The organism is Ferrimonas lipolytica, assembly GCF_012295575.1.
Taxonomy (GTDB): Bacteria; Pseudomonadota; Gammaproteobacteria; order Enterobacterales; family Shewanellaceae; genus Ferrimonas; species Ferrimonas lipolytica.
This window is the reverse complement of sequence record NZ_CP051180.1, coordinates 865,073-980,415: the sequence shown is the minus strand read 5'-3', so window position 1 is coordinate 980,415 and position 115,343 is coordinate 865,073. Positions and strand designations below refer to the sequence as shown.

The 115,343-nt window shown below is 49.6% G+C and carries 107 protein-coding genes, 2 tRNA genes and 1 pseudogene (1 of these 110 cut by a window edge); 58 read left to right on the top strand and 52 right to left on the bottom strand.

Annotation, left to right across the window (positions count from 1 at the left end; translation table 11 throughout):
- The 14 genes from HER31_RS04645 to HER31_RS04580 all read right to left on the bottom strand — a co-directional run.
- A protein-coding gene (locus HER31_RS04645) for a sigma 54-interacting transcriptional regulator (protein ID WP_168659503.1) crosses the window boundary here: on the bottom strand, positions 1–1,266 show its 5' portion. It extends 498 nt beyond the left edge of the window; only the first 1,266 of its 1,764 coding nucleotides appear in the window; the start codon lies at positions 1,264–1,266; its stop codon lies beyond the left edge, outside the window.
- Positions 1,267–1,785: 519 nt separating this feature from the next.
- Positions 1,786–3,924, bottom strand: a complete 2,139-nt coding sequence (gene fdhF, locus HER31_RS04640; protein ID WP_168659502.1) for a formate dehydrogenase subunit alpha — start codon at positions 3,922–3,924, stop codon at positions 1,786–1,788.
- A 26-nt stretch (positions 3,925–3,950) separates the two neighbouring features.
- Positions 3,951–4,496, bottom strand: a complete 546-nt coding sequence (locus tag HER31_RS04635) for a 4Fe-4S dicluster domain-containing protein (protein ID WP_168659501.1) — start codon at positions 4,494–4,496, stop codon at positions 3,951–3,953.
- Between the two features lie 220 nt (positions 4,497–4,716).
- Positions 4,717–5,172, bottom strand: a complete 456-nt coding sequence (gene hycI, locus HER31_RS04630; protein WP_168659500.1) for a hydrogenase maturation peptidase HycI — start codon at positions 5,170–5,172, stop codon at positions 4,717–4,719.
- Complete coding sequence (locus HER31_RS04625) at positions 5,172–5,579, bottom strand: formate hydrogenlyase maturation HycH family protein (RefSeq protein WP_168659499.1); 408 nt, start codon at positions 5,577–5,579, stop codon at positions 5,172–5,174. Before HER31_RS04625 ends, hycI begins: the two co-directional genes overlap by 1 nt.
- 2 nt (positions 5,580–5,581) lie before the next feature.
- Complete coding sequence (locus tag HER31_RS04620; RefSeq protein ID WP_168659498.1) at positions 5,582–6,427, bottom strand: NADH-quinone oxidoreductase subunit B family protein; 846 nt, start codon at positions 6,425–6,427, stop codon at positions 5,582–5,584.
- Positions 6,424–6,978 carry a formate hydrogenlyase complex iron-sulfur subunit gene (locus HER31_RS04615; RefSeq protein ID WP_238786889.1) on the bottom strand — a complete coding sequence of 185 codons (555 nt, stop codon included), beginning with the start codon at positions 6,976–6,978 and terminating at the stop codon, positions 6,424–6,426. Before HER31_RS04615 ends, HER31_RS04620 begins: the two co-directional genes overlap by 4 nt.
- 7 nt (positions 6,979–6,985) lie before the next feature.
- Positions 6,986–8,725 (bottom strand): hydrogenase large subunit, encoded by a 1,740-nt coding sequence (locus HER31_RS04610; protein ID WP_168659497.1) that lies wholly within the window; start codon positions 8,723–8,725, stop codon positions 6,986–6,988.
- Positions 8,726–8,733: 8 nt separating this feature from the next.
- Entirely contained in the window at positions 8,734–10,320 is a 1,587-nt protein-coding gene (locus HER31_RS04605) for a hydrogenase 4 subunit F (protein WP_168659496.1), read from the bottom strand.
- A 4-nt stretch (positions 10,321–10,324) separates the two neighbouring features.
- The gene (hyfE, locus tag HER31_RS04600) at positions 10,325–10,978 is read right to left on the bottom strand and encodes a hydrogenase 4 membrane subunit (RefSeq protein ID WP_202983605.1); all 654 of its coding nucleotides are present in this window, start codon (positions 10,976–10,978) and stop codon (positions 10,325–10,327) included.
- A 6-nt stretch (positions 10,979–10,984) separates the two neighbouring features.
- Positions 10,985–12,424: a hydrogenase 4 subunit D gene (locus HER31_RS04595; protein WP_168659495.1), complete on the bottom strand. Its 1,440-nt coding sequence runs from the start codon at positions 12,422–12,424 to the stop codon at positions 10,985–10,987.
- A gap of 14 nt (positions 12,425–12,438) precedes the next feature.
- Positions 12,439–13,392 (bottom strand): respiratory chain complex I subunit 1 family protein, encoded by a 954-nt coding sequence (locus HER31_RS04590; protein ID WP_168659494.1) that lies wholly within the window; start codon positions 13,390–13,392, stop codon positions 12,439–12,441.
- Positions 13,392–15,419 (bottom strand): hydrogenase 4 subunit B, encoded by a 2,028-nt coding sequence (gene hyfB, locus HER31_RS04585; RefSeq protein ID WP_168659493.1) that lies wholly within the window; start codon positions 15,417–15,419, stop codon positions 13,392–13,394. The genes HER31_RS04590 and hyfB overlap by 1 nt, the downstream gene beginning before the upstream one ends.
- Positions 15,416–16,027, bottom strand: coding sequence for a 4Fe-4S dicluster domain-containing protein (locus tag HER31_RS04580; RefSeq protein WP_168659492.1), 612 nt, complete (start codon positions 16,025–16,027; stop codon positions 15,416–15,418). The genes hyfB and HER31_RS04580 overlap by 4 nt, the downstream gene beginning before the upstream one ends.
- Positions 16,028–16,581: 554 nt before the next feature.
- On the opposite strand from HER31_RS04580, the gene HER31_RS04575 reads away from it, so the two are divergent.
- The 4 genes from HER31_RS04575 to HER31_RS04560 all read left to right on the top strand — a co-directional run bounded on the left by HER31_RS04575 (position 16,582) and on the right by HER31_RS04560 (position 21,812).
- Positions 16,582–17,220, top strand: a complete 639-nt coding sequence (locus tag HER31_RS04575) for a hypothetical protein (protein WP_168659491.1) — start codon at positions 16,582–16,584, stop codon at positions 17,218–17,220.
- A gap of 438 nt (positions 17,221–17,658) precedes the next feature.
- Positions 17,659–18,147 (top strand): hypothetical protein, encoded by a 489-nt coding sequence (locus HER31_RS04570; RefSeq protein ID WP_202983604.1) that lies wholly within the window; start codon positions 17,659–17,661, stop codon positions 18,145–18,147.
- A 584-nt stretch (positions 18,148–18,731) separates the two neighbouring features.
- Positions 18,732–20,486 carry an aryl-sulfate sulfotransferase gene (locus HER31_RS04565; RefSeq protein ID WP_168659490.1) on the top strand — a complete coding sequence of 585 codons (1,755 nt, stop codon included), beginning with the start codon at positions 18,732–18,734 and terminating at the stop codon, positions 20,484–20,486.
- Positions 20,487–20,891: 405 nt separating this feature from the next.
- Positions 20,892–21,812 carry a LysR family transcriptional regulator gene (locus tag HER31_RS04560; protein WP_168659489.1) on the top strand — a complete coding sequence of 307 codons (921 nt, stop codon included), beginning with the start codon at positions 20,892–20,894 and terminating at the stop codon, positions 21,810–21,812.
- Positions 21,813–22,051: 239 nt separating this feature from the next.
- Here the strand turns inward: HER31_RS04560 and HER31_RS04555 are convergent, their stop codons facing one another.
- A complete protein-coding gene (locus tag HER31_RS04555; RefSeq protein ID WP_168659488.1) occupies positions 22,052–22,411 on the bottom strand; it encodes a hypothetical protein in 360 nt (119 codons plus the stop codon).
- 141 nt (positions 22,412–22,552) lie between these two features.
- Between HER31_RS04555 and HER31_RS04550 the strand changes: the two genes are divergently transcribed.
- The 5 genes from HER31_RS04550 to HER31_RS04530 are packed head-to-tail and all read left to right on the top strand — an operon-like array spanning position 22,553 to position 26,212.
- Positions 22,553–22,888, top strand: a complete 336-nt coding sequence (locus tag HER31_RS04550) for an HMA2 domain-containing protein (RefSeq protein WP_168659487.1) — start codon at positions 22,553–22,555, stop codon at positions 22,886–22,888.
- A 2-nt stretch (positions 22,889–22,890) separates the two neighbouring features.
- Positions 22,891–23,556 carry a YtxH domain-containing protein gene (locus HER31_RS04545; RefSeq protein WP_202983603.1) on the top strand — a complete coding sequence of 222 codons (666 nt, stop codon included), beginning with the start codon at positions 22,891–22,893 and terminating at the stop codon, positions 23,554–23,556.
- Positions 23,543–23,854 (top strand): magnetosome protein MamC family protein, encoded by a 312-nt coding sequence (locus HER31_RS04540; protein ID WP_168659486.1) that lies wholly within the window; start codon positions 23,543–23,545, stop codon positions 23,852–23,854. Before HER31_RS04545 ends, HER31_RS04540 begins: the two co-directional genes overlap by 14 nt.
- On the top strand, positions 23,838–24,146 hold the full coding sequence (locus HER31_RS04535) for a YtxH domain-containing protein (RefSeq protein ID WP_168659485.1): 309 nt from the start codon (positions 23,838–23,840) through the stop codon (positions 24,144–24,146). Before HER31_RS04540 ends, HER31_RS04535 begins: the two co-directional genes overlap by 17 nt.
- Entirely contained in the window at positions 24,146–26,212 is a 2,067-nt protein-coding gene (locus HER31_RS04530) for a heavy metal translocating P-type ATPase (protein WP_168659484.1), read from the top strand. Before HER31_RS04535 ends, HER31_RS04530 begins: the two co-directional genes overlap by 1 nt.
- Positions 26,213–26,934: 722 nt before the next feature.
- Here the strand turns inward: HER31_RS04530 and HER31_RS04525 are convergent.
- The 5 genes from HER31_RS04525 to hutW all read right to left on the bottom strand — a co-directional run bounded on the left by HER31_RS04525 (position 26,935) and on the right by hutW (position 32,310).
- The gene (locus HER31_RS04525) at positions 26,935–27,933 is read right to left on the bottom strand and encodes a PepSY-associated TM helix domain-containing protein (RefSeq protein WP_168659483.1); all 999 of its coding nucleotides are present in this window, start codon (positions 27,931–27,933) and stop codon (positions 26,935–26,937) included.
- Between the two features lie 113 nt (positions 27,934–28,046).
- Complete coding sequence (locus tag HER31_RS04520) at positions 28,047–29,801, bottom strand: ABC transporter transmembrane domain-containing protein (RefSeq protein WP_168659482.1); 1,755 nt, start codon at positions 29,799–29,801, stop codon at positions 28,047–28,049.
- A gap of 91 nt (positions 29,802–29,892) precedes the next feature.
- Positions 29,893–30,429: a pyridoxamine 5'-phosphate oxidase family protein gene (locus HER31_RS04515; RefSeq protein ID WP_168659481.1), complete on the bottom strand. Its 537-nt coding sequence runs from the start codon at positions 30,427–30,429 to the stop codon at positions 29,893–29,895.
- Positions 30,430–30,457: 28 nt separating this feature from the next.
- Entirely contained in the window at positions 30,458–30,961 is a 504-nt protein-coding gene (gene hutX, locus HER31_RS04510) for a heme utilization cystosolic carrier protein HutX (RefSeq protein WP_168659480.1), read from the bottom strand.
- On the bottom strand, positions 30,958–32,310 hold the full coding sequence (gene hutW, locus HER31_RS04505) for a heme anaerobic degradation radical SAM methyltransferase ChuW/HutW (protein ID WP_168659479.1): 1,353 nt from the start codon (positions 32,308–32,310) through the stop codon (positions 30,958–30,960). Before hutW ends, hutX begins: the two co-directional genes overlap by 4 nt.
- Before the next feature lie 202 nt (positions 32,311–32,512).
- Between hutW and HER31_RS18745 the strand changes: the two genes are divergently transcribed.
- The 16 genes from HER31_RS18745 (at position 32,513) to nth (ending at position 49,783) form a co-directional block, all read left to right on the top strand.
- The gene (locus tag HER31_RS18745) at positions 32,513–33,238 is read left to right on the top strand and encodes an energy transducer TonB family protein (RefSeq protein WP_202983602.1); all 726 of its coding nucleotides are present in this window, start codon (positions 32,513–32,515) and stop codon (positions 33,236–33,238) included.
- 22 nt (positions 33,239–33,260) lie between these two features.
- A complete protein-coding gene (locus tag HER31_RS04495; RefSeq protein ID WP_168659478.1) occupies positions 33,261–33,902 on the top strand; it encodes a MotA/TolQ/ExbB proton channel family protein in 642 nt (213 codons plus the stop codon).
- The gene (locus HER31_RS04490; RefSeq protein WP_168659477.1) at positions 33,899–34,318 is read left to right on the top strand and encodes an ExbD/TolR family protein; all 420 of its coding nucleotides are present in this window, start codon (positions 33,899–33,901) and stop codon (positions 34,316–34,318) included. The genes HER31_RS04495 and HER31_RS04490 overlap by 4 nt, the downstream gene beginning before the upstream one ends.
- A complete protein-coding gene (locus tag HER31_RS04485; RefSeq protein WP_168659476.1) occupies positions 34,315–35,163 on the top strand; it encodes a heme/hemin ABC transporter substrate-binding protein in 849 nt (282 codons plus the stop codon). The genes HER31_RS04490 and HER31_RS04485 overlap by 4 nt, the downstream gene beginning before the upstream one ends.
- Before the next feature lies 1 nt (position 35,164).
- Entirely contained in the window at positions 35,165–36,181 is a 1,017-nt protein-coding gene (locus tag HER31_RS04480) for a FecCD family ABC transporter permease (protein WP_168659475.1), read from the top strand.
- A gap of 4 nt (positions 36,182–36,185) precedes the next feature.
- A complete protein-coding gene (locus tag HER31_RS04475; RefSeq protein ID WP_168659474.1) occupies positions 36,186–36,953 on the top strand; it encodes a heme ABC transporter ATP-binding protein in 768 nt (255 codons plus the stop codon).
- Between the two features lie 163 nt (positions 36,954–37,116).
- Positions 37,117–39,303, top strand: coding sequence for a TonB-dependent hemoglobin/transferrin/lactoferrin family receptor (locus HER31_RS04470; protein ID WP_168659473.1), 2,187 nt, complete (start codon positions 37,117–37,119; stop codon positions 39,301–39,303).
- A 70-nt stretch (positions 39,304–39,373) separates the two neighbouring features.
- A complete protein-coding gene (locus HER31_RS04465; RefSeq protein WP_168659472.1) occupies positions 39,374–40,189 on the top strand; it encodes an NAD-dependent epimerase/dehydratase family protein in 816 nt (271 codons plus the stop codon).
- Positions 40,190–40,800: 611 nt separating this feature from the next.
- Complete coding sequence (locus tag HER31_RS04460) at positions 40,801–42,684, top strand: EAL domain-containing protein (RefSeq protein ID WP_168659471.1); 1,884 nt, start codon at positions 40,801–40,803, stop codon at positions 42,682–42,684.
- Positions 42,685–42,814: 130 nt separating this feature from the next.
- Entirely contained in the window at positions 42,815–43,393 is a 579-nt protein-coding gene (gene rsxA / locus HER31_RS04455) for an electron transport complex subunit RsxA (protein ID WP_168659470.1), read from the top strand.
- A gap of 3 nt (positions 43,394–43,396) precedes the next feature.
- Positions 43,397–43,954, top strand: a complete 558-nt coding sequence (gene rsxB, locus HER31_RS04450; protein WP_168659469.1) for an electron transport complex subunit RsxB — start codon at positions 43,397–43,399, stop codon at positions 43,952–43,954.
- 1 nt (position 43,955) lies between these two features.
- A complete protein-coding gene (gene rsxC / locus HER31_RS04445; protein ID WP_168659468.1) occupies positions 43,956–46,751 on the top strand; it encodes an electron transport complex subunit RsxC in 2,796 nt (931 codons plus the stop codon).
- Positions 46,751–47,803 carry an electron transport complex subunit RsxD gene (rsxD, locus tag HER31_RS04440; RefSeq protein WP_168659467.1) on the top strand — a complete coding sequence of 351 codons (1,053 nt, stop codon included), beginning with the start codon at positions 46,751–46,753 and terminating at the stop codon, positions 47,801–47,803. The genes rsxC and rsxD overlap by 1 nt, the downstream gene beginning before the upstream one ends.
- Positions 47,804–47,806: 3 nt before the next feature.
- Positions 47,807–48,439 (top strand): electron transport complex subunit RsxG, encoded by a 633-nt coding sequence (gene rsxG, locus HER31_RS04435; RefSeq protein ID WP_168659466.1) that lies wholly within the window; start codon positions 47,807–47,809, stop codon positions 48,437–48,439.
- On the top strand, positions 48,436–49,131 hold the full coding sequence (locus HER31_RS04430; RefSeq protein ID WP_168659465.1) for an electron transport complex subunit E: 696 nt from the start codon (positions 48,436–48,438) through the stop codon (positions 49,129–49,131). The genes rsxG and HER31_RS04430 overlap by 4 nt, the downstream gene beginning before the upstream one ends.
- A 19-nt stretch (positions 49,132–49,150) precedes the next feature.
- The gene (gene nth, locus HER31_RS04425) at positions 49,151–49,783 is read left to right on the top strand and encodes an endonuclease III (protein ID WP_168659464.1); all 633 of its coding nucleotides are present in this window, start codon (positions 49,151–49,153) and stop codon (positions 49,781–49,783) included.
- A 61-nt stretch (positions 49,784–49,844) separates the two neighbouring features.
- Here the strand turns inward: nth and HER31_RS04420 are convergent, their stop codons facing one another.
- From HER31_RS04420 to HER31_RS04410, 3 genes are read right to left on the bottom strand one after another with little or no spacing between them, the layout of a single operon-like run.
- Positions 49,845–50,153 (bottom strand): lipase family protein, encoded by a 309-nt coding sequence (locus HER31_RS04420; RefSeq protein WP_168659463.1) that lies wholly within the window; start codon positions 50,151–50,153, stop codon positions 49,845–49,847.
- A 2-nt stretch (positions 50,154–50,155) separates the two neighbouring features.
- Entirely contained in the window at positions 50,156–50,884 is a 729-nt protein-coding gene (locus HER31_RS04415) for a fibrobacter succinogenes major paralogous domain-containing protein (protein ID WP_202983601.1), read from the bottom strand.
- A 25-nt stretch (positions 50,885–50,909) separates the two neighbouring features.
- Positions 50,910–51,860, bottom strand: a complete 951-nt coding sequence (locus HER31_RS04410; RefSeq protein ID WP_168659462.1) for an SDR family oxidoreductase — start codon at positions 51,858–51,860, stop codon at positions 50,910–50,912.
- A gap of 171 nt (positions 51,861–52,031) precedes the next feature.
- On the opposite strand from HER31_RS04410, the gene HER31_RS04405 reads away from it, so the two are divergent.
- The gene (locus tag HER31_RS04405) at positions 52,032–52,928 is read left to right on the top strand and encodes an AraC family transcriptional regulator (RefSeq protein WP_168659461.1); all 897 of its coding nucleotides are present in this window, start codon (positions 52,032–52,034) and stop codon (positions 52,926–52,928) included.
- A 46-nt stretch (positions 52,929–52,974) separates the two neighbouring features.
- Positions 52,975–53,232: pseudogene (locus tag HER31_RS04400) on the top strand (endonuclease III); the annotation flags it as partial.
- A 343-nt stretch (positions 53,233–53,575) separates the two neighbouring features.
- Here HER31_RS04400 and HER31_RS04395 read toward each other — a convergent pair.
- Together HER31_RS04395 and HER31_RS04390 are read right to left on the bottom strand one after the other, a co-directional pair.
- Positions 53,576–54,820 (bottom strand): ABC transporter permease, encoded by a 1,245-nt coding sequence (locus tag HER31_RS04395; protein ID WP_168659460.1) that lies wholly within the window; start codon positions 54,818–54,820, stop codon positions 53,576–53,578.
- The gene (locus HER31_RS04390) at positions 54,817–55,536 is read right to left on the bottom strand and encodes an ABC transporter ATP-binding protein (protein ID WP_168659459.1); all 720 of its coding nucleotides are present in this window, start codon (positions 55,534–55,536) and stop codon (positions 54,817–54,819) included. The genes HER31_RS04395 and HER31_RS04390 overlap by 4 nt, the downstream gene beginning before the upstream one ends.
- 185 nt (positions 55,537–55,721) lie before the next feature.
- Between HER31_RS04390 and HER31_RS04385 the strand changes: the two genes are divergently transcribed.
- The 6 genes from HER31_RS04385 to HER31_RS04360 all read left to right on the top strand — a co-directional run bounded on the left by HER31_RS04385 (position 55,722) and on the right by HER31_RS04360 (position 60,179).
- Positions 55,722–56,222, top strand: a complete 501-nt coding sequence (locus tag HER31_RS04385) for a DUF3299 domain-containing protein (protein WP_238786888.1) — start codon at positions 55,722–55,724, stop codon at positions 56,220–56,222.
- Between the two features lie 5 nt (positions 56,223–56,227).
- The gene (locus HER31_RS04380) at positions 56,228–56,743 is read left to right on the top strand and encodes a hypothetical protein (protein ID WP_168659457.1); all 516 of its coding nucleotides are present in this window, start codon (positions 56,228–56,230) and stop codon (positions 56,741–56,743) included.
- A 35-nt stretch (positions 56,744–56,778) separates the two neighbouring features.
- Positions 56,779–57,384, top strand: a complete 606-nt coding sequence (locus tag HER31_RS04375; RefSeq protein ID WP_168659456.1) for a ZrgA family zinc uptake protein — start codon at positions 56,779–56,781, stop codon at positions 57,382–57,384.
- Between the two features lie 552 nt (positions 57,385–57,936).
- The gene (locus tag HER31_RS04370; RefSeq protein ID WP_168659455.1) at positions 57,937–58,338 is read left to right on the top strand and encodes a DUF350 domain-containing protein; all 402 of its coding nucleotides are present in this window, start codon (positions 57,937–57,939) and stop codon (positions 58,336–58,338) included.
- 8 nt (positions 58,339–58,346) lie between these two features.
- On the top strand, positions 58,347–59,012 hold the full coding sequence (locus HER31_RS04365; protein WP_168659454.1) for a DUF1190 domain-containing protein: 666 nt from the start codon (positions 58,347–58,349) through the stop codon (positions 59,010–59,012).
- A complete protein-coding gene (locus tag HER31_RS04360; RefSeq protein WP_168659453.1) occupies positions 59,013–60,179 on the top strand; it encodes a glutathionylspermidine synthase family protein in 1,167 nt (388 codons plus the stop codon).
- A gap of 48 nt (positions 60,180–60,227) precedes the next feature.
- On the opposite strand, the gene HER31_RS04355 is transcribed toward HER31_RS04360, so the two are convergent.
- Together HER31_RS04355 and ohrR are read right to left on the bottom strand one after the other, a co-directional pair.
- Positions 60,228–60,890 carry a DsbA family oxidoreductase gene (locus tag HER31_RS04355; protein WP_168659452.1) on the bottom strand — a complete coding sequence of 221 codons (663 nt, stop codon included), beginning with the start codon at positions 60,888–60,890 and terminating at the stop codon, positions 60,228–60,230.
- Positions 60,891–60,898: 8 nt separating this feature from the next.
- Positions 60,899–61,339: a transcriptional regulator OhrR gene (ohrR, locus tag HER31_RS04350; RefSeq protein WP_168659451.1), complete on the bottom strand. Its 441-nt coding sequence runs from the start codon at positions 61,337–61,339 to the stop codon at positions 60,899–60,901.
- Between the two features lie 108 nt (positions 61,340–61,447).
- Here ohrR and HER31_RS04345 point away from each other — a divergent pair, with 108 nt between their 5' ends.
- Positions 61,448–61,864, top strand: a complete 417-nt coding sequence (locus tag HER31_RS04345; RefSeq protein ID WP_168659450.1) for an MAPEG family protein — start codon at positions 61,448–61,450, stop codon at positions 61,862–61,864.
- Between the two features lie 367 nt (positions 61,865–62,231).
- Positions 62,232–63,713, top strand: coding sequence for a putative bifunctional diguanylate cyclase/phosphodiesterase (locus HER31_RS04340; RefSeq protein ID WP_168659449.1), 1,482 nt, complete (start codon positions 62,232–62,234; stop codon positions 63,711–63,713).
- Here the strand turns inward: HER31_RS04340 and HER31_RS04335 are convergent.
- The 5 genes from HER31_RS04335 to HER31_RS04315 all read right to left on the bottom strand — a co-directional run bounded on the left by HER31_RS04335 (position 63,710) and on the right by HER31_RS04315 (position 72,357).
- Positions 63,710–64,564, bottom strand: coding sequence for an alpha/beta hydrolase family protein (locus HER31_RS04335; RefSeq protein ID WP_168659448.1), 855 nt, complete (start codon positions 64,562–64,564; stop codon positions 63,710–63,712). The two genes, HER31_RS04340 and HER31_RS04335, sit on opposite strands and share 4 nt — an antisense overlap.
- Before the next feature lie 148 nt (positions 64,565–64,712).
- On the bottom strand, positions 64,713–67,802 hold the full coding sequence (locus HER31_RS04330; RefSeq protein ID WP_168659447.1) for an error-prone DNA polymerase: 3,090 nt from the start codon (positions 67,800–67,802) through the stop codon (positions 64,713–64,715).
- A complete protein-coding gene (locus HER31_RS04325; protein ID WP_168659446.1) occupies positions 67,789–69,303 on the bottom strand; it encodes a Y-family DNA polymerase in 1,515 nt (504 codons plus the stop codon). Before HER31_RS04325 ends, HER31_RS04330 begins: the two co-directional genes overlap by 14 nt.
- Complete coding sequence (imuA, locus tag HER31_RS04320) at positions 69,201–69,875, bottom strand: translesion DNA synthesis-associated protein ImuA (protein WP_168659445.1); 675 nt, start codon at positions 69,873–69,875, stop codon at positions 69,201–69,203. Before imuA ends, HER31_RS04325 begins: the two co-directional genes overlap by 103 nt.
- A 1,207-nt stretch (positions 69,876–71,082) precedes the next feature.
- On the bottom strand, positions 71,083–72,357 hold the full coding sequence (locus HER31_RS04315) for an OmpP1/FadL family transporter (protein ID WP_168659444.1): 1,275 nt from the start codon (positions 72,355–72,357) through the stop codon (positions 71,083–71,085).
- A gap of 615 nt (positions 72,358–72,972) precedes the next feature.
- On the opposite strand from HER31_RS04315, the gene HER31_RS04310 reads away from it, so the two are divergent.
- Together HER31_RS04310 and HER31_RS04305 are read left to right on the top strand one after the other, a co-directional pair.
- Positions 72,973–73,311 (top strand): MGMT family protein, encoded by a 339-nt coding sequence (locus tag HER31_RS04310; RefSeq protein WP_168659443.1) that lies wholly within the window; start codon positions 72,973–72,975, stop codon positions 73,309–73,311.
- A 10-nt stretch (positions 73,312–73,321) separates the two neighbouring features.
- Positions 73,322–74,020 (top strand): DUF3108 domain-containing protein, encoded by a 699-nt coding sequence (locus HER31_RS04305; RefSeq protein WP_168659442.1) that lies wholly within the window; start codon positions 73,322–73,324, stop codon positions 74,018–74,020.
- A 27-nt stretch (positions 74,021–74,047) separates the two neighbouring features.
- Here HER31_RS04305 and HER31_RS04300 read toward each other — a convergent pair whose 3' ends face one another.
- Entirely contained in the window at positions 74,048–74,827 is a 780-nt protein-coding gene (locus HER31_RS04300; protein WP_168659441.1) for a class II glutamine amidotransferase, read from the bottom strand.
- A gap of 219 nt (positions 74,828–75,046) precedes the next feature.
- Here HER31_RS04300 and fadE point away from each other — a divergent pair, with 219 nt between their 5' ends.
- From fadE to HER31_RS04285, 3 genes are all read left to right on the top strand, one after another.
- Positions 75,047–77,491 carry an acyl-CoA dehydrogenase FadE gene (fadE, locus tag HER31_RS04295; RefSeq protein WP_168659440.1) on the top strand — a complete coding sequence of 815 codons (2,445 nt, stop codon included), beginning with the start codon at positions 75,047–75,049 and terminating at the stop codon, positions 77,489–77,491.
- A gap of 135 nt (positions 77,492–77,626) precedes the next feature.
- Positions 77,627–78,007 carry a hypothetical protein gene (locus HER31_RS04290; RefSeq protein ID WP_168659439.1) on the top strand — a complete coding sequence of 127 codons (381 nt, stop codon included), beginning with the start codon at positions 77,627–77,629 and terminating at the stop codon, positions 78,005–78,007.
- A 159-nt stretch (positions 78,008–78,166) separates the two neighbouring features.
- Positions 78,167–78,544, top strand: coding sequence for a DUF3622 domain-containing protein (locus HER31_RS04285; RefSeq protein WP_168659438.1), 378 nt, complete (start codon positions 78,167–78,169; stop codon positions 78,542–78,544).
- A gap of 62 nt (positions 78,545–78,606) precedes the next feature.
- Here HER31_RS04285 and HER31_RS04280 read toward each other — a convergent pair whose 3' ends face one another.
- From HER31_RS04280 to yejK, 5 genes are all read right to left on the bottom strand, one after another.
- Entirely contained in the window at positions 78,607–79,392 is a 786-nt protein-coding gene (locus tag HER31_RS04280) for a M48 family metallopeptidase (RefSeq protein ID WP_168659437.1), read from the bottom strand.
- The gene (locus tag HER31_RS04275) at positions 79,376–79,834 is read right to left on the bottom strand and encodes a YbjQ family protein (protein WP_168659436.1); all 459 of its coding nucleotides are present in this window, start codon (positions 79,832–79,834) and stop codon (positions 79,376–79,378) included. Before HER31_RS04275 ends, HER31_RS04280 begins: the two co-directional genes overlap by 17 nt.
- A 3-nt stretch (positions 79,835–79,837) precedes the next feature.
- Positions 79,838–80,152: a YbjQ family protein gene (locus tag HER31_RS04270; protein ID WP_420811016.1), complete on the bottom strand. Its 315-nt coding sequence runs from the start codon at positions 80,150–80,152 to the stop codon at positions 79,838–79,840.
- A 135-nt stretch (positions 80,153–80,287) separates the two neighbouring features.
- Complete coding sequence (locus HER31_RS04265; protein WP_168659434.1) at positions 80,288–81,604, bottom strand: YjiH family protein; 1,317 nt, start codon at positions 81,602–81,604, stop codon at positions 80,288–80,290.
- A gap of 272 nt (positions 81,605–81,876) precedes the next feature.
- Positions 81,877–82,926 carry a nucleoid-associated protein YejK gene (gene yejK, locus HER31_RS04260; RefSeq protein ID WP_168659433.1) on the bottom strand — a complete coding sequence of 350 codons (1,050 nt, stop codon included), beginning with the start codon at positions 82,924–82,926 and terminating at the stop codon, positions 81,877–81,879.
- Positions 82,927–83,000: 74 nt separating this feature from the next.
- Between yejK and HER31_RS04255 the strand changes: the two genes are divergently transcribed.
- The 7 genes from HER31_RS04255 to yegD all read left to right on the top strand — a co-directional run bounded on the left by HER31_RS04255 (position 83,001) and on the right by yegD (position 90,680).
- Positions 83,001–83,228, top strand: a complete 228-nt coding sequence (locus HER31_RS04255) for a YejL family protein (RefSeq protein WP_168659432.1) — start codon at positions 83,001–83,003, stop codon at positions 83,226–83,228.
- A 78-nt stretch (positions 83,229–83,306) separates the two neighbouring features.
- On the top strand, positions 83,307–85,100 hold the full coding sequence (locus HER31_RS04250) for a DUF3413 domain-containing protein (RefSeq protein ID WP_168659431.1): 1,794 nt from the start codon (positions 83,307–83,309) through the stop codon (positions 85,098–85,100).
- A gap of 87 nt (positions 85,101–85,187) precedes the next feature.
- Positions 85,188–85,264: transfer RNA gene (locus HER31_RS04245), tRNA-Pro, on the top strand.
- A gap of 309 nt (positions 85,265–85,573) precedes the next feature.
- Entirely contained in the window at positions 85,574–86,047 is a 474-nt protein-coding gene (locus HER31_RS04240; protein ID WP_168659430.1) for a DUF1097 domain-containing protein, read from the top strand.
- A 280-nt stretch (positions 86,048–86,327) separates the two neighbouring features.
- Entirely contained in the window at positions 86,328–88,640 is a 2,313-nt protein-coding gene (locus HER31_RS04235) for a penicillin acylase family protein (RefSeq protein ID WP_168659429.1), read from the top strand.
- A gap of 56 nt (positions 88,641–88,696) precedes the next feature.
- Positions 88,697–89,014 (top strand): hypothetical protein, encoded by a 318-nt coding sequence (locus HER31_RS04230; RefSeq protein ID WP_168658689.1) that lies wholly within the window; start codon positions 88,697–88,699, stop codon positions 89,012–89,014.
- Between the two features lie 292 nt (positions 89,015–89,306).
- Positions 89,307–90,680, top strand: a complete 1,374-nt coding sequence (gene yegD, locus HER31_RS04225) for a molecular chaperone (protein ID WP_168659428.1) — start codon at positions 89,307–89,309, stop codon at positions 90,678–90,680.
- A gap of 485 nt (positions 90,681–91,165) precedes the next feature.
- Here the strand turns inward: yegD and HER31_RS04220 are convergent.
- From HER31_RS04220 to astE, 7 genes are all read right to left on the bottom strand, one after another.
- Positions 91,166–91,253: transfer RNA gene (locus HER31_RS04220), tRNA-Ser, on the bottom strand.
- 73 nt (positions 91,254–91,326) lie between these two features.
- The gene (locus HER31_RS04215; protein ID WP_168659427.1) at positions 91,327–92,133 is read right to left on the bottom strand and encodes a CHAD domain-containing protein; all 807 of its coding nucleotides are present in this window, start codon (positions 92,131–92,133) and stop codon (positions 91,327–91,329) included.
- A 361-nt stretch (positions 92,134–92,494) separates the two neighbouring features.
- Positions 92,495–93,559 (bottom strand): quinolinate synthase NadA, encoded by a 1,065-nt coding sequence (nadA, locus tag HER31_RS04210; protein ID WP_168659426.1) that lies wholly within the window; start codon positions 93,557–93,559, stop codon positions 92,495–92,497.
- A 159-nt stretch (positions 93,560–93,718) separates the two neighbouring features.
- Positions 93,719–95,263 (bottom strand): dihydrolipoyllysine-residue acetyltransferase, encoded by a 1,545-nt coding sequence (locus HER31_RS04205; RefSeq protein WP_168659425.1) that lies wholly within the window; start codon positions 95,261–95,263, stop codon positions 93,719–93,721.
- 9 nt (positions 95,264–95,272) lie between these two features.
- Positions 95,273–96,250: an alpha-ketoacid dehydrogenase subunit beta gene (locus HER31_RS04200; RefSeq protein ID WP_168659424.1), complete on the bottom strand. Its 978-nt coding sequence runs from the start codon at positions 96,248–96,250 to the stop codon at positions 95,273–95,275.
- Positions 96,250–97,434: a thiamine pyrophosphate-dependent dehydrogenase E1 component subunit alpha gene (locus HER31_RS04195; RefSeq protein WP_168659423.1), complete on the bottom strand. Its 1,185-nt coding sequence runs from the start codon at positions 97,432–97,434 to the stop codon at positions 96,250–96,252. The genes HER31_RS04200 and HER31_RS04195 overlap by 1 nt, the downstream gene beginning before the upstream one ends.
- Positions 97,435–97,643: 209 nt before the next feature.
- Positions 97,644–98,651: a succinylglutamate desuccinylase gene (astE, locus tag HER31_RS04190; RefSeq protein ID WP_168659422.1), complete on the bottom strand. Its 1,008-nt coding sequence runs from the start codon at positions 98,649–98,651 to the stop codon at positions 97,644–97,646.
- A 178-nt stretch (positions 98,652–98,829) separates the two neighbouring features.
- Here astE and msrA point away from each other — a divergent pair, with 178 nt between their 5' ends.
- Complete coding sequence (msrA, locus tag HER31_RS04185) at positions 98,830–99,312, top strand: peptide-methionine (S)-S-oxide reductase MsrA (protein ID WP_168659421.1); 483 nt, start codon at positions 98,830–98,832, stop codon at positions 99,310–99,312.
- Positions 99,313–99,443: 131 nt separating this feature from the next.
- Here the strand turns inward: msrA and ylqF are convergent, their stop codons facing one another.
- The 3 genes from ylqF to seqA all read right to left on the bottom strand — a co-directional run bounded on the left by ylqF (position 99,444) and on the right by seqA (position 102,715).
- A complete protein-coding gene (gene ylqF, locus HER31_RS04180; protein ID WP_168659420.1) occupies positions 99,444–100,373 on the bottom strand; it encodes a ribosome biogenesis GTPase YlqF in 930 nt (309 codons plus the stop codon).
- Between the two features lie 131 nt (positions 100,374–100,504).
- Positions 100,505–102,139 (bottom strand): phosphoglucomutase (alpha-D-glucose-1,6-bisphosphate-dependent), encoded by a 1,635-nt coding sequence (pgm, locus tag HER31_RS04175; RefSeq protein WP_168659419.1) that lies wholly within the window; start codon positions 102,137–102,139, stop codon positions 100,505–100,507.
- An 18-nt stretch (positions 102,140–102,157) separates the two neighbouring features.
- Complete coding sequence (gene seqA, locus HER31_RS04170) at positions 102,158–102,715, bottom strand: replication initiation negative regulator SeqA (protein WP_168659418.1); 558 nt, start codon at positions 102,713–102,715, stop codon at positions 102,158–102,160.
- A 199-nt stretch (positions 102,716–102,914) separates the two neighbouring features.
- Between seqA and HER31_RS04165 the strand changes: the two genes are divergently transcribed.
- The 4 genes from HER31_RS04165 (at position 102,915) to fldA (ending at position 104,845) form a co-directional block, all read left to right on the top strand.
- The gene (locus HER31_RS04165; RefSeq protein WP_168659417.1) at positions 102,915–103,688 is read left to right on the top strand and encodes an alpha/beta fold hydrolase; all 774 of its coding nucleotides are present in this window, start codon (positions 102,915–102,917) and stop codon (positions 103,686–103,688) included.
- Between the two features lie 71 nt (positions 103,689–103,759).
- Entirely contained in the window at positions 103,760–103,981 is a 222-nt protein-coding gene (locus tag HER31_RS04160) for a DUF2788 domain-containing protein (protein WP_168659416.1), read from the top strand.
- A 12-nt stretch (positions 103,982–103,993) separates the two neighbouring features.
- A complete protein-coding gene (ybfE, locus tag HER31_RS04155) occupies positions 103,994–104,290 on the top strand; it encodes a LexA regulated protein (protein WP_168659415.1) in 297 nt (98 codons plus the stop codon).
- A 33-nt stretch (positions 104,291–104,323) separates the two neighbouring features.
- On the top strand, positions 104,324–104,845 hold the full coding sequence (gene fldA / locus HER31_RS04150; RefSeq protein WP_168659414.1) for a flavodoxin FldA: 522 nt from the start codon (positions 104,324–104,326) through the stop codon (positions 104,843–104,845).
- Between the two features lie 25 nt (positions 104,846–104,870).
- Here fldA and HER31_RS04145 read toward each other — a convergent pair whose 3' ends face one another.
- Positions 104,871–105,326, bottom strand: a complete 456-nt coding sequence (locus HER31_RS04145; protein ID WP_338030614.1) for a DUF4442 domain-containing protein — start codon at positions 105,324–105,326, stop codon at positions 104,871–104,873.
- Between the two features lie 203 nt (positions 105,327–105,529).
- Between HER31_RS04145 and HER31_RS04140 the strand changes: the two genes are divergently transcribed.
- The 3 genes from HER31_RS04140 (at position 105,530) to HER31_RS04130 (ending at position 108,776) form a co-directional block, all read left to right on the top strand.
- A complete protein-coding gene (locus HER31_RS04140; RefSeq protein WP_168659412.1) occupies positions 105,530–106,744 on the top strand; it encodes a pyridoxal phosphate-dependent aminotransferase in 1,215 nt (404 codons plus the stop codon).
- 12 nt (positions 106,745–106,756) lie between these two features.
- Positions 106,757–107,359, top strand: a complete 603-nt coding sequence (yfbR, locus tag HER31_RS04135) for a 5'-deoxynucleotidase (RefSeq protein WP_168659411.1) — start codon at positions 106,757–106,759, stop codon at positions 107,357–107,359.
- A 79-nt stretch (positions 107,360–107,438) separates the two neighbouring features.
- On the top strand, positions 107,439–108,776 hold the full coding sequence (locus HER31_RS04130) for an anti-phage deoxyguanosine triphosphatase (RefSeq protein WP_168659410.1): 1,338 nt from the start codon (positions 107,439–107,441) through the stop codon (positions 108,774–108,776).
- Positions 108,777–108,953: 177 nt separating this feature from the next.
- On the opposite strand, the gene HER31_RS04125 is transcribed toward HER31_RS04130, so the two are convergent.
- Positions 108,954–110,984, bottom strand: a complete 2,031-nt coding sequence (locus tag HER31_RS04125) for a bifunctional metallophosphatase/5'-nucleotidase (protein WP_168659409.1) — start codon at positions 110,982–110,984, stop codon at positions 108,954–108,956.
- A gap of 439 nt (positions 110,985–111,423) precedes the next feature.
- Here HER31_RS04125 and HER31_RS04120 point away from each other — a divergent pair, with 439 nt between their 5' ends.
- From HER31_RS04120 to HER31_RS04110, 3 genes are all read left to right on the top strand, one after another.
- A complete protein-coding gene (locus HER31_RS04120; RefSeq protein WP_168659408.1) occupies positions 111,424–111,801 on the top strand; it encodes a MoaF N-terminal domain-containing protein in 378 nt (125 codons plus the stop codon).
- A 530-nt stretch (positions 111,802–112,331) separates the two neighbouring features.
- Entirely contained in the window at positions 112,332–113,681 is a 1,350-nt protein-coding gene (locus tag HER31_RS04115) for a DUF4397 domain-containing protein (RefSeq protein WP_168659407.1), read from the top strand.
- A gap of 133 nt (positions 113,682–113,814) precedes the next feature.
- Positions 113,815–114,039 (top strand): hypothetical protein, encoded by a 225-nt coding sequence (locus HER31_RS04110; protein WP_168659406.1) that lies wholly within the window; start codon positions 113,815–113,817, stop codon positions 114,037–114,039.
- A gap of 45 nt (positions 114,040–114,084) precedes the next feature.
- Here HER31_RS04110 and HER31_RS04105 read toward each other — a convergent pair whose 3' ends face one another.
- Together HER31_RS04105 and HER31_RS04100 are read right to left on the bottom strand one after the other, a co-directional pair.
- Positions 114,085–114,717: a YchE family NAAT transporter gene (locus HER31_RS04105; RefSeq protein ID WP_168659405.1), complete on the bottom strand. Its 633-nt coding sequence runs from the start codon at positions 114,715–114,717 to the stop codon at positions 114,085–114,087.
- Positions 114,718–114,900: 183 nt separating this feature from the next.
- Positions 114,901–115,230: a TM2 domain-containing protein gene (locus HER31_RS04100; RefSeq protein WP_168659404.1), complete on the bottom strand. Its 330-nt coding sequence runs from the start codon at positions 115,228–115,230 to the stop codon at positions 114,901–114,903.
- Positions 115,231–115,343 lie beyond the last annotated feature (113 nt).

Genomic DNA, 115,343 nt, shown 5'->3' with positions numbered 1-115,343 from the left:
CAGTAACGGGATATCTTCTCGTCGTTCACGCAGTGGTGGCAACTGAATTGGCACCACGTTTAGGCGATAAAACAGATCGCTACGGAAGGTTTTCTTCTCAACCTGTTGGCGCAAATCGAAATTGGTTGCGGCGACCAGCCGAACATCAACCGGAATGGGCTGATGACGCCCTACCCGCTCAATCTCACTCTCTTGCAGCACTCGTAGCAGTTTAGGTTGCAGCTCCAGTGGCATATCGCCAATTTCATCTAAGAACAAAGTGCCTTGGTTAGCGTGCTCGAAACGGCCAATTCGTTGATTGAGCGCGCCGGTAAAGGCGCCCTTTTCGTGGCCAAACAGGTCACTTTCAAACAGCCCTGCAGGGATCGCCGAGCAATTCATGGTTACCATCGGCTTGGCGCTGCGCCCACTGAGGCGATGGATAGCCTGAGCGACCACCTCTTTACCGGTGCCGGTTTCACCGCAGATCAGCACGGTGCAATCACTGTCGGCCACCATTAGGACTTGCTGCAAAACCTTGTCCATCACCTCGCTTTTGCTGATGATCTCTTCAAATACCTTGGACTTGGTGCCCGGCTCCTCTATCACTGGAACCACTTCCTGCGACGCCGCTAACATTTTGCTTTGCTGGTTCAACTGGATGGCGTTAACCCCCATTGATACCCGCGCGGCCACCTGCTCCAGTAAGCTAACAACATCAGCACCGAAGAAATCCGCTTGGCGATGTTCACAGCGCATAACCCCAACGACTTTATCGCGGAAACTGAGCGGCACAATGCACGCTTGTAACATACCGGCAGACAACTGCTTTTCGCAGCTATGGCATTTGTTCAATAGCCCCAGCTCAGCGTGGTTTAATACCAATGGCTGCCGTTGTTGGATTACCTGCTGGTACAACGATTTTCTCAGCTCGGTATAGTGCGCCTGACATTTAGATTCCGAGCCCAAACCCATTTCAAAGTCGAAGCAGCGCAGTCGTTCCGACGCTTGTTCTAATGACATCAGGCTGCAGGATTGAATGGTTAAATAGTTATTTAGGCAGACTGATAATGAACGAGCTAAATCATTAAGTTTGTCTTTATCTATCACTGCATTGGTCACATCAACTAAAAATGCAGAGTTATTACTCGGAGGTAACAAATACTGTGATCCAGTTTGAACTAGAACCTTTTCTAATGCGGTAGAACATATAGCTGCAATACCATTCAAGTAATCTAATATATTGCCCTCTACCTGCTTAACATCATTGATATAAAATTCAATCATTCCTAATTGATTGGTGCAGGTACGCAGCGGCAGGCATATGTAATTGTTTACATTCTCATAGCGAAAGTTACGCCGAGCCGACTCGAAACTACTGATATTATTAACTGGTAGAAGTACTGAGTTCGAAGGTGATTCTTGAAATGACTCGATTTTTAATTCTGGTTCAAAGCAGGAGTAAGACCGTAACCAAAAATTATTTAAATCATCGATGATAAGATTTATACCATCAATAAATCGATGATTATTTTCATAATCCAACAAAACATTTGACAATTGTTTCATCGAAGAAATTGAATTCAATTCCTTCGAAAGCTTTTCGAATCCCTTTATAGAATAACAAGAATGCTTAGCATCTTGTTTCTTTACATTGTCTAGAGTCATTTTCGATCCGTGAAAACTGGGATTTAAAATCAATCTAAACGAATTTCTATTATTCACATAGGACTCACGTCAAATATATAATATTTTGTTAATAAATAAATGGCACCGGTCGGAGGCCCGGTGCCATTTATTACCTACTTAGCTTGCTGCATTACGCAACTTCGCCTTCAAATTACTATATTCATTTTGAACATAGTTTTCCGCCCACGTTTGATCGGCAATCGCTTCAACCTTAACAGCACAATATTTGTACTCCGGGGTCTTCGAGATCGGATCTAAGTGTTCGATGGTGAGCTCGTTACAGGCACCAATCCACCACTGATAGGTCATATAAACGCAACCAGGGTTAACCCGTTCGGTTTCCTGTACTCGAGTGATCACCTTCCCGCGACGCGACGAGATCCAAATCAGCTGTTGATCCTTAAGACCATATTTGACTATGTCATCTGGATGGATAGTCATGTATCCCGGTTCATCAGCTAATTTCGCCAAGGCACTGCAGTTACCGGTCATCGAGCGACAGGAGTAGTGGCCAACTTCGCGCACAGTAGACAACACCAGTGGGAACTCTTGGTCCGGTTGCTCTAGTGGCGCGCGCCACTCAGAAGCAAAGAACTGACCTTTACCACTTGGGGTGGCAAACTTGTTGCCAACAAACAGGGTTGGCGTGCCCGGATCGTCCTCATCAAGACAAGGCCACTGAACGCTGCCTAGACCGGCCATCTTCTCGTAGGTGGCGCCAGCAAACGTTGGACACAGCTCTCTGATCTCATCCCAAATCTCTTTGGTATCGCGGTACGACATTGGGTAACCCATTGCCGTCGACATCAATGACAGGATTTCCCAGTCAACTTTGACCCCTGCTGGTGGCTCAATCGCTTTGAAAGTGCGTTGGAAACCTCGGTCGCAGCTGCTATATACCGCTTCGTGTTCGCCCCAACTGGTGGCTGGGAAGATCACATCGGCCATTTCGGCAGTCTGAGTCATAAAGATGTCTTGCACGATAACCAGATCAAGCGAGTTCAAGGTGTTACGCAGCGCGGTTAGATCCGCTTCTGTCTGCGCAGGGTCCTCACCGAAGATGTAATAGGCTTTACACTTATCAGCATCAAGCTTGTGACCCAACTCAGTTAAGCAGTAGCCCGGCTCTGGTGATAGTTCAACCCCCCAGCGCTTCTCAAACTTCTGCCGCACGGCGTCGTCTGTGACGGCTTGATAGCCAGGATAGACGTTAGGCAACATCCCCATGTCACAGGTGCCCTGCACGTTGTTTTGGCCGCGAACCGGGCCAGTACCAACACCGGTACGACCATAGTTGCCAGTAAGCAGGGCTAAGGCTGACAAGCCTTTAACCACATCAACCGCTTGACCATACTGAGTTACGCCCATACCCCAAAGAATCATTGAGGCACCAGAGTTGGCGTAGGTGCGCATCGCTTCGCGTACTGCTTCTGCCGGCACACCGGTAATGCTTTCGGTGTCTTCCGGTGAGTACTTCATCACCATCTCTTTGAGTTCATCAAAGTTTTCGGTGTAGCGCTCAACGTAATCGGCGTCGTAAAGTTTTTCTTCGATTAAGACATGAGCAAAGGCGTTAACCAATGCCATATTGGAACCGTTCTTCAACTGCACCCATTGATCAGCGATCCGTGCGCTTTCCACGTAACGTGGGTCACAGACGATAACCTTGGCACCGTTGGCTTTGGCTTTAAGGATGTGTTTGGCTACCACCGGATGCGAGTCCGCTGCGTTGTAACCAAAGATAAATAAGCATTTTGCGTGTTCGATTTCAGTAACAGAGTTGCTCATTGCACCGTTACCTACTGTGGCCGCCAGACCGGCGACTGATGGAGCGTGTCACACCCTAGCGCAGTGATCGACGTTATTGGTTCCTATCGCTGCACGAGCAAATTTCTGCATAACGAAGTTGGCTTCGTTACCTGGCCCACGGGCTGAGCCGGTGGTCATGATCGCATCGGGACCATACTTGGCTTTAATTGCTTTTAGTTTGTCGCTGGCGAAAGTAATGGCTTCATCCCAGCTAACTGCCTCGAGTTTGGCGCCTTTAGTGCGACGGATCATTGGGCTTTTCAGTCGTGGCGTCAGTAGGTTGGTGTCGTTGAGGAAGTCCCAGCCATAGTAGCCTTTTAGGCACAGTTCACCCTGGTTTGTTCTGCCATTTTCCGGCTCTGCCCCTATCACCTTGCCGTTTTCGGTGATCAAGGACAACTTACAACCGGTCCCGCAATAGGGGCAGACGGTAATTGTTTTTTCCATGCTTACACTCTCATTTAAAATACAATCTAGTGAGCTACTAATTCATTGACTGAATTTGCCGCAGCGTCGCGCTTAAGGTGATTGATGTTTTTTAGCTCCTCTTGTTTTACCAATCGAATAGCGTTGGTCGGGCACACGTTTACACACGCCTGATCACCTTCGCAGCCACCACAGAGGTCGCACTTAAGCGCAAAGGCACGCTTGCTTTGGTTGGCAAATATAGCGGGGGTATCGGGTTTTTCGACCATGAAGGACACCACGTTCATGGCGCCATAAGGGCAAGCGACTTCACAGGTTTTACAACCTATACAGCGCTCTTGCTTTACTTGGACAAAGCCACCTTCAGAGGTAATGGCACCATTAGGGCAAACCTGAGCACAGGGAGCATCTTCACATTGCCGACACATAATCGGCGTGGTTACCTTAGCGCCTTTGACCAAATTCAAACGTGGATGAAAGTTGCTTGGGTCAAAGTCAACTAAGCTGCTATCTGAGTGCGATAGAACGCATGCAATTTCGCAGGTTCGGCACCCTATGCATTTCTGGGGATCGGCTAAAACAAACCTATTCATATCTCCATCCTTAGTATTCAAAGGGCTGGTGCTTCAATCGCCCTTCATCGTTTATAAAGCAGTTGTTGTGCCATTTTTCCTAACAGCCGAAAAATGGGGCTAAAAAAGGGCCTTTGTCGACTAACCGCCAGCTTTAGAGTAAAAAATTAGACAGCTTGGCGGCGGTTAGCGGTGCAAATCGACACCGCTCCGTCAGTAATGTCGACGGCCTCGACGACGCTTAAATAGTGCTAAAACTCCCCCCTGGCTGCCATGCTGGTAAGGTTTGATAGACGGTAGTTACCGCATCTTTAACCATGTCAGTCATTGGAAACGAAAACGCCACAATGGCCGGCTGTATGCCAATAAACTCCACCTCTGGCACGGTTTGTTTGAGTTCATCAATCAGGAAGTTAAGCGGCAGGGCGTGGGTCGACATAATGAACATCTCGGCGATAGTGGCTGGGTTGATTAAGCGGATCTCTCCCGCTTTTTCGCCGAAGTCGGCGGCATCAACCACAATTACTCGCTGCGGTTCCAATCGGCGCACTTGGTGCACCACGTTCTCCGGCATGGCGCCACCGTCGATCACCTGCCAGCCGTCAATCGGATTGTCGTTAAGCATTTGTGCCAATAACGGCCCGGCGCCGTCGTCCCCCATCATGGTATTACCCACGGTCAATACAACGTTGCTCATTAACGGCTCCTAACCATTAGGTACATATTGGGTTCGCGGCGAATGTCTGCCAACGCTCCCATCATGGTGTCGGTCAACGCCCGCTGGCGCTCGCTTAGGTTCGGTCGGCGCCCAACCTCGCTGAACGCGCGAGCTAGGGTGTCGACATGCTCTTGATAGATAGCGATTTCGCCAAAGGTGAAGTAACGGGACATCTTGTGGGCAGCGATGCTCTCTTTTGGCAGCAAACCAATCCAATCACGATACTCATCAAGGCTGCATTGCAGCCGTACCTTGAGGCAGTCTACTACCCCAAGGTGGTGGCCAATGGCGAGGCTGTAATACATCACCTGCTGCGCTTCTTCTGGCATATCCTGTTCATCAACAAAGCGTCGATTTAAGGCATAGATATAAACCTGCTCTTCCATCGCTATAGCGCCTCAATTGCCGCAGCTTTTTTAGCTGCCGCCGACTTGGTCTCGACCGGTTGCTTGACCCCAAGGCCAGATAGCGACGCTTCATGCAAGCAGGTAACGATCTCAGCTAAGCGTGGATCGTCCCGCTCGGCGAGATAGCGCTGCAGATTGGCATCGATGGTTTGCGGCGTACTCGCTACCAGCAGGTCCATAAACTCACCAGCGATGCGACCACCATGACGATAGCCCGCTAACCGCCGAGCTTCGGTTTCAATCAATACTCGCAGCTGTTGTGGCACTTCAGGGTGAGCTAATACCACCGCCTCGCCCGGTTGCTCATCGTGATGCTCCTCTTTCAGCTTTTGATCCAGCAAGCCAAGTGCTAATGCAAAGCCATAGATGGTGGCCGCAGGCGTTGGTGGGCAACCTGGGATATACACATCCACTGGGATGATTTTGTCGGTACCGCCCCACACTCCGTAGAGATCGTGGAAGATGCCGCCGTCGCAACCGCAGGCGCCGTAAGAGACCACAATCTTCGGGTCCGGCGCCGCTTCATAGGCACGCAATGCTGGCATCCGCATTGGCCTTGTAACTGAGCCGGTGTAGAGCAGGATGTCGGCGTGTTTGGGCGATGCAACTACCTTGATACCGAAGCGTTCTGCGTCGAACACCGGGGTAATGGCGGCAAATATCTCAATTTCACAGGCATTACAGCCGCCGCAATCGACCCGATATACATAGGCAGAGCGTTTGATTTCAGCTAGCAGGGTCGACTTCAGTTTGACCGCATTGGGATCTGGTTTAACCGGCACCGGTGCGACGTGCGCATCGCCAACTAATGGTTTAAAGCCTTTCATGCGTTACGCTCCTTAGCCAAAGACCCAATCAGTACGTTAGAACTGCCAAGCATGTTGCGCTTGCGACGGCACTCTGGGCACATCTCAATGACGCTCCGCGTGCGTTCCAATTCGGTTTTATCCTCACCCGCAGCAAGCAGCAGATCGTAGGCGTATTGCACCGCCTTAGTTGGGGCATATGGCGTGCCGCACTGGTTGCACTGTTGTAGGGTGAACACTGCCCGTTGGTACAAGTCTTTCTTCTGCCCGACCGCTAACTCAAACTCCTTCGACAGCGTTATTGCCTTGGTTGGGCACACCTCTTCGCAGCGGCCGCAATAGATGCAACGAGCCAGCGATAGTTGCCATTGACGCGCCCCGCTTTCGGCATCGGTAGTCATCACCAAGGCGTTGGCTGGGCAGGCTTTGGTGCAGGCTGCACAAGCGATGCACTGCTCTGGGGTGTACTCAGGCTTACCTCGAAAATCCGGCGCCACTTCATAAGGGGCAAACGGGTATTTCGAGGTACTTTTGCCAGCATTGGCGATGGTCTTAAATAACTCGAACATCATCGACTCCTTATTTCAGTGGCGAGTTGGTGCGCTCAATCGAGTAGCGCTCAATCTCTTGATAAGACACCGTTTGCGACTTGCCTTTCTTGGTGTCGACCAAGGTCACTCGGTCGGTACAGGAGTAGCAAGGATCTAGGCTACCGATGATCAGTGGCGCATCGGATACGGTGTTGCCGCGCAACATGTAACGCAGCACTGGCCAGTTCGCCAGCGTGGCGGCACGGGCGCGCCAGCGGAACAGTTTCTGGTTGTCGCCGGTCATGCTCCAGTGCACGTTTTCGCCCCGCGGTGCTTCGGTAAAGCCCAGCGCAAACTTGTGTGGGGTGTAGGTGAAGCCTTCAACCAGCAGTGCCCCTGGTGGCAAGTGATCAAGACCAAACTCAACCATATTGAGCGAGTCAAAGGTCTCGCGTACGCGGATCATCACCCGCCCTGCTACGTCACCTGTGGTTTCGGTTTGGATCTCCATTGGCATCGCACCATAGGACTCTAAAGTGGCCGCATGAACCGCACGTGCATCGCGTTTAAAGCCAGTACTGCGCACGGTTGGTCCTACAGGGCTGAAGTCGCGAGCAATCTTCTTATCCAGCACACCAATGCCATGAATACGGCTGTGCAGGTTAGGCGTGCTCATCAACATATCCACCAGCTGAGTGAACTCACGTCGCACCTCTTGCACCAGCTGAATCCCTTTAAGGCGCTGCTCTTTTAAGATGTCGCGACGGACGCCGCCAATTAGGTTAAGGCCGTAAGTCTTACGCGCACCGGTAAGCATCTCCGCTAACTCCATGGTTTTTTCACGAAGGCGGAAAAACTGCATAAAGCCGGTGTCGAAACCAACAAAGTGACTGGAAAGACCAATGTTGAGCAGGTGGCTGTGCAAGCGCTCCACTTCCAGCAACACGGTACGGATCATCTTGGCGCGCTTTGGCACCGGAATGCCGATGGCGTTCTCAACCGAGTTGGAGTAACCCACTGAGTGAGTAAAGCCACAGATCCCGCAGATCCGATCGGTAAGGAATGGTACCTCTTGGTAACCCAAGCGGGTTTCAGCCAACTTCTCCATGCCACGGTGAACGTAGAACATGCGGTAATCGGCATCGACGATATCTTCGCCATCAACAAACAAGCGGAAGTGACCCGGTTCATCAGAGGTGATGTGCAGCGGTCCCACTGGCACAATGCGGTTGCTGTCGTCACCCAAGATGTTGTCGAACTGGTAGGTTTCGGTATCGCTGGTTGGCATTGGCCGTTGGCGGTAATCCATTGCATCTTTGCGCATTGGGTGCAGATCTTCTGGGAAGTCATCCGGCAACACCAAGCGGCGCTCATCCGGTAGACCAACCGGTTTAAGGCCATACATGTCGCGAATTTCCCGTTCACCCCAAACCGCAGCAGGGATATGCGGAGTAATGGATGGAAACTCTTGGGTTATCTCATCCACCAAAATCTTGACCGTTACCCAGCTTTTGGTTTCCCCCTCCATGGTTAACGCATGGTAGACCGCAAAGGCTCCATTGAGACTACGCTCATCGTTACCCCACGAGACCGCCAGCCAACCATCACGCTCGTAGTAGAGCCATTTCATTACATCAATCAATGAAGTTGGCTTCACCGTTAGCGTTACTTGGTTATCGGTCTGCCACTCTTCGTTTAATACAGCGGACGGGAACAGTTGCCGCACTCCGGCAACGTAACTCGCACCCTGGTGTCTTTCTTTCGCGGTATTCGCTTCTAATGTAGTCACGGCGTTTCTCACTTATTTTGAACTAGGGTGGACACAGGCGCATCGGTCTGGATGACCCGCTGGATCGGTTCAGGCAGATTGAGGGTATTCAAGGTGGTGGTTTCGTCGCTGTTCAGTACCACCAAAGCCGCTTGGTCGACGGTGTTAAGGACGCCATCTGGGATACGGGTGCCCATGACCACCAGCAACACCAGCAGCAAGCACATTGGCGCAATCGACATCAAGCTGACATCGCCCTTGGCCACTGCGGTTGGTTTTTCGCCCATAACCAGCCCTGCAACCATGTGCGCCAAAGCCGCTAAAACCATCGACAGCACCAACAGCAGCACCACCGCAAACCACGTTTTATCAACATCAACTGCGGCGGTAACCATCATGAACTCGGTGATAAAGATCGAGAACGGCGGTACGCCACCAAGCGCCAAGGCACCACAAGCGACCATGACTGCGGTCATCGGTGCGGCTTTAAGCAAACCACGTACGACACCGGTATCACGGCTGCCATATTTCAGCAGGATGTTGCCGGCGCCACAGAACATCAGCGTTTTCGCCAAGCTGTGGTTGATAACGTGCATTAAGCCCGCCAGCGCACCGATTGGGCCAAGGCCAATTGCCATTGCAATCAAACCCATGTGTTCAACGCTGTGATAGGCCAACTTACGTTTGATGTCGTGCTGAATGATGATAAAGAACGACGACACCAACACCGACATAAAGCCAAAACCGAGCATCATCATTTGCGGGAAGGTACTACCGATGGACTCTGTGGTAATGACGTAGTAACGCAGGATGACCATAAAGGCACAGTTGAGCAGGCCAGCAGACAGCAAGGCACTGACCGGGCTTGGTGCTTCGGAGTGCGCGTCTGGCAGCCAAGCGTGCATCGGAAACAAACCAACCTTGGTACCAAAACCTATCATCACGAAGATAAAGGCCAGATGTACTAGTGCTGGGTCTAGCAAGTTGGCGTATTGACGCAGTTCAGTCCAGAAGATGGCATTGGCTGGATCGGGCAAGGTGGCCGCGCCGTTGGCGTAGCTGATGATGGCGCCGAACAGACCAAAAGCGAGGCCGACGTTACAGATAACCAGATACTTCCATGCGGCTTCCAGCGAAGAGCGCTGACCATAGAGGCCAACCAAGAACACCGAGCACACGGTGGTCGCTTCAATCGCAACCCACATCATAATGACGTTGTTCGATACCAGTGATAGCAGCATGGTTGCCACAAACATGTTGAACAAGGCGTAGTACAGCTGATGCTGACGCATGGTGATCTCGCCGTGGTTAAACTCGTGATTGATGTAACCAATCGAGTACAACCCAGTGGTGAGCGCCACCAACCCAAGCACACCTATAAACAGCGCGGTTAAGCCGTCGAGATAGAACCAGTTGCCAAATAACAGTGCCGGGCCGTCACTAATGACGCTGCCAGCTGCCATCATCGACAGTACAAACACCCCAACCATGCTGACTAAGTGTGCGGCAATGGTGATTGGCCGCCCTGCTGCACCGAGCAGCAGCGAGCCAAATCCAACCAATGCGGCCACAATCGGCAGGCCAAGCAATAGCGGAAGCAAAACATTGAGCTCCATGTGACTACCCCTTCAGTGACGTTAACTGCTGCACATCTAAGGTGTGCAGGTTGCGGAAGATCTGCCGCACCAGAATCACCATGAAGACCACGGCGAATACCGCATCGATAGTGATGCCGACCTCAACCACGCCCGGTGCCTTATTCGCCAGCAATGCCAGCATTAATGAGGAACCGTTTTCCATTAGGCAGTAGCCAAACAACTGCTTGAGGATGTTGCGCTGGCTGATGATGCACAGCAAACCGAGGAAGAAGTGGCTCAACGATACGGCTAAGGCCGGTTTTAGGTTGGCCACGATAGGCAGTTGCACCGCTTCGACGGCAAGGAAAGAACCAAAGGAGAGCGCGGCACCAATGACTAGGATCCAGCTGAAGTTGATGGATGTGGTGTCGAGTTTCGGGTCAACCATGTCGCTACAGGCCTTGTATAAGATGGCCGGTAACAGCACCACCTTGGTAACAAACGCCGTCGCCGACCAGGTGTACAACTCAGTTGCATCCATCGCACTGGCGATGGCCAAGAAGGTACAAACCAAGATCAGTGACTGCAGCGAATACAGCAAGGTAACCAGCTTTGGGCTTTTACCGCCAATCACCAGCAACGAGGTGACGATCAGCATCCCAGCAAGGTTGTTAATTACGATTTCATTACTCATCATTCTTCCTTACCCAATCCAGTTCGCAGCGATAAAGCTGGAACAGAGCGACATGATGATAAGAACCACCAACACAGCAGACATTACTGGCGGCAGTGGCTTCATGGTGGACACGGCTTCCGATGGCTCGCCAATTACTGACTTGCCGAACCAGTACATGATCCAGCCGAAACTGGCGACTGACTCAACCAACGCCAACAACAGTATTGGCATTAACCAGCTATGGACCGAGGTCAGCTCAAAGCCCGCCACAAATAACGGGAACTTGGAGAAGAAACCGTTAAATGGCGGTACCCCTGTAATGGCCAACGCAGCCACACAAAAAGCAACGGCCAACAGCGGTGAGCCTTTAACGATGCCCTTTAACTTCGGCAGCATGCGCGTACCACAGCTGTAGCTCAGAGCACCGGCAACAAGGAAGAACAGGGTTTTCGCGAAGGCGTGGTTGAAGATGTAAGCGATGCCACTTTCCAACGCTAAGCTGGAACCAAACACCGACAGCGATAACGCCAAGAAGATGTAAGCCAACTGGGTAATGGTTGAGTACGCCAGCAGTCGCTTCATATCCATCTGCGGTAGGTACATCACGAATCCGTAAATCATGGTGATGATGGCGCCAACCACACCGACAACACCGATGATCTCTGGCACTTCGCCAGCGGAGAGAATGGCGCGGGCAAAGATGTACACCCCAACCTTCACCATTGACGCCGCGTGTAGGTAAGCCGAGATAGGCGTAGGTGCTGCCATTGCATCGGGTAACCACACATGCAGTGGTAGCTGTGCTGACTTACCCCAAGCGGCCAACAAAATGCCTAGGAACACCACGGTTTTCGACTCCATACTTAACTGCGCTAAGGCAGTAAGCTCGAAGGTGCCGGTTTCTATCAGCAACATCGCTGCGGCTATAAACAGACCGATGGAGGCGACGTGAGTAATGGTCAGTGCCTTTAGTGCCGATTTCTTCGAAGACTCGGATTGGTAGTAACCAATCAATGCCCAAGAACAGATCCCAGTTACCTCGAAAAACAGCAGTTGCCCAAGGATGGTGGATGACAGTACCAAGCCGGCCATAGCACCGATAAAGGCCAGCAACAGGGCGTAGTAACGCGGTGCTGCTTCGTGCGGATGCTCGCGGTTGCCATCAGACATGTAACCGAGTGAGAACATCGCAATCAACAGCCCTATCACCACCACTGCAGCGGTAATTAAGGTACTGATTTTATCGACGGTTAAGCCAAACAGTTGGATCTGGTCAAGGGCTAGAATCGAATAGGTGACCGACTCAACACCACTACTATGAAAGGACGAGGCCAGTGCTAACACACTGATAGTGGCCAGCCCAGCGAACAGTTGCGCCACCCATTTCGCACTGCCTTTCGGGGCCAACAGCGTTAGCAATGCCCCCAGCAGTGGAATGAAGATGGTCGTTACAGCAAGATTTTCCATAACTTGCTAGCTCCTTAGAGGCCGGTCAGGAAGAAGATGAAGGCCAGCACAGCAACGCCAAACCCAACCCATGTAAGGTGGTGGGTTTTAACAAACCGTGTCCGTGCCACGCTGTTTTCAATCACCCCGGCAATCAGGAAGATCACAAACAGCTTTGCCAACAGCACCAGCGTGGCGAGCCCTAGTGCAGGAATCGTCAGCTCGGTGGCCTTGCCAAACGGGATAAACAGGGCAATGAACAGCTGCGCAACCACAACCTGCTTCAAACCTAGGCCGAGTTTGATCATCGCCAAACCAGAACCGGAATATTCGGTTAACGGCCCTTCCTGCAGCTCTTGCTCCGCTTCCGCGCAGTCAAACGGCAGTTTGCCCATCTCAATAAAGATCACGAATGCACAGGCCAGACCCGCTAAGATCATCGCCCCCGGTACCGCCATCGATTGCGTTGCTACGTGGGTACTGATAAGACCCAGATCGGAGCTGCCGGCGATTAACACCATCACCAGAATCGACAGCATCAAGATCGGCTCCACCAACACACCTAGCGTCACTTCGCGGCTGGCACCTAGGCCTGCGAAGATGCTGCCACTGTCCAACCCAGCCAGTGAGAAGAAGAAGCGGAAGATGGCGAACAGGTAGATGTCGGTGATGATGTCACCGGCAATCGGGAACGGCGACTGATTGGTCACGGTAGGCAGCGCCATACCAACCAACAGCATGGTTACGATCATCACCGTTGGGGTCCACCGAAACACAAACCCAGTTGGGTGCGGCGCCAACTCTTGACGGCGCAGCAACTTGCCGATATCGCGGTAGTCTTGTAACACCCCTGGCCCTTGGCGAGAGTGCATCTTCGCTCGCAGTACCCGGGTACCCCCGGTGACTAACGGCGCGAGGCTTAACATTATGAATGCCTGAATAATTGCCAGTGCAATCCACTCAGGACTTGGCATCTGCAGTCCTTGCATTAGTTAACTCCTAACTCAACAGGGATGATTAACAGCACAAACAGCGCCACCACGATGTACATGCAGTAAACCCGGAAGTCACCGCGCTGTAGTACCTGAACGCGACGAGCTAAGGCTTGCACCAAGCGCACCGTTGGCATCACTACCCGGTTATCCAACTGCGGTTCCAGCTGGCTGGCACCCTGCTTAGTTTTAGTTAATCCTTGCAGTAGTCGATTGGCCGGATTGAGGATGTTGCGAATGCGATAAAGCGGTTCATACATCGCTCGTAACGTTGAGGTGAAGCTGCCTGCAGAAACCGTCATTCGATCCTCAACGGCGTAACCACAAGCCCATGGGTCGCCTGCAACTCGGCGGGCCATTTTTTGGCCACGGAACAGACGCAGGATTGCTGCCGGTACCATCAACAGGGCAATCAGCGTCACTGCGATAACCGGTGTAGATAAAATGGCTTGGGTGCCATCAACCGGAACCAGCGCTGCCCCCTGCTGCACCACGATGGCTTGGCTATTCACCAGCTCTGCGGCAACGGAGGAGATAACTGGCGCAATCCAAGGAGAACCGATACCTAAGATGATGCACATCAGCGCCAACATCATGGTGCCGATGTTCATGCACAGCGGCACTTCAGTTGCCTTAGCCGCGGCTTGTGTTTTCGGTGCGCCAGCGAAGCAGATCCCGTAGACCTTTACGAAACACATGCACGCTAAAGCGCCGGTTAACGCCAGCATAATTACCGCAACCGGAGCGAGGCTGGTCATAAGCAGATCGCCGGTTTTACTCATGCTGATAAGCGACTGGTAGATAAACCATTCCGAGACAAAGCCGTTCAGCGGAGGCAAGGCCGAGATAGCCATGGTGCCGATGAGGAAGGCGATAGCGGTGTAAGGCATCAACTTGCCAAGACCACCCATGCTGTCCATATCTTTGGTGTGCACGCGGTAGATCATCGAGCCAGCGCCAAGGAACAATAGCCCCTTAAACACCGCGTGGTTTAGCAGGTGATACAAACCACCAAGCAAGCCTAGCGCCGCAATCACATCGTTGCCGCTGGCTAGACCTATCATACCGACGCCAACGCCCATCAAGATGATGCCGATGTTTTCCACGGTGTGATATGCCAATAGTCGCTTGATGTCGTGCTCGGCCAAGGCATAAAGCACCCCAAGTACCGATGAAACGGCACCGAACGCCAACACCATGTAGCCCCACCACAGCAGGTCCGCACCGAGTAGATCGATGCCTACCTTAATGATGCCAAACACCCCAACCTTAACCATGACACCAGACATCAGTGCTGATGCATGCGATGGTGCGGCTGGGTGAGCCTGTGGTAACCAACCGTGCAGGGTGATGATCCCTGCTTTGGCACCGAAACCGAAGAACGCCAACAGGAACACGATCGACGCCATTGTTGGGTCGAGACTGAGTTGACGGAAGGCGTCGAAATTCAAGCTGCCCGCTTCGCGGTACATCAAGAAGAAGGCGATCATGATCAGTACTGAACCGCCATGGGCGTATAAGAAGTACTGTAAGCCCGCTTTAACGCCCTTCTCGCTCTGCTCGCCAATAACCAAAAAGTAAGAGGCCAACGACATCGCTTCAAACAAAACGATAAAGTAGAAGGCGTTGTCACAAACGACTAAGGCCACCATTGAAGCGATAAACAGATTGAGGAAGAACCCCATCGCCCAAGCACCCTTGCCTTCATACTCTTGCATGTACGACAGTGAGTAGATGGATGCTGCTATCACTATCAACGAGATAACGCCGATCATAAAGGCGCCCAGTAGGTCGATTCTGACAATCAAATCGGCGAAGTAGAATGGGCTCGGCAGCTGGTAAACGTTAACCTCACCACTGAGCAATGCACCCAGCGCTAATACCACCCCAACCACACCGCCAGCGGCACCAAAAACACCGGATAGCTTGTAGGCCATCGGCTCATTTGCTTTAAACAACAGGGTTGCCAGCGCGCCAATCAAATAGAGACTAAGTGACAATACCAATAGATCCAATGGGCTCATAGCTGGCCTCCTTGGCTAAGCCGATCAACCACCAACGCCTGATCGGTTTGTTTGGTTTTGCGCGCCGCAGCGCCACCACAACCGCCCATCTCAACCAGCGCACCCGTTGGGCATACGCCGACGCAAGCTGGGCCGTCTTTTCTATGGCGGCACAGATCGCACTTAACCGCGATGGCTTTTACGCCGGGTTCCCACGCCAACAGGCCATTACCAAAGCAGCGTGGCGAACTGGTACTGGGGTTACTGCTATTGGGATCTGAAGGGATGAAGGTGTCGAACGAGGTGACGTAATCCACCGGCCGGCTGCCGTCGGTGCTGATTGCGCCAAAAGGACAAACGATGGCGCACAGGGTGCAGCCTACACATTTGCTTTCATTAACAATGACTGAGCCATCTTGCTGAGAGATTGCCTTAACCGGGCAAACTTTTATGCAGGGTGCGTCTTCACAATGCCTACATAAAACCGGTGCGGTAACCTGCTGGTGCTTCATGACGGTCAGTCGCGGATGAATTTGCAACCCTTGTTTTTTATGGGTTTCAGAACATGCAGCCATGCAGGTTCCGCAACCGATACAAAGTTTGGGATCAGCAACAACAAAGCGATTCATAACCAACCTTAATGTATTACTTCACGACAGGAACCCTGTTACATCAATTTCTATACCAACTCGTGACCACTGACGTTAAATAACAACAAGTGAACCATTTAAAGTTGTTTCAGCTGCGCGACTAACATTCGCCACACAATAATCCGCCACACGTGAGTTGCCGTTGCAATCGAATATGAATTTCGTCACTACTGACACGGTTATTATCAATAGCGACACCGCACAAATTAATGCGTAAAAGATAAAAAACTTTCACTTTATGGATTGTTATAGATTTGGGACGACGATGGTGTAGCTAAAATATTCAACAGTGTTGAGAACTAATAGAGCGTAATTAGTGGCAGTTGTATGAGATAACTCAAGAATATAATTACGCAAAATTATATATCTCAATTTTCGTTTGCTAATTCTTTAGTTCGTGATGCAAAGTGCTTTAGCCACAAAAAATAATTCAGTCCAGCTGTTGGCAAGTTAACGTTATTGCTAGGACAGTCGCCACTGATATTCCAATCAACCAATACCGTTTCAAACCAAAAAACTAAGAGAGACAAGGTATGGAAACCAGCTTACTGATTCTGTTTTTTTATGGGGTTCTACATAGCTTTGGGCCTGATCACCTAGTTGTTATTGCAAACTTTTCAATCGGCAAACAGAGTCGCTCAGCACTGCTTAATGTAGTGCTGTTTGCGCTAGGCCATGGCTTGATGTTGTTGTTATTTGCAAAGCTATTAACCTATTACAACCTGCCACTGTGGTTAACTGCCAGCGGCGATATTATTGCTGCGTCAGTTATTGCCCTAATGGGCGCCTACCTACTTTATATGGCCATTACCGATCAGGTTCATTTCCGCCAACATATGCACAACAACCAACCACACGTACATATTTGGTTTGGCGACGCTCACCAACACGATAAAAAAGACCAAGGCTCTGCCTTAGCGCTCGGTGCGCTAATGGGAATGGGTGGCGTTCGCGGCATGTTGGTTACGCTGGGCGTAGTTGATATGGCCAACCTCAGCTTATCGTTAGTGTTTGCCTTTGTTGCTGGCGTACTGGTTTGTTTTACCCTATTTGGCGGCGCGGTATTGCTATTCAATCGCCATGTCTTAACCTGCCAACGCAACGTAAGACGTGCCTTCGCCTGTGCTGGTGGGGTTTCACTGACCACAGGACTAATGTTGATCGCTAATTGATCTAGCAAACAACACCGCTGGCATTAACCTCTCTAGCGACCCTGCGGCAGTTCACACCATAATGATGGAGTGAACTGCTGTGGTTGCATTGCTTGAGTCAGAACGAGCACAACAATGGGCTGTGTCGTAGTTAGCTGTTGAAGTTTATCTTACCCCTTCGGCTGTACCGATTTCGGTGCTTTAGGCGACGATGTCGCGGTGGCGACGGCACATTCTTGTGTGCATTAGGGCGGAGCTTCGCCCCCTTTGGAATCCTCCTTTGCCTTAGGTCGCAGCCCAAAGCGCTTCGCTGGGCCGCTCCAATGCGGCAGAAGATCAACGGCGGTAGTGCTTTGCCCTTGTATCAACACTCGCCTAGCCGGTGCTTTAACAGTATTGGAAACAACAACACTTAGTTGGTACACCCCAACAATGGCAATCGAAGGTGAATTAAACTAATTGGTTCAAAAATGTGCGCTTAACGCTGGCATCGACAATGATATTGGTTCACAATTGAATGCAATTGAGAATGATTCGTGGTTACAGATGTCATCTTTAAAGAAATTAAAAAAGCTCAAGAAGGCGATAAAGCCAAGCAGCAAATCTAAGCAGCAGTTACGTGCAACCAACGCCGTCACTGCCACCGCTAGCGGTTCGGCTCTGCGTAATGAGTTGGCACAGGTGTCCCGTCAAGCCGGGTTAAACGCTGTACGAGAGCTTGCTACCCCATTAAATCCGTTGCTCAGTTGGTTCGAAGAGGGGCGTAACCTCTCTTTTGTCGCAGCCAATGAAAGCAGCTTGCAGCGCAGTACATCAGCACAGACCTCACAACGCACTGCGCCACAAGTCTCAAGCATCGCTCGTTTGCCACTCAAGTCTCCCCCCTGTAAACGCTGCCCTGCCCTTGCCGGTGGTTTCTGCAAATGTGCCCAGAAGCGCTTTGGTTAACAGCATAAAATCCGTTAGTTACGATAAAACCAAGTTGCTGTTTTACCGTTTAAGCAACATCGTCATGTGATAATCCTTAGCCAAGCGTTGCGTCCACAATGGCAAGCGCTATCGGCATGAGCATGGCACACTCCAGTTAGCCATTGCTACGCCCTCTATTGGCTATTGCCAACCTCTTGTTGCTTGGTTCACTGCCCCGCTGTTTGCAGCCACAATAAATGGTTGTGTACCAACTAAGTGTTGTTGTTCTTTCTAATACAGTTAAAGCACTGGCTAGGCGAGTCGCGATACAAAGGATCAAGCACTATCGCAATTGATCTTCTGCCGCATTGAAGTAGTCCAGCGAAGCGCTTTGAATTGCGAGCTAAGGCAAAGGGGGGCGAAGCTCCCCCCCTGTAACTGATATTAGATATCTACATTGCCGATTTCCTGCAATCGGATTAAGTGAACTAACAGCCAAATTCATTCTTTAATTTGCAATATCAACACGCCAATTTTTAAATGGAACCATTTGTAGACCAGCATCACAAATATATTGATTTCAACTATTAACATTGGCTCTGAAATCAATTGGAGTGATTAAAATGAAAAAAAGCACTATAGCCACATTATCCATGGTGTGTTCACTATTAATGGCAACCGGCATGACTGTATATTCAGAGCCTGCTTACGCAGTATTAAAAATAAAAAGAACTGCACAGGGACAATTAGGTGCGATGCAAGTTAACCCTTACGGTTATGCGCCATTAAGTGCCGTCATCGACCTTAATTCTAAATCGCCTACTGATGTTACTGTTACCGTGCGTGGCAAAGGCAAAAATGGTGTGCCTGTAAGTTATTCTGTCGGCCAGCAAACTATGCTAACTCATAACGGCATTCCGGTATTTGGTTTATATGGTGATTATGCCAACAAAGTTGACCTGGAATATAAATTGGATGGCAAAAAAATTAACGAGACATACACTATTGTCACCCAGCCGGTAGTTGGCGTTACACTTGACGGAGCCACACACGCGTTTCCTCAAGTAACACCTGTTAAGGTCGAAAATGACTTTAAAGAGCGCCTATATTGGGTTAACCATTTACCTCACAACAGTAATAATGATCTCATTACTCGAGTTGGTGGTGGTGCCTTTGAGTGGGACCGTTGGTCAGTTAATTTTATTACCGATACGCAAGGCGAAGTTCGTTGGTATTTAGATCACAACAAAATTCATGATATCTACGATGCTCGCAAACGTGGCGTTCTTATGGGGGTTCACCAAGTTGACAATGGTGACATTATCTTTGGCCAAGGCCAACGCTATTACCGCATGGATCTGATGGGCCGGATGATTATGGAACGGGATCTACCCGCCGGCTTTATTGACTTCTCCCACGACATGCAAGAGATGCCAAATGGCAACTATCTGATCCGAGCTGCAAAGAAAAACTATGTCCGCCCAGACGGTAAAGTCGTTCACACCATTCGAGACCACATTGTTGAGGTTGACCCATATGGACAAGTAGTCGATTACTGGGACTTAAATACCATTCTCGACCCTATGCGTGACGACATGCTTAAAGCGATGGATGCGCGCGCTGTCTGTATCAATGTTGACGATGATGCAGGTCCAATTGACGTTGAGCCAGATGCACCATTTGGAGATGTACCTGGAGTAGGAATTGGTCGCAACTGGGCCCATGTTAACTCAGTAGATTATGATGCAAGCGATGATTCAATCATTATCTCGCCACGCCACCAAACCACCGCAGTTAAGATTGGCCGCGACAAAAAAGTAAAATGGATTCTTGGCCCAAGTGCTGGATGGAAAGGTGAACTTGCTACCAAACTGCTAACCCCAGTTGATGCTAAAGGCAAAAAACTGGATTGTTCTCCACAGGGGCTATGTGAAGACACGGACTTTGATTTTGGTTACGCCCAGCACACCTCTTTTTGGGTACCGGAAAAAGACACCCTGACTATCTTTGATAATGGTGATGGTCGTCATTTAGAACAGCCGGCAATGCCAACTATGAAGTATAGCCGCGCTGTTGAATATCGAATCAACGAAGACGACATGACTGTTGAGCAGATTTGGGAATATGGTAAAGAGCGAGGTTACGAGTTCTACTCTCCAATTACCTCTGTTACCGAATACCAAGCAGATAAAGACTCAATGATGGTCTATTTCGCATCAGCCAACTTAATGGAGCATTCAATCACTAAGCCAAAACTGGTTGAGCTCGAATATGGCACCCAAGATGTAAAAGTAGAGCTGCATATCGAATCTACAGTTAAACGTCAACCGTCCTACCGAACCACGGTAATTCGTCCTACTGCGGCATTTAGCAAATAAAAAGGCTATGGCGTCAATCAACATTGATTGGCGCCATAATTATTTGCAATTCATGTTAAAAGTAGTGCTGTTTTCAAACCGCAAAAATTAGTGTTAGTCATTAATGCATCATCAGAATAAAGATAATCCATTCGCCACAAATAATTATTTAATCACTATAAAAGCAATTGGAACCTCCTATTTAAAAGTGGCGAATCATGCCATTCTGCGCTCACTCCCGACAAGAATCACTAAGCATTCCAATTCACACAACACTGCTCTCTTGCGAACCATTAAGCAGCCACAATGATGGTTATTACTATCCAGCTCACATTTAGCACCTTGCTCCAACAAGTTTTCAGCTTCGGTGGCACTTTTCTGTTTGAGAATTGATATCATCAAACCAGTTAATTCAGGAGAGTAAGTGTGGAACGATTTAAAAATTTAAGGTTTAGCAGCTTACAAATATTCGAAGCCTTACATGAAGAGCGTTCTGCAGTTGCTGTTGGACGCAGACTCTCCTTATCGCAATCTAGCGTCAGCTATGAACTTAAACGCCTACGGGAAGCATTAGATGATGAGCTATTTATTCGGACCCGCGACGGCTTAGTGCCTAATAAAAAAGCGAACGCCGTTTATCAAAAGCTGCCTGAGCTATACCAACTATTTTCGGAAATATTTCCACTCGACTCCAACATCCTTCCTACACATTACTCTGGTGTGGTTCGAGTTGATGTTATCGAGCCGCTGTGCTTATCGCTTATTCCAAAAATACATGCACTGATTACAGCGAACTGCCCCAAAGTGAAGCTAAAAATTAAGGTTTGGGGGGACGACAGTGCCGATAATCTAGCCAACGGTAGCGTTGATTTAGCGGTTCATGCTAATCCCATCAATGACAATAAAATTATCAGTTACCGAGGCTCAATCGCCAAACGTGCCGTCGTCTGTAATCTCAACCATTCAGTATTAAAAAATAGCGCGATAACGCTAGAAGACTTAACCAATTATCCGTTAATTTTGCCCGATGTATCGACCACCCGAAAATATGACTACTCGCTCATTGAGTCCATCTGTGACCAGCACAACCTTACGCCCTATATCACCATGAGAATTGGCTACTTACCGGCGGCAATTGAGGTAGTGAAGAGCACGAATTCGCTCTATTTTTCTAGCGAGAAGAGCTTACGGGTATATGAAGATCAAGTTGCTATTCTGCCGGCCCCGCCAGAGCTGAATAAAATCGACCGGTATCATTACATTCTTCAACCAAAGAACAAGCAAAACTCAAACTTTCATGTTTGGTTCAGAAATGAAGTTAAGACACTGCTAGAGCAATCACACTGAGCAATTCGCCCTGACGAAAGGGGCGCTTTAGCTGTAAGAGCCATTAACTCGATGTTGAACAAGGTTGAATGGGGCAGAGGGGAGTATTGCAAATGAAGAACGATGTTGTCAGCAAGGTAACTGCAACATCCATGTGGCTAATTCGATTATCTACCACAGTTACCACTGACTCAGGCTAGACGCCTTTAGGGATACTAAGCAACGTCGTAACACCGTGCTGCTCCAACGCCCAACGTACCTTAAGCGAACGGCATTGCTCGGGACAATACTGGCCCCATCAACTGTTTTAATGCCATTACTGCAACGCCTTTAACCAGCGTTTTAGAACCACTCTTTACCGCATTTTCAACGAAGGCGCTTTTCTCTTCGCTGCGAAGCCAGCCGTGGCTTTCAACGGTTTCCAGTAAATCGTCAGCGCTGATCTCGGTGCCGTCAAAAGTGATCGCAACCGAACCGGCATAACGTTTGTGGCTTACCGTCTCAACCGCTTCAATGGCATTGAGTTGTTCAATAAGTGCATGCACCTCATTGGGGTGCTGCAAAATGTATTCAGAGCGAATCCGCAGACGCTGAGCAGTTTTGTGTATGTACGTAGCCATTTTTGCTGCCAATGAGATTGATTTGCATTAACATTACATCCGCTAACGCACTTTTGCAACCGCTAACCGTGATATCGATCATGTTGCAGCAGGGGTATCTGTGTGAAAATTCAAAAACTATGAGCTGACACCAACTAAAACATGCCTGAATTAACAAATGAGATTCTATCTCTACGCCAGTGGGTCCATATCGGCCACCACATTCCTGGTCGCATAAGGCTCAAGTTTAATTCCGCCATCGTCGCGAAATTAGCGCGCTATAAGACAACTCAAACGATGGAACATGCCATTCAGTTCGCACCATTAAAGCGATACCAGCTTAATAGTGAAACCAACAGTCTATTGCTTGAATACGATGCCGCTGTAATCGAACCACAATTGTTGGATCGACTCTTTCATGATGACGACCAACAAGCTCGTGCAGCTTGCACCTCTTTGATCAATACACTCACCCCAATCTACCAAGCAGGAGCCTAATCATGGCGAACAAGGACGAGCAAAACATGCAATACCCTCCATACGGTTACCCGTACCCGCCGCACCCAATGCACGGCTACTGCCCACCGCATATGCATCCTCATGCGTACCAGCATTTTGGTCAACCGCAGGGGCAACAAATGCCACCACAGATGCCGCCACAGATGCCGCCGCAGATGCCGCCACAAGGCTACTATGGTCACCCACCGCAGTATGCTGCCCCTCAAGGCCACGGCCACCAGCACGCACCGGATCCGATGGTAGCGCAGTCACAACAGATGCTAGAAGGTCTGATGGGCGACCAAGCAGGTGTGTTTAAAGATCTGCTGCACAAGCTTGGCGTTGATGACAAAGAGTTTTGGAAAGGCGCGATGATCGGCGCGGCTGCAGCACTTTTGCTCAGCAACGAAAACATGCGCGGTAACCTAATGAGCATGCTCGGCAACGCCGGTGATCTGCTTAAAACCGGTAGCGACAAAGTAAAAAGTGCAGCCACTGGCGCCGCATCCAGCGTGAGCGACAACGTCCACATGGGCACCGATGTGTTACGCGATACCGTCGCGGCTGGCAAAGCTGGCTTCAGCGAATCGGTTGCACGCCATCGTCCAACAGCCGAAGCGGAACCCGCTCCAGAGCAACCAACGGCCAAAGACGATGAGCAACAGTAGCCAACAGCTTAGCGCGGCGCAGCGTGCGCTGATTGCCAGCGCCCTGCTTGGCGGCGGAGCCTCTGCCGCCAACCAATGGGGGGCTTACCAACGTGGTGAGATCAGCATTAATGAACTTACCCACAAAACGGTAATTGACGCTGCCAAAGCGGGTTTAGCCGGTGGTGTTGCCACCAAAGTCGCTACCAATATGGCTGGTCGCCCAGCACTTTCATTGGCGACAGTACTGCTTGGCGGCGCCGCGGCGTTGTATCTAATGGATGATTTAAAGGACTCAAACCATGACCAAACACTATGACCCTTATTCTGGCTACCCATACGCGGGTCAAACACCACAGCAAGGCTATGGGCAAACCCCATACCAAACGCCGTACCAACAGCAAAATTCAAACACCCACTTCATCTCTGGGTTGATTGCTGGTGCGGCCGTGGCCTACTTAGCCAGCAACAAGAAAGTTCAGCAAGGCGTTGCTGCCACCGGTACCAAAGTTTGGTCTACCGTTCGTGGCGAAGTTGAAGAACTGAAAGAACGCCTTGAAGATACTCAAGCTGAGCTTGAGTACTACCGGAACATGCACAAGGACAAATAATGTCTGTTCTATCGGTAAAACACCACCTGCCCGGTCGCATCCGCGTTAAGGTGGCGCCTAGTCAGCCCCTTACCGGGTTGTCGCAATGGCTGCGTTCAGGCTTGTTGGCGCTGCAAGGCGTGCAAGGGGTTCGTATTAACGAATCAGCCCAGTCTATTGTGATTCAATACGACGCCGCCCTACTTACTCAGCAACAGGTTGAGCAACGGCTAACGGATCTTGATTGGCTTGATGCAACCGCAATCGACGACGATGAAGAGCACCAATACACCCGTGGTGATATCGCACTAAACCTTATTGGTTTGCTCGGCGCTAGCCTGTTCCCTGGTAAAATAAGTCGCGTTGCCACATTGGGATTGATTGCCCCAACCATTGCCGAAGGCGCACAGCAGCTACAGCAGAAAAAGCTCGGAGTTGAGGTGCTCGACGCCGTTGCTATCGGCATGTCGGCATGGCGCAACGACAACAAAACCGCAATGCTTACCCACTCACTGTTGTCGATGGGCGAGTACATGGAGCAGAAAACCAGCCGTAATAGCGACAAGCTATTGGCTGAGTTGATGCAACCTAAGCACACCACGGTGTGGGTGGTTCGTGACGGTTTAGAGCAACAGGTGAGCTCACAAGATCTGCTGGTGGATGACCTAGTTAAGCTCAGCCCAGGCGATATGATTCCAGCCGACGGGGTTATCACATCTGGCTTTGCCTTGGTAAACCAAGCCTCATTAACCGGTGAGTCCGTACCGGTTCGACGAGAGCAAGGCGCGTTTATCTACTCCGGCACGGCTATTTATGATGGCAACATCACCATGACGGTCGAAAAGGTTGGCAGCGAAACCACCACCGCTCAGATCGCCAATGTAATCGCCGAATCGTTAGGGGAAAAGAGCCAAACTCAGCTTGCTACCCAACAGATGGCTGAGCGGCGGGTTAAGATCACCTTAGGGATCGGCGCGGCGGTCTTTGCCGCTACCGGCGATCTCGAACGGTTAGCTTCGGTATTCTTGGTTGATTACTCCTGTGCCTTGAAGCTGTCCACGCCAGTTACCTTTAAGTCAATAATGTATCGCGCGGCCAAACAGGGACTGTTATTCAAAGGCGGTCGTGCCATTGAAAACTTAGCTGAGGTCGACACGGTCATTTTCGATAAGACCGGTACCCTTACCTACGGCGATCTTGAAGTCACCGACGTGGTCTGCATGACCGAGCAACAGTGTGCCAAAGAGCTACTTGCCATTGCCGCGTCAGTAGAGGAACACTGTAATCACCCCTTGGCTCAGGCTGTGGTAAACACTGCTAAACAGATCGATCTACCGCATATTGAGCACGGCGAAGTTGATTACATTATTGCCCATGGCCTGAAAAGCACCATTGACGATAAGCCGCTATTGATTGGCAGTCGCCACTTCCTCGAGACACACGAAGGGGTCGACTTTGCTGAGATGGAAGCAACCATTGCCGAGCTTCAAGCTGCCGGTAAACATATGTTGTTCTTAGCCAGTGAGAACCAACCTATTGGCGTTATCGGCTTGCGCGATACCCTCCGCGATGAAGTGTTCGATACCCTTGCTGCACTGCGTGATGCAGGGATTAACCATCAGGTGCTATTAACCGGTGACACCACCGCTAAGGCACTGCAGATGCAGGCTGAACTCGGCTTCGATCAATGCTTTGCCGAAGCAACGCCGGAAAGCAAAGCCGAAATCGTCAAACAGCTGCAGCAACAGGGTCACCGGATCTTGTTTGTTGGTGACGGCGTTAATGACGCGCCAGCGCTAACCGCTGCCGATGTTGGTTTAGCAATGGCAACCGGTACCGATCTGGCCCATATGGCCGCGGATGTCACCTTGATGAAAGACAACCTTCTCGGTGTGGCTGAAGCACGGCAACTGGCACAGCAGGCGATGAAGCTTATCCAAAGTAACATTCGTCTAGCGGAAGTGGTTAACAGCGGCATTATGCTTGGCGCGGCTTTGGGCTACCTCAAACCAGGTACCAGCGCTTTGCTTCATAATGGCACCACCCTTGCGGTATTAGCCCGTGCGATGAACGCTCGTAACGGTTAGCGCTTCAGCGTACTTCGAACGCGATTAAGCACCTAAAAATGGCTGTGTCGTAGTTAACTGTGGAGATTTATCTCAAGCCTTGGGCAATGCCGATTGTGGTGTTTGAGAGGGGCCATGTCGCGCTGACGACGGCACATTCTTGTATGCATTAAGGGGTGAGCTTTGCCCGCTTTGCCTTAGGTCGCAGTCCAATGCGGCAGAAGAACAACGGCTGTGGTGCTTTGCCCTTGGTAGCGGGATGCGCCTTACCGGTGCGTTAACGGTACTGGTTAGAAACACACTTAGTTGCTATACCGCCTTAATAATGGCCACGCTAACGTATTCGGTAGCGTGGCCATTTTATTCGGCTGTGTCGTAGTTAGCTGTTGAAGCTTACCTTAAGCCTTCGGCTCTACCGATTTCGGCGCTTTTAGGGGACGATGTCGCGGTGGCGACGGCACATTCTTGTATGCATTAGGCCGCAGTCCAAAACGCTTCGCTGAACGGCTCCAATGCGGCAGAAGATCAATAGCGGTAGTGCTTTACCCTTGGTATCGCGACTCGCCTAGCCGGTGCTTTAACAGCCTTGGAAAGAACAACACTTAGTTGCTTCACAGCCTTTTATTAGGTCAAACCCTCATACCGGCTTGATGCCGGACTTAACCTTAAACCGACGATACTGCAATCACCCCAAGCTAATCACTTAATACAGCGGCTACTGACGCTAACTAGGTAACTCAGGGTTAGCTTACCGGCACCCGGGCAAGGCGACTGCGCTTAGCACGCCAGCGTTTATAGCTGCGCTTAAACAACACCACAAATGCCAAAATAAACAGCAGCACGGCACTATAACTGCAGGCAGCATAGAGACCAATTGAAGCAACCCCGCCCCAACTGCCAAGGTGAACCTCGCTCCAAAATTTACCGGTACTGGGCGGCAATGTCGTCATAGCGTCGCCATCATAACGTTTAGCCAATCCATCTTGGTCAACAAAGGTAACCGAGTAGTCGCCGTTACTTTTTTGAATCGAACTGATGGTTTTAGCGTTGTGCTGGGTTAGCACGGTAAACAACTGGTCAACGTCCAAGGCAACACTCTCACTCTGAGACTTGCCCATGACACTGCTGGCGTTAGCCGCCATTGCGGTAGGCGTTGCCTTGAGCTGCTTGTGCTTTTGCAGCATCACTAAACTCGACACCGTCATTGCCAGTAGCGGCACTAACACCACTACAGCTAAGCCATAATGCCAGCCGATCATGGTGGTTCGACGGCGGTATCTGGTGACAATAATCGCACCAGACAACAACACCACTAACAAGGCCCAAGTCGACAGTTCAACCAACCATTGGTGGTCGCTTAGAAAGGTTTTATGAATGTGCCGAACAATGACGTAAAAGCGCTCCATCGGTTTTGCTTCGATCAACTCACCGCTGTATAGGCTGGCAGAGTCCATGCTCATGCCAGCGGCCGACATCGACACCAATCGCGCTTCACCGATGTCATTGCGGAACATCAAGTATTGATATGGCACCTGTTCAAACTTAGTTACCGCTGCTTTAACTTGCTCAAGCGGCGGCGGCCCTGGGTAATCTCGTAGTAGCGGAATGGTCGCTAGGATCGCTCCAGTAAAAATAAGTATGAAAATAGGCACACTAAATAACAGCGCCAAATAACGATGCCACCTAAGCATGCGCATATGCACCTGCTTAGACACCCTTAATGATTTTTTGGTTATGGTCATATCATCACCTATCGCCAACCGTCACAATGGGCGGCCGGCGTAATTCAGGTTTAAGTTCACGTCAATGGCATCAATAAATACCACTGACGTAACATTATCGTTGCAACGGCGAGCTAACTCACCAACTGCAGCTCAGCGTACTGACGATACAGATCGCTCTGTTGCAGCAACTGTTGATGGGTTCCAACGGCATGAATTCGCCCCTTATCCATCACCACAATGCGATCAGCATTAATTACTGTGGCTAAGCGATGGGCAATAATTACGCTGGTTTTGTTTTGCAACAACACCTCCAACGCTTGCTGTACTTTATGTTCACTATTGGCATCGAGTGCACTAGTCGCCTCATCAAGCAGCAAGATTGGCCGGTCTGCCAACAGCGCTCGAGCGATGGCGATCCGTTGCCGCTGGCCACCGGACAGACGCACTCCGCGCTCGCCAAGGTTGGTGTTATAGCCATCACTGAGCAGCTCAATAAACTCATCCGCATGGGCGGCTTTGGCGGCAGCTCGAACCTCAAGCTCGGTCGCTTCTGGTCGGCCATAACGAATATTTTCCAGTGCGCTGTCAGCAAAGATGGTTGGATCCTGTGGCACCAGTGCGTATTGGCGTCGCAACTCGGCTAACTCAATCCCGCTGAGATCGATCCCATCAAGGCAAATACTGCCTTGCTGTGGCTGATAGAACTGCTGCAGCAGTTGGAACATGGTGGACTTACCGGCACCACTTGGGCCAACCAAAGCAATCCGTTCACCAGCGGCAACCGTCAACGATAGATCATCAATTACCGCTTTAGTCGGTGCCGACGGATAGGCAAAACGCACTCCAGTTAAGGTAATCTGACCGTTAACCGGCGCAGGCAAGCCGTCATTAATGCCGCTGTTATCACTTATGCGGCTGGGTATTGGGCTGTTCAGTAGCTCCAATAGCCGCTCGCCAGCGCCGCTAGCGCGTTGCACCTCGCCTAAGACTTCACTAACCGTGGCAACCGCGCCGGCAGTGATTAGCGCATAGAACAGAAACGCCGACAGCTCACCTGCTGAAAGAGATCCCAACAGCACTTCATGGGCACCAAACCACGCCACCAAGGTAATCGCGGCAATCGTCAGTGTCATTACGCTTGCAACCAGCAGTGAGCGATAGCGAATACGCACTGCCGCAGCAGTTAATACCGCATCGACTCCCTGCTCAAAGCGGCGTTGATCGACCGGCTCATGCACATAGGATTGCACGGTGTGAATCGCGTGCAGCGATTCATCCACATAGGCACCGATGTCGGCCACTCGGTCTTGGCTGGCACGGGCATGACGACGAACCTTGGCTCCCAATACTTTAATCGGTACCAGCACCAGCGGCACCACTACCAACACATAGCCGGTAAGGGCCGGGCTGCTCGCCAGCATCATCACAATACCGCCAACAATGGTAACGCTTGAGCGCAGCACCATTGACAAGCTCATACCTACGGCGTTTTGGATGATGGTGGTGTCGCTGGTAAAGCGAGAGATCAGCTCACCGGTTTTAGTTTTTTCGAAAAACTGCAGAGGTAGCGAGAGTACGTGGCGATATACGTTGCGGCGAATATCTGCACTGATGCGTTCGCCTAACCACGTCATAAAGTAAAAGCGAAAGTACGCCGCTAGGCCACTAATCAAGCTTAAACCGAGGATCCCCATCATTACTTGATTGAGTGTGGTTGCGCCAGCACTGGTAAAGCCATGATCGACAAGGATCTTAATCCCCTGCCCCAGCGCCAGCCAACTGAGTGAACCAGTAAATAACGCGATGGCGGCAATAACAACTTGGCGACGGTAAGGAACTAATAGTGAAAGGATCCACGGCAGTACCGCAGAGTGAGAAGAGGTCATAACAGATTGCTCAACAACATAAGAACTGAAGCAAAAATGGCAGTGCCGCTGCGATTGTTAGGATTCGAAGCGGCACAGATATTGGGAGACTTTAACTGACTTGCTGGTGCTTATGGCCGTGGCCTTCACCTGTCATCCAGCTGATGTCGGTCAGATCGGCACCGTTAAGCTCAAACGCTTGGCCAAAGCCTTTTACAAACAAACCGCGATAAGGCGCTAACTTATACATATGGAAGTCTTCTAGGCTTGATAGCTTTAGTGCCATCTCGCCAAAGCGGTCCACCAACGCCGCTTTGCCAACCGCAAACTCTTTGTCAGCGCGACCGATAGCTTGTGCTTGCACGTTAAAGGTAAGCCGTTTTCGAGCAAATACCGACTTAGCCTTGGTCTCGTCTTGAATCATCATCACTGATAATTCAGCGCACTGTTTCAAGTTTTGACCATGCTTGGCTAAATCGCTCACCAAGATGTAAAACCCGCCGTTTGCTAAGGCAAATGGCGCATAACTCACATTGGTTTGGTGATCATTGCTCTTGCTGGCCAACATAAGCGTTTGGCACTCTTGCTTAAACGCGTCGATCTCCGGTAATAACCGACTTTGCAAACGTTCAGTTTTACTTTGTTCCATCGATAGGGCTCCTTCGCGGTCGGTTAGCTTACGCCCCGTACGCTTGATGCAGTTGTTGGAAACGCAGCACCTGTTCAGGGATCAGTACCCGCTTACGGTCACGCCCTAAGTAGATCTTAAAGACGATGGCACCGGCCTCATCGAAGAATTGAATGCTGTGGCTTTCAGCCCCCATAAAGGGTTTGCTCACCAACATCACATTAGCCACGTTATCCATCTTTAGGTGACCATGTAGCCCTTCACCCTTATTAATTAGGTTATAGTAGCCGTGGCCAACCTTGCCTCGTGGAAACGGGGCTTTCACTTCAAAGATGCTGCCAGCAACAGACACAATGGTAGTAACTGGGCCCCACTCAGGCAGCTCCGCCATCAAGCTATCGAGCTCGGCGCGCGGGAATAGCGTTGCCATTGAAGCCGGTAGATTAACGACCACATCAAATTCTGACACCATCAGTTCATCAGCAATCTGTGCTGGCATCTGGTTAGGATTAGCGCCAATCTTGGTGGCAACTTGTTCTGCAATGGTGTTCATGCACATCTCTCTATTTTGCTATCTAGTGGATTTTTTTCTAAGAACTTAAGTAAACCGTTACACAGGTTCACCTGCCAAAAACGCCCGGCGAGGGTGAAATTGACCGAATGCTGATCGAATTGAGCAAGGCCATTATCGGCCCACGCTTGAAACAGGGGTTGGGCATGTAGATACAGCTCATCACCAATGACATAGCGTGCAATGCCACCTTGGTCGCATAGGCCAACCAACTTCGACTTAAGGGTGTTTTCCGCCTTGGGTAACAACATCGCCGATGGCCACTGTTGATCCGTTAACGCCTGCTCGTATTGGTCGATATCCCGTGGCTGCATGCTTGCAAAACCACCAAAATTACCACCAGCGCCGGCGCCCATAGGTAGGATCTCGCCGCCCTCTTTAACTAGGTTGTTGTACATACTTCGTTCACGGCCGTCTCGCGCCCAGTGGCTGCAACTAAGCTGACGGAAACGGTGTTGCGCCATAAAGGCATCGCCCATACGGTACAAACCAGCTTTAAATTCGGTGGTAGCTGGTGGTGGCGCTTTGCCCTGCTCACACTGGCTTAGCATTGGCGTGCCTTTAAGATCGATAAGCTGGTACAGGTCAACTCCGGTTACCTGTGACTCAATCACGTCTTCCAAGTCTTGCTGCCAAATCTCCGCCGTTTGATACGGCAACCCAAACAACAGATCGATAACGATTGGCGCTTGATCCGCTTGGTTAAGATCCTTCAGCCGCGACATAACATAGTCACGATCATCAAGCCGCTTTGCGGCTTTGCGCACGTTGGTATTGAAGCTCTGCACCCCAAACGAGAAGCGATTAAAACCACCCTCAAGCGCGCCATTAAACTTGGCATCATCAAACCGATTTAAGCGACCTTCCAAGGTCATTTCACAGTCTGGTGTTAATGGGAAACTGGCGCGAATAACCTGCCCCAACTCTTTCAACTGTGCAGCGCTTAAATCGGTAGGGGTGCCGCCGCCGATATAAACCGCGTGAAACGGAGCACTCTGGGCATAGGTAGTTGCGCTTTTTCGGGCGATCTCTTGCAGCAAAAGACTGAAGTAGTGATCCACTAGCTTACGGCTAGAGGCGTACTGGAAAAAACTGCAAAAAGTGCATCGAACCCGGCAAAAAGGGATATGCAGATACAGCGCTCGACGCTTGTTGATGGTGGCAGGCTGCGACAACAACTCGGTGATCTTTAATTCAGCCTGTTCCGCGTTTAGCGGCGCCATCCCCATGCCACCGGCATGGGCTCCCCGCTTCTGATCAAAGGCAAACTTAAGCGGATCTGGAGTGGAACGACCGGTCATCGACTCGTCCATCTCAAAATGGGATTTCATCACAACTCCATACTACTAACTGGTTCAGCCGGTAAGGACGAGATTTAATCTCGAAAAAATTTCACCGACTAAGTGATATGTTTCAACGTGATGCCACGGTAAAACAAAATCAGATCTAGATCAAACGCGAATCATTTTTATTTGCATTCGATCTATCATCACCATTAACCTTTAATTACTAAACAACGACTGACCCTTTGCCGTGAACACCAAACGCTATTTCGCCTCCGCTTCGGTTGCACTATTAATCCAAGGTTATGTATTCGCAGACATGCCTTATCCAACCGAAGTTAAGCAAGCATCAGGACAGATAACTTCGCAGGTGAGCCTTGCGTTGATTACGGCACCAGTCGCGCCACAAATCGAGGCTACGGCTGCGGCCAAACCAGAACCTAAGCCAGAACCTAAGCCAGAACCTAAGCCAGAACCTAAGCCAGAACCTAAGCCAGAACCTAAGCCAGAACCTAAGCCAGAACCTAAGCCAGAACCTAAACCAGAACCTAAACCAGAACCTAAACCAGAACCTAAACCAGAACCTAAGCCAGAACCTAAACCAGAACCTAAGCCAGAACCTAAACCAGAACCGGTTGCTGAAGTCGTGCCGCCACAACAATCGGTCGCCAGTCAGCAAGGGGTTAGCCGTGAACCAGAACTGGTCGAGACCCCAACCTTTCGTGAACCGCCGGTACCGCCTAAGTACCCCAAGGTTGCTCGGAAACGCGGTCAACAGGGTGTCGCTATGGTCGAGGTGTGGTTGGACGGCAATGGTGATCAGATAAAACGAGCACTGGTGCACAGCAGTGGTCATAAAAGTTTGGACAAAGCCGCTTTAGCTGCAGTTGCAAAATGGTTGTTTGCGCCGCTAAGCCACAACGGCACAGGCCAAGCTTCTCGCATCCAAATTCCCGTTCGCTTCGCTCTAAACTAAATTTTTCACGGAGTTAGCCATCATGGCGCTGTTTTACCAAACCCTAGATCTATTAGGCGTAATGGCTTGGCCGCTATTACTAAGCCTGACCTTGTCATTGATTATCTTGATTGAGCGTTTCGCCACTGTGGTGCTGAATACGCCTCGCCGAGAAACCTGGTTACATCGGCTCAACTGTAAAGATCCTCTTAACTGCGAGGCACTGCGAGATGAGCTATCTGGCCGCCGCAGTCTATTAGCGCGGGGCGCCCAAATGCTGCTGCGCCATGCTGAGCACGACAAAAACCTGCGGGAAGAGATTGCGGCAGTATGGTTGCAAAAACAGCGGCGCCAGCTCACCACCGGCTTGCGCCTGTTAATGGTGATTGGGATTGTCAGCCCAATGATGGGATTACTCGGCACCGTGTTGGGTTTGATCAATATGTTTGAATCAATTGGCGCAACCGAAGGGCCGGTAAGCCCTGCGTTGCTCGCTGACGGACTTGGCCTTGCTATGTACACCACCGCCGCAGGCTTGATTATCGCCCTGCCTGCTATTGGAGGTGCCCACCTGTTAAGCCTATGGGCTGAACGACAGATGAGTCGTTTAGAACACGTACTTAACCACCTCAACCTATGGCTAGCCGGCGTATACCCAAGCTCAGGTAAGGAGATGAGAGCGTGATCCGCACTCAAGTTCAGCAGTCAACATTGACCGACAGTGTCGATCTAACACCGCTGATCGACATCATCTTTATTGTATTGGTGTTTCTGCTGCTCACCGCCAATGCGCAGATCTTAACGCTGCCGGTGGCGGTACCTGAGCAACAAGAAACTGAATTAAGCACTGTGCAAGACCCCAAGGTGATAGCGGTAAGCATCGTTGCGCAAACGCCGCATTACGCCCTCGATCAGCAACAATTTGATGATTGGGACGCGTTTAAAGCCGCGTTCCTAAGCAGTTACAACACCAACCCTGAACACCCAGTGATCGTTGCCGCAGATAAAGAAGCGCCAATCCAACCATTAATGAAATTGTTAGCGTTGCTGCAAGCCAAACAGATCACTCAAACCCATATTATTATGGAGGAATCCAAATGAACCGTATCACCCTAAAACTCAGCGCTACCGCCCTCGCACTATCGTTATCCCTGCCGGCAATGGCTGCTGAACGAGTAGTAAGTGCCGGTGCCGGTATCACCGAACTGGTGATGGCATTGAAGGCGCAGAGCAAATTGGTGGCTGTCGATATGAGTAGCCAGGTTCCTGAAGATACAGAGATTGCCAAGCTCGGTTATCACCGCGCTCTGTCTGCCGAAGGGTTACTTTCTGTTGATCCCGATTTGGTCATTGGCAGCAACGAAATGGGACCGGAGGCCGCACTGAGTGTGGTACGTGACGCCAAGGTTAAGGTCGCGGTACTGCCAACCTCTGATAGCCCTGAACAGTTGCTGCGCAATATCGAATCATTGGCAGAGCTGCTGGATGCAGACCCAAGCGCAGGTCCATTGCTACAGCAACAGGTTGAAGAGCAGCTGCAACGCATCGCCTCCCTGCGTGCAGAATTACAACGGGAACCAAAGGTGTTGTTCTTGTTATTACGCAGTGACCGTGCGCCAAAACTCGGTGGTAACGGCACTCCAGCGGATCGCATTATTACCTTAGCTGGTGGCGTTAATGGTGCTGGTTTCAATGGCTATAAGAGCGCTTCAGAAGAGACGCTATTAGCGATGAAGCCGGATCTAATTTTGGTTAACAAGCCAACCTTGGATGAGTCTGACGCTGCCAAGCAATTACTTGAAAACCTACCATTGCTCAAATTTACCCCAGCCGGTGAAAACGGCCGTGTTATCAACCTCTCAACTGAATCGTTACTCGGTGGCTTAGGCCCAACCGCGCTGAATGCTACCGAGCAGTTAGCGCAACGATTGGTGGAGATCGATTAACATGAACCACGTCCGTTTATTGTGGCTACCGCTGATCGGTTCGCTGATGATCGCTAGCCTGTTGTCAATTACAACTGGACCCTTAGCTATTGCTCCAAGCGATAGCCTTAAAGCTCTATGGCAAGTGGTGTCGTTCTCCCCCGTCACCACCTTGGAGCATCACGAACAACTGGTTATCAGTAACGTGCGTTTACCGCGTACTCTATTGGCAGTTGTGATTGGCGCACTAATGGCAATTTGCGGTGCAGTTATGCAGGGCTTGTTTCGAAACCCATTAGCCGATCCGGGCATTGTTGGGGTTTCCTCCGGTGCTGCATTAGGTGCTGCAATCTGCATCGTATTATTCCCTGCTGCCGGTGATTACTTGGTGCCTTTCGCTTCCTTTGTTGGCGGCTTGATCACCACCTTAGCCGTTTACCGACTAGCCCACTCCAGCAGTGGCACCTCGGTCACTATGCTATTGCTTGCCGGTGTTGCTATCTCTGCTCTAACTGGCTCTGGTATTGGTCTATTGACCTATCTAGCCAACGATATGGCACTGCGGGATCTGACCCTGTGGCAGATGGGCTCACTAGCCTCGGCTCGCTGGCATAGCATCGCTATTTGTGGTGTGGTTCTGGCAATACTGATTTGGCAGTTCCAGAAACAAGCTGCAGCCCTGAACGCCTTATTACTGGGTGAAGCGGAAGCACGTCACCTCGGTATCGAGGTAGAAAAGCTCAAGATCAAACTGATTATGCTGACCGCCATGGGCGTCGGTGTGGCCGTTGCCGCAGCAGGTATGATCGGCTTTATTGGCTTGGTGGTGCCGCACCTCATTCGGATGATGATTGGTCCAGATCACCGCACGCTCTTGCCGCTAAGTGCCGCATTAGGCGCAGCCTTGCTGTTGTTGGCCGATCTAGGTGCCCGTACTTGGATGCAACCAGCAGAGATGCCAGTTGGCCTTGTTACCGCCATCATGGGCGCGCCATTCTTTCTTGCCCTACTTCTTAGCCAACGCAGCCGTTTAGGATAATTTCATGAGCTTTCTTTCAGTTACCGATCTAAACGTCAGTGTTGGTGGCAAACCGTTACTGCAAAATATTCAGCTGACGGTTGAGCCAGGTAAGGTTACCGCTCTGCTTGGCCCCAATGGCGCCGGTAAAAGTACCCTACTCAAGGCGCTATGCGGTGAGATCCCCTGCAGCGGTAACGTCCAGTTTCATCAGCGTTCAATGTCTGAGTGGCCTCGCATACCGTTAGCACGACAATTGGGAGTGTTGCCGCAACACAATAGTCTTAGCTTCCCCTTTACCGTTCGTGAAGTGGTGGAAATGGGTTTGTTTCCGCTGCAAGCAGGTAAAGAAGAAGCCGCCGAGATTGTAACTAAGGCACTGCAACAGGTTGATGCCAGTCACCTTAGTCAGCGCCGTTACCCGACCCTATCTGGTGGTGAAAAACAGCGAGTGCAGCTAGCGCGGGTGTTGACCCAGTTATCGCAAGCATCTGCACCGCCGCTGTTGCTGCTGGATGAGCCGACATCGGCATTGGATTTGGCGCAACAACACCGCATTCTCGGCTTGGCCCAAACCTTGGCTCATCAACACGGTTTTGGGGTGATAGCGGTATTGCATGATCTCAACCAAGCAGCCCGCTACGCCGATCATTTGGTTGTACTGCACAACGGTGGCATCCGGTGCCAAGGTGATGCCCATAGCGTCATCACCAGTGACGAAATCGAAACCGTTTGGCACTACCGACCAACCTTAGTAACCGATCCGACCTACGGTACTCCGGTTGTGCTTTAACGGCACAACCAGTTGAAATTATTTACTATTGAGCAGATTTGTGGCCTCCGGTCACTACTATGAAAATTGAATTCATATTTATCAAATTAGATGTTGATCTAAATGATAATCATTTGTATTGTCTTGCTCGTTCGCATTGTTAAGTTATAAACAAGGATTTATGATGACTAGAAAACTCACTCCGCTAGCCAGCGCAATTGTCGCGATTTTGGCTGTGCCACAGTTGGCAGCGGAAGAAATTGAGTCCACCAGCAAGGCTACCCTTTTTGACGATGTTGTGGTTTCAGCAACTCGTGCAACCACGCTAAAGACTGGCGAAGTGCCTGCGGCAATGGCCGTAGTTAACGCTGAGCAGATTGCCGATCAACAGGTTAACGGCATTGAGCGTTTGGTCCGTTACGAGCCAGGCGTTGAAGCCACCGGCAATGGCCGTTTTGGCGGTTCTGGCTTTAACATCCGTGGTATTGAACGCAACCGCGTCAAGATCATGGTTGATGGTGTTAACCAAGCCAATGACTACGACGATGGTGTCGGCTTTATGAACTCCGGCCGTAACTTCATCGATATGGAAACCCTAAAACAGGTTGAGATTGCCAAAACCCCGTCATCGGTGTTGTATGGCAGTGATTCAGTTGGTGGCACGGTTGCTTACACCACCGTTGATCCAGCAGACTTCTTAGAGGAAGGCGATGGTTTTGGCGGCAAAGTAAAGGTCGCTTACCTGAGTGAAGACAACAGCTTTGCTGAAACCTTCGCTCTAGCCAATCGCAGTGGCCAGTGGGAAAGCCTGCTGCAATACACTCGCCGCGATGGTAACGAACTAGAAACCAATGGCGACGTTGGCGGCGACGGCGAAACCCGCACCAAGGCCGATCCTGCTAACACCAGTTCAGACTCCTTTTTAGGTAAAGTTATCTACAATGGCGATATCCATCGCGTTGGGTTAACGGCGGAGTATTTTGAAGACCGTGGCGACGGCAAATTGCTGTCACAGCAAGGTGAAACCAGCCTCGGTAAATACGAAGATTACAGCTACGACGACACCAGCAAGCGCACCCGCGTTAGCATTGAGCACGATTGGAACAAATCCACCGCTGCGTTTGATCGAGTAAGCTGGAAACTGAGCTACCAGACCACCGAATCCGACGCTGAATCCCACGACATCTACACCAGCAACCCGTCGATGTTCAACCCGGATCCAGTTGCGCAGGAGCGTGAGAAGCATCGCGACTACAGCGAAGATAACTGGCAGTTCAACTTCGATATGGTGAAGCAGTTCCAGACCGGTAGTTTCGGCCACACTTTAAGCTACGGTGGTGACGCAAAGTTCACAAAAATGGAGCAGCTTAACAGCAACTTCTACGAACATGACGGTAACTCCCAATCCAGCTACTTCCCTGAAGTTGAGTCAACAGTCTACGGTCTATTTATTCAAGATCAGATCAAGTTTGGGCAATTAACGGTAACTCCAGCGTTGCGTTTCGATAGCACCGACATCGATCCGAAAGACGATCCAAACTACAGCGATGACATGTCCGACGTTAAGGGCCCATCAAATGAAGATGTGACCTTCCGTCTTGGTGCGGTTTATCAAATCAACGACAACTGGAATACCTTCTTCCAATTTGCACAGGGCTTCCACTCACCAGAACTGAACCAACTGTACTTCAGCGGTGGCATGCCGGGCTTCTACACCTCTTCGCCAAACCCTGATCTGGAAGCGGAAGAGAGCGATTCTTACGAATTTGGTATGCGCTACAGTGGCGATGTCGGTTCGGCTGAATTGGTATTGTTCTACAACAGCTACGACAACTTTATCGAAGCGGAAACCTCTTACGAAAACCCACTGTACCCGTACGGTGAGACTCAGTACCAGAACGTTGGTGAAGTCACTATTCAAGGTATCGAGTTTAAAGCTCAGTGGTGGTTGGACGACGTTGTTGAAGGTTTAACCTTAGACTTTGCTATCGCTTACGCTGACGGTGAAAACGACACTGAAGATAAGCCGCTGGATAGTGTTGCTCCACTCAATGGCAGCGTGGCATTAAGCTACACCGACAGCGATGAGATCTGGGGTGGTTCATTAGCGATGGTTGCTTCTAGCAAGAAGGACGAAAGCGATGTATCAGAAGACAACCTTTACACCACCGCCGGTTACGCCGTGGTTGATCTGACCGCGTACTACAACATCTCTGACTCATTGGTTATGCGCGCTGGGGTTTACAACGCCTTCGATAAGAAATACACCCAATGGAACGACGTGGACGGCATCGAAACCGGTAAGGTTTACATGGACCGTTACACCGAGCCAGGCCGTAACGTTGGTGTATCAGTAAGCTACAGCTTCTAACCTTTGCTCGTTATTCCGATAAAAGGCAGGCCATTGGCCTGCCTTTGTTTTCCACTTCGCAAGGAACTTCATGTCTACCATCTCCATTTTTGGCTGCGGCTGGCTTGGCCTGCCTTTAGCAAAGCACCTTATTAGTCAGCAACATCGAGTAATCGGCAGCACCACTACTACCGCCAAACTCGAGCAGTTACAGCGCGCTGGAATCGAAGCCCATCAGCTCAAACTTACTCCAAATAGTGGCGACCAAATCAAACCGCTGCTCAATGCCGATATTGCCATCGTTACCCTACCGCCAAGCTACATCGAAGGGGAAAGCCAATACTACCTGCGGCTACTGCAAAACCTTACTGCGGCGATAGCGGCATCACCGATCAAACAGGTGATCTTTACTGCGACGACCTCTATCTATCCACAAAACAACACTGAAGTACGCGAAACCGATGCCGTACGAATCGAATCGCCGTTTAGTGATACCCCGTGGATGGATTTAGAGCAGGCCTTTACTGCTCATGGCCAGTTCGAAACCACCATTGTCCGTTTTGCTGGCTTGATTGGCGGCAGCTACCAACCAGGGCACTACTTCTCTGGACGCGAACTGAAAGGCGCCGACGATCCGGTTAACATGATTCATCGTGACGACTGCATCGGCATTATCAGCGCCATTATCGAACAAAATGCGTGGGGCCAAGCCTTCAACGCCAGCGCACCGATTCATCCAACGCGGCGGGAACTGTACTCGAAATCCTGTCAAATGGCGGGAATCGATAGCCCTAAGTTCTCAACTGAGCCAAAACCTTACCGGATTGTGAACTGCGATAAGTTAGTGACAACTCTTGGATATCGGTTTGTTCGCCCTGATCCTGTTCAAGCATTAGGCATTGACTAAGGCTTTGTCACAGTTAAGTGTTGAGGTTTATATCAAGCCTTTGGCTGAACCGATTTCGATGCTTTTAGGTGACGATGTCGCAGTGGCGACGGCACATTCTTGTGTGCATTAGGGGGGGAGCTTTGCCCCCTTTGCAATCCCCCTTTGCCTTAGGTCGCAGTCCAAAACGCTTCGCTGGACTGCTCCGATGCAGCAGAAGATCAACGACGGTAGTGCTTTGCCCCTAGTATTGGGACGCACCTAGCCGGTGCTTTAACTGCATTGGAAAGAACAACACTTAGTTGATACACAGCTTTGACTAAACGCTAACGCTATTTTTCTTGGCCGATACTAAAGCACAGCGCCGCCGAACGCTGTGCCTATGGGTAAAGTTTACCTTTCATCGGCCCATTTCCCTGCCTTAGTCATGCCGCCGTAGCGCTTTTAGTAACCGCCTACTATTACTCCGGCTAAAAACGCTGCTACAATGAATTACGTTAAGTAAATCAGTTATTAGCTAGCGAAGCTGAGAAGCAAAAAGTAGCGTGTCCACAGTGGGTAAGTTTGACGCTGGAACGCCCTACATTTTGTCTAGATTTGCCAGGTGCACGAAAAAGGATATTTCTACCACCATGATTGGTTCACGCTACCCCGTTATGCTTCTGTGTTTGTTTCAGCTACTCGTGGTCGCGGCCTTTGGCCACTACCTGCTAGAGAGCACCAAGCAACACATCGCAGAAGACCAACTATTAGTTATGTCGGAATTACGCCAACAGCAAAGCTGGGATCAACAACAGCTTCGGTCGGCGTTGAAACGGCATCCGGTTCAATTCGCCCAAATTTTCTCTCCAGACAGCGTTAAGCCGTGGACTTTTGGCCAGATTAAAGGCACAACTCATCCGCTGAGCAAGATGCTAGATGACAAGTTACTGCAAGACGAATTCAAGATTGGTGAGCGTCAAGTAACCATCGGCATGGATACCGATTATTACCTCGAGAAACACTCTGCCGGTATGATCCCAATCTTGATTGCACTCACGCTGACGTTCCTGCTTTTTAGCGTTTTATTGATTAGCGGTGGTCGCCGTCAACGCGCCAACCTCAACGCACTAGAGAATGCCGTCGCACGACTACCCAGCCTCGACTTACCGTCTATTATCGAGCAGATCCGTGGCCCGTTTCAGCCACTGGCACGCACCATCATCGCCACCCGCGATCAATTGAAGTTGCATTTCACCAAGCTACAGAAGACCAATGCGGATCAAGTGCAAGAGTCGATGACCGATCCGGTAACCAGCTTGGCCAACCGCGCTGCTTTTAACCTTGATATGGAGCAAACCAACAGCAAACCTACTAGTCACGGTTTCTTGATGATGGTTCGCGCCAATGGCCTCGATGATATTAACACCCGCTTGGGCAACCAGAGCGGCGATGACTTCCTCTCGACCGTTGCTTCATACCTGCACCAGCTGGTCGCTGCCGATAACCGCTTATCGCTGTATCGCTATAGCTCTACCGATTTCCTGCTGCGATTACCAAACATCGTCGAGGAAGACGCGCTGCCACTGCTGGAGCCACTTTCGCGCCAGTTTGCTGAGCTCGCCGATCGCGAGAGTATGACCAGTACCGGTTACATTGGTTTAGTGCCATACCAACATAAAGACCGGGTAAGCCAACTGCTGATCCAGTTGGATACCGCCATCAGCATCGCCCAAGCAGAAGGACCTAACGGTTACTTCTACCTCGAGCCAGACTTGATGGATTTTGATATCGACAACGACCGCTGGCAAGCGGTCATTGAAGATGTTATCAGCAACAATCGCATTGAATTTACTCAGCAACCGATTGTTGCTGTGGGTGACGACAATATCATCTACCAGGAGCTATTTGCTCGCTTCACCAACAAGGATGGTAATCAGCTGCCAACCCAAACCTTGTTGGCAATGGCATCGAAAAACGAGCGCACCATTGAATTGGATAAGATGATCTTCAATACCGTGGTTCGCGAGATCCAAAACAATGGTAACCCCAAGCATTGTTACGGTTTGAACCTCGCCACTCACTCGGTTACCAATAACAACTTTCTTAAGTGGTTAGAAGAACGGATCACTCGCACCCCTGGGTTGTCTGGTCGCTTGATTCTCGAGATCAGCGAACGCTCAATTGATCTCAACCCAACCCAATTGGTGAAGTGGTTTCAGCGTATTCATGGTCACGGTATTCGCATCTCCATCGATCGTTTTGGCAATGGACTCACCTCGTTCCGTTCGCTACAGGCACTCAAACCAGACTTTGTTAAACTGGCTCCTGAGTTCACCAAAAATATTGATAAAGACAGTAACAATCGATTCTTCGTGAAGATGGTGCTCGATATCTCGGTACGACTGGAAATCCGCGTTATTGGCACCCATATCGAACGCTACGAAGAGCGTATCGCGTTGGAAGATTTACGCATTGATGGGCTGCAAGGGCATTTATTGTCTGCTCCGACACCATTTAAGGTGTTGCAAGTGTGAAATACGCCTCAGAGTTTGCTCTGAGGCGCTTAACCTTTGGCCAATCGCTAAATAACCACGTCCACTGTCAGTTGTTTAACGGTGGGCATTTGCGATAATGGCCTATCCCTTTTGAATTGATCCCCTATTCATGACCGAATATTTGCTTTTGCTGGTCAGCACAGTGTTGGTCAACAACTTTGTGTTAGTAAAATTTTTAGGCTTATGCCCGTTTATGGGTGTATCCAGTAAGCTTGAGTCCGCTATCGGCATGTCGATGGCGACTGCATTCGTGCTGACGCTAGCCTCTACCTGTAGTTATCTCGTTCACCAGTATCTGCTGGTGCCGCTGGATCTCACCTACATGCGTACTCTTGCCTTTATTTTGGTGATTGCCGTAGTGGTGCAGGTAACTGAAATGGTGGTCCGCAAAACCAGTGCCTCACTGCACCGAGTACTTGGGATTTACCTGCCGCTAATCACCACCAACTGTGCCGTGCTTGGTGTTGCGCTGCTCAACATCAACGAACAGCATGATTTCATCAGCTCGGTGCTCTATGGCTTTGGTGCTGCTGCCGGTTTCGCCTTGGTGTTGATTCTGTTTTCCGCCATGCGTGAGCGCTTAGCCGCCGCCGACGTACCAGCCCCTTTCAAAGGTGCCTCCATTGGTATGATCACTGCGGGATTGATGTCTTTGGCCTTTATGGGCTTTATTGGCTTGGTGAAATAGATAATGAGCAGTGTTGTTATTGCCGTTGCTGTCATCGCCCTACTGGCGCTGATATTTGGCTTAATTCTTGGCTATGCCGCCGTTCGTTTTAAGGTCGAAGGTGACCCTATTGTCGAGCAGATCGAAGAAGCGTTACCTCAAACCCAGTGTGGCCAATGCGGTTACCCTGGCTGTCGCCCCTACGCCGAAGCCATCGCTAAAGGCGAAGCCCCAATCAACCGCTGCCCTCCAGGTGGCGAAGCAACCGTCGTCAAACTTGCCGATATGCTCGGTGTTGAACCGGAGCCCCTCGACGGTGCAGCTAAAGATAACACCCCAACGGTGGCCTTCATCATCGAAGAGGATTGCATTGGCTGCACTAAGTGCATTCAGGCCTGCCCGGTTGACGCCATTGTCGGCACCGGTAAACAGATGCATACCGTCATCGCCAACGATTGCACCGGCTGCGATCTCTGCGTTGAACCGTGCCCGGTTGATTGCATTGAGATGCGACCAATTGCCACTACGACACAAAACTGGAATTGGGATATTGCCCGAATTCCAGTGAAACAGGTTTCATAACGTGCACACATTGTTAGAACAGATCGATCGCGGCCAACTGTGGACCTTCCCTGGCGGGATCCATCCACCACAGAGAAAAAGCCTTTCCAATCAAAGTGCTATTTCCCAACTGCCAGTTCCAAAACAACTGGTAATCCCAACTAAGCAACACATTGGCGCACCGGGTCGGGTGCTGGTTAAAGTTGGCGATAAAGTGCTAAAGGGACAGGCGTTAACGGAAGCCGACAGCCCAATGGCAGTGCCTGTGCATGCCCCAACCTCTGGCACCATTAGTGCTATCGGACCGATGCCGATCGCCCACGCCTCTGGCTTGCCAGAGTTATGCATTGAACTGCAAAGCGATGGCGCCGATCAATGGCGGCCACAGCAACCGATTGAAGCACCGCAGCAATTAGAGCCTAAAGTGCTGCGACGTATCATCGCCGCTGCGGGTATTGCCGGGATGGGCGGGGCCACCTTCCCGTCAGCGGTGAAGTTGGCGACCCAAGATGATATTCGCTACTTGCTGATCAACGGCGCCGAGTGCGAACCGTATATTACTGCCGATGATCGCTTGATGCGTGAATACGCCGAGCAAATTGTTCAGGGTATTGAGCTGCTGTGTCAGATCCTCTCCCCTGAGCGAGTGATTATCGCCATTGAAGACAATAAACCTGAGGCAATTAAAACGCTCACAGCTGCAGTGGCTAAAGTCGATAGCAACCAAATTATTGTTCGCTCGATTCCAACCAAATACCCTTCTGGTAGTGAAAAGCAGCTCATCGAGATTGTTACTGGTCAACAGGTGCCTAAAGGCAAGCTGCCTGCAGATCTTGGGATCTTGATGCACAACGTTGGCACCTGTTATGCCGTCAAGCGCGCGGTGTTTGATGACGAACCATTGATTGAGCGAGTGGTTACCGTAACCGGCGAACAAGCACGTCAAGCTGGCAACTACTGGGTACGTATCGGTACTCAAATAGACTGGTTGCTGCAACAGAGCAACACCCAACCAGCACCGCAGCAGCCATTGATCGTTGGTGGGCCCATGATGGGCTTTGCCCTACCCGATACCAGCGCCAGTATTACCAAAGGCTGTAACTGCATCATTGCCCCAAGTACCACTGAGTTGCCGGCACAGCCCCAGCCTCGCAACTGCATTCGCTGTGGCGAATGTGCTCAGGCTTGCCCGCAACAATTGTTACCACAGCAACTGTTTTGGCATAGCCAAGCGGCAGAATACGACAAGGCAGAGAGCCTTAATCTATTTGACTGTATCGAATGTGGCGCCTGTGCGTTTGTGTGCCCATCCGACATTCCACTGGTACAACATTACCGCGTTGCCAAAGCAGCAGTGCGGGAAGAAAAGGCCGCTGCAACTAAGGCTGCTGCAGCCAAAGTTCGCTTTGAAGCGCGTCAAGCTCGACTCGAAAAAGAGAAACAAGAACGCGAAAATCGCCACAAACGCCCAGCATCCACCAATGTTGCCAAAGGCGCGGCGCCATCTGCGGCAGTACTTGCTGCCATTGCCAAACTTAAAGCGGACAAGGCTGCAACTGCCGACACAGCGACACCGACGGATATGGCCGAACAGCGTCGACTGCGTAAAGAGCAAGCCCGAGCGGCTAAAGCTGAACAAGCACAGCAGCAAGAGCAAGCAGGCAGCGACAATCCACGTAAAGCCGCCGCTGCAGCCGCCATTGCGAAAGCCAAAGCTAAGCGGGCCCAAGCTCAAAATAGCGCGGATAGCACCGCTTCAGAGCAATCCAGTAGTGCCAAGCCTAAGTCACCAGCGATAGCAGCAGCTATCGCCAAGGCCAAAGCGAAACAGGCTGCTGAGCAAGGCAATGGGGCTGGTTCAACCGACAGTAACAATAGCGACACCGCTAAACGCCCTGCTGGCGTCGCCGCGGCAATTGCCAAGGCCAAAGCCAAGCAAGCAGCCGAGCAAAGCGCATCAACTGACAACAGCGTGATTAGCAACAGTGACGGTGCCGTTCCAGTAGCTGCAAACGCTGGTGACAAACGCAAAGCAGCAGTGGCCGCCGCCATTGCTAAAGCCAAAGCTAAGCAAGCAGTACAACAAGCCGCTGAACAAGCTGCACCCTCTGACGATGGCGTTACCGGCAGCGGAGAAGATGCAGCTCCAGTTGCTGCAAGCACCGACGACAAACGCAAAGCAGCAGTGGCCGCCGCCATTGCTAAAGCCAAAGCTAAGCAAGCAGTACAACAAGCCGCTGAACAAGCTGCACCCTCTGACGATGGCGTTACCGGCAGCGGAGAAGATGCAGCTCCAGTTGCTGCAAGCGCCGACGACAAACGCAAAGCAGCAGTGGCCGCCGCCATTGCTAAAGCCAAAGCAAAGAAAGTCGCTGAACAAGCTGCCCCCTCTGACGAAGGCGTAACTGGCGGCGGAGAAGATGCAGCCCCAGTTGCTGCAAGCGCCGATGACAAACGCCAAGCGGCAGTGGCTGCTGCTATTGCTAAAGCCAAAGCAAAGAAAGCCGCTGAACAAGCTGCACCCTCTGACGATGGCGGAACTGGCAGCGGTGAAAATGCAGCCCCAGTTGCTGCAAGCGCCGATGACAAACGCAAAGCGGCAGTGGCTGCTGCTATAGCTAAAGCCAAAGCAAAAAAAGCCGCTGAACAAGCTGCACCCTCTGACGATGGCGGAACTGGCAGCGGTGAAAATGCAGCTCCAGTTGCTGCAAGCGCCGATGACAAACGCAAAGCGGCAGTGGCTGCTGCTATAGCTAAAGCCAAAGCAAAAAAAGCCGCTGAACAAGCGACGGTTTCAGAAGATAAAGAGAAACAATAATGGCGTTTAAGATCGCATCATCTCCCCACATTCAGGCTCGGATGCCAACCAGCCGAGTTATGCAGCTGGTTGCTCTGGCAACCATTCCAGGCGTATTGGTGCAGTGGTATTTCTTTGGTTGGGGTAACCTTATCCAAATCCTTTTAGCCGTCACCACCTGTGTTGGTGTTGAAGCGCTGTGCGTCGCCCTCCGTGGCCGCGATATTAGAGCAGCCTTAAGCGACAATACTGCCCTAGTCACTGGGGTGTTATTGGGGATCTGCCTACCGCCATTGGCACCGTGGTATATCCCGGTATTGGGTGGACTCTTTGCCATCGCTATCGTTAAACAGATTTACGGCGGCATTGGTCAAAACCTGTTTAACCCAGCAATGGCCGCTTACGTTACCTTGCTTATCTCATTCCCAGCGGTAATGACCCAATGGCTGCCACCACAACCGCTAGCGGCACAAACCATCGGTCTGGTTGATACGGTAATGGCCATCATTAACGATCTCGACAGCATTAACCTGTCGATGGAGCAGTTACGGTTGGCAGTTGACGGCACCACGATGGCAACGCCGTTAGATACCCTTAAAACCGATCTAACCCTTGGCTTTACCGCTTCGGAAGCGATGCAACGGCCGATATTTTCAAACTTGGCAAGCCAAGGTTGGTTCTGGCTTAACGCTGCTTTTGCCCTAGGTGGTTTATTACTGCTGAAACTCAAGGTGATCCGCTGGCACATCCCAGTTGCGGTAATTAGCTCCATCGCCCTACTTAGCTTGGCAGATCTGCTGGTTGATCCCGATGGTAGTGGCGGCGTCGTACTGCATCTAATGTCTGGCGCAACCATGTTCGGTGCTTTTTTCATTGCTACCGATCCGGTTACTGCAGCTACCAGCGTTAAGGGGCGTTTGGTCTTTGGTGCCCTAATTGGCTTGCTGGTTTACCTGATCCGTACCCTTGGCGGTTACCCTGATGCGTTCGCATTTGCGGTGATGCTGGCCAACCTGAGCGTACCGTTAATCGATTACTACAGTCGCCCTACTACCTACGGTCACCGGAGCTAAGCCATGATCCAATCAATGAAAAAAAATGGCTTATTATTAGCGCTTTTCGGCCTTGGTGCAGCTGGTTTGGTAGCCATTACCTATGAAGGCACAAAAGCCCAAATCGCCGAACAGAAGCAGCAACAGCTGATAGCAACCTTGGCACAAATTATCCCGGCCGATCGCTTCGATAACGAACCCCACAAAGCTTGTCATCAGATTGTGAGTGAACAATACCTAGGTAACGACAGACCCCATCAAGCGTTCGTTGCTACCTTTGGTGACGCCCCGGTTGCAATGGCGATCGAAACCACCGCACCCGATGGTTATAACGGCGAGATTGAGATCATTGTCGGCGTTGATTGGCAGGGAAATCTACTTGGCGTCCGTACCCTCCAACATAACGAAACTCCAGGACTTGGCGATCTTATTGATACCCGCCGCTCTGATTGGGTTGATAGCTTTGTCGGTTACCGCCTAGAAAGCGAGAACGACTCACGCTTTAACGTCAAACGTGACGGTGGCGACTTCGACCAATTTACCGGGGCAACCATTACCCCAAGAGCCTATGTAAAAGCGGTAAAGAATACCCTTAATTACTTTAACCGTAATAAGGATGTTATTGCCGCAGCCCCCCAATGTGGAGCTCAATCATGAATCAATACCGCGACATTGTTTGGCAAAGTTTGTGGAAGAATAACCCCGGTATCGTGCAGCTACTGGGCCTGTGTCCACTGCTAGCGGTAACCAACACCTTAACCAACGCATTGGGCCTCGGCATCGCCACTATGGTGGTGTTATTGGGCTCAAACGTATTGGTATCGCTATTGCGTAAGGGCATTCCAGCGGAGATCCGCATTCCAGTGTACGTTATGATCATTGCCGCCTTGGTAACCTGCGTACAGTTGCTAGTTAACGCCTATGCCTATGGCTTATATCTGTCGTTAGGGATCTTCCTGCCATTGATCGTAACTAACTGCGTCATCATCGGCCGCGCTGAAGCCTTTGCTTCCAAAAACCATGTCGCCCTAGCGGCATGGGATGGCTTGATGATGGGCATCGGCTTTACCATTGTGCTGGCCATTCTCGGTGGTACTCGCGAACTGCTAGGTCAAGGTACTCTGTTTGATGGTGCTGAATTGCTGCTCGGCGACTGGGCCAGCGTGCTACGAATAGAACTATTCAAACTAGAAAGTCCATTCTTGCTCGCGCTATTGCCACCGGGTGCCTTTATTGCCATGGGCTTATTAATCGCCGCGAAAAATCAGCTCAATGACAAAGTTGAAGCGATGTTCGCGCCTAAACCAGCCCAAGAAAAACCAGTTGAACGTGTCCGCGTCACCAACTAATAACCACTAGCAGGACGCTATGAATAAAGATAAACGCCGCGAAATTTTGGTCCGGCTGCAAGAACAGCGACCGAACCCTGAGACTGAACTGGAATTCAGCTCGCCTTATGAACTGTTGGTCGCTGTGGCGTTATCAGCTCAAGCTACTGATGTGTCTGTAAATAAAGCAACACGGGTGCTGTTTCCGGTGGCGAATACTCCACAAGCGATGTTGAACTTGGGTGTTGAAGGCGTTAAGCAATACATCAAAACCATTGGTCTGTTTAATACCAAGGCGGTCAACGTCATCAAAGCCGCGCAGATGTTGGTAGATAATCACCATGGTGAGGTACCAGAAGATCGCGAAGCGTTGGAGGCGTTACCCGGAGTTGGCCGAAAGACCGCTAACGTGGTACTCAATACAGCCTTTGGCTGGCCAACCATCGCCGTTGATACCCATATCTATCGAGTTTCAAATCGCACCAAATTTGCCGTAGGCAAAACTGTCGATAACGTCGAGCAGAAGCTATTAAAAGTGGTTCCGACTGAATTTAAGGTCGATGTGCATCACTGGTTGATTCTGCACGGACGTTATACCTGTCTTGCCCGTAAGCCTCGCTGCGGCTCATGTATTATTGAAGACTTGTGTGAATTTAAAGATAAGACAGAATAAGGCTGAGGGCTTTTTTCCATTGCCCTTTTTATATGTACTTTCTAAAGCGCCTATTGTCCTTCTATCGCTTAAACATTCCTTTTTGTAAAAAGTGAATCGTTTGCTCTGCAACTTCTAAATTATATCGCATCGCAGAGTGGCTTACGTCTATCGTGCAAACATCAAAATTAGCCTGTTCCAGCCGTTGTTTTGATAGCCACATTGTAATATCACTGCTCCCTAAACCATGGGCAAGTACCACAAGCTCGTTTTCTTTTTGGTATGAAGACGTATCCACCATATCAGAAGCATAGCCAGCTATTTGCAAGAGAATGAGTATTATGACTTTTATCGAGGCAGTACAGTTCATCATCTTAGCTAATTTAGCCATATCTAAATCTTCACACAACGTACTGAAAACATATACGACTTATCTAGTGTAGCACGGCGAATCTTCCCTTTATTAGGGTTCCACCAAGAGTAAGCAAGCGTTCTAACAAAAGCTTCTTTTTCACTGGCATTGCTACTCGTCCAAAATTCAGTAAACATACCTTGGGTTATATACCAGTTTCCTACATAAGACTTTCCAAGTTTTATACCAGCAGGAGTTGCTGAAAAACTGAACTTATTCACTCGAGATTGATCGAAATTTTTAAACAATGTATTCGGTTGCTCGGCTTTTAATTCAATTGCTATATCATTTTTACCACGCCAACCGATTGTATTTAACTCTGACTCATCTATGCCTATAGCTCTTTCTAATGTTTGCCAGTCTTCATCTGTTGCAACTCGCCACCCAGCAGGGCAAATATTGCGATTATCGCTAACATCATTCCAATCATATAGGCGACCATATCTCAATAGGTTGCTGTCGTCGTCATCAGGAATATAGCCCGTGCTAACCTTTGAACCATCTTGAAACTTAGTCGTTCTTAAATTATCCGCTAACCAAGTTTGCTCGCCTATAGTTACTGTACGGTATTCATTTCCTTCATTATCCAGAACTTTGCCAATTGATGAGCTTACTTGCGGATGATTTAAATCATCTGCTAAGTCTTTTGCTGTTGAACTTGCCATTGAGATCACCATTCCTATTCCGAAGATAATAGCTTTCGTTTTCATTACCTTTGCCTTGTTACAAAGTTAGTTATAAAGGCCATATGTGACCAGTTTCTTGCTCAGAAAGCGTCCATAGTTTAGTTAGCACTTCATCATCTAAAACAAAAGATTCAAGTTTGCATTCACCTACTGGCCCACTAAAATTCATAAGCCCTGTAGGGCCATAATATGCGCGTTCTTTCAACGTGTTTTCTGTTGCACACATTACTTCTGGATAAGCCCCCTTTTCAGCAGATTGCGCTAGCCCTAACTTCACCATAATTGACCATGACAGTCGTGTAGCAACACTTGCATTTTCACGGATTAGTGATGTATTAGATGCACCTGGGTGACAAACGTATACTTCAACTGCTTTACCTTGCTGTTTCACCTTATCTTGTAATTTATAGGCAAACATCATTTGCGCCAGCTTACTTTGGCTATAAACCTTATTAGGGTTATAGTTTTTATCCCAGTTCATGTCGTCAAACTGAATGTTTCTAAGTCCCATTTTATGCCCTTCACTAGACACCACAACGATTCGACCTTTTGATTCATTAATTCTCTCAAACAATAGCCCAGACAATAAAAAGTGACCATAGTGGTTAACGCCTAACTGACTTTCAAAACCGTCGACTGTTAATTGCTGTTTTGCTATTTGTGCAATTGCTCCGTTACAAATCAATGCGTCAATTTTCGGCACTTTTTCATTAATTTCTAGCGCTGCATTTCGAATTGAGGCTAGCTCCGCCAAATCCATTGTTATAAAACTTACCTGAGTATCATTGCCAAATTCGCTCTTTAAATCCTCAATTGCCGCTTCAGACTTTTCAGGGTTACGATTCAACATAATTACCTGCGCACCTTTCGATAATAAAATACGCGTAGCTTGGAACCCTGCTCCTGTATTTGCCCCAGTAATTAAGTACGTTTTACCTACTAAAGAATCTAAGTATTCTGGTGTCCAACCTTTTAAGCCGAATTGATTTTCGCGAGTCATATCTTAACCCTATTAGTTAAATTGTAATATTTACGTAACATGCACTATAAACTCATAAAAACTACTTGAATAGGCGAAAAACTCGCTAAAACATGCCTATTTGTATCACTCAATTGAAACTGAATATTGACGGTGTTAACGTTAGTTCATATTGAGTATTGAGATTACACAATGAATAAAGAGCAAATAGAACGCATCATCAACCGAAAAATGACAACAAGTGGCCTAGTAGAAACAGGTATTCAGGGTGTGCAACTATTTAAAGTAACCGAACCAATTCAGTGTGCCCCCGCTGTGTATGAACCATCAATAACAGCAATAGTTCGTGGTAGTAAAGAAGCGATATGGGGTGGTAAAAAACATCTTTATGACAACAATAACTATATATGCTGCACCATGTCGATGCCGATTGAAACAGGCACACCAGAGACATCTCCGGAAAACCCACTGATAGGTGTATACATTTCTCTTAACTCCAAACTGATGACAGAAGTCGCTTTAGAAATGGAAAGTGCGAAAAGCTCTCATACGGCCACAAATAGGCAAACGCCACAGGGTGTTTTAACGGCTACTTGGGACGAACCTTTTTTGGATGCGCTTTATCGACTGCTATTGTTAGATGAGCACTCGATGGACTTAGCGATCCTTGGAAAAAGTCGCTTACGCGAACTTTATTATGCAATTTTAAATGGTCCGGCTGGCAATTCGTTTAAACGGGCATTTGGAGTAGGCAACGAAATCGCTCGCTCCATCGAGTTTTTGTCGTCCCATTTAACTGAAACTGTCACTATTGAAGAACTAGCGAATCAAATAGGCATGAGTCGTGCGGTGTTCCATCGTAAGTTTAAACAAGCAACTAACATGTCACCTATTCAGTTTATTAAGTCGATGCGGCTTAATAATGCAGCCATGAAAATTGCGGAAGGCACCAATGTTAACGTGGCGGCAATGGATGTTGGTTATATTAGTTCATCTCAGTTCAGTCGTGAGTTTAAAAGAATGTATGGCTTATCACCTAAGCAGTGGGCGAAATCAAAAGAAACGACTGAAAGTTCGGCGTTATGGTAAATTAATAGCTAATTTGATACTGTTCAGTTGACATCTACCCTTATTATCTTTTGGCTGGCCAACCATCGCCGTTGATACCCATATCTATCGAGTTTCAAATCGCACCAAATTTGCCGTAGGCAAAACTGTCGATAACGTCGAGCAGAAGCTATTAAAAGTGGTTCCGACTGAATTTAAGGTCGATGTGCATCACTGGTTGATTCTGCACGGACGTTATACCTGTCTTGCCCGTAAGCCTCGCTGCGGCTCATGTATTATTGAAGACTTGTGTGAATTCAAGGATAAGGTTTACCCAGACGAGTAAGGCTACGTCTGCTCAGATTACATTGGCTGTGCCGTAGTTAGCTGTTGAAGTTTGCCTTAAGCCTTCGGCTTCACCGATTTCGGTGCTTTTAGGGGCGGATGTCGCGGTGGCGACGGCACATTCTTGTATGCATTAGGGGAGAGCTTCGCTCCCTTTGGAGTCCCCCTTTGCCTTAGGTCGCAGTCCAAAACGCTTCGCTGGACTGCTCCAATGCGGCAGAAAATCAACGGCGGTAGTGCTTTCCCCTTTGTATCAAAACTCGGCTAGATAACAGTGCCGACGTCACCCCCCTCAGCTGCGAGCTAGAAGATGAAGTCGGCTTCAGCCAATGCAATTAAAGCGGTTATTGATTACCCAAGCCTGCATGCAGTGCCTTGCGGTAGGCGCTTATCGCTGGGATCAAAGCAACCAGTACAGTGACGACCAGCGCCGCGGCCAATTGCATCAATTGTGCCGACGACAAGATCTGTGACGAGACAAAAATCCCATAATTGCTGGCTAATAGATCACTGGCTCCATAGAACACGCCCCATACCAGCAGCAACGAGATGGCTATCGCCAAAGTTGTCACCAACAAGGCCTCCAGTTGGATCAGCACAAACAATAGCACCGGCCCCGCCCCTATCGCTCGTAGTACCGCAATCTCTTTTTGTCGCTCCTGCATCGACGCCAACAGCATAGTAATAAGCCCCAAAATTGCCGATACAAACACACATAGGGAGATGACTCTGAGAATATTCTCCACCGAGCTAACCAACGACCACAATTCAACCAATGCGATTCCCGGCAACACTGCCATCAATGGTTCTTGGCGGTAGTTATTAATCGACCTTTGAATCTTGAAGATAGACATCTTCGATTTTAGCCCCAGCATAAAGGCAGTAATGGACGATGGCTTAACCTCGATGTCCTGCCCTGCATCAACCGCGGTTTGCAGCGCTTTTAAGCGACTTGGTGGCATGTGCACCGCTTCTATCCCAGCCAAAGTGACGTGAATGGTTCGGTCTACCGGCGTGCCGGTTGGTTCGAGTATGCCTACCACCGCAAATGGCGCGTTATCGTGCTCGGTAAAACTGACTGAGCCAACACCATGAGACAGGGTAATGCGCTTTCCAACGCTGTAGTTCAAGGACTTGGCAACTTCGGCCCCCAGCACTGCCCCAAATGGGCTCTCAAACCGGCTTCCCTGTGCAAACACCAATGGCCGCTTATCGCCATAACGATAGAACTCAAAGTAGTCTTGATTAGTGCCGAGCACCCGATAACCACGATGGGAGTCGCCCAATGACAACGGCACTGACCAAACCACATCTGCTTGCTCACTGATGGCTTGATAGCTTTTCCAGTCAACATTGTTAGTGGCGTTGCCCATACGAAAAATGGAATACAGCAATAGATTGAGCTGGCCAGTACGAGCGCCAACAATCAGATCGACACTTGAAACCGTGCGGTTAAAGCTTGCTTTCGCTTCGGAACGAATGTGCTCCACGGTGATCAACAACGATAAGCTGACGACAATAGAAAACAGCGTCAGTAACACCGAGGTCTTACGATTAAGAAGGCTTTTATAGGCTAATTTGATGATCATCTGCGGCGCTCTCCAGCCACGTTAATGTCAGCCAGATTGACGCTCGAATCGAAATAGGACTGCAAGGTTAAATCATGGCTAACAAACAGCAGCGAACTGTTGTGCTCGGAGCAGACGTTCATCAGCAGTTGCATAAAATTGTCCCGAGCATAGGAGTCCAGCGCCGATGTCGGCTCATCAACAATCATCAATTCAGGTTGGTTGATCAATGCTCGGGCAATGGCTACTCGCTGCTGTTGGCCGACACTTAATTCCTTACTAGGCCGCTGCAACAGCTCTGACTTTAATTGCAGTGCATCCATCAGCTCGTGCAAACGTTGCGTCAACTCGCGCTCTGCAGCTCCACCAGCGTTGTTGGCAAACCACGAAGCCAAGCGAACGTTTTCTTCAACAGTGAGATAAGGAATAAGATTGAACTGTTGGAATACCACACCTATATGACGTGAACGAAAGCGATCTCGTTGCCTAGCTGACATGGTTGTGAGCGTTTGCTCTAACACAGCAACCTCTCCGGAGGTTGGCTGTAATACCCCACAAAGCAAGTTCATCAGGGTACTTTTACCGGCTCCCGAGGCACCAAAAAGGAAACACTTCTCGCCCTGTTCAAGGCGCCAATCGGGGATATCAATAACGTCAGCAGTCGCGCCTTGGTAACGGAAGCGTAATTGCTTCAGAAGGATCGCCGCTTGCGCTTCAACTAATTCTTTTTTCTGCACAATAATAAAACACTTGTGTAATTAACGAGCCCAACAGAAGCTTGCCCGTATTCATCGATGAGGGCAGTTATGTTATAACATTTTTAACAATATTAGATATCTGTGGAAGACCTAAGATGTTAAGCAATCGACTCCAAACGGCTTTGGGGCTAATTTTATTTACGGTAACAACATTCAGTGCACCAGTGACAGCCCAAGATAATGACTATCGTCAGATCGAGTGGATAGAGCTGATGCCAGAAGATGACCTTGTTGCCCTTCTCAATCCACCAGAGGCCATCGAACTGATTGTTGATGGCAGCGACGAGGACTCGGTTGCCAGTTTAGAAGATGTAGACGACGAAGCGACTCAGCGCTACCTGGCAGCATTAGAGTCAACCACCGTGGTAACTGACTTCAATAATACCAAGATCCGCCTACCCGGTTTTATCGTCCCGTTGGAGCTGAAAGAGGATTTCCTGGCAGTAGAATTTTTAATGGTGCCATTCTTCGGCGCCTGTCTGCACATGCCGCCACCGCCGCCAAACCAGATTATCTATGTTGTCTACCCAGAAGGGGTAGAGCTTAACTCCTATCAAGACCCATTCTGGTTTGAAGGCACCCTCAAGATTGAGACAACCGCCAGCGATATGGGAACCGCAGCTTATACCTTAGTTGTCGACTCGGTAACGCCTTATACAGAGTAATCATCATGAAATGCATTGACCGTTTTACCTCCGCTTGCCGCGCAACACGTTTTGTAACCTTATTGTGCGCCGCCGTTATGGCGTCGGTAAGCGTTAGTTATGCTTGCGAAAATCATGGCCCCGGCTTTGGCATGTACCCGATGGGATCGCACGCCAGATCAGCGCCAACGTTATCTGAGCAACTCGCTCGGGGGATGATCTTGTCTGCCGAGCCGAGGTTCACGGTTAATGCCAGTGAAGTTAGTCAGGTGCCATTTTCGATCACGGTGCCAGACAATTTCGAGCAAGCGAAGGTTACTTGGAAGGCCGACGACATAGTCAATCTCCAGGGAGCCAAAGATCAAGCTGTTGGAACCGGTGCAGATCAGCAACTGTTACTCAATATTGCCCCGGGTAAAACGGGAATATTTGTGTTGCGTGGCAAACTAACCGCTAACGTTGCTGGCCAAACGGTATCTAAATTCAGATCCATTTTTGTCAAGGTCACCAGCGCCGAAGAGAAGCTGGCTGTCGCCAACTAAATTGACAACGATATATCACAAGAGAAAACACCCGCATGAACCAGAAACGAACCCTCGCATTGTCGTTAATTGTGCTGAGTTGTAGTTGCCTTTCCAGTGGCGTATTGGCGCAATCTGGTGCCCATCAGCATGGCATTGCCCATCTCAATCTGGTGCAGCAAGAGGGACTCATCGAAGTCGAAGTCGAATCTCCTCTTGCTAATCTGGTGGGTTTTGAGCATCAACCCGAAACCAAGCAGCAGCGTCAAGCCTACGCAACTGCGATCAAATCCTTCGAAGCAACAGCGCAATTTAGCTTTAACGGCGCTAACTGCAAGCTGGTCGAGCAACAGCTTGAGTTGCCTTTTGAAGTAGCCGATGCTGCTCAACTTGAGCATCACCACGCGCATGAAGAGCACAGCCATGAGCATCACGGCGAGAAACATCATGACGAAGAGCTTCATCATGGTGAACATCATCATGACCACAGCAATCTCGAAGCTCGCTACCAATATAGCTGCGATGGTGTTGTCACCTCAGTTAAGGTGGCGTTATTTGAGCTGATGCCACAACTTGAAACCATAAAGAGCCAATGGTTTAGTCAGCAAGCCCAAGGCAGTACCAACTTGAGTAAAGAGGCTGCAGTACTCAATTTGAAATAACAGCAACAACCAAATGGGTAAAGCTGCGTCAACCCCAGCCTTTAACTGAGTGATTGACGCTGTTAATGAGGCTTAGGCTGGCCAATTCTTAGGCTGTGTATCAACTAAGTGTTGTTCTTTTCCAATGCTGTTAAAGCACCGGCTAGGTGAGTTTTGATACAAGGGGAAAGCACTACCGCCGTTGATCTTTTGCCGCATTGGAGCAGTCCAGCGAAACGTTTTGGACTGCGACCTAGGGCAAGGGAGATTGCAAAGGGGGCGAAGCTCCCCCTAATGCATACAAGAATGTGCTGTCGCCACCGCGACACAGCCAATTATTAGGTAGAAATCTAAAGGGAGCAGCCACGACCTCAACCTTATTCGCTCAGCGAGTCAGCAAGCATCTATTTAGTTCTGTTAACATTAAATGGATGCTCGGTGACTATCGAATTGGCAGGCTGATACAATCGCTCCTAGCCACACTAACGACCAATGTCTCAGCACAAGATTTAAGTGTGAATGACATACTCACCGCCCCATTTGCGACATGAACAAATTACACAAGGAACACTCATGGAATTTTTTAGCAGTTTAGGCGCATTTACCGGTTATTTTGCCGTTGCCTTAGTGGCGCTGTATCTCTTTAAGGTTATCTACTTAAAGGTCACTCCGTTTGATGAGTGGGCATTAATTAATGGCGGTAACCAAGCCGCTGCCGTGTCGATGATGGGTGCTCTGATGGGCTTTAGCTTGGCGTTAGCAGGTGCCATCAGTAACTCCGTCACCTTTTTTGACTTTGTCCTTTGGGCGGTTGTTGCCATGGGCGCTCAGGTGTTGGCGTTTATCGCCGTGCAGGTGCTGCTGATGCCTGGAATCTCAGTGAAAATTGAACAAAATCATCTTGCCAGTGCATTGGTGCTGGCCAGCATCAATGTCTGTGTCGGTCTAATTAACGCCGCTTGCATGAGCTACTAGGAGCCCTAATGAAACGCAGTTCAAACGTACGTCTAGCCCGCTTTCGTAAGTCGATTCCTACCGCAACAGGTGTGGCGTTATCAGTATCTTTAGTTTTATCCGGTTGTAGCCCAGCCGAGATGCAAGAAACCGCACAGATCTACTCAAACGCTGAAGAGTGTAAAGCGGTTTACCCGGATCAGCCGCAGCTGTGTGATCAGGTCTTCAGCTCAGCACAAATGGATCACCTTACTACCGCTCCGCGCTTTACCAGCCAAGCGGAGTGTGAAAACGAGTTTGGAGCTGAAGCCTGTCAACCGGCACCAGAGGGCAGCGAAGGTAACCCTGAAGCTGGCCAAGCCAGCGCCGAAAGCGGCGGTGGTTCTTGGTTTATGCCGATGATGATGGGCTACATGATGGGCAATATGATGTCCGGTGGCCGTTCAACTCGCTACACTCCAGTGTATGGTTCGCGCTCTAAAACCTCACCGCTAAATGGCAAAATTTTCACCGGTAATGGCACCGTGGTAGGTAAAGCCGGCGATCGCACCGTACGTACCACCCCTTCTGCATTCCAGAAACCATCGGCGCCGACTCGAGTCACTCGCAGCGGCGGTTTTGGTAAGATGGCGGCGGCGAAATCATCGTCGAGCAGCATGAAGAGTAAGTCCGGCAGCCGCAGTTTTGGAGGCTAAATGAAACGTCATTTAGTTACTCCTCGCGCTCATTGGCAAGCGCAAGCTGAAGAGTTTGGTTTTGATTTTCACACCATGTACGACGAAGTCTACTGGGATGAAAGCCGTTACTATCAATTCTCACTCGAGCAGATCGAAAACGACATAGAGGACCCTACCGAAGAGATTGGCCAGATGTGCCTTGAAGCGGTGGATAAAGTGGTTAACTCCGAACAGTTACTAGAAAAGTTCGCGATTCCACAAGCGCATTGGGATACCGTCGCCCGAGCTTGGCGCCTGAAGGAGCCTAGCCTATACGCCCGTATTGATCTGGCTTACGACGGCACCGGCCCAGCTAAATTGCTGGAAAACAATGCTGATACACCAACGTCGTTATACGAATCTGGCTTCTTCCAATGGTTATGGCTAGAGGACCGCATCAAAGATGGCACCCTTGCCAGCGGCGCTGATCAGTTTAACTCGATACAAGAATCACTGATTGACCGCTTCAGCCAATTCAAGCAAGAGTGGCCACCTGTACCGCTGCACTTTGCCTCCTGTTTAGATAGCATTGAAGATCGCGGCACAGTGCAATACCTGCAAGATTGCGCAGAAGAAGCGGGCTTTAAAACCGTATTTAGCGCCATTGAGCACATTGGTTTAAGTGATAAAAATGAGTTTTTGGACGCCAATGGTGACTTGATCCGTGCTTGCTTCAAGCTGTATCCGTGGGAGTTTATGCTGCGGGAAGAGTTTGGTGATCACATTGCCAAAGCCAACGTGCGCTGGTTAGAGCCTGAGTGGAAATCGGTGTTGTCCAACAAGGCGCTATTACCGCTGTTATGGCAAATGTTCCCTAACCACCCTAACCTGTTGCCAGCCTACTTCGCCGATGAAGCTGATCGCAGTGGCACTGGACAATGGGTGAAGAAACCAATCTACAGCCGTGAAGGCGCCAATATCGAGATCTTAGATGGTGGTAAAGTGGTTGAATCCTCTGGTGGTGAATACGGTGAAGAGGGCTTTATCATTCAAGCTTATCAACAGTTGCCGAAATTCGGTGACGACAACGCCTTGATTGGCTCTTGGTTGATTGGCGATAAAGCCGCTGGGATCTCCGTTCGCGAAGATCACAGCCGTATTACTCAAGATCTGTCGCGCTTTATCCCTCACTGCATCGTTGACTGATCTTTCAGCAAGGACGGATTGGCGGTGATGAAACTACCGTAGTCCGTCCTATTTACCGCTATTTCCCCGCTCTTTTAAGGCGAGATTACGTAGCCCTTCAACGAAAGATTCCACCGGTTGACCACCACTGATCCCGTATTTACCGTTGATCACAAAGGTTGGTACTGAGGTGATCCCCAGCTGTTGGTAATGGCTGATGTCTGCTCGAACCTCTTCGGCATAGCTATCACTGGCCAATATCTGTTTAGCTGCATCAACATCTAGCCCCAATTGGTCAACTTGCTGTAGTAACGCCTGATGATCGCTGGGGTTACCACCATCGGTAAAATAGAGCGTAAACAAGGCCATTTTCAGGGCCGTATCTTGCCCCTGCAGTTTGGCCCAATGCAACAGTCGGTGGGCATCAAAGGTGTTGTAGGTATGGCTCTGTTTATCTAAACGCATGTCGAAGCCAAGCTCGTTGGCGCGCTTGGTAATGTTATCGAAGTTCTGAGCGATCTGCTCATCACTCAAACCATACTTCTGTTGTAAGTTTTCTCGCTTAATTTGACCTTGCTTACCCACTTGCGGGTTGATCTCAAACGGATGCCAGCTCAACGTCGCCGCTAGCTCTTTCTCTAACTGTTGCAGCGCCAGCTTAAGGCTCTGATAGCCAATAATGCACCAAGGGCAGGTGACATCTGAAACGATGTCGATGGTTAACCGTTGCATGGCAACTCCTAATTAAGATCCGCCAGCAACTGCTGGCATAACATTTTCATCCGCTGTAACTCTTGCGCTTGCAAGGTGACTTTACAGCGCATTAACTCAGGTACCTGTGCTGCAGCCGTTTTTAACTCTGCCCCAGCAGCGGTTAAGTCAATAAGTCGCACCCGTTCATCTTGCTGACAACGACGTCGGCTTATCAGGCCCTTTGCTTCCAACCGCTTCAACAACGGCGTTAGGGTACCGGAATCGAGGTAGAGCCGATGCCCTAACTCGGTCACATTAAGCTGTTGATGTTGCCATAGCAGCATCATCACCAAATATTGTGGGTAAGTTAAATCGAGTGCTTTCAGCAGTGGCCGGTACGCCCTAGTCACCGCATTAGCGGCGCTATACAACGGGAAGCACAGTTGATTTTCGAGTAATAACTGCGCAGAACTATCGGAAGTTGTCATCGCTAAAATCCATTAAACATTGTGCACAATATACTTGCTTGAAATCTTAGTATCAATTACCTTGAGCACAATAGGTTGTGCGCAATTTAAATCAAATGGAGATTCCTAATGGAACTATACCTCAGCAGCTTTTGGGCGCTATTAGCGATATTGATAACCCTATTTGTCCAAGCCGTTGTCGCCAGTGTCGCCCATCGTAAGCAAACCCAGTACGTGCCCGGCATTATCAACGACCAACTGAGCCACGAATCCTTCGTCTTTCGCAGCCATCGCACCCACCAAAACTCACTAGAGAACCTACCGCTGCTGCTTGGCACGGCGATGTTGGCGATCTTCACCCAATTTGATCCGGAGCAATTAGCTTTAATTCTGTGGATATTCGCGGTGGCTCGAATTATTCATATGGTGCTCTATTACGCTATCGCTACCGAAAACAACCCTAGCCCGAGAAGCTACTTCTACGCCATAGCTTTACTGGCTAACGTGGTTTTGCTGATTCAAGTGGGCTTGCACCTACTGCCCTAATACGTGATTTTAAGTAAAGTTAATATCCACTTAATGACGTTAAGATCTCAAATTGAAGGCGAACGCGAGTTAATTTCGCCTACTAGCTCACTTTTACATCACTTGACATTATCTCGGTGCGAACGATTTGCTATTATCGCTACAGCGGATGGTGAGTATGTTTGAATAAGCTTACTCACTGACTTACCTCTCTTTTAGATAATATCGAGCGTGTAGCTTGTCGTTCATTCAATCGGTCCACCCCACAATTTCCATCAAGGATGATCGATTTATCGACTGCAACGAGGCCTTTAGTGCGAACTTTGGCCTGAACTTAGTTGATCTCCAACACTTGTTAGTCAGCCAATGCCTATTTCAAGATAATGCCTTGAGTAAAAAATTGATGCTGTTCCAAAATTTCGATGATGGTGACGTTGCGCAATCGAAGGTTTGGCTATGGAAGCACCGACGTGGAGACATAGTACCGCTACTAATGGACCGTACGACTCTGGATGATGGCTCACAGGTGCTATCGTTCAAGTTGTTGCAACACCGCGCATTAGATCCTGCCACCGGGCTCCCAAATGGCTGGGCTATCACTCTTCGTGCCGATATGTTCTTTAAAGAAAAGAACAACAACAATAATCTCGGTTACATCATCGCTAAGATCGATAACTATTCAACCATTAACTTCCGCTACGGCTTTGAAGTGGGTAACCAATACCTGGTGGCGATTACCAAATTGCTGCAGCAAGCGCTCGGCGAACAATGGTTGATTGTGCGTTACTCGGCGGCCAAGTTTGGGTTATTGCATATTGGCGCCGCGCAGGACGATCCCGCCTTGTTTCATCACTACATTGAGCGCTGCTGCCAACAGTTGTGCGAGATAGTGGCGATGCCAGTGGAGATTGGTAATGGCATCTTTGTCAAGAAGTCGTTCAGTATCGGGGCCAATAGTTGCGCCGCTGGTTATCGCGATTTTAATGAATTAGACGTGGCCACCGAGACCGCATTCATCAACTCCAAGCAATACAGCCGCAGTTATTATACCTTCGCTCAAGCCAGTGGTATCGGTGGGCTATTACGGCAAAAGATATTGATTGATGAATTACCAATTGCGGTAGAACATGATCAGATCAATTTGGTTTATCAGCCGCTATATCGAGTCAACGATCAGCAGATCATCGGCTTTGAATCGTTGTCTCGTTGGCATCACCCAACCTTAGGTAATGTCTCCCCAGTTGAGTTTATTAAAATCTGCGAAGACACCGGTTTTAACATTGAGTTTGATCTGTATGTGCTAGGCAAAGTTTGTCGTCAGGTGGTTATGTGGCGACAACAGTTTACGCAGGTGCCGCCGATTGCCGTCAACTTCTCAGTCAGAACCTGTGAGTCGAATGGCTTGGCTAATGCGGTCGCGCAGGTTTTACAACAAACCCGGTGCCCTCGACATGCCATAAATATCGAGATAACTGAAACTGCAGAGGTTATTCACCAAGATGACTTTTTCCGTAATATTGATGAGCTAAAGGCACTCGGCATTGAGCTCGCCGTTGACGATTTTGGTACCGGTTACTCGTCACTCGGGCTACTGCAGGCGCTTGCCTCACGGGTTAATAAGATTAAGATCGACCGCGATTTGATCCGCAATATTGAAACCGTTCCATTGAACAAGGTGTTATTCAAGTTGGCGCTTGAAATGGCGCAAACCCTCAATATCTCCGCCCTTGCCGAAGGCATTGAAAATGAAACACAGCTACAACTGCTTAAGCAGTATCACTGTGAATACGCCCAAGGCTACTTCTTACACAAACCAGTCGATAGCCAACAGATCGAACGGTTACTTGAGAATAGCTGCGCCAAACACTAACTCGCTGGCCGCGTTAGCCAATCAACCAGTTCTGGCCACAATGGCTGATGACGGCGGCGAAAGTAGTTAAAGTGGCCGATGCCACCAACTTGGTTAACTTCACTGTCACCGTAAATGCGCTCACTCCGCTCAGCGTGGCTATAACGCCGGCCTAAATCCAATACCGCCGCTGGTGGAGCATAATCGTCATCGGCAAAGCCGATGCTGAGTAGCCGCTGCTGGTAATCTTGATAACCACTAAGATCAAAGCCATTTTTCGGTTCAAACAGGTAGTGATTGCTGCGCCCCCAGCTTGCCCATTGGCGTATGATCCCCGATGGGATGCTTTGCTTGGCGATCCCCAGTTTTTGTGCCGGAAAACGCTTACCCATGCATAGCAGTGGCAAGATGAGTCGCCACAACAACCACATCTTTAGCCGTTGACCATGGTAATACTGCAGTGCTGGCACCGAGGCACCAATACAGGTGATGCTGGCAATGCCGTCAAGCTCACCGCTTAACCCAAGCAACTGGCCGCCACAGCTGTGGCCAATAACATGGCATGGCTGCCCCGCCGCTTTCGCTTTTAGGGTTTGCAGCGCAATCGGCAGATCCAGCAGGCCCCAATCACTCATTTTTACCTCAGCATCGTCGGTAACCTGCAGCGGCGACTGAGCAATGCCTCGGTAATCCAGCGTCATCACGCCAAAGCCGTTACCTACCAAGTAGTTGGCAAAGTCATGGTAAAACCGCTGGGGAACCCCAAGCGCTGGTGCAATCAGAACCCATGCGGTTGTTGTAGCTGAGTCTGGCTCGAACCAATTGAGACTTACTGGTTGGCCATCTGCGGCACTAACATATTGTTGTTGCATCGATGCATCCTTACTAAGCGTTGCCATTAACCTGCTTGTTTAATGGACAAAACACAATCGATTTACATTCATATGCACAAGACCCAATGATTCAAACTAACCAGTATTAGCATGTCGCAGTTAACGCTACCGTCTGTGATTACTGCAATCAATGAAAGTCACGAGAGCGTAACTCAAGGCTATCAAGGTGCTCCGATAGATCGCTTAGCTGCCCTGCAATCACGTGTATTATCTCCCCTTCGCGCTCTACTATGCCCTTCACTTGCATAAGGGTGGCGGTAAGGTAGGGCTGTTTTTGTGCCCGTGCCGTATTGGCCCACACCACGACATTGATGTTGCCGCTTTCATCTTCAAGGGTGATAAAGGTTACCCCTGACGCGGTGCCAGGTCGTTGCCGACCAACCACTAAGCCAGCCACGGTAACCAGTTGACCGTGACGACATTGGCTTAATTGAGTCGATGCAATCGATTTCGCTAACAGGCCCCGTTGCCGTATCAACGTTAGCGGGTGGCTGTCTAGGGTTAGGCCAGTATGACGATAATCAGCAACAATCGACTCACCTGGTTGCGGCGCGGTGAGTGCCACTTCACTGCCTACGGCCAGCTCAGCAAACAACGGTAGCTGTTGCGCCTCTCCCGCCAACAGCCAACGTGCTTGATGTCGGTTCCCACCAATGTGTTGTAAGACATTGGCCGCGGCTAACGCTTCTAGTGAACCTTTATCTAATCCGGTTAATTGAATCAATTGGTGCATATCGCTAAAGCCGTGTTGCGGCCGAACCGACAACAACCGCTCTACGGCAGCAAAGGCTAAGCCTTTGACCAAGCGAAAACCAAGCCGCAGTGCCATCTTGCCTTGATGCTGCTCAATCTGGTGATCCCAACCACTGCACTGTAAATCGACCGGTAATACCACCTCGCCGTGATGACGCAGATCTTGCACCAACTGTGACGGCGTATAAAAACCCATTGGTTGGCTATTCAACAACGAACAGGTAAAAGCAACCGGATAGTGGTATTTCAGATACGCAGAAACGTAAGCCAGCAAAGCAAAACTGGCGGAGTGGGACTCCGGAAAACCATATTCACCAAAGCCACGGATCTGATTAAACAGCTGATCGGCAAACTGCGCTTGATAGCCCCGCTGCGCCATACCCTGCTTTAATTTACGCTCAAACTTATCCAACTCACCGTGGCGTTTCCAACTGGCCATAGCCCGGCGCAATTGATCTGCTTCACCACCACTGAAGCCCGCGGCCACCATCGCCAGCTTGATAACCTGTTCCTGAAAGATGGGAACGCCAAGGGTACGCGCCAATACCGCTTTAACGGCTTCAGAAGGAAAACTGACTTGCTCACGGCCATCGCGCCGTTTTAGGTAAGGGTGCACCATATCTCCTTGAATGGGCCCCGGGCGGACGATGGCGATCTGTACCACCAGATCGTAATAACAGCGGGGACGAAGACGTGGTAGCATGTTTGATTGCGCCCGCGACTCAATCTGAAACACGCCAATGCTGTCCGCCTGACAGAGCATGTTGTATACCTCTGGTTGTTCCCACTGCACCTGTGCCATGCCATAAGGCTGTTGTTGCCATTGCCCTATTAACTCAAAACAACGGCGAATAGCACTGAGCATGCCCAACGCTAAAATATCAACCTTAAGCAGTCCCAGCTCTTCCAGGTCGTCTTTGTCCCACTGGATTACGGTGCGATCCGCCATGGCTGCGTTCTCAATCGGTACCAGCTGATGCAGTGGCCCAGCGGAGACAATAAAGCCACCGACATGCTGTGAGAGGTGGCGCGGGAAGCCGAGGATTTGCTCCACTAAAGGGATGAGATGCTGAGCGGCGCAGCCTTGTTCGTTCAGCCCAAGTTGGCGTAGTTGTTCACGCCAATCCTGTTGGCTATCTCGGCGGTCGGTACTGCGGATCAAGTATTCTATATAGGCTTCATCTAAGCCCAGTACCTTACCGACATCGCGCATCGCACTTTTAAAGCGATAACTGATCACCGTCGCCGCCAGCGCTGCTCGGTCACGGCCATACTTTTGGTATATATACTGGATCACCTCTTCCCGGCGCTGGTGCTCAAAATCTACGTCGATATCTGGCGGCTCATTACGCTCCTTGGAGATAAAGCGCTCAAACAGCAGATTGACCTTGGTGGGGTCGACTTCGGTGATCCCAAGGCAATAACACACCACCGAGTTTGCAGCGGAGCCTCGCCCTTGATGCAAGATCTGTTGCGACTTAGCAAACTGAACAATGTCGTAAATGGTAAGAAAAAAGTAGTGATACTCCAGTTCATCAATAAGAGTAAGTTCTTGTTCAATCTGGGCCTGAATTGCCACCGGCGTATGTTCACCAAAGCGCCAACGAGCCCCAAGGGCAACCTGTTGCCTTAGGTAAAGGCTAGCGCTCAACCCTTGCGGCACCAGTTCTGCCGGATATTCATAGCGCAGCTCATCTAAGCTGAATTGACAGCGATTGGCGATCACCATCGTTTGCGCTAACCACTCAGCTTGATAGCGTTTTTGCAGCAGCGACCACGGTTTAAGATAGGCTTCACCATTGGCACTGAGCCGCTCTCCTGCCTGCGCTAAGGTGCAGCCTTGACGCACGCCATCGAGCACATCCAGCAACGGTTTGCGCTGCCGACAATGCATCCGCACCTGCCCTGCGGCCGTTATCGCTAAACTCTGTTGCTGCGCCAACAATAACAGTTGCTGTAAGCGCTCCCCCTCCCCTGGCACGAGGGTACGTTCCAACAATAACCACAAGCGGTTCTCGAACCAACGCTGTAAGCGCTGCGCTTGCTGCTCGGCGTTGGCGGGGGCTTGTGGTGCCCACAACAGCAGGTAATCGTCATTATCACTAGCCAAATCCTGCCACTGCAATTGGTATTGCCCCTTTTCACAGCGGCGCCGTGCTAAGGTTATCAAACGACAGATCTGGCCGTAGCCACGGCGGTTGCACGCCAGTAACACCAATAAATTATCATCAAGACGAAATTCACTGCCGACCAACAGTTTGATGCCATACTGCTTCGCCGCTTGGTGTGCTTTAACAATTCCCGCCATCGAACACTCATCGGTGATGGCCAAGGCTCGGTACCCCAAAGCAGCCGCTTGTTGCACGAGTTCATCAGGATAAGAAGCGCTGCGAAGAAAGCTGTAATTACTGAGGCAGTGCAACTCGGCATACTCCACCGCCATTGCCGTTTCAGAACCAACCATGCAGAAACCATCCTTCGGCGCAGTGGAAAACCCAACACTGGCCGCCGCTTTGATTGAGAGCAATAAAATAGTCTCGAGCTATGGGGTCGGCTTGCCACCAGCCCGATTCAATCCGCTCTGGCCCTCGTTGCAATTCAATCTCAGTGCGAGCTATCGCTTGCGGTTGTCGCAACAGCCAAGTTGGTCGTTGCAACGTTAATGCCGATTCACCGCGGTGATCGCCCCCCTCCCCAGCGGTGACGGTTTTGCTGGCGTACTCGGGTCGATGCTCTGCCAATGCTTGCACACTGCATACCCGCCCAGCCCCTAGCCGCGCCGACAATTGCGCCAATAGATCGCGCGCTTTCCCTTCTGGTTGAGCTGCTCCTATTAACGTGCCACTTTGCGCCAGCAACGGCTGCAATTGCCGACCTATTAACTCAATCTCGATAATTGGTTCATACAGGGTTAATCGTTCCAACTGCAGCTCGCACAGACGCTGCCATGCCTCAGCACGGTGCTCATTCCCAGCCCCTCTAAGGGTTATGATGGTTACGGGCCGGTGGCGATGAATTAGGTGTAACTGCAGCTGCGGCAAAGCCAGTTGGCATCGGCGTAAATGAGCTTCCAGTTCACCAAACAAGCGTTTTAACGGAAAACGTAAGGTGGTGGTATGGCTGATCTCATGCAGCAAAATTAATTTACGTTGGTAATGCTGCGGGGGCATAAACCACTGACGCGGATCTGGCCGTTGTCCCTGTAATTGCTCTAACCACAGCAACAGTTCAGCCCCAAAGCGTTGCCCTAACTCAGCCCGAGGTAACTGCGCTAATTGGCCAAGAGTCAGCACCCCCATGCTCGCTAATCGGGGCGCTTCTGGACGCATGCAATGCTGTAATTTTAATGGTGCTAAGGCGGCCATCACTGCGGCGCGTTCCGGCTGCTGATGCGCGATGGCATTGCGGGCCAGCAATGTTGCCGCCAGCGGGGTATGCGCTAATGCTTGCCGCCATGGCAAACCGCGCAAATTAAGCTCTGTCTGCAGCTCGGTTTGCCATTGTGATAGACCCCCAAACAAGCGCAGCATCGACTGCACTTCAAGCACCAAGGTATCTGGCTCAACCACCATAACTTGGGCACTAAAACCATACGCCCAAGCGGCAAGCTCTTGCAGTGCCCTTTGCTGTTGATCACTATCTTGCTGTAACAACATCAGCTCAGCGCACAACGCAGTGGCAGTACCAAGCTTCTGCCCCTCCCTTACCCCTGCGGTCATAGCACTATCGTTACACTGCAACACCAACAAGGGATGGCCGCCGACTAAGGCTATCGGCATTGCGGCAGCGTCACCCTCAACGAACTGATGCGCCTGAGCCTGCGAATGCAGTTCCAAATCAATAAAGTGCAGACCCAACAACATCACCAAGGCCCATGAGTAACTGCCGCACTCATTGGGCTTGATTGCGGCGGCAACGGTTTCGGCCGGTGCGGTAACCCCAGTGCTAAATCTGACTGCGGCCAACCACCTCGTTGTTTGATGATACGCACGTCGCAACCGTATCGATTCGGTTGAACCAATAAGCGCAACGCCACTGCATGAGGTTGAGCCACCACCGCTTCCGGTAGATGCAGTAGCAACAAGCATTGGCCTTTCTTCGCCGCCAGTTGCAGTCGCCGTGCTTCCGTAGGGCTCAACTCATCCAGCCAAGCGAGAATCAGGCTGCAGCAACCGGAGTTAAGGCTGTGCTCTAGCGTCCATAACTGCTCTTTACGGCATGGGCTATCGATCCAAACCATCCGTGTTAGTTCAACGCCTGCCGCCGCCCATGCTGGCGCATGAGGCTGAGCCGGAGGAGCAATACACATCTGCCATCGATCTTGCTGTTGCTTCTGTTTTAGCAATGGCTGCAATAGCGCGCCGATCCCCACACTATCGCCAAGCAACTCCACTAAGCCAACCTGCGGCCAGCCGCCACCAGCAAGCTGCTTATCCAAGGCCGCGTAGCCACTACTGATCCCTTGCTCCTGCTGCTGCCATTGCTTGCCAAGCCAAATGTCGTTGCGATTAAAAAGTGTTGAAACTCGTGCCGCCATAACTAAAACCTAATACTTAACACCATGCACTGTATATTTATACAGTACACCTTATTAGGATGATGATCAAAAACGATCGTTGCTTCCCATGAATCGATCCCTGCACTATTGAGATCTCAGCTTGAGGGTGGTGGTTGGCGTGAACCACACGCAATAACTGTGTCATTACTGATTGTCGCTATGGGGTATCGGCACAACTTCGTATATCAGCGCAATCTACAATAACGTAGGTCAACAAAAAGGCTGCGTACCAACTAAGTATTGTTCTTTCTAATACAGTTAACGCACCGGCTAGGTGAGTTTTGATACAAGGGGAAAGCACTACCGCCGTTGATCTTCTGCCGCATTGGAGCAGTTCAGCGAAGCGTTTTGGACTGCGACCTAAGGCAAGGGGGATTCCAAAGGGGGCGAAGCTCGCCCCCTCATGCACACAAGAATGTGCCGTCGCCACCGCGACATCCTCACCTAAAAGCACCGCAATCGGTGAAGCCGAAGGCTTGAAATAAACCTCAACAGCTAACTACGCAACAACCTTTTATTTGGCTATGTACCAGCTAAGTGTTGTTTTTGCTAATGCTGTTAAAGCACCGCTTAGGCTAGTTTTGATACAAGGGGAAAGCACTACCGCCGTTGATCTGCTGCCGCATTGGAGCAGTTCAGCGAAGCGTTTTGGACTGCGACCTAAGGCAAGGGGGATTCCAAAGGGGGCGAAGCTCGCCCCCTCATGCACACAAGAATGTGCCGTCGCCACCGCGACATCCTCACCTAAAAGCACCGCAATCGGTGAAGCCGAAGGCTTGAAATAAACCTCAACAGCTAACTACGCAACAACCTTTTATTTGGCTATGTACCAGCTAAGTGTTGTTTTTGCTAATGCTGTTAAAGCACCGCTTAGGCTAGTTTTGATACAAGGGTAAAGCACTACCGCCGTTGATCTTCTGCCGCATTGGAGCAGTTCAGCGAAGCGTTTTGGACTGCGACCTAAGGCAAGGGGGATTCCAAAGGGGGCGAAGCTCCCCTTTGGGTGCCGTCGCCACCGCGACATAACCCCCTAATGCATACAAAAATGTGCCGTCGCCACCGCAACATCCTCCCCTAAAGCACCGCAATCGGTCTTGATATACACCTCAACACTTAACTGTGACACCGCCAACAAAAAGCCCCTGCAACCAAAGGCTGCAGGGGCTTATTATCTCTTGCTTAAGACTTAGAAGCGGTAGCTTAGCTGCGCACCAGCCAACCAAACGTCACCGCCCAGCTCACCTTGGTAATTAACACCAACGTTCTCAGTAAGAGCAACCGTTTCATCGATACTGGCGTCATCTGCTTTGATGTAGGTGAAGGCCAGATCAAGCGTCAAAGACTCACTTAGAACGTAACCGCTACCAAAAGAGAACCACAAACGATCGGAATCTGGGATGCTTAGAGTACGGTTGCCATCAGAAACCGCGCCTTTATCAAGAGCAACACCAGCACGCAGGATCATCTTGTCATCAACTTGATAGGTTGCACCTACGGCATAACGCCAGTTGTCTTTGAAGTTCTCATCTTTAAGGTGATCAGAGTAGTCATCGAAATCAACTTCCAGTGATTCAAACGCACTCCAATCGGTCCAGTTTATCGAGGCGTGCATCGCAAACTTATCGGTTAACTGATGCAAGCCAGCCAACTCGGCGGTGGCAGGTAACGGCAACACTAGCTCGCCATCTTTTTTCTGGCCTGGAGCCAAACCGAAACCAGCGCCTTCAGCTTCACCCTCTAGGGTCAGCTCGACTTCAGAGCGGAAGCTCAAACCAATGCGATTATTGGCTGTTGGGGCCCATGTAGCACCCAACTGGTAACCGTAATCAACGCCGTCACCTTCAACCGACTTGATCTTTTGACCCGCTTCCAAGCCTAAGGTTTGTGCAGCCCAACCAGGAACGGTTGCGCTAACTTCACCTTCACCGTAAACCACGCGAAGTGCTGCACCAATGGCAACCGTATCAGTCAGCTGGTAAGCCACTGCTGGAGCCAACTCAACGGTGGTGATAGAGGTATCAGAACCAAAAATAGCAGCAGCGTGGTCCGCTGGAAGCTCAGTAGCCATACCATGGGCAGAGTTTAACGAAATGCCAACAGCCCACTTATCGTTTAGGCGGTTGCTGTAGTAAAAGTTCGGGATCAAAGCAGATGGAGCAAAATCATCAGCATCTGCATCGGCGGTAGGGATACGTGCATCACCCATGGTTAAGCCAGTGGTTCCTTCCATATCTAAGTTAGGATCAACATAGATAAAACCAAAAGATATCTGCTGACCTTCAAGCTCCATCAACAATGCGCTGTTGCGTGCTTGAGAAGAGGCGTTATCCGCAATTGCTGCTTCACCAGCAAAAGCACGACCAAGGCCAGTTGCTGAAGATTCTGCCAATTGAAAACCAGCGGCGTGGGCTTGTGCGCCCAGTGCGCCCATAACTAGGGCGGCGATAACACGAACTTTCATACTTAATCTAATATCCGTTACTGCGTATGTAATTAGCGCGCATAATAGGGACAAAGAAAAATAGTGCAATTACTCAAACCAAAACGATACAAAACTTCAATTCGAAGCAACCCAGCAGGATAATACTTCAAACCAGTGCTGCATATAGCGAAGTAAGCACAACGGCATCATTTCCAATGTACTCTAAATAAATTCACATTTCGTCAAAATTGAAAATAAACCCTTAAATTACAAAAGTTTATCTTAAAACAAATGGGTACACGCGTACTCTTAATGGCACCAACTGCCGTAGCAGATCAAACTGCACGCCTTAAACTTGCCCCCACTAAAAACCTAAATAATTGTTTTTAAAGTTATTAACGTGGTCTGACCTCTGAAGTAAAGGTAAAAAAGGGTTACAGTTGTTTACTGCTCTTACCACTTGAACTACGCATCCCGCCCAAGCGCCATCAACCTTAGCTGGCGTACGCTTGAACAAAATTCACTGGCATCAGTACAATCCAATCAACTGGCGCGATTACATTGTAATTCAATTGGCGAACGCTCAGCAGCAACCATCGTGTTCACTCTAAAAGACTGGTAAGCTATTGCTAAGAAAGCATAAAATCTTACAAAATGAATATAGCCATCAAGAAAATATGGTCGACACTTCAGCTTGTACCGACAGGAAAAGTCGTCAGTTATGGTCAACTCGCTGATCTAGCAGGTTTACCACGGCGCCACCGCCTCGCGGCACGCGCACTGAAAATAGCGCCAACTGAAATGGCATTACCGTGGCACCGCGTTCTTGCTACATCTGGCCAGATAAGCATTGCTAAGGAAAGCGATAACTATCGCAAACAGATGGAATTACTGCGCAACGAAGGGGTCGAAGTAATCAACGGTCGGGTCGATATGAAACGTTTCCGTTGGCAACCAGATTTAGCTGAGTTGCTGTGGACACTGCAACACTAAAGGAAAGCACATGCGTCTTATCGCTGCATTAAGTCTACTATTTTGCTGCAAGCTAATGGCGGCACCATTAACGCCATTTGAGGCAAATTACGATGTAACCCACGGCGACAGCAGCCTTGGTGGCGGTAAAATTACATTACAAAAAACCGCGACTAATCAATTTCAGATGGGGTACGTCAGCGATGTGGGCTGGCTTTTGCTCAGTGATATCCGCAGCGAACAAAGCCTTTTCGATGTTAATGGCGATACCCTTATTCCCAAACGCTATCTCATGGAGCGTTCTGGCTCCGGCCCCGATTTTAGTGCCGAAGTGGAATTCGATTCAGTTACCGGCCAGATCCATGCCCGCTATAAAGATCGTGCCGCTGACTTCCCCTATAAATTGCCTATCTACGATAACATTCTGTACCTAATGCAATTACGGCTCGATGTTGCAGCGGGCAAAACGCAGATGAATTACCACTACATTCAAAAAACCAAGCAGCGTAATATCATCTATCACGTCGTTGGTGAAGAACAGCTAACAACCCCATTTGGTACCCTTAATACCGTTAAGGTTGCGCGGATCCGCAAAGCTGACAGCCCTAAACAGACTTTTGCTTGGCTCGCTAAAGATCATAACTACGTGATTGCACAGATACAGCACTATGAGGATGGGGAGTTAAAAGCGGGTATGGAGCTGCAGAAAGTAACGTTCGGCCAAGAGTGAGCCGAAGCTCACTCCCTCACACGAGTACTATTTACCGCTGGCGATCTTGACGCCATTGCGAAACAGAATCCACTCTCCCGCTGCCATCTTGGTCCAAGATTCATTACTGGTTAATGGCCGTGTAGCAATCACAGTAACCACATCGTTAGGTGTGGTTTCTTGTTTAAAGTCGATCACCATTTCGGTATCGATCAACTTAGCCTCTCCAAACGGCGCCTTACGGGTAATCCAATTAAGATTATTGCCGCACAGTGCTAGCAGGTATGGGCCATCCGACAGCAACATGTTGAACACCCCATACTGCTGTAGTTTTTTACCCTCTTTGGCCATAAAGCGGAACGCTTGCTCTCTGCTGGGCTTTTTATCGGCATAGTTTGCCGCTAAGCGATCCATCAGATAACAAAACGCCAGCTCGCTGTCGGTACTGCCGACCGGCATGAAGCGCTCACACTTCAACACCTCCTTATAACCGGAAAGCTGCCCATTGTGGGCAAAGGCCCAGTTACGCCCCCACAGCTCTCGGCCAAAGGGGTGGGTATTCTCTAGACTGACTTTGCCTCGGTTGGCTTGACGAATATGGCTAATCACCGTTTTCGATTTAATCGGATAGCTTTTAAGCATGCTCGCGACTTCGCTGCGACAACTGGGATCGCTGTCTTTAAAGGTGCGACTCCCTGGTCCGTCATAAAAGGTAATACCCCAGCCATCTCGGTGTGGCCCAGTCTTACCACCACGTTCGACTAACCCTGTAAAACTAAACACGATATCGGTTGGCACATTGGCACTCATTGCCAGCAGTTCACACATTAATCAAACGCCTTTACTCAACAAATTGCATATTTAACACAAGGTAGCATAACCCCTTGCGAGCCCCGTCCCAAGCGAACTCCGCTCTCATTTTCATAACAATCCTCAAACGTTTGTTTAATTTTTTCGTGACAGAGGTCAGACCACCACATAAACTGTGACTCATCACACGAAATTACATTACCCATGTGATTTGACGCCAAGATAAGGAGTAACACCGTGATAACCCTAATTTGGAGCCTAACCAGCATAATTGTGCTGGGCGCGTTGATCTACCAACGCCGTTCGTTAACTCAATTTACTGTTGCCGCCGCGCTATTCCTCGCCGCAGGCACCGCCTTGGGCCATGTTGGTATCATCCCGTGGGTAATCTTTGCCATTATCGCCATTCCTGTGAATGTTGACTCGGTGCGTAAACAATACCTAACCAAGCCAATGTTGAAAGCCTACCAAGGCATCATGCCGGAAATGTCTGAAACCGAAAAAGACGCCATTGAAGCCGGTACAACCTGGTGGGATTCAGAACTCTTCTCCGGTGCACCAGACTGGAAAACCTTACACAACTACCCTAAGCCGACCCTAACGGCTGAAGAGCAGGCTTTCATCGACGGTCCTGTTGAAGAAGTGATGGCAATGGTGGATGACTTTGAGGTTACCCACACTCTGGCGGATCTGCCTCAAGATGTATGGCAGTACCTGAAAGACAACAAGTTCTTTGCCATGATCATCAAGAAGCAGTATGGCGGCTTAGAGTTTACCCCATACGCCCAATCGCAGATTTTGCAGAAACTGGCTGGTCACAGCTCAGTACTCTCCTCAACTGTTGGCGTGCCTAACTCATTGGGTCCAGGTGAATTGCTGCAACATTACGGCACTGAAGAGCAAAAGAATTACTACCTGCCACGCTTAGCTATTGGTCAAGAGATCCCATGTTTCGCTCTAACCAGCCCTGAAGCGGGTTCCGATGCCGGCTCTATCCCTGATTACGGCATCGTCTGTAAGGGCGAATGGGAAGGTAAAGAAGTTCTGGGTATGAAGCTAACTTGGAACAAGCGCTACATTACCCTAGCCCCGGTATCTACCGTACTTGGTTTGGCTTTCAAACTACGCGATCCAGACGGCTTGATTGGCGACAAGAAAGAGATTGGCATTACCTGTGCGTTGATCCCGACCGATATGCAAGGTGTTGAGATTGGCCGCCGCCACTTCCCGTTGAACACCATGTTCCAAAACGGCCCGACCCGTGGTAACCAGGTGTTTGTCCCACTGGATTACATTATTGGTGGCCAAGAGATGGCAGGCCAAGGCTGGCGCATGCTGGTTGAATGTTTGTCGGTTGGTCGTGGTATCACCCTGCCATCAAGCGCTGCTGGTGGCATGAAGACCGTTGCTGGCGCAACCGGAGCCTACTCTCGTATCCGCCGTCAGTTCAAACTACCAATCGGTAAGATGGAAGGCATTGAAGAGCCATTAGCGCGGATTGGCGGTAACGCTTACCTAATGGACGCGGTGTCCACCTTAACAACAACCGGTTTAAACCTTGGTGAAAAACCATCGGTTATCTCCGCTATCGTCAAGATGCACCTGACCGACCGGATGCAGAAATGCATCATTGACGCCATGGATATCCACGGCGGTAAAGGGGTCTGTTTAGGGCCAAACAACTACTTGGGTCGTGGCTACCAAGGTGCGCCAATTGCGATCACCGTAGAGGGTGCCAACATCCTAACTCGTTCCATGATCATCTATGGTCAGGGCGCAATCCGATGCCACCCATACATCTTAAACGAGATGCAAGCGGCCTTTGATGAAGATAAGCAAAAGGGCTTAGCTGACTTCGACAAAGCCATTTGGGGCCACGTTGGTTTCGTATTTACTAACTTAGTTCGCAGTGTATGGCTTGGCCTAACCGGTGGCCGTTTGAGCAACAGCCCATACCAAGACGAAACCAAGCGCTACTACCAGCAGATGAACCGTTTCAGTGCCAACCTAGCGCTACTATCGGATATCGCAATGGCACTGCTTGGCGGCGACTTGAAGCGCAAAGAGCGTACCTCTGCTCGTCTAGGTGACTTACTCAGCCAACTGTTCCTGACCTCTGGCGCGTTGAAGCGTTATAACGACGATGGTCGTATGGCTGATGACCTACCACTGCTGCGTTGGGGTGTTGAGGATTCACTGTACAAACTGCAAACCGCACAGATTGAGTTGTTAGAAAACTTCCCAATGTTTGGTGGCCTACTGAAGTTCCTGCTGTTCCCATTCGGACGCCCAATTAAACGCCCGTCTGACAAAAATGACCACCAAGTTGCGCGTATTTTGCAAACCCCAAGTGCCACTCGTGACCGCCTGATTGCTGGCCAGTGGTTAGCAAACCACGATAGAAATGCGCTCGGCAAGCTGGAGCATACCTTGGGCTTGATCCTTAAAGCCGAGCCACTGTACGACAAAGTATGTAAAGCTGCCGGTAAGAAACTGCCGTTTATGTTCCTCGACCGTATTGCTGCTCAAGGCCTTGAGCTTGGCGCTATCACCGCTGAAGAAGCACAGCTTCTTAATGAAGCGGAAGCCGGTCGTCTGGCGACCATCAACGTTGATGACTTTGACTCCGACGAGTTGAAATCCAACCCTGTTATCGCCCAGCAAAACGACAAAGCCGCTTAACTTTATAAGATAAGCTAACAAGGGAGCCGTTAGGCTCCCTTTCTTTTTAGTTAGTTCTCCCACCACGCTAAAACTCCCAGTGATTTCAACACCAGTAGCTATAATAACTATAAGCACAAAAGACGTGAGGTTATTATGGGACGCGAAACAGTTGCCTCGTTTATCGCCATCATTGCCGCTTTTTGTTGGAGCCATCCATTGGTATTAACTCCGACAAGCCAAACCGGCGCAGATATGGGCCCCCTCGGCTATGGTTTGCTGCTGTTGCCAATTCTTACTGCCATCGCCGTCTCTGCTTCGAAAGAACACTTAGCTATTCTATTTGGGTCATCCCAAGTTGTTTTGGTCATAGTGATTAGCCTACAACTCAGTAGTGGTCCAACATTCTGGTTGCATGGCTTAGGCGTAGCTGCCGTACTAGGGCTGATGCAAGCGATGGAACATGCCGCTATGGTGACAGAAACCTATAGCGACAGTTCACTCAACCAGTCGGCCACCAACATCAAATACTTCTAAACTGGCCCGGTTGCCACCGAAGTTAACGGCATTGCTCAGTAAAAAGGCGAGCATAAAATAAAAAGAGGCGTATACTGTGCGCCCCGGTTCTCAGTACTGACTGTGTTCTGTGCTGCCGGAGAATCTGAACTTGGATAACCCCCCTAGGAACCTGTCACCATGGCTCAAAGCAAAAAATTCTCACTGTCGGTAGAACAAACCGAAGATAAGTGGACCGCAAAAATCATCCGTAAAGTGTCCAACCGCAAGACCATGGTGTCTAAAAAGAAGGGTCGTTTTGCCACTGAAGCTGAAGCACAAGCTTGGGGTGAAGAGATGCTGCAAGAGTTCCAAAAGAACCAAGCAGAGCGTAACGACCGTCACGCTAAAACCCGTATTGAGCGTGAAGCCGTTGCTGCTCGCCAAGCTGAAAAGGCGGAACAAAAAGCCGCTGAAAAACGCGCCTTACGTGCCGAAGCCTTAGGTGACGAGTTTGACGCCGATGACGTTGCTGAAGACGAAGAGTTCGATTTCAGCGACTTTGATAGCGAAGAGTAAGCACTCCTCAATATCAACAAAAAACCAGCCGTAAGGCTGGTTTTTTGATTTTATAAGCTCAACTATTTTGCTTTGAAATCAAGATAGTCCGCAGATAGCGGCAGCGGTTGCGCTAAATTGAGCCCAACCTGTGTCGCCGCCCGCCGCGCCTCATTGCTTGGGTGACTGCTTAACCAGCTTGAACTATTTCCGTTTTCTAGTACATCAAATAACGCCGTAACACCGCCGCTGTGACCATATAGAGCCACGACAGCCGCTAACGCTAATTGATCTGCTTCAGCTTCATCATCCCGACTAAAGGACAACATGGTGAATTGGCTCGACAGCTGTAACAACGCTTGGTTTTCTATTCCCAATAAGATTGATAACCCAGTAATGCTAAGGTTTTTTGATAGTGACTTAATCACGTGACGTTGGCGTACATGAGCCAGTTCATGAGCGACCACCATCGCTAACGCATTCTCCGACGGCAACGCTTCAATCAATCCGCTAAAGATAACGATTTCGCCGCCTAATCCGGCAAAGGCGTTGATCTGCTCGTCCTCAATCAACGTGACCTTCACATCGATATCGTCTTGCATCGGCTTAACCGCTAGCAACCGTGCCAATAGCTCATCCATCTGTCGCTGTGCTGGAGACTCTACTCTTTGAGCAGACCACGCAGGTGCCAACCGTTGCTCCCACGAGAATGGAATAAACTGTCCCAATTGACCGATGGCTAGGTTAATCAATAGCACTACTACGCTAATCGCCAAACCAACGCCTGCAACCAGAATAAAAAAATCTGGCAGTGGTGAACCTGACTTATGGTTATTTTCTGGGGTAGGACGATTAACGAACTGGCTCATCGCTCACTACCGCCGTACCATATGCATAAACCTCAACCGAGACTTGGCTCTTATCGTCTCCTTGGCCAATTGCTGAGGTTTCAATACGCATATTGAACACCGCATTGGCACCAAGTTGTTCAGCTTCTTGCTTCATTCGCACAATCGATTCTCTGCGCGCCCGTTCAATCAATGACTCAAATGAACTAACGTTGCCGCCAACAATGTTGCGAAGCGACGCCACAAAGCTCTTAAAGTAATCCACCGCTATAACGGTATTACCCCCCACCAAGCTAACCCGACAGGGTTGGAATTGCGCTGGCACCTCTTTGGTATTAAACACCAATATCGACTGCAACCGAGCTTCTTCTTGGCGCAGACGTTTGAAATGTCGTTGCTCTGCATAGCGCCCAAACACGAAGCCTAAGCCAATCAACAACAGTACCCCAATGAGTGTCTGCATTGGTTACTCCACTACAACCGCAGTACCGTAGGCAAACAATTCCGCCGCACCGGAGGTCACTGATGACGTTGAGAAGCGAACATTGATTACCGCATTAGCTCCAATGGCGATAGCTTGTTCGGTCATCCGTTCGACCGCTTGCTCTCGGGATTCTTGCAGCAGTTCGGTATAACCAACCAATTCGCCACCAACGAGATTCTTAAGCCCCGCCATAAAATCACGACCAACATGTTTGGCGCGCACTGTATTACCCTGAACTAAGCCAAGGTGGCTAACGATGGTTTTTCCGGGAATGGTTTCGATATTGGTAAGGGTTATCTTATCCATGACAACTGATTCTCTGCTGATTGAAGCAATCACCATATCACCGCTACCCGCCCTCGCCTATGCTTGGCAACATGCAGATACAACAAAGCCGAGCATAAGCTCGGCTTTGGTTCGCTCTGGCGCTGGTTAGAAAATCAGATGAGCCATGCCAGCAATCACTGGCAGCGATACTAAGGTACGCAGCAAGAACACCACCAATAGCTCAAATGCATTTACTGGGATCTTAGAGCCCAGTAACAAGGCGCCTACTTCTGACATAAAGATAAGTTGGGTAACAGACAAAGCGGCAATCACAAACTTGGTCATGTCATTTTCAATACCTGCAGCAATGATTGATGGAATAAACATATCCGCAAAACCAACCACCATGGTTTCAGAGGCCGCTTCAGCAAACGGGATCTGCAACAGCTCGAGTAACGGTACAAACGGTGCACCCAACCAAGCAAACACTGGGGTAAACTCGGCCACAATAAGTCCCATGGTACCCACAGCCATAACCACTGGTAGTACTCCAAACACCATATCGATGGCATTTTTACAGCTCACGACAATAACGTCAGACAGCTTTTCAATCTTGGCTGCTGTATTTAGAGCATTCTGATAACCGAAAGAGAATACAGTATGACCAGCAGGGATCACCTCAGCGTCTTTAGCGCGCTCGGTGCCATCAATCAGCAGATCTTTCTTATTAGATAACGGTGGTAAACGCGGCACAATCAACGCTACTACTAAACCAGCGACACAAACGGTTAAGTAGAAAGGAATAAACATCGACTCTAAGCCAACCTGAGCAATCACCACCAAACTGAAACTAATGGATACGGCCGAGAAGGTAGTGCCAATAACCGCAGCTTCACGCTGGGTATAACACTTTTCTTCATACTGCTTCGACGACATCAAGATCCCAACGGAGCCATCGCCAAGCCATGACGCAAGGCAGTCAATGGCTGAACGGCCAGGCAGATTAAACAGCGGACGCATCACCTTGGTCAGCAGGCTACCAATCAGTTCGAGCAAGCCAAAGTGGGTCAACAGTGGCAATAACAAACCTGCAAACACAAATACGGCAAATAGCGTTGGCATTAGCTCGGCAAACACAAAAGCACCGGTTAGATCACTGATGATCACTTCAGGGCCTGTTTGAGTGATAACCATAGCAACGAAGGCAGCACCCAATACACGAACAGAAAACCACAGCGGCGACGGATTAAACAGCCCGTTCAGGAATGAGTTGTTGAGAATAAACTGAGGTTTAAACAGTTTGGTGGCAATAGCGGCTAGCGCTGAGACAATCAACACACCACTTACTACCGCGGCAATGTTATCGCCAATAACACCAAGCAGAGCATCTTTCAAAACCGCAATAGGGATAGTAATACCATCGGCGTGAACAACCGGGGTCATAAAGAAAAAGACGCCCAGTATCGATGGGATCAGGAACATCAGGATGTTCCGTAACGAATTATTTTGCATGGTGTGTTGTGCCTGCTTAAAGAGTAATTATCCCAATTATTGATGGTGCCGTAACTGGGATTAATTTCACTTCAGTGCATTTTTATGCACAAGAAGTTATTTGTAGCGGGTATCCTACCGACACTTATTTAGTTTTAAAAGTGCCGACCACTGCGCCTTTAGTGATCGGCATCACACCTTTTAATGCACCATTACCGCGTAATTATTCAGGCGTACCAATTGCCCAACAATATGAATAATAATTAATCAGCCTTGCTGCCGCTGCGACGCATCAACTGCTCTAACAGGTTTGGCGGAACACCATGAATAGTTATGGTATCTCGAGCCGGATCCCACTGCACTCGTTCGCCTAAATGTTGACCATCAAAACTCAAAGAAACACCACCGCCGGTACCGGCAAACTTCTTCAATTGACGCAACGTGCTCTGATCAGCCGGAAACTCCTCAATCAACTCATAGCTGCCATCGCTGGTAAATTGGTGGAAGCTTTCCAAGCCTTTGTCTGCCAACTCATCGGCAATGTCACTGATCTGAACGTTATCACCTGTGGCAATCTGGCTTTTACAGTAGTCGAACACGGCGTCACGGCAATCTTGCTGCTCAGACTTATCGAGTTCTGCCGTGCCAACGTAATCCTCAACCGCCTGCATCAACGCTTTATTTTGCTTTTTAGCATCAATGCCTTCAATACAGCCCATAAAGTCTAAGAAAAAGTCGGCGATCTTACGCCCGGCTCGACCTTTGACGAAGGAGATGTACTTTTTAGAGGTAGGATCGGCCTTCCACTCGGTTAAATCGATGCGGGCAGTCAGCTGCATATTAGACAAATCTAAATGCTCCATGCCGTGTACTTCCATTTCATCGGATACCGCCACTGACGGCTTAGCTGAGATCAGAGCCACAAATAGGTAGTTGCAAGCAACGTGGCTGTAATGAGCCAACAGTAGGTAACCACCAGTGGCAAAATCATACTTAGATAACTCTTTACCAAGCAGATTACTGGCTTGTGCCGTAAACTCTACATAGCCGAGTTCACCGGCTTGCCATTGGGTTAGCGCTTGTTCGAACTCCTCATTGGCTTCACCGGCTGGGGTGCCGTCTTCATTAATAGGAACCCCAAAGTGGCCAAAACCTTTGCCGGCTTTGGCGGTGTATAATCGGTGCAGTTCAGCGATTAGGTCGTCAGCAGCCATCGACTGCTTGAGCGGTTGTGAGCGTAAGCGGCACTCCAGTTGACCATCGTTACCTTGGTTGACTGTGTGGATAATGGCTTGATCGATTTTTATACTCATGGCTTTGGCATTAGTCGTTGGCAGTAAAAGCCGCTATTATATGCCGCCCTTTTTATAACATCACAGGAAAACTCATGGCGATCGTATCTAAATACAGCAATCAACAAGTAGAAACCCTGCTGTCGGATCTGCTGGCAGTGATGGAAAAACACCAAACCCCAACCGATTTGGCGCTTATGTCCCTTGGTAATGCCGCTACCATTATCATTAACAGCAAAATTGCACCGGCAAATCGTGCTGCACTGGCCGAACAGTTTGCGCAAGCTTTGCAGGCATCCATCGATAGCAGTGATGACGCCTAAACAATTGAAATAGCTTGCTGGATTACTGTTTTTATTCACCGTAGGATAACCCTAACTTGTCAGGCCTGAAGCCCTAGAATGCAATTCAACGATCACACCAAAGACAATGTGTCGCCCTTGGTACTGTGGGGACACTGGTTTACCTTTATAAACATGCTGTTAGCAATGCTAATCGCAACACGTTTTTTGTACATCCAAGGCTGGCCTGACACGCTATTGGCCCAGGCGTACATGCTGGTGAACCTGGTTGGCCATTTTGCATTCTTGGGCTTTGCTGGATACTTATTTACTCTGTTTCCAATTACAGTACTGCTGCCGTTTTCGCACATATTGCGCGGCGTTGGTGCTTTGGTTGCAACCATCGGGTTAACCATTTTGGCCTTCGATGCCGAAATTTTTGACCACTATCGACTCCACCTCAATCCATTTGTTCTTGATATCGCCAGCGCTGATATCGGTGCCCTACTCGACAACCCCATTGTGGCCGTATTCCCAATCGCCCTGCTCGCCTTACAGCTAGTGCTAGCCAATGGACTTTGGAAACGATTAGCTCGAGTTCGTCGTCGCCGTATGGGGATTCCGGTGGTAATCGTACTAGCCAGTTGTTTTATCGCGTCGCACTTGGTGCATATTTGGGCCGATGCTACTGGTTACCGTCCAATTGTGGCACAAGACGATATATTCCCGTTGCATTACCCGGCTACCGCTCGAGGCTTTATCGCCCGCCAAGGGTTGATGGAAGAGGGAGAGATGGCGGTACCCAATCGCATTGCCCCTTCATCACATCAATTGCTATATCCGCTGACCGACATCAATTGCGTGCCACCAACCACCCAAGATGTGTTGATGATCACCATAGATGGCTTCCGCGCCGACATGGTTAATCAGCAAACCATGCCGTACCTGATGGACCTATCCCAGCAATCCCACTGGTTTGAGCACCACTCTTCGGCTAGCAACAGCTACAACCACGGCCTATTCACTATGTTCTACAGCATGTTGCCCTCATACCGAGAGCCACTACTGTTGGACTTAAAAGGCCCAGAGCTAACCAAACAACTACACCGAGCGGGCTACCATCTGTCCGCTTACGGCATCAATCAAGCGGCAACCCCGTTTGATAAACAAACCTGGCTACAAGACTTTAATGTGGTTCCTACCCCTGTCGATGATGTCGCTGCCGAGCAAGATATTGCCATTAGCCAACAGGTCATCAGCCATATAGAGCAGAAAAACGGCCCACAGTTTAATCTGGTGAGCTTGTCAGCACCCGCTTATTACAGTACCCCTGTTGGCGAAGTTGGGATCCCGACAGTGCGAGCCGACAAATCGTTAAACCACGCCCAACAGGTGTTGTTTAACCAGTACCGGCAGTCGTTGCACTTTATCGATGGACAGCTCCAACGATTGGTTGAAGCCGCGGGAGAAAACACCGTGGTGATCATTACCGGTACCCATGGCCACCTATTTACCACTGACATTAATGCCGATAGCCGCGCTAACTTCAGCCCCGCAGCCACCAGAGTGCCACTGCTTATCCGCTGGAACGGGCAACGCCCACGAGCCATAAGTCATCGCACCAGTCACTACGGTGTGGTACCGACGTTAATGACCAACTTACTCCAGTGCACCACGCCAATCCGTGAATACAGCCTAGGTGAAGAGCTATATCAGCCGCCACACAACGACTATTTGGTTATTGGCAACGCTCGTCAGTTTGCGATTCAAACCGAACGTGCCATCACCGTGATCGACAATCGTGGTGCCTACCGCGTGTACAACAATAACTATAAGCGGCAGCGTGAAGCCAAGCTTGATGTGCCAGTTTTGGTACTGATGATGGAAGAAGGTGGTCGCTTCCGTAGCCACTAACAGCACGCATCAACTGGATAAACATCAATCAGTTAGAGTTGAAAACTATTGATTTTATAACGCCGCTGCGAGATATTTAAATGGTATCGGCCAGTAGCGCAGTCTGGTAGCGCATCGCTCTGGGGGAGCGAGGGTCGGAGGTTCAAGTCCTCTCTGGCCGACCACCTTCAGCACCAAGCCCACAACGGCCTCCGTTGTGGGCTTGGTCGCTCTTAGCTAGTCCATAGCCAATATTCTGCCTGTTAGTCACATCTGCATTCGCTGACACGCCCAAGACCCGCGCTGTAATTGAAAAACATTCGACATTATTTAATTTCATAAAACTCATTAAGAACAACCAATAAGGTTAATCTTCGGTTTAACTTGAGCTCAATGTTGAAAATTAACCACAAAAGTGTGATCAATCGTCACAACATCTTCAACTTAAGCGGCTAATATTCTGGCTGGTTTACTCAGCTTGGTGAAAACGAATCATGTCTGCATTGGTCGCTATCTCAATTACTACTGGTATTCTCTCGGCACTGTGGGGATGGCTCTCGGTCGCCCTTGGTCTGCTAACCTGGGCAGGATTTATGGGCTGCTCAACCTATTTTGCTGCGCCAGCTGAAGGCAAAAAGGCAGTCGCCATCAGCATGCTAACCAATCTAAGCGGTGTGTTTTGGGGCATGGTTATTATCCAGCTTTCCACCGTCAGTAACATCGAGGTTATCGGCTACATCATTACTGGCATTGTGTCGATGCTGATGTGTATCCAAGCGAAAAAAGAGTGGCTTAATTACATACCTGGCACCTTTTTAGGGTGTTGCGCGACCTTTGCCTCCAATGGCAACTGGCAAATGGTTGTCCCATCGCTGCTGGTAGGTGTTTTGTTTGGTGCCATGATGAAATCATCGGGCTTATGGCTTCAGGCAAAATTGCAGCCTCAGATTAAAAATCAGGTTGTTTAACCACACCATCACCGTTAGCTTCCAATATCGTCAGCGTAGCCGTTAGGCTTACGCTGATCACAACCTCCTCCTCCCACCACATCCATTGTCCAGCAGACAAAAACCAAATACCTTTATCGTCGCTCACTGCACTCAGCAAGAAAAGTGCCGATTAACGCTACAGACAATGCCCATACCAAAATTCAAAAAAAACATAAAAACAGTAACTTAGTGCTTTACTTCTGCAATGCAGATGGTATCAATAAAGTCACAGGCGTTAGTACTTACACCAAGGATGGGTATGTTTTTCAGTCGCGCAATAAAAGCGGTCTTTATCGTTGTTCTCGCTATTGTCACAATAGTAACTGCCTTTGTCGCACTGCAACTGTGGAGAACCAGCCCGACCTATCACGGCATCGAGTCTGTACCAGCACTGCAAAACAAAATTGCCGTCTCATTTGACGATTATGGAGTGCCATCCCTCTACGCTAACAACGATGCCGATGCCATGGTTGCCCTTGGTTGGCTGCATGCCAAAGAGCGTCTATTTCAAATGGATCTATTACGTCGGGTTGGTAAGGGCGAACTTGCCGCCTTATTTGGTGAGCGAGCAGTAAAGACAGACCAACTATTCCGCGCCCTTGGTATGCGTCAATGGAGTGAACAGCAAGCTCAGGCATTACTTTCCCAAGATCCTAAATTACAGCTGTGGGTTTACTCCTATGTTGATGGCATCAACAATGCAATTGAAAACCTACCCACTCCGCTAGAGTATCAACTGTTGGCCGCAACCCCCGAACCATTCCAGCCAGTCGATGTATTCGCCACACTGAGTTATATGGCCCACAGTTTCACCACGGCCTTCAAGCAAGACCCGCTAATGACTGACTTGCGCCAAAACTTAGATGAGCCTTATCTGCATGCCTTACAAGACCACTGGGCGGCCGCAGAACTCGATGGTATCGAGTTAGTTAGCCAAGATTGGTTGGAGTTAGAGTTAGACTCGCTGTTACCAATGGGCCAGATGCAAGGTTCAAACGGCTGGGTCGTCAGCGCTGAACGCAGCGAAAGTGGGGCACCGTTGTTTGCTAATGATCCTCACATCAGCTACTCCAGCCCACAAGTGTGGTATGAGGCGCAGATCCATACTCCTGAGCGGGTGCTATACGGTCACTACTTGCCCGGTTTACCCATCCCACTATTAGGGCAAACCCCTCAGCGGGTATGGGGGTTAACCATGCTATTGAACGACGACGCCGATCTCTACCAACTGACCATAACCGACAATGGCTACCAGATAGACGATGAGGTCGCGCAAATGGACCTGATTGATGAGCTAATCGAAATAAAGGGGGGCGAAAGCCTCCACTACCAACGCCAGGTAACGGCATTTGGGCCTCGCGTCGATCAAGCGCTCGGGTTAGATCAGCCCACTGCACTATATTGGACCTTTACCCAACCAGGGAATCAGCCACTGCATGGCCTCTATCAATTGGTCAACGCCACCTCATTAGAGGAAACCGAACAGAGCCTAGAAAATATCTGGTCGCCAGGGGTTAACCTCCTCTATGCCGACAATCAAGGTAACATTGCCAAATGGGCGGTGGCTAAATACCTTAAGCGTGCCGAGGGAATCAGTGGCTCAGTAATGATTGACGGCTCCAAGCGCAACAACCTGCCCCAAGGCCATTACGACTTCTCCAGCAATCCCAAACAGCTTAATCCCACCTCCGGCATTATTTTTTCCGCTAACCACCCATATTCAGAACCATTGCAGCAAGTTGAAGCCTCTGGTTACTACGCCCCTAAGTTCCGACCGATGTGGCTACAAGAACAACTAGAGAGCCAACAGCAATGGAATCTCGATGAGTTTAAGCAGCTGCAGAACGACAGCCGTAACTTACGAGTAATGATGCTCAAGCCTATGCTCGCAGCTGCCGTCACCGACACCGGTAGCAGTGCCTATCAAGCATTACAGCAGTGGGATGGTACTTACAGTGCAGATCTTATTGCACCAACCATATTTGAGAGTTTCTACAACCACCTACTTGAAGAGATCTTTGCCGACGAACTCGGTAGCGATCGTTTTGAGGTGTTAGTGACCCAGAGCTTGATTGACAAGATGCTATATCAAGTGTTGGAAAACCCCAATTCACCATGGTGGAACAACCTCAACCAATACTCGCAACAAAACCAGCAAGACGCCATTAGACGAGCATGGTTACAAACCGAATCCAGCCTAGGTACCGATATTCCCAAGTGGCAACAAAGTGCACAAAGTCGCCATCGTCACGCCATGGGGGCCAATCCCCTACTGCGACAGATATTTGAAGGCCCAAGTATGCCGATCCATGGTTCTAAACGCGCCATAAATAACATCTCTTACCAGTACCAAAACGAGCAACGGCAAGCGACATTCGGCCCATCAACTCGTCGATTGGTGGACATGGCGTCACCGCTCACCGCCCGCGTTATCAGCCCATTAGGGCAAAGCGGGGTATCACACTCGAAACATTTCTCCGATCAAGCCATTGATTACATGAACGGACAGTACCGCACCGTTACCATTGCACAACCAACTCGTGCTGCACTTATTTTGTCGCCAAACAAATAGGCTTTCATAGATCCAATCGGCTACTATCGGCATAGGCTGTATTCGTTGGGGGTTTTATGGCGAAAGATAAAGGCGGCAATAAGCAAGCCGCTAAAATGCTGCAAAAGGCGCTGAAGCAACAGATAAAAGATAAGTTAAAGCAGGGAACCGACTTTACTGCTTTAACCCAAGTGGAATGCGAGCAACTTGCTTCAACCTTCATTTCGAACTTAGGACTGGCTAAAGCCACCAGTACACGCCATCACTTTCCCCACCACGGTATCGTGCTGACCCGGCCGTATAAGGGCAAGCCCTGTAAGAATTGCCCCGCATTAGAGGGACACCTATGTAAGTGTGCACTCAAACAACAAAAACGGGTGCGGTTACCCCGATAGCGAAAAAACAGCAAAAAAAATGCACGCTTAGGTTTGCGTGCACAAGGAGGTTGATTCACATAGGATGCCTAGTGATTATCTCTGCCAATTGTTACAGTTATTTGAATGATTAGAAAAAACTTACCTTCATCCTTGATAATCAGTTTGTTAGCCATTTTTAGTGCTGTTATCACCTGCGTTAGAATTTCAATAGTTGCTAGCAAACCTTGCCCTACTAGCCACTAAAATCACTTGTAAATCCACTGAGCGATCGCTACCCTCGCTGACCATTTTCGAAAACGGTAGTGCATAGATGAGTACAATTGCAGGTTTTGATTTCGGTACATCTAACTGTGCCTTTGGTGTAATAACAGATAACCAACCAACACTGGTAAATCTGCCCCAACACGGCCACTACCTTCCTTCGACCCTTTACGCACCGCAGCCAGAAGTGATCTCTGGTTGGCTATATCAACAGCTTAAAAGCCAAGGGCTAGAGCAGCCATATCAGCAAGCCCGCCCTAACCTAGGTGCCAGTCTTAATGCCCTGCGTGAAGCCAAGCTTGATGGCTACGATGACCAATTGGCCTTCGGCGTTGATGCTCTCGACAAGTACCTAGTTGATCCTGCGGACTGTTACTACGTTCGTAGCCCTAAATCCTTTCTCGGCTCCAGTGGCATTACCCCACGGCAGCAGCAGATGTTTGAAGACATTTGTGCTTCAACCATGTGGCACCTGCGTCACCAAGCGGAACAAACGGGTTTAGCACCGATTAAGAAGGTTGTGATTGGTCGTCCGGTTAATTTTCAGGGGCTCGATAGCCACCGCAGTAATACCCAAGCCACCGAAGTACTGACTCGCGCCGCTAAATTCGCAGGTTTTGACCAAGTTGAATTTCTGTATGAGCCGATTGCCGCCGGTTTAAGCTACCAACAACAGCTGCAGCAACAGCAGAACGTATTGGTAGTGGATATCGGTGGTGGTACTTCGGATATCTCCATGTTGCAGATGGCCGCGGGCAGCGACTTAAGTGAACGTCACGACGAATGGGTATTGGGCTACAGCGGCGAACGGATCGGCGGTAATGACTTTGATATCGCACTGAACTTTAACTGTTTAATGCCAACTCTCGGCTCACGACTGAAAGACGGTAAGGGACGCCCTATCCCCAACAAGCCGTTCATCGACGCTGCTTCGGTAAACAACATCTCAGATCAAACACGTTTTTATCGCAACGACACCAGAGCGATGCTGTCGGAGCTGCAACGCCAGCCAGAGCTAACAACCTTGATGCGGATCCTAACTCTGCAACAACAGCACATGACCTTCCAGCTTAGTGCCTGTGCAGAACGCGCTAAAATCGCCTTGAGTGAGTTAGAGCAAGCCAAGGTAGCACTGGATTTCCTAGAGCCCGAACTGGCTACTGTCGTCGACCGCGCCAACTTCACCGAAGCGGCCCAACAACTGCTGAAACGTATGTCGGTATTAATCGATGACGTGATCGCCCAATCCAGTTGCAAACCGGACGTGCTATTCCTCACCGGTGGTAGCGCCAATGCGCCGTTTATCAAGGATTACCTATGGCAACGCTATCAGATCCCAATGGTTTCAGCCGATAACTTCGGCAGCGTAACCTCGGGACTGACTCTGTGGGCAGATAAGATCTTTAATAAATCGGGCTGTTGAGCACAGCGAAGCAACAGACTGCTCGTTTACCATCACGGTTAGCGAGCAAGCGCTTAGAAGAGATGAGTGCCTACGGCGATGGCGATGGCGATGGCGAACTAAGGTTTAGAACCAAAATCTTCACTGACCATATAAACAAAAGGCTGTGTCACAGTTAAGTGTTGAGGTTAAGTGTTGAAGTTAATATCAAGCCTTCGGCTCTATCGGTTGCAGACTATTAAGGGGTTATGTCGCGTTGGCGGCACATTCTTGTATGCATTAGGGGAAGCTCCGCCCCGTTTGGAATCCCCTTTGCCTTAGGTCGCATTCCAAAACGCTTCGCTGGACTGCTCCAATGCGGCAGAAGAGCAACGGCGGTAGTGCTTTGCCCTTGTTTCAAAGCTCGCCTAACCGGTGCTTTAACAGCATTGGCAAGAACAACCCTTAATTGGTACACAACCAAACAAAAACGCCCCGCACTTTCGTGCGGGGCGTTGTTGTTTATATGGCGGTCAGGGAGAGATTCGAACTCTCGATACGTTGCCGTATACACACTTTCCAGGCGTGCTCCTTCAGCCACTCGGACACCTGACCTTTAAATTGTTCGATGTTTATCGAGTTCTCACTCGCTACGGGAAGCGCATATTAGGGAGTTCATCGGTTGTCGTCAACTGCTATTTTTCAACTTTAAACCGAACGCATCTTTTTTAGTCAACTCCTGCTCAACCAGTACCGTCAACTCGCGCTTTTGTTGTTTTTTTTGCTGCTTTAACCTCTTCGTTAACTTTCTCAGCTGCCGTTGCAACCTTTTTGGTTGAAGGGGTAAGTCAGTCAAAAACTGGAGTTGATTACAGTTGTCATTAAACTCGCCTAATCGTTGTTGCCATAGCGACGCGTCACTGTGATGGTTATCTAGGCACAACTCAATTAAGTAGCGCTGGGCTTTAATCAATAAACGCAATTTGTGCCAATGCTTATCTTTACCGGTCGACACCGCCAACTTACTTGCAGCTATGCTCCGCTGTTGTAATTGCTGCAACTGAGTTGCTACCGCTGCAGATAACGTCACTGCAGTTGTTGGCCACGGCAACAGCAAACAGCTGAGACACAGTTGCCGCTCCCGCTGTAAATCACCAAGCCGTTGTCGTAATTGTTGTTGTAGTAACAGCCGCTGCTGCAATAGGTAATCAATAATCATGGGGATGTCGACAGCCGCAATAAATACGTCAATATCGCGCACAGCATTCGACACGTGCGCTTGCTGCTTAAAGCTGGCTGCCAACGTTGCCGCGGGAGTATTTGCCAGCTCATCAGCAAATATTGCCAATAAACAGCGGCTCTTACGTAAGCTCACTCGATAGCGATGAACTGCCTCAACATCATTATTGCTAGCAATAGTCTCAACTTGGCTCAGCATGCGCTGATATTGGTTAACAAGCCGTTGTTGAACTGCGGTTACTACGCTGTCATCCATCTTATTACCCTATAAAAAAGGCTGGGTCATAGTTAGCTGTTGAAGTTTATCTTAAGCCTTCGGCTTCACCGATTGCAGTGCTCTTAAAGGGTTATGTCGCGGTGGCGACGGCACATTCTTGTATGCATTAGGGGGCTGCTTCGCCCCTTTGGAATCTCCCCCCTTGCCTTAGGTCGCAATCCAAAACGCTTCGCTGGACTGTTCCAATGTGGCAGAAGATCAACGACGGCAGTGCTTTCTCCTTGTATCAAAACTCGCCTAGCCGGTGCGTTAACAACATTGTAAACAACAACACTTAGTTGGTACACAGCCACAAAAAAGCACCGTGATTACGGTGCTTAATAAGGGTAAGTTTAGTTGCTTAGGCGTTACCTTTAACAACCTCATTTAAGGTAGCGGCAAAATCAAGCATCCGATTCAGCGGCAGCATCGCTTGCTTGGCTAGCTCCGGATCAACATGCACTTCATGATCGGTGCGATCTGAGCTAATCAGCGAGTTCTCAATCGCTGCTAAGCCATTCATCGCCATCCATGGGCAGTGAGCACAGCTACGGCAAGTTGCGCCGTTACCACCTGTTGGCGCTTCAATAAAGGTCTTATTTGGAGACAGCTGCTCCATCTTGTAGAAGATCCCTTTATCGGTCGCGACGATGAACATGTCATTGTCCATCTCTTGGCTGGCTTTAATTAGCTGTGAAGTCGAGCCGACCGCATCAGCAATAGCAACCACAGATTCCGGTGATTCTGGGTGTACTAGCACCGCCGCATGAGGATTCTGAGCTTTCAGATCAAACAACGCCTTGGCTTTAAACTCATCATGGACGATACAAGCGCCCTGCCACATCAGCATATCTGCGCCAGTTTGTTTAGCAATGTAACTGCCTAGATGACGATCTGGCCCCCAGATGATCTGGTGTCCTTCACTATCGAGATGTTCAACAATTTCTAGCGCAATCGACGAGGTAACCACCCAATCCGCACGGGCTTTAACTGCTGCAGAGGTGTTGGCGTATACCACCACGGTATGATCAGGGTGAGCATCACAAAACTCAGTAAACTGATCCGCAGGGCAACCTAAATCAAGCGAACAAGTTGCTTCGAGAGTTGGCATCAATACGGTTTTATTTGGCGTTAACGTTTTTGCGGTTTCCCCCATAAAACGTACGCCAGCGACCACCAGGGTTTGTGCTGGGTGATCATTGCCAAAGCGCGCCATTTCCAATGAATCCGCAACGCAACCACCAGTTTCTTCTGCCAGAGCTTGGATCTCAGGATCGGTATAATAGTGCGCTACCAAAACCGCATCTTTCTCTTTCAGTAAACGCTTAATGCGTTCCTTTGCTACAGCTTTCTCGTCAACTGACATTGGCTGTGGCTTGGGAGGAAAAAGGTAATGCGAATCATCTACAACCGGGGCTTCTAACATTTTGGGTCAATGCCTCTACAACTAATTGGCGCCATTATACGAGATGCCATTCCACTCGTTAACCTAACTCTGGCGAATACTGTCATATATATCTGGTTACATGCAGTCGATTTCAACGGGCTGTCGCGAAAATAAGGCGCCATTGGCGCCATATTAGGGTTATCGCATCGCCATCATCATCCGTTGCGGTTGCTCAAGGTAACTGCGCCACAGATTGCAGAATCGCGCAATAGTCGCACCGTCAATCACCCGATGATCACCAGACCAGCTGATCTGCATAATAGTCCGAGCTTCCACCTCGCCATCATTATTAAACCGTGGCAAGGTTTGCAGTTTGCCCAAGGCAACAATGGCAACCTCTGGCTTATTGATGATCGGCGTCGCTACCGTACCACCAATGGCACCAATATTAGAGATGCTAATGGTGCCGCCTTGGAGATCTGCTGGAGCAACACGGCCATCACGAGCAGCGCTGATAAGCCGCCCAACCTCAGCACCTACTTCGAGAATAGACCGCACCTGCACCTGCTTAATGTTTGGCACCATCAAGCCAAGCTTGCCATCAACCGCGATACCAATATTGTGGTCATGCACGAAGGTTTGTTCATCGCCAGCATCATTGACACGGCTGTTTAGAGCAGGATATTGACTCATCGCTAACGACAACGCCTTGATGAAAAACGGCATAAAGCTCAGTTTAATCCCCTGCTCCGCATATTGAGCATTCAGGCTTTGCCGTAATGCAACCAGCTCAGTCAGGTCAAGTTCGTCGCAGTAGGTGAAGTGAGGAATGCTCTGCACTGAGGCCATCATCTGCTTTGCCATGGCCGCCTTAATGCCCTTAATCGGCTCAACCCGGTCTGTTCCAGCAACGTACTCAGCCGCAGCCCGTTTCGCTTCAATTGGCATGGTTTCAGGCAGGGCAAGGGGGGCACTATCTGACTGAGCAGATTCTAGGTAGCGATGCAGATCTTCTTTATAGATGCGCCCATTTTTACCAGTACCGCTAACTAAACCCAAGTCGACCTCATGCTCCCGAGCCAACCGCCTAACCGCAGGACTAGCAACGGCTTTGCCATGACGCACAGGCGCAGTAGCTTGCACCATTGAATCGGGGGTTGCTGCCGAGCTAGCCTCGACAGGTGCTGCCGCTGCACCAGCGGCGCTGCTTGGCAGCGCTAATGCGAACAGAGGTTGGTGCACCTTAGCTACTTGGCCTTTACGGTAATAAAGCTTATGGATGGTTCCCTGCTGTTTCGCTGGGATTTGTACCAACGCTTTGTCGGTCATCACATCACAGATAGGCTGATCTTCTTCGACCACATCACCCTCTGCAACTAACCATTCAACCAGCTCACACTCGACAATTCCTTCGCCAATATCTGGCAAAATAAAATCATCAATCACCTTAGCTGCTGCAGCTTGTGGTGGCTCAACTGCAACCTCAGTGATGGCTGTGCTTGCATCAGCCAGCTCTACCTGAAATAGTGGCGCGTGCACCTTCGCCACCTGACCTTTTCGATAGAACAGCTTGGTGATGGTACCGGCGTACGGAGCTGGGATCTGCACCAATGCTTTGTCTGTCATCACGTCAGCAATAGGCTGATCTTCCGCAATCACATCGCCTTCAGCGACTAACCACTCAACCAACTCACACTCAACCACTCCCTCGCCGATATCCGGCAAGATAAAATCCTTAATCATTGCCACTCCCTAGAAATTGACGCAGGTTTTAATCGCTTCAAATATTTTATGTTCGTTAGCCATGTGTTCTTTCTCTAACGACAACGGGTATGGTGTATCTAAACCACAAACCCGAGCAATCGGCGCCTCTAAATAAAGAAAGCACTGCTCTTGAATGGTGGCGGCAATCTCACCGGCGAAACCACCACTTAACGGTGCTTCGTGGCTTATCAGTAACCTTCCGGTGTTGATAACTGATTGAGCAACGGTATCAACATCCCATGGCATGAGTGTACGTAAATCAATAATTTCACAGCTGATGCCGTCATTTTCAGCTCTTTTCGCCGCTGCTTCAATCAACTCCATCTGTGCCCCCCAACCTAGCAGGGTTATATCGCTGCCGGTTTTAACCACCTCAGCGGCTGATAAGGGGATCTCGTAGTCCCCCTCAGGAACCTCACCGACCGAGGCGCGATAGAGCCGCTTCGGTTCAAAGAATATCACCGGATTATTATCACGGATCGACGCTAACAGTAGTCCTTTCGCTTGCTCTGGGTTACGGGGTACAACCACCTTCAATCCGGGGGTTTGGGTAAAATAAGCTTCCGGAGATTGCGAATGATAGTGGCCACCGGCGATACCACCACCATAAGGAGTACGGATGGTTAGGCCGCCCACATCAAACTCATTGCCACTGCGGTAACGGAACTTAGCGGTTTCATTAACGATCTGATCGAAAGCGGGAAAGATGTAATCAGCAAACTGGATTTCAGCTACTGGCCGCATACCTTGAGCAGCCATACCATTAGCAAAGCCGATAATCCCTTGCTCAGTAAGCGGGGTATTGAAACAACGATCTTTACCAAACTTATCCTGCAGCTTGGCAGTAGCGCGAAACACCCCACCAAAGTGACCAACGTCCTCACCAAAGACAACCACTGTGTCGTCATTGCCCATAGCAATATCAAGCGCCTCGTTAATGGCCTGTAGTAAATTCATCTTGGCCATTACAGGTGCTCCTTGCCAGCGGTGGCGCGATAGTATTCTGGGTATTGTTGTACTTGAGTCTTAACCTGCTCTAACTGTTCGCTCAGGTGCTTAGGAACCTCGTCGTAGACATCGGTTACTAAGGTGCTAAGTTCTGGCATCGGCAGCACTTCGGCAACCTTTACCGCAGCAAGTACTTCTTGTTTGTACTGCTGATACAGGGCTTCATCATCGCTCTCACTCCACCACCCCTGCGCTTGCAGCCACAACTTGTAACGCAACACCGGATCGTGCTCTCGCCATTTCTGCTCCTCCTCCTTACTGCGATAACCGGAAGGATCGTCTGAGCTTGAGTGCGCCCCTAAGCGATAACTCATCGCTTCGATCAATACAGGGCATTGTTGTTCCAGTGCAACCTGACGTGCTAATTGGGTTGCCGCCAGCACGGCGAGCATATCGTTGCCATCAACACGAATGGTCTTGATGCCGTAGCCTACGCCACGGGGAGCAATGCCATCGCCAGCGTACTGCTCTTCTGCTGGAGTCGAGATGGCATAGCCATTATTACGACAGAAGAAGATCACTGGAGCTTGATGCACTGCCGCCATATTTAAGCCAGCGTGAAAGTCCCCTTCGGAGGCAGCCCCTTCACCAAAGAAGCAGATGGTAACGTTGTCCTCACCACGCATCTTTTGACCATAGGCGTAACCTGCTGCTTGCGGGATCTGCGTTCCCAATGGCGATGAGATGGTCATGTAATGCAGCGCTTTACTGCCGTAATGGATCGGCATTTGCCGTCCTTTGCCCAGATCGTTGATGTTGGAAAACATCTGGTTCATAAACTGCTCGAGGGTAAAGCCGCGGTAATGCAGTGCTGCATGTTCACGGTATTGAGCCATGATCATGTCTGCGTCATCCAAGGCCGCCGCCGCACCAAGTACCGCTGCTTCTTCGCCGGTGCAGGTCATGTAGAAGCTGATTCGCCCTTGCCGTTGGGCCGCCAGCATCCGCTCGTCTAGAACCCTTGTAAATACGCAGCTATGGTAGATCTTTAGCGCTGAGGCCTTGTCGATTTGTGGTAATTGAGCCTGTTCATAGAGCGACCCATCCGCCTGCAGAACTCGTAAGGTTGGAAACACCAACGCATGCCCGTCGACCAATGTGGCCTCGGTACAATGCTGTGGTTGGGCAGAGTTGTCTGTCATCACTTAACGTCCAATATGTCTGGTGTTGTTATCGCCTTTCGCCAACTACCTTGATGTCAATTTTTGTTTTATTTAATGACATCCAGTTGACGACATCAGAGCAAGTTACCTGCCACAGTAATGCCACACAACCAAGCGTCCACTTAAAGTCAGTGATGGTTGCGCCACCGCTGTAAAACCCCTTTTACAGCGGTGTTTGATTAGATTAATTACTCAAATGGTTGCTCTGCGCCCACTGGTAGAACCGTAAGCAACGCCCGTTGCCCCAGAGCGACCTTGGCGTTTGGGAACACAATCGCTTCCCCATCGGCCTTAGCACGATATTCAACCTCTCCATCCTGCGCCAATAGATCACCCCGTTGGTACTCAGTAAAATTAGCGGCATCGTCGGCAAAATTAAGGGTAAAGGCATCGCTTTGTTTATTGATCTCTTGGGCTACGTCAAACACCGTCAGTGGTGCTGCCGCATCAATCAACACCGGTTCTGCACTGATTAAACGTCGTAACTGGCTTTCAATCTGTGCAACCGACTGGCTATCGTTGTGACCAAATGGGCGCACCTTTCCTAATTCCACCGTAAAGGCATCGGCACCGAATTGGTTGGAGCTAAAGTAGCTGAAAGTGGTTTGAGGCGAATGGATTAACAGCGCGGTATCAATGCCGCCATTGGCCAAAAAGGCCAGCTGTTGACGTTTCCACGGCTTACCATGACGGAACGGGTAGATTGCAAACTTCTCCCGTTTCGAATCGCGAATGGCAGTGTGCAGATCATAGTGGTAGCGCTGTCCGTCTCGTTGCTGGAAAAACTCAGTAACCGCCAACTCCAATCGTTTCGCTCGTTGTGCTTCATCGCCTTGATAGTTCGAATGATTACCACTAAACAAGCGATTCATATTGTGTTCTAACTCGCGCTTACCCACGACCATCGCTGGCGGGTTACCGAGTAAAATAAGCAGTCGATTACGACAGTTCAAGGTTCCAGCTAGCAGTTCTTGCACCAGTCGGTTAAGCAACTCTATTGGCCCAGTTTCGTTACCATGCACGCCAGCAGACAAAACAATATCAGCCGCATCCGGTTGTGGCGGTTCGAACCGCAAGATCCCCACATCGGTAAGGCTTACCTCTACTCCACCAGCCAACTCAAACTGTTCTTGTTGCGGTAAATTCGATGGATACTTCAGGGTGTGCGACAGCAGGTCGTGATGTTGTTGTAGCAAGGCTCTTCTCCTTGAGCAAATGATCTGCAGGCAGTGTACCAAGGCCACCACAACAATTCTCCTGCACACAATGGTTGTAATTCCGCCGCCGTGACATTATTCTCCATGGACGTTTAGCCATCTAAACATCTTAACGTTTAGACTTTTATCGTTCAGTTAGGTCGGAAGGAGTATCACCATGGCAGTAGCAACCTTTGGCGCCGGATGTTTTTGGGGTGTTGAACAGTTTATTCGTGAGATTGACGGAGTAACTGCGGTACGTTGTGGCTATATGGGCGGCCACCTTGATAATCCGACCTATGCGCAAGTGAAAGCTGGTGATACTGGCCACGCCGAAGTAGTACAACTTGAGTTTGACCCGGTGGTGGTCAGTTTCGAACAGTTGCTGCAGGTATTCTGGCAGTATCACAACCCAACGACTGTCCATCAACAAGGTGAGGACGTGGGTAGCCAATACCGTTCAGTGGTGTTTTACCATAACGACAATCAAAAAATAGTGGCTGAACAAACCAAACATCAAATCAGCCAAACCGGCTACTGGGCCGGCAACACCATCGTTACCGAAATCGTGCCAGCCACCACCTTTTGGGATGCCGAGGAGTACCACCAGAACTACTTTGGTAAGCACGAGCTACCAAGCTGCCACCTGCCATTCTTTTAAACTAACCGCCAGACTAGATGACATTGGCAACTACGCATGGCGAAGGCACAGCACTGCCGATTATTGCGGCTGCCACAAACAACAAACCCGAGCTTAGCTCGGGTTTGGCATTTAACTGAAGATAATCAAACTTAACGACGTTTACGTCGATTGGCTTTCTCTTCCTCTTTGGCCTGCTTAGCGGCTTCTTCGCGCTCACGCTTCTTTTGCAACTCAGCCTCTTCCACTTCCATCATCGCTGGCGTTTCAAGCGTAATGCCACCTAGGGTTCCATCTCGCAACTCGTTAATGAGAATGGCACCAAAGCGTTCAAGATCGACGCGCCCACCACCGCGAACACAGCCGCGTTTCTTACCGGCCGCTTCCATAAATTCCCAGTCCGTTTGTGGCAGTTCATCCAGCTTATAGCGTTCCTCTAGCCGCTCTGGGTAGGCCGCCAGCAGATATTCAGATACGTAGCTACCCAACTCTGAGTAATCAACAACGGTGTCGCGTACCGCGGCAATGGCAGCCAATCGAAAACCGTAATGTTCATTCTCAAGTTTTGGCCATAGCATTCCTGGGGTATCGTACAGCATGATCCCCTCTTCCAGCTTGATCCGCTGTTGGGCTTTAGTCACTGCTGGCTCGTTACCGGTTTTGGCGACGATACGCTTAGCCATGGTGTTGATAAGCGTTGATTTGCCTACGTTCGGAATGCCCATGATCATCGCTTTGATCTGCTTATCGTTACCGACTTTATTCGGGACCAATTTTTTGCACAGTTCGCTGATCTTATGCACATGGCCGGCTTTATCGGTATCCAACGCTAAGGTTTTAACCCCACGTTGCTGTTCCAGATAAGCCATCCATTGCTCGGTAAGCAGCGGATCAGCCAAATCGGCTTTGTTGAAGACTTTGATTACTGGCTTATCGCGACGCAGTTGCGCCACCATTGGGTTTTCACTGCTATATGGTACGCGAGCATCAAGTACTTCGATGATCACATCCATCTGCGGCATGACCTCTTTAATCTCACGCCGGGCCTTATTCATATGGCCAGGGAACCACTGGATCGCCATAATTTATCTCTTCAACTGGTTATTAGCGCGCAAGTTTACCCTGCTTGTCGCTCCGGCTCCACTCACAGCCTTAAGCTGGCACAAGAAAAAAGGGAAGCCACTTGGCTTCCCTTAGTATACGCTGCGAAACGTTAGGCGATCTTAGCAATCAATTGCTGTGCTTGAACCAGCAACTGTTCGAGGTGAGTTTCACTGTCGCTGCTTTCGGCGTAGATCTTATAGATTGGCTCAGTGCCCGACGGGCGAGCTGCAAACCAGCCACGCTTGGTCACCACTTTAAGGCCACCAATGGCGGCGCCATTACCTGGGGCCTCAGTCAGTGCCGCTTCAATAGGATCGCCCGCGAGCTGGTCTTGGCCTAAATCATCAGCACTTAAGGTTTTTAACGCCTGACGGATCTTATCTGATGCGGGTGCATCAACACGGCGGTAGTAGTGCGCGCCAAACTGCTGCTCTAGCTCAGCGTAGTGCGCCGCTGGTGATTTACCGGTAACCGCGAGGATCTCTGCTGCCAGCAAACATAAGATAAAGCCGTCTTTGTCGGTAGAGAATGCCGCGCCAGCAAAGTCTGGGAAGCTGGCACCAGCGCTCTCTTCGCCACCAAACACCACGCTGCCATTGGCTAAGCCATCAACAAACCATTTAAAGCCAACGGGCACTTCCATCAATCGGCGTTGATGTTGCGCTACCACCTTGTCAATCATCGCACTGGATACCAAAGTCTTGCCAATAGCTGCTTGATTATTCCAGTTAGGGCGATGGCCAACCAAGTAGTTGATAGCCACAGCAAGGTAGTGGTTTGGGTTCATTAAGCCGCCATCAGCACACACAATGCCGTGGCGATCCGCATCGGGATCATTGGCAACAGCCAGATCGAAGCTATCCTTCAATGATAACAGCGGTGCCATGGCTGCGGCGCTGGAGCAATCCATGCGAATGGCACCGTCTTTATCCAGTGCCATAAAGCCAAATGCCGCGTCGACCCGGTCGTTGGTAACGGTTAAATCAAGCTGGTAACGCTTCGCTATACGCGACCAAACCGATACGGCGGCGCCGCCCATTGGGTCAACACCAAGCTTTACTCCCGCTTTAGCAACGGCTTCAAGATCAACCACTGAGCCAAGGGCTTCAACGTAGGCGCCAATCATATCGACTGGTTTAATCAAACCGGTCGCTTCAGCCACATCGCGGTTAACTCGACGCACACCTTCAAGGTTGTTGGCTAGATAGTGATTGGCTCGCTCAGCCACAAAATCAGTGACATCAGTATCAGCAGGACCACCATGGGGCGGGTTGTATTTAATGCCGCCGTCCTGTGGTGGGTTATGGCTTGGAGTAAGGATCAAGCCATCCGCTCGTGTGGCTGAATCTCGATTGTGGCGGATAACTGCAAACGATAATACCGGCGTTGGCAGGTAACCGTGTTTTGACTGAATTCGAACCTCAACCCCATTACCTGCTAATACTTCCAGTGCCGAATAGAAAGCCGGTTGGCTAAGGGCATGAGTATCAAAGCCGATATACATCGGGCCGGTAATGTCAAAGTTACGGCGGTAATCGATAACCGCTTGGGTAATTGCATAGATGTGAGCTTGGTTAAAGCTGCGTTTGAAAGCGCTTCCTCGGTGCCCCGAGGTTCCAAAGCTAACCCGTTCGGCCGGTTTATCAATGCGTGGAGATTGAGTGTAGAAACTGCTGATTAATTTTGGGATATCAACCAGATCAACAGAACGGGCAATGGTGCCCGCTCGATCATGTAAAGCCATGTAAAATCCTTGGGCAGATTAAATCTGTAACGCGATTTGGTCTGCTAGCTCGCTATCGCAACCTAACTTAACCAACACCTCTTCCAGAATAGTCTGCTTTCGACGGGTGTTGTTGTTTGCGCTCACCCAATAAGGGCTAGAACCAATCTGTTTCGGATTGGCCGTCTTACTGCTAGCTAGCAGATCATCTTTGCCGGTTGAGAAATAGAGGCGGTCACGACCGCGGATCTCAAGTACCGCACCAAAACTGCTAGGGAACTGACGGTAAACGGCATCAAGTAGGTAGGTAAAACGCCCTACTGCACCCTTTTGCTTGCTAAGCGCCTTGTCATTAACCAGCTCTTCGAACACCCCGGACTCAGCAACAGCTGAACGCACTGGCGTTGACTCTTTCTTCGCTGGCTTTGCAATTGCTTCACGGCTTGGTTCGCTTAGCTGCTTTGGCACAGACTCTTCGCTGGACTCAACTTCTAAACCCAGTAAGCGACGTAAGATATCTGACGCGCTTTCGCCAATCCGTTGCGTGTTACCCGCGATATGACGATAAAGCTCGTCATCGATTTCAATGTATTTCATTGTTTATTCGTATCGTTTCCAGTTCCCGTTGGCACGCATTATAACCAGCACAATTCAACGCTGGCTATGCCTATATAGCAAAAGCTATTGTAACTAATTCAGTTCGGGGTGAATGCAACAATAGCGTTGCTAAGCGGTTGCATTTATTTGTGGAGTTTGCACAAAATGCCGCCGCAACCAACCCTAACAGAGAATAACAATGCAGTATCAGTTACAAGGCGAAGGGCCATGTATCGTTCTTCTTCATGGCTTATTTGGCGATTTAGATAACCTCAGCGCTTGCGCTAATGCACTGCGCCAAGCTGGTTACCAAACGTTACGGGTCAGTTTGCCTGGGCATGGTGACTCACCTTTATTAGGGTTGTTCGATTTCGAGCTGGTAGCTGAGCAGCTCGACACTATTCGCACCACGCTGGAACTGCCCAGCTGGTCGTTATTAGGGCACAGCCTTGGCGGCAAGGTCGCGATGACCTACGCCCAGCGCTTTCCCGCCAATGTTGATGCGCTGCTGGTTGCCGATATTGCACCGGTCGCTTATCAAAGCCGCCACGATACCATCTTAGCGGCACTACCGCGTATCGAGTTGGCCAACATCAACAAGCGTTCGCAAGTACAAGCGCAGCTGCAGCATGATGGCATCGATGTTGCCACCGCCGCATTTTTAACCAAGAACCTGCATCGCCTAGCCGATGGTGGGTATCGGTGGCGCATTAATCTACAGGCGTTGACTGACAGCTACCCCAATATCATTGGTGCCCTGCCGCAGCTGCCGCCTTACTCTGGCCCAGTAATGATGGTCAAAGGTGAACGGTCCGATTACATCTTACCCGAGCACCGAAATGAAATAGTTAAGCGCTTCCCTAATGCTCGGGCTCATGTCATCACTGGGACCGGCCATTGGCTCCACGCAGAAAAGGCCGAGCAGTTCCAACGAGTGGCGATACGCTTTTTTAGATCAACAGCAAATGCTTGATTGTTGGGCATAGGCACGATCTAAGCGCTGTGCTATAGTGCGCGGCCTCGGAATACCAGGAAGGTAATGCCATGTTGATTAATAACTATGAACAGCTAGAAGCATTTGGACTGAATCTGCTTTTTGCTGGGATATTTTTTCTGATCGGCATGTCCATCAAGGACGTTCTTAAACAGGGTAAAGTGCCGCCATTTGGCCGCTTTATCGTTTGGCTGGTACTGTTTTTAGGCTGTGCCGGATTTATCGCAAAAGGTCTTATCCAACTATTTTGGGAAGGCTCAGGGCTCAGCTGAATTGTTTGATTCATGGCAGTAGAAAAATCCGATAGAACCACTCTGGATATGTTTGCCGCGGAAAAACGCCGTGGTCGCCCCAGAACGAATCCGTTGTCGCGCGAGCAGCAGGTACGTATCAACAAACGTAACCAGATGCAGCGAGACAAGTCCAAAGGCCTTAAGCGCATTGAGTTTAAGGTTTCACAGACGTTGTATAACGCCTTGAATGACATCGCTTTGGACAGTAACCTCACTCGAGGACAGTTGATCGAGTCTATCCTGTTAGAACAGGTGAACATTGACAGCGATCACTCCAAGAGCGAGTAAGTTTTCACATCAAGAAATTATAGGTATTAAAGAATGGCAAGCGTAGGTCTGTTCTTTGGCAGCGACACCGGCAATACCGAAGCCGTTGCTAAAATGATCCAAAAGAAACTTGGCGAACTGGTTGAAGTAAAAGACATCGCCAAAAGTAGCAAAGAAGAGATCGATGAATTCAGCTTGCTGCTGTTTGGGATCCCTACTTGGTATTACGGCGAAGCTCAGTGTGATTGGGACGATTTCTTCCCAGAGCTAGAGCAGATCGACTTCAACGATAAGTTGGTTGCTATCTTTGGTTGTGGTGATCAGGAAGACTACGCTGAGTACTTCCTCGACGCGATGGGTGAGCTGGGCAACATCGTCCGTGACCGCGGCGCCATCATCGTTGGCCACATGTCTACTGAAGGCTTTGAGTTTGAAGCATCAAAGGCATTGGTAGACGACAACACCTTCATTGGTTTGGGCATCGACGAAGATCGCCAACCTGAATTAACCGAACAGCGTGTAGACGCTTGGGTTAAGCAGATTTATGAAGAGATGTGTCTGGCTGAGCTAGGCTAAGCCCACTCTTTATCGAAAAGGCCGCTTACGCGGCCTTTTTCATGTCTGCTGCGTTAGTTTTGGCCAACTTCTTACGAATAAACAGCACCCGTCGTAACTGCGACACCAACTCGCCCTGCTCATCTTTCACATCAATAATAAATTCAGGCAGATGCTTTTCGCCAAAGGCAGTAGCGTTGTTGATCGCTTCTATCTGCCCATCGGTAAGATGAAACTCACAATAAACCCGGCCAAAACCCGGCTTAATAAAGTTGATATCCGCCGATTTATCCCAGATCCGATAGCCTTTGCCAAAATTGCCCATTAGCATCATTGCGTAGATAGGGTCGCTCATCGAAAACAGCGAACCACCGTAATGACTGCGGTTAGCATTGCGGTTCCACCAATGCAATTTTAATCCAACCCGACAATAGCGATAGTCCGGCGACAACGCTTCGATCTTAATGCCACTAAATAGCAGCGGCGGCCATAAATTTAGCAACCGCCTTACCGTATTTGCACTTACCGGCCAGCTCATCAGCACCCTCAACTGGTCATACCTCTTGGGCGAGAAATACTACATTGTGATCAAGATCACATCAAGGGTCACTTTCCCATTTCGATGTAATTGGTTATGGTGTTGATATGCCCCAAGCAAACCGATGAATTTGCTAAATTTCCGCTCTAATGCAGTAAGGTCCACCTATGAACGTGCTCACCAAATCCAATAAGCTCAACTCCGTTTGTTACGACATCCGTGGTCCAGTAGCGCGTGAAGCCAAGCGCTTAGAGGAGGAAGGTCACCGAGTGCTTAAACTCAACATCGGCAACCCTGCCCCATTTGGATTTGAAGCACCGGAAGAGATTATCCGCGATGTAATCCACAATCTGCCAGAAAGCCAAGGTTACTGTGATTCCAAAGGCTTGTTCTCCGCACGTAAGGCGATAATGCAATCCTACCAACAGGTTGGTATTCGTGACGTCGACATCGAAGATATCTACATTGGCAACGGCGTATCCGAACTGATCGTGATGGCAATGCAAGGTCTACTCAATAATGGCGATGAGATCTTAGTGCCGGCACCGGATTACCCGCTTTGGACTGCGGCAGTGAACCTTTCGGGCGGTAAGGCACGTCATTACTTATGCGATGAACAAGCCGACTGGATGCCGGATCTCGACGATATTCGACGCAAGATCACTCCTCAAACCAAAGGCTTGGTTTTGATTAACCCCAACAACCCGACAGGCGCGGTATACAGCCGTGCCATGCTGCTGGAGTTGTTACAGATCGCCCGCGAGCACAACCTTATCGTCTTCTCCGACGAGATCTACGACAAAGTGCTTTACGATGGCGCCCAGCATATTCCAACCGCTAGCTTAGCCGATGACATCTTCATTATGACCTTCAATGGTCTATCTAAGGCTTATCGGGCTGCGGGCTTCCGCGTTGGTTGGATGATGCTTTCCGGTCGGCGCGAGCATGCCCGCGATTACATCGAAGGGCTAGAGATGCTCGCTTCGATGCGACTGTGTGCCAACGTGCCGATGCAACACGCCATTCAAACGGCCTTGGGGGGCTACCAGAGCATTAACGAGTTATTGCTGCCAAGTGGCCGCCTGTGTCAGCAGCGCGATCTGGTGGTCGACCGCCTCAACGCTATCGACGGCGTTAGCTGTTATAAGCCCAAAGGGGCGATGTACGCCTTTCCTAAATTGGATGTGAAAAAGTTTAACCTAGTTGATGACCAGCAACTGGTGCTCGATTTGCTGATGCAAGAAAAGATATTGCTAGTACAAGGTACCGCCTTTAATTGGCCAGAGCCGGACCACGTTCGCGTGGTGTTCTTACCCCATTTAGAGGATCTTTCCAAAGCGATGGATAACTTTGAAGTGTTCCTTAGCCGCTACCGTCAATAACGGAGAGTCACTGTGTCTCGCCAACCTAGTACCTTTCTCGCCTGGCTGTTTCGAATGCCGCTGATCCGCCGTTGGTCGCTGATGTTTAGCGTTAAACCAGAAAACGTGGCGGAGCACAGTCATCAGGTTGCCATTGTGGCACACCTGCTAACGGTAATTAAAAACAGCCAATTTGGCGGCCAACTCAGCGCCGAACGGGCAGCAACCATTGCGCTCTATCACGAGTGTTCTGAAACTTGGCTGGGCGACATTGTCAGCCCGGTCAAATACTCCAATCCACAGATCACCAAGGAGTTTAAGCTGCTTGAGGAAGCCGCTGAACAGCAGTGTTTGGCAAGCTTGCCGCAAGAGTTGCAACCGGCTTTTGCCAATCTGGTGGTGCAGAACAATATCGATCCTGAGTATGCAGCCATTGTGAAGGCGGCCGATATTATCTGTGCTTACCTAAAAGCCAAAGATGAATTGGCTCACCACAACCATGAATTTGACCACGTGGTTGAACGAATGGAGCCGAAAATGGTTGAATTACGTCAACAGCCTGAGGTCGCCTATTTTATGGATGTGTTTATCTCATCCTGCAACCACACCTTAGACAGCCTGACTCGCTCACGCTAACGTCAGTTAGCCATTGCCGCTTGACCATAACCTCGTCGCTGGTTCAGACTGAAGTTAACCGCTTGATCTGGAACCAGCAATGACCGAAATTAGCAGCCAGTGGCTACAACGACGCCTTAGTGGCAATTCCACCACCCAACAGGATCAACGCTCACGCTTTCAACGCGATAAGGCACGAGTGCTGCACAGCGCCGCATTCCGTCGGCTGCAATCAAAAACCCAAGTACTTGGCATCGGTCTGAACGACTTTTACCGCACCCGGTTAACCCATTCGATTGAATCAGCCCAGATCGGCAGTGGCATCAATGCTCAGCTTCGGCACCACTACCCCAAGTTGGCATTTCTGTTTGACGACCAGCTGATAGAAGCGTTGTGTTTGGCCCACGACATTGGCCACCCGCCGTTCGGCCATGGTGGTGAAGTCGCACTCAACTATATGATGCGTCAGCACGGTGGCTTTGAAGGCAATGGCCAAACCTTTCGTATTCTGGCCACCCTTGAGCCCTATACCGAACACCACGGTATGAATCTAACCCGTCGGACTCTGCTGGGTGTGCTCAAATATCCGGTTAGATACAGCGATGTGGTACAGCGCCAGCTGCCTAACGACATTAGCGTCGGTGGTTTTCTCAATGCCGATAGCTGGCACCCACCGAAGTGTATATTTGATCAAGATAACGATATTTTGTCGTGGGTACTGGCGCCGCTATCAAGTAGCGATCGCTCATTGTTTGCAACATTAAAACAGCAACCTCGGGCAGAAGAGCACGGCCGTTGTGGCTTCAAGTCTTTAGATTGTTCGATCATGGAATTGGCTGACGACATCGCCTACTCAGTGCATGATTTAGAGGATTCGATCGTGTTGGGCATTATCACCCAAGCTCAATGGCAACAACAGGTTGTGGAACCATTGAGCCAAGCTGATAGCCCCTACTCTGCCGAGCAGTTCAACGATTTAACCAAGCAACTGTTCTCACCAGACAACTTTCGACGCAAAAAAGCCATCGGCGCCTTGGTCAATGGCTTTGTCACCGCCATATCAGTGCAGCAAAACCAACAGTTTGCCGAACCTTTGCTGAGCTACAATGCGGTGCTTCCTCGACAGCATCACGCGCTACTATCATTACTGAAACAGTTTGTCTTTAGGAACGTTATCCGTCTGCCAGAAGTACAGCGCTTAGAGTTTAAAGGGCAACATATAGTAATGGCGCTATTTAGTGCCTTTGCCAGCGAGCCGGAGCGACTTCTCCCCAGCGGAACCCAGCAGAAATGGCGCCAAGCCCAACAAAATGACGGCAGCGGCTACCGCGTGTTGAGTGATTACCTCAGTGGCATGACCGATGAGTTTGCCGCGCGATTGCATGACGACCTATTCGCTGGTCGCTTCAGCTACAGCGAGATCCGTAATCGAGAGTAAATAAACCTCTACCCTCCAACCACTGCGGGCATTACACAGGCTAAATCTGAATGATTAGCGAGGAGCAAAGCGAGCCAGTTTCTTATAACGAGTAAGGGCGCCATACAGGCGCCCTTACTGTTTGAGCAGCTAACCGAACAACGCTCCTACGGCTTTAGCTCATCTATGTTGACTCAATCACTTGTCTAGGCGGATCACGCGGGCATCCGCTTCACCACCATCAACACTATCGCTGCTGTTGTAGGCCGAATCGCTATCAGCATAAAACGCCTGCAGGAACTCAGCCAAAGCGTCCTGTTCGCTACCGGTTGCGGCAAAGTTGCTTGCTTGTGGATCGGTGGTCATCTCGTCGCCTAACTGCACTTGGTTGTCGCAGTCATCGCCAGCGCATGGATAAGGCGCTCCCGATGCTAGGTAATCAAGCGACACGGTGCGGTAGGTGGCGTCCGGCAACTGCAGCGTACCACCCGCCATTACCATGTCGTCACTATTTTTATCACAATTCCCATCGCTATCAGTATCAACAATGATTTGTTGAACTCGCTCGCCGGCAACGGTAACGGCACCGCTTTCAGGATCCGATTGACGCGCCGTTTTGGTACCATCGTAGCTAAAGCACAGACCTGCAACATGGTGAAAACCACCAGAGATATTCTCGACTCCAGCGACACCAGACTCAAGAATATCCCACAATTGTTCGCCAGTTAAATCAAAGACAGAAAGGCCGTTGTTAAAGGCCAGTGCGGTCTGCACGTCGTATTGCGATATGTCACCTTCGGCCTTCTGCGCTGCTGGGTAGGCCGCCGGTGGGTAGTAGGTTAGGTCGTCCGGATCAGTTGAGCCTGCAGGAAAGGCTGAGTAACCAATATCAGCCCGGATACCACCACCGTTTTTAAGTGAGATAACCACACTCGCGTCGTGCAACTGTGCATACCAAAGGTTTGCGTCGGCCGATAGGTTACCTAGATTAGTCTCTTCGGTTCGCACATAGCTGCGTGTGCCGTTAAGAAAGACATCTGTGTGGCCAACAACGTTAGACTCACTCTCAATCAGGACCTCATTAATGGAATCGACTAGAGCAATAACATCTGAGTTTGGAGTTGCTCCTTCAGTGGCATCGACCATTTGACCATCGGTGATGACAGGGCCACTATCTGCCGCTGAAATGCTGTCGACCAGTAGCTTGCCATCACTGTCAAAATCAACAACCAATCGCCCAAGGTACTTATAGTCTGCATCAACGTTAACAATGGCGACGTCATTACCATCGGCATCTTGTTTGATGATCGGATAACTACCGGCTGCAGTGTCCCCCGCCCATAGTCGGTCGTCATCATTTGCGAGCAGGGTATTGGAACCACCAGCAACAATAATGTCGACATCGCGAAGTAATTCAGCTAATTGTTTCTCGTAGGTAATAGACTGCATATGCGCAAGCGCAATGATCTTATTAATCCCTGTTGCAGTAAGTGCATTAACCTCGCTCTGGACAATTGCAGCTAACTCACCAATATCATCGTTTAGTGGGTAAACGGCAATATCATCAACAGTGGTAATGTCATCGTTAGTTGGGGTAGTAATACCGACAATACCAATATGCTCACCATCTACAGTAATAACCGTACTAGCGGTTAATTTATTGGCTAAGTTAGCCGCACTTTGTCCAGCAGTAGCAACCAGAGCAATCGTATTCTCATCGGTTGCAAAGTCCATGTTGGCACTCAAATAAGGGAACTGCGCACCGATATAGTCAGCGCTGCAGCTTATGTTAGCGTCACAGCTGCTAGCAGATTGTGTGTTAATAATGCTGGCAAACTCAGCTGAACCACCATCGAGATCATGATTGCCTACCGCTGATGCTTGTAAGCCCATGGCGTTAAGCATGGCGATATCTGCGCGAGCAACACCTGGAACACCAATGGTATCGACATTTACCATTGACTCATCCGCCGCAGCATCATAACGCGAGCCTGGGATATAGTTATCACCCGAGCTTAGGAATAACGTGTTGTTAGCATGTTGAGAAGTGAAACCTTCAACCAGTGCCGACATATTACTGGCGTTTTCGAGAACCGTTGCATTGGAGCCATCCATATCTGCAACATGAAGGAGCTGTAAGGTAAAATCAGAAGTAACTACATTGTGGTTATCTGAATCACAACCAGCTAGTGCAACAATAACACCTAAAGTAACAAGACTACGTTTCACTTTTTATTCCTTAAAGTAAGTTTACGCAGGCAGGTTATGGAACAAAAAAGACAATTTGATTAAAGATTGATTGGATTTTTGTGTTGCATGGGGCGACGCCTTGCAGCCCAAATTTGCACTCTAGCAATGCTTTACCGACTTGCAGCTAGCTCAGCAATCGACTGCAATCGCCCCCACTTTAATGTTGCTACATTGATAAAATAAAACCTAAAAAGTTAACTGGCGTGAGGTTTTTTAACGGCGTGAGTTTCAGCGTATCTAAGGGTAACAGCACCTTTGTTTTAAAATCAACCTACATATTTAGGAAATTAAATATCGCTTGCAAATATAATATCTCTAAACTAAAAAATTAATGAATGTGATATTAATCACTTATAAAAAAATCAATATCAATAATATTAATTTCATTGATAATTAACCCTAAACTTGAAAAATCCTAATGAAAAATATATTTGCATACTCTTTGCTGCTGTCTTTAAGTACTTTAGCGCAAGCTGATAATTCAAACTTTCTAACCGCTGAGCTAGCCGGTGAAGTGATAACCTATGAATACTCTGAAGGACACACTTATTCACTCAAGTTTACAGCTGAAAAGCTCAGCTACCGTAATCATGATAAACATATAGAGTGGCAAGGAAGCTACCCATACCAAGCGACAAGGACCGACTATGGACAGTATCTAATTGCCTGGTATGAGCAAGATAACAACGACTTTGTCACCGTACTAATTGATCCAACTAAAAACATAATTCACGGCAGTGCGTTATTTGGAGGCGAACATACGTTCTTTCATAAAGGGAAACTTATCAATAAATAACAAGTAAACAGTATTATATTGTTACCGCTTTATATTATAGAATATCTGATACTAAACTTAGCCTATATAACGCCGTTAATTAAGGCTGTGTCACTGTTAACTGTTGAGGTTTATATCAAGCCTTCGGCTCTACCGATTGCAGTACTCTTAAGGAGTTATGTCGCGGTAGCGACGACACATTCTTGTATGCATTTGAGGGGGAGCTCCGCCCCCTTATGCAATACCCTCTGCTTAGGTGGCAGTCCAAAACGCTTCGCTGAACTGCTACAGTGCGGCAGAAGATCAACGGCGGTAGTGCTTTCCGCTTGTATCAAAACTCGCCTAGCCTGAGCTTTAACAGTATTGGAACAACAACACTGAGTTGGTACACAGCCTAATTAAATGACCTACTGCGACATTAACTAATAGTTGTTTCGATTGCTCGATAATCAGTTGGCGATTGTTGGCTCGGATAAAATCACCCGTGGCAGTGATCTAAACCGATTTAGTCTCCGTTTGATGGCTCTATTACCAGTCTACGGAGAGAAACAATGATCCAGCTCAAGCAATATCTGCTGCTCATATTGGCCAGCGTCGCGTTAGTAGCATGCAGCGACAGTGATGACGACAACGACAGTGCCATATCGGCAGCCGAAAACAGCTATATTCGTGTATTGCATGCGTCATCGGATGCTCCTAAGGTCAACGTTGCCGTTGATGGAGCAGAAGCATTAGCTGATGTCGATTACCTTGCTGGTTCAGGCTTCTTGATGCTGCCTGCTGGCACCCATTCCATCAGCGTTGACGCGATACTTGCCGATAGCACCACCACTACGGTTATCGGCCCTGCACAACTGGATTTTAGCGCCGACAGCGAATACTCGGTGGTGGCACTGGGTAACGTCGCAGATGGCAGTTTGGCACCGCTCATTTTAGAGCGCAGCAAGAGTGAATTTGGTGCTGGTAACATTCGCTTGCAGGTATTGCACGCCAGTTCCGCCGCACCTGCGGTCGATATCTATGTTACCCAGCCCAATGCCGACATCACGGCAGTCGATGCCACCCTCAGTAATGTCGCCTTTGGGGACTACAGCGGCTTAATCGAAGTAGCGGCAGGCGATTATCAAGTACGAATCACTCTCGCGAGCACTAAAGATGTGGTGTACGACAGCGGAACCCTACCGCTGGAGACTGGAACCGATCTGCTGCTTGCCGCCGTTAATAACACCCTCACTGGTATTTCTCCTGTTGCTCTCATCGCCTGGAGCAATGACGGCACAACGGTTATTAGCGACACCAATGCTGGGTCGGAACTGCGGGTCGTGCACGCATCACCTGATGCCCCAGCAGTTAACGTTCTGGCCAATGGCGCCACCGTGTTAACCGATGTTCCCTACACTGCTTTTAGCGACTACTTGAATGTGCCACAAGGAGATTACACCGTTCAAGTTGAGCCAACAGCCGCGGTCGGCACCTATGTTATCGATGCCGATGTAACCCTTACTAAAGATGTTGCGTATACAGTGTTGGCAATCAATAACGTTGCTGATATCGCCCCTTTGGTTGTTACTGATATGCGTCGTTCGATAGCTACCGAAGCGGGACTGAGATTACTGCACGCCTCCCCAAGTGCCGGCAATGTCGATATCTACGTAGGGGTAGACGCTGACATCAGCGATGAAAGTCCAGCGTTCACCGATGTTGCTATTGGCCAAGAAACTGGGCGCGTCGCCTTAAATCCAGGTGATTACTACGTCACCGTTACTCCTACTGGCACCCAAAGCGCCGCTATTGGTCCACTGCTGCTTTCGTTAGCCGCTGGTGATGTGGTAACGGCGGTAGCGCGAGATGAAATCGGTGGTGGCTTGCCATTGGGCGTAATCGTATTACCACGAAATTGAGGCAAGGAGTGCTGATAACACCACTCACCTCCGTTAGCCGATATGAGGTTTTTGTTTCCACTGGCGGAGGTATCACCACAATGATTTTACAATGATATAGACTCGCTATAACAAGGCTATGAATGGAGCGAGTATGGAAACGCGTTTATTGATTGTCTTTGCCATCTTTTTATCTGGCAACCTATATTGGTGTTACCGCTATCTAGAGGTAGCTAAAAACACTGATATATCGACACAGCAGCGTGAAGATATGAAGGAGTCGATTCAAGACAACTGGGTTCAGTTTGCCTGTATCGCCATTATTATCACTATGCTGATGGCGCCAGTAGCTCACAACATATTGATGACTACGCAATAAAAAACCGGCGCCAATAGCGCCGGTTTTTTTAACCATCGGAACCGATTAATGGGTCAGGATAGGGAACAAACCCTTCAAGCCTGCGGCAATCACTTCAATACCGATAGACAACATCAGCAACCCCATAATACGGGTGATTACGTTAATTCCGGTATGCCCCAACACCTTAAAAATCACTGGCGCTAAGCGGAAAATCGCGCCACTCAATAAACCAAAGATCACCAAACAAATGGTCATACCGACGGTTTCAACCGGCTCGCTGTATTGGGCTGAGAATACCAACACCGAACTGATCGCACCTGGGCCAGCCATCAATGGTAAGGCTAGCGGCACCACCGCCACCGAATCTTTGGTGGCCGATTCTCGGTCTTCCGCCTTGTTGTGTTTTACCTCACCCAGCTTACCCTGCAGCATCGACATCGCGATAAACATAATCAGCGTACCACCAGCAATACGGAATGCGGGGATAGAGATGCTGAACATATCTAAGATATGCTGCCCAATAAGCAGCGTGACGATTAGGATCACCACCACAGCGAAGTTGGCGATGGTACCAGTACGACGGCGTTCTTCTTCACTTTGGTGACTGGTTAAGGTCACAAAAACCGGTAGAAGACCGATGGGGTTGATAATCGCAATCAACCCCAAAAAAAACTGTAAATAGAGTGTCAGATCCACAAGGCAGCGTCTCGAAATAGGGAGTGGTTAAAATCGCGCATACTGTAGGGGAAAAGATAGTTCGAAACCAATGAAAAATTTGGTTCCATATCGCAATTTACATTAGCAAAGCTAATTTGGTTATCAACCGCCCCATCACTCGCTTTGCTGCCGCTAGCTCGACGCTAAATGTAGCTAAACATCCTACGAGTGAGCACACCATCGTTGCTCAAACTGCTCTGAGTCCATTTTTGCCATCTTAATGCTGTCAATAATGCCTAATACCGTTGGCACCAAGGTCCAGCTGAACGCTAGATATAAGCTGCCGCGTAGCGGTTCACCGAGGTAAAACTTATGCACCCCAAAGGTACCTAAAATCATACTGTAACGCTGTGCAAGGTACTGGCTACGAACCCTTACATGGGGATCAACGCCAGCCAGTGCCTCTAAGTGCAACGCCGTTTTACAATGTTGGCATAGCGCCAAGTGATCGAGGGTTGAGTGATTACAATGAGGGCAAGTTAGGCGAGACATTTTCTTTTCATCAAATTAGGTAGTAATCGCATTATAGGTACAGCTGTACGCTGAAATCGCGGATCAACGTCACAACTTTATTTAACGATCAAAAAACGGCGCCGCAGCGCCGT

What these genes read in the sequence shown, in the direction of transcription:
- msrA (WP_168659421.1), top strand. Translation starts at nt 98,830, where the DNA reads ATGGCAGTAGCAACCTTTGGCGCCGGATGTTTTTGGGGTGTTGAACAG.
- hyfE (WP_202983605.1), bottom strand. Translation starts at nt 10,978, where the DNA reads ATGATGAGTAATGAAATCGTAATTAACAACCTTGCTGGGATGCTGATC.
- HER31_RS04460 (WP_168659471.1), top strand. Translation starts at nt 40,801, where the DNA reads ATGATTGGTTCACGCTACCCCGTTATGCTTCTGTGTTTGTTTCAGCTA.
- HER31_RS04580 (WP_168659492.1), bottom strand. Translation starts at nt 16,027, where the DNA reads ATGAATCGCTTTGTTGTTGCTGATCCCAAACTTTGTATCGGTTGCGGA.
- HER31_RS04635 (WP_168659501.1), bottom strand. Translation starts at nt 4,496, where the DNA reads ATGAATAGGTTTGTTTTAGCCGATCCCCAGAAATGCATAGGGTGCCGA.
- HER31_RS04205 (WP_168659425.1), bottom strand. Translation starts at nt 95,263, where the DNA reads ATGATTAAGGATTTTATCTTGCCGGATATCGGCGAGGGAGTGGTTGAG.
- HER31_RS04480 (WP_168659475.1), top strand. Translation starts at nt 35,165, where the DNA reads ATGAACCACGTCCGTTTATTGTGGCTACCGCTGATCGGTTCGCTGATG.
- HER31_RS04420 (WP_168659463.1), bottom strand. Translation starts at nt 50,153, where the DNA reads ATGGCTAAATTAGCTAAGATGATGAACTGTACTGCCTCGATAAAAGTC.
- HER31_RS04290 (WP_168659439.1), top strand. Translation starts at nt 77,627, where the DNA reads ATGGGACGCGAAACAGTTGCCTCGTTTATCGCCATCATTGCCGCTTTT.
- HER31_RS04555 (WP_168659488.1), bottom strand. Translation starts at nt 22,411, where the DNA reads ATGGCTACGTACATACACAAAACTGCTCAGCGTCTGCGGATTCGCTCT.
- HER31_RS04115 (WP_168659407.1), top strand. Translation starts at nt 112,332, where the DNA reads ATGATCCAGCTCAAGCAATATCTGCTGCTCATATTGGCCAGCGTCGCG.
- HER31_RS04625 (WP_168659499.1), bottom strand. Translation starts at nt 5,579, where the DNA reads ATGGAAGAGCAGGTTTATATCTATGCCTTAAATCGACGCTTTGTTGAT.
- ylqF (WP_168659420.1), bottom strand. Translation starts at nt 100,373, where the DNA reads ATGGCGATCCAGTGGTTCCCTGGCCATATGAATAAGGCCCGGCGTGAG.
- HER31_RS04250 (WP_168659431.1), top strand. Translation starts at nt 83,307, where the DNA reads ATGCAATTCAACGATCACACCAAAGACAATGTGTCGCCCTTGGTACTG.
- HER31_RS04235 (WP_168659429.1), top strand. Translation starts at nt 86,328, where the DNA reads ATGTTTTTCAGTCGCGCAATAAAAGCGGTCTTTATCGTTGTTCTCGCT.
- HER31_RS04395 (WP_168659460.1), bottom strand. Translation starts at nt 54,820, where the DNA reads ATGATCATCAAATTAGCCTATAAAAGCCTTCTTAATCGTAAGACCTCG.
- HER31_RS04465 (WP_168659472.1), top strand. Translation starts at nt 39,374, where the DNA reads ATGTCTACCATCTCCATTTTTGGCTGCGGCTGGCTTGGCCTGCCTTTA.
- HER31_RS04120 (WP_168659408.1), top strand. Translation starts at nt 111,424, where the DNA reads ATGAAAAATATATTTGCATACTCTTTGCTGCTGTCTTTAAGTACTTTA.
- HER31_RS04360 (WP_168659453.1), top strand. Translation starts at nt 59,013, where the DNA reads ATGAAACGTCATTTAGTTACTCCTCGCGCTCATTGGCAAGCGCAAGCT.
- seqA (WP_168659418.1), bottom strand. Translation starts at nt 102,715, where the DNA reads ATGAAATACATTGAAATCGATGACGAGCTTTATCGTCATATCGCGGGT.
- HER31_RS04240 (WP_168659430.1), top strand. Translation starts at nt 85,574, where the DNA reads ATGTCTGCATTGGTCGCTATCTCAATTACTACTGGTATTCTCTCGGCA.
- HER31_RS04615 (WP_238786889.1), bottom strand. Translation starts at nt 6,978, where the DNA reads ATGATGTTCGAGTTATTTAAGACCATCGCCAATGCTGGCAAAAGTACC.
- HER31_RS04565 (WP_168659490.1), top strand. Translation starts at nt 18,732, where the DNA reads ATGAAAAAAAGCACTATAGCCACATTATCCATGGTGTGTTCACTATTA.
- HER31_RS04525 (WP_168659483.1), bottom strand. Translation starts at nt 27,933, where the DNA reads ATGACCATAACCAAAAAATCATTAAGGGTGTCTAAGCAGGTGCATATG.
- HER31_RS04370 (WP_168659455.1), top strand. Translation starts at nt 57,937, where the DNA reads ATGGAATTTTTTAGCAGTTTAGGCGCATTTACCGGTTATTTTGCCGTT.
- rsxA (WP_168659470.1), top strand. Translation starts at nt 42,815, where the DNA reads ATGACCGAATATTTGCTTTTGCTGGTCAGCACAGTGTTGGTCAACAAC.
- HER31_RS04405 (WP_168659461.1), top strand. Translation starts at nt 52,032, where the DNA reads ATGAATAAAGAGCAAATAGAACGCATCATCAACCGAAAAATGACAACA.
- HER31_RS04495 (WP_168659478.1), top strand. Translation starts at nt 33,261, where the DNA reads ATGGCGCTGTTTTACCAAACCCTAGATCTATTAGGCGTAATGGCTTGG.
- HER31_RS04100 (WP_168659404.1), bottom strand. Translation starts at nt 115,230, where the DNA reads ATGTCTCGCCTAACTTGCCCTCATTGTAATCACTCAACCCTCGATCAC.
- HER31_RS04415 (WP_202983601.1), bottom strand. Translation starts at nt 50,884, where the DNA reads ATGAAAACGAAAGCTATTATCTTCGGAATAGGAATGGTGATCTCAATG.
- HER31_RS04305 (WP_168659442.1), top strand. Translation starts at nt 73,322, where the DNA reads ATGCGTCTTATCGCTGCATTAAGTCTACTATTTTGCTGCAAGCTAATG.
- HER31_RS04130 (WP_168659410.1), top strand. Translation starts at nt 107,439, where the DNA reads ATGACCGAAATTAGCAGCCAGTGGCTACAACGACGCCTTAGTGGCAAT.
- HER31_RS04230 (WP_168658689.1), top strand. Translation starts at nt 88,697, where the DNA reads ATGGCGAAAGATAAAGGCGGCAATAAGCAAGCCGCTAAAATGCTGCAA.
- HER31_RS04165 (WP_168659417.1), top strand. Translation starts at nt 102,915, where the DNA reads ATGCAGTATCAGTTACAAGGCGAAGGGCCATGTATCGTTCTTCTTCAT.
- HER31_RS04200 (WP_168659424.1), bottom strand. Translation starts at nt 96,250, where the DNA reads ATGGCCAAGATGAATTTACTACAGGCCATTAACGAGGCGCTTGATATT.
- yejK (WP_168659433.1), bottom strand. Translation starts at nt 82,926, where the DNA reads ATGAGTATAAAAATCGATCAAGCCATTATCCACACAGTCAACCAAGGT.
- HER31_RS04475 (WP_168659474.1), top strand. Translation starts at nt 36,186, where the DNA reads ATGAGCTTTCTTTCAGTTACCGATCTAAACGTCAGTGTTGGTGGCAAA.
- HER31_RS04410 (WP_168659462.1), bottom strand. Translation starts at nt 51,860, where the DNA reads ATGACTCGCGAAAATCAATTCGGCTTAAAAGGTTGGACACCAGAATAC.
- hycI (WP_168659500.1), bottom strand. Translation starts at nt 5,172, where the DNA reads ATGAGCAACGTTGTATTGACCGTGGGTAATACCATGATGGGGGACGAC.
- HER31_RS04545 (WP_202983603.1), top strand. Translation starts at nt 22,891, where the DNA reads ATGGCGAACAAGGACGAGCAAAACATGCAATACCCTCCATACGGTTAC.
- nth (WP_168659464.1), top strand. Translation starts at nt 49,151, where the DNA reads ATGAATAAAGATAAACGCCGCGAAATTTTGGTCCGGCTGCAAGAACAG.
- HER31_RS04605 (WP_168659496.1), bottom strand. Translation starts at nt 10,320, where the DNA reads ATGGAGCTCAATGTTTTGCTTCCGCTATTGCTTGGCCTGCCGATTGTG.
- HER31_RS04285 (WP_168659438.1), top strand. Translation starts at nt 78,167, where the DNA reads ATGGCTCAAAGCAAAAAATTCTCACTGTCGGTAGAACAAACCGAAGAT.
- HER31_RS04380 (WP_168659457.1), top strand. Translation starts at nt 56,228, where the DNA reads ATGAAATGCATTGACCGTTTTACCTCCGCTTGCCGCGCAACACGTTTT.
- nadA (WP_168659426.1), bottom strand. Translation starts at nt 93,559, where the DNA reads ATGTTAGAAGCCCCGGTTGTAGATGATTCGCATTACCTTTTTCCTCCC.
- HER31_RS04300 (WP_168659441.1), bottom strand. Translation starts at nt 74,827, where the DNA reads ATGTGTGAACTGCTGGCAATGAGTGCCAATGTGCCAACCGATATCGTG.
- HER31_RS04540 (WP_168659486.1), top strand. Translation starts at nt 23,543, where the DNA reads ATGAGCAACAGTAGCCAACAGCTTAGCGCGGCGCAGCGTGCGCTGATT.
- HER31_RS04485 (WP_168659476.1), top strand. Translation starts at nt 34,315, where the DNA reads ATGAACCGTATCACCCTAAAACTCAGCGCTACCGCCCTCGCACTATCG.
- HER31_RS04345 (WP_168659450.1), top strand. Translation starts at nt 61,448, where the DNA reads ATGGAACTATACCTCAGCAGCTTTTGGGCGCTATTAGCGATATTGATA.
- yegD (WP_168659428.1), top strand. Translation starts at nt 89,307, where the DNA reads ATGAGTACAATTGCAGGTTTTGATTTCGGTACATCTAACTGTGCCTTT.
- imuA (WP_168659445.1), bottom strand. Translation starts at nt 69,875, where the DNA reads ATGGCGGCACGAGTTTCAACACTTTTTAATCGCAACGACATTTGGCTT.
- HER31_RS04310 (WP_168659443.1), top strand. Translation starts at nt 72,973, where the DNA reads ATGAATATAGCCATCAAGAAAATATGGTCGACACTTCAGCTTGTACCG.
- HER31_RS04430 (WP_168659465.1), top strand. Translation starts at nt 48,436, where the DNA reads ATGAATCAATACCGCGACATTGTTTGGCAAAGTTTGTGGAAGAATAAC.
- hutW (WP_168659479.1), bottom strand. Translation starts at nt 32,310, where the DNA reads ATGAAATCCCATTTTGAGATGGACGAGTCGATGACCGGTCGTTCCACT.
- HER31_RS04110 (WP_168659406.1), top strand. Translation starts at nt 113,815, where the DNA reads ATGGAAACGCGTTTATTGATTGTCTTTGCCATCTTTTTATCTGGCAAC.
- HER31_RS04255 (WP_168659432.1), top strand. Translation starts at nt 83,001, where the DNA reads ATGGCGATCGTATCTAAATACAGCAATCAACAAGTAGAAACCCTGCTG.
- HER31_RS04355 (WP_168659452.1), bottom strand. Translation starts at nt 60,890, where the DNA reads ATGCAACGGTTAACCATCGACATCGTTTCAGATGTCACCTGCCCTTGG.
- HER31_RS04215 (WP_168659427.1), bottom strand. Translation starts at nt 92,133, where the DNA reads ATGGATGACAGCGTAGTAACCGCAGTTCAACAACGGCTTGTTAACCAA.
- HER31_RS04575 (WP_168659491.1), top strand. Translation starts at nt 16,582, where the DNA reads ATGGAAACCAGCTTACTGATTCTGTTTTTTTATGGGGTTCTACATAGC.
- HER31_RS04195 (WP_168659423.1), bottom strand. Translation starts at nt 97,434, where the DNA reads ATGACAGACAACTCTGCCCAACCACAGCATTGTACCGAGGCCACATTG.
- HER31_RS04590 (WP_168659494.1), bottom strand. Translation starts at nt 13,392, where the DNA reads ATGCAAGGACTGCAGATGCCAAGTCCTGAGTGGATTGCACTGGCAATT.
- pgm (WP_168659419.1), bottom strand. Translation starts at nt 102,139, where the DNA reads ATGGCTTTACATGATCGAGCGGGCACCATTGCCCGTTCTGTTGATCTG.
- HER31_RS04140 (WP_168659412.1), top strand. Translation starts at nt 105,530, where the DNA reads ATGAACGTGCTCACCAAATCCAATAAGCTCAACTCCGTTTGTTACGAC.
- rsxB (WP_168659469.1), top strand. Translation starts at nt 43,397, where the DNA reads ATGAGCAGTGTTGTTATTGCCGTTGCTGTCATCGCCCTACTGGCGCTG.
- HER31_RS04530 (WP_168659484.1), top strand. Translation starts at nt 24,146, where the DNA reads ATGTCTGTTCTATCGGTAAAACACCACCTGCCCGGTCGCATCCGCGTT.
- HER31_RS04515 (WP_168659481.1), bottom strand. Translation starts at nt 30,429, where the DNA reads ATGGAACAAAGTAAAACTGAACGTTTGCAAAGTCGGTTATTACCGGAG.
- hyfB (WP_168659493.1), bottom strand. Translation starts at nt 15,419, where the DNA reads ATGAGCCCATTGGATCTATTGGTATTGTCACTTAGTCTCTATTTGATT.
- HER31_RS04315 (WP_168659444.1), bottom strand. Translation starts at nt 72,357, where the DNA reads ATGAAAGTTCGTGTTATCGCCGCCCTAGTTATGGGCGCACTGGGCGCA.
- hutX (WP_168659480.1), bottom strand. Translation starts at nt 30,961, where the DNA reads ATGAACACCATTGCAGAACAAGTTGCCACCAAGATTGGCGCTAATCCT.
- HER31_RS04265 (WP_168659434.1), bottom strand. Translation starts at nt 81,604, where the DNA reads ATGTTCCTGATCCCATCGATACTGGGCGTCTTTTTCTTTATGACCCCG.
- ybfE (WP_168659415.1), top strand. Translation starts at nt 103,994, where the DNA reads ATGGCAGTAGAAAAATCCGATAGAACCACTCTGGATATGTTTGCCGCG.
- rsxD (WP_168659467.1), top strand. Translation starts at nt 46,751, where the DNA reads ATGGCGTTTAAGATCGCATCATCTCCCCACATTCAGGCTCGGATGCCA.
- HER31_RS04365 (WP_168659454.1), top strand. Translation starts at nt 58,347, where the DNA reads ATGAAACGCAGTTCAAACGTACGTCTAGCCCGCTTTCGTAAGTCGATT.
- HER31_RS04280 (WP_168659437.1), bottom strand. Translation starts at nt 79,392, where the DNA reads ATGAGCCAGTTCGTTAATCGTCCTACCCCAGAAAATAACCATAAGTCA.
- ohrR (WP_168659451.1), bottom strand. Translation starts at nt 61,339, where the DNA reads ATGACAACTTCCGATAGTTCTGCGCAGTTATTACTCGAAAATCAACTG.
- HER31_RS04275 (WP_168659436.1), bottom strand. Translation starts at nt 79,834, where the DNA reads ATGCAGACACTCATTGGGGTACTGTTGTTGATTGGCTTAGGCTTCGTG.
- HER31_RS04520 (WP_168659482.1), bottom strand. Translation starts at nt 29,801, where the DNA reads ATGACCTCTTCTCACTCTGCGGTACTGCCGTGGATCCTTTCACTATTA.
- HER31_RS04470 (WP_168659473.1), top strand. Translation starts at nt 37,117, where the DNA reads ATGACTAGAAAACTCACTCCGCTAGCCAGCGCAATTGTCGCGATTTTG.
- HER31_RS04160 (WP_168659416.1), top strand. Translation starts at nt 103,760, where the DNA reads ATGTTGATTAATAACTATGAACAGCTAGAAGCATTTGGACTGAATCTG.
- HER31_RS04550 (WP_168659487.1), top strand. Translation starts at nt 22,553, where the DNA reads ATGCCTGAATTAACAAATGAGATTCTATCTCTACGCCAGTGGGTCCAT.
- HER31_RS04595 (WP_168659495.1), bottom strand. Translation starts at nt 12,424, where the DNA reads ATGGAAAATCTTGCTGTAACGACCATCTTCATTCCACTGCTGGGGGCA.
- HER31_RS04375 (WP_168659456.1), top strand. Translation starts at nt 56,779, where the DNA reads ATGAACCAGAAACGAACCCTCGCATTGTCGTTAATTGTGCTGAGTTGT.
- HER31_RS04620 (WP_168659498.1), bottom strand. Translation starts at nt 6,427, where the DNA reads ATGAAAGGCTTTAAACCATTAGTTGGCGATGCGCACGTCGCACCGGTG.
- HER31_RS04335 (WP_168659448.1), bottom strand. Translation starts at nt 64,564, where the DNA reads ATGCAACAACAATATGTTAGTGCCGCAGATGGCCAACCAGTAAGTCTC.
- rsxG (WP_168659466.1), top strand. Translation starts at nt 47,807, where the DNA reads ATGATCCAATCAATGAAAAAAAATGGCTTATTATTAGCGCTTTTCGGC.
- fldA (WP_168659414.1), top strand. Translation starts at nt 104,324, where the DNA reads ATGGCAAGCGTAGGTCTGTTCTTTGGCAGCGACACCGGCAATACCGAA.
- HER31_RS04535 (WP_168659485.1), top strand. Translation starts at nt 23,838, where the DNA reads ATGACCAAACACTATGACCCTTATTCTGGCTACCCATACGCGGGTCAA.
- HER31_RS04330 (WP_168659447.1), bottom strand. Translation starts at nt 67,802, where the DNA reads ATGGTTGGTTCTGAAACGGCAATGGCGGTGGAGTATGCCGAGTTGCAC.